The sequence below is a fragment of the Terrabacter sp. R4-6 genome (genome assembly GCF_057529065.1).
This window is the reverse complement of the sequence record NZ_CP197224.1, coordinates 2,657,869-2,769,964: the sequence shown is the minus strand read 5'-3', so window position 1 is coordinate 2,769,964 and position 112,096 is coordinate 2,657,869. Positions and strand designations below refer to the sequence as shown.

106 protein-coding genes and 1 pseudogene (2 of these 107 running past the window's edge) are annotated in these 112,096 nt (G+C 71.8%); 44 read left to right on the top strand and 63 right to left on the bottom strand.

Annotated features, from left to right (window positions below; genetic code table 11):
• From ACSSS0_RS12975 to ACSSS0_RS12955, 5 genes are all read right to left on the bottom strand, one after another.
• On the bottom strand, window positions 1-56 hold the 5' end (the start) of the coding sequence (locus ACSSS0_RS12975) for a response regulator (protein WP_487228303.1). 658 nt of this gene lie to the left of the window's left edge; only the first 56 of its 714 coding nucleotides appear in the window; it begins with the start codon at window positions 54-56; its stop codon lies off the left edge, out of view.
• A gap of 136 nt (window positions 57-192) precedes the next feature.
• Complete coding sequence (locus tag ACSSS0_RS12970) at window positions 193-828, bottom strand: VOC family protein (RefSeq protein WP_020143723.1); 636 nt, start codon at window positions 826-828, stop codon at window positions 193-195.
• Window positions 829-988: 160 nt separating this feature from the next.
• Window positions 989-1,846 carry a TrmH family RNA methyltransferase gene (locus tag ACSSS0_RS12965; protein ID WP_487228302.1) on the bottom strand — a complete coding sequence of 286 codons (858 nt, stop codon included), beginning with the start codon at window positions 1,844-1,846 and terminating at the stop codon, window positions 989-991.
• 30 nt (window positions 1,847-1,876) lie between these two features.
• Entirely contained in the window at window positions 1,877-2,305 is a 429-nt protein-coding gene (locus ACSSS0_RS12960; protein ID WP_487228301.1) for a DUF2000 family protein, read from the bottom strand.
• A gap of 84 nt (window positions 2,306-2,389) precedes the next feature.
• A complete protein-coding gene (locus ACSSS0_RS12955) occupies window positions 2,390-2,596 on the bottom strand; it encodes a helix-turn-helix domain-containing protein (protein ID WP_487228300.1) in 207 nt (68 codons plus the stop codon).
• 137 nt (window positions 2,597-2,733) lie between these two features.
• On the opposite strand from ACSSS0_RS12955, the gene ACSSS0_RS12950 reads away from it, so the two are divergent.
• Window positions 2,734-2,925 (top strand): hypothetical protein, encoded by a 192-nt coding sequence (locus ACSSS0_RS12950; protein ID WP_487228299.1) that lies wholly within the window; start codon window positions 2,734-2,736, stop codon window positions 2,923-2,925.
• Here ACSSS0_RS12950 and ACSSS0_RS12945 read toward each other — a convergent pair.
• Window positions 2,895-3,167: pseudogene (locus tag ACSSS0_RS12945) on the bottom strand (AraC family ligand binding domain-containing protein); the annotation flags it as partial. The gene ACSSS0_RS12950 and the pseudogene ACSSS0_RS12945 overlap by 31 nt on opposite strands.
• 86 nt (window positions 3,168-3,253) lie before the next feature.
• Here ACSSS0_RS12945 and ACSSS0_RS12940 point away from each other — a divergent pair.
• The 7 genes from ACSSS0_RS12940 (at window position 3,254) to ACSSS0_RS12910 (ending at window position 9,133) form a co-directional block, all read left to right on the top strand.
• Window positions 3,254-3,679, top strand: a complete 426-nt coding sequence (locus ACSSS0_RS12940) for a VOC family protein (RefSeq protein ID WP_487228298.1) — start codon at window positions 3,254-3,256, stop codon at window positions 3,677-3,679.
• A gap of 76 nt (window positions 3,680-3,755) precedes the next feature.
• Window positions 3,756-4,316: a cysteine hydrolase family protein gene (locus tag ACSSS0_RS12935; RefSeq protein ID WP_487228297.1), complete on the top strand. Its 561-nt coding sequence runs from the start codon at window positions 3,756-3,758 to the stop codon at window positions 4,314-4,316.
• A gap of 52 nt (window positions 4,317-4,368) precedes the next feature.
• Window positions 4,369-4,848, top strand: coding sequence for a DedA family protein (locus tag ACSSS0_RS12930; RefSeq protein WP_487228296.1), 480 nt, complete (start codon window positions 4,369-4,371; stop codon window positions 4,846-4,848).
• A gap of 72 nt (window positions 4,849-4,920) precedes the next feature.
• A complete protein-coding gene (locus ACSSS0_RS12925) occupies window positions 4,921-5,697 on the top strand; it encodes a response regulator transcription factor (protein ID WP_487228295.1) in 777 nt (258 codons plus the stop codon).
• Complete coding sequence (locus ACSSS0_RS12920) at window positions 5,694-7,082, top strand: sensor histidine kinase (RefSeq protein ID WP_487228294.1); 1,389 nt, start codon at window positions 5,694-5,696, stop codon at window positions 7,080-7,082. The genes ACSSS0_RS12925 and ACSSS0_RS12920 overlap by 4 nt, the downstream gene beginning before the upstream one ends.
• Before the next feature lie 109 nt (window positions 7,083-7,191).
• Window positions 7,192-7,884, top strand: a complete 693-nt coding sequence (locus tag ACSSS0_RS12915) for an NADPH-dependent F420 reductase (protein WP_487228293.1) — start codon at window positions 7,192-7,194, stop codon at window positions 7,882-7,884.
• A gap of 199 nt (window positions 7,885-8,083) precedes the next feature.
• Entirely contained in the window at window positions 8,084-9,133 is a 1,050-nt protein-coding gene (locus ACSSS0_RS12910) for a TerC family protein (protein ID WP_487228292.1), read from the top strand.
• Between the two features lie 146 nt (window positions 9,134-9,279).
• On the opposite strand, the gene ACSSS0_RS12905 is transcribed toward ACSSS0_RS12910, so the two are convergent.
• From ACSSS0_RS12905 to ACSSS0_RS12865, 9 genes are all read right to left on the bottom strand, one after another.
• On the bottom strand, window positions 9,280-9,897 hold the full coding sequence (locus tag ACSSS0_RS12905; protein ID WP_487228291.1) for a hypothetical protein: 618 nt from the start codon (window positions 9,895-9,897) through the stop codon (window positions 9,280-9,282).
• A 221-nt stretch (window positions 9,898-10,118) separates the two neighbouring features.
• Window positions 10,119-11,561 (bottom strand): amidohydrolase family protein, encoded by a 1,443-nt coding sequence (locus ACSSS0_RS12900; RefSeq protein ID WP_487228290.1) that lies wholly within the window; start codon window positions 11,559-11,561, stop codon window positions 10,119-10,121.
• Window positions 11,546-12,379, bottom strand: coding sequence for a uracil-DNA glycosylase family protein (locus ACSSS0_RS12895; RefSeq protein WP_487228289.1), 834 nt, complete (start codon window positions 12,377-12,379; stop codon window positions 11,546-11,548). Before ACSSS0_RS12895 ends, ACSSS0_RS12900 begins: the two co-directional genes overlap by 16 nt.
• A 119-nt stretch (window positions 12,380-12,498) precedes the next feature.
• Window positions 12,499-13,725 (bottom strand): RNA polymerase sigma factor, encoded by a 1,227-nt coding sequence (locus ACSSS0_RS12890; protein ID WP_487231207.1) that lies wholly within the window; start codon window positions 13,723-13,725, stop codon window positions 12,499-12,501.
• A 155-nt stretch (window positions 13,726-13,880) separates the two neighbouring features.
• Window positions 13,881-14,321 carry a YciI family protein gene (locus tag ACSSS0_RS12885; protein ID WP_487228288.1) on the bottom strand — a complete coding sequence of 147 codons (441 nt, stop codon included), beginning with the start codon at window positions 14,319-14,321 and terminating at the stop codon, window positions 13,881-13,883.
• Between the two features lie 109 nt (window positions 14,322-14,430).
• Window positions 14,431-15,348: a hypothetical protein gene (locus tag ACSSS0_RS12880; protein ID WP_487228287.1), complete on the bottom strand. Its 918-nt coding sequence runs from the start codon at window positions 15,346-15,348 to the stop codon at window positions 14,431-14,433.
• A 20-nt stretch (window positions 15,349-15,368) separates the two neighbouring features.
• The gene (locus tag ACSSS0_RS12875; RefSeq protein ID WP_487228286.1) at window positions 15,369-16,226 is read right to left on the bottom strand and encodes an HAD family hydrolase; all 858 of its coding nucleotides are present in this window, start codon (window positions 16,224-16,226) and stop codon (window positions 15,369-15,371) included.
• A gap of 222 nt (window positions 16,227-16,448) precedes the next feature.
• The gene (locus tag ACSSS0_RS12870; RefSeq protein WP_487228285.1) at window positions 16,449-17,816 is read right to left on the bottom strand and encodes a dihydrolipoyl dehydrogenase family protein; all 1,368 of its coding nucleotides are present in this window, start codon (window positions 17,814-17,816) and stop codon (window positions 16,449-16,451) included.
• A 75-nt stretch (window positions 17,817-17,891) separates the two neighbouring features.
• Window positions 17,892-18,896 (bottom strand): DMT family transporter, encoded by a 1,005-nt coding sequence (locus ACSSS0_RS12865; protein WP_487228284.1) that lies wholly within the window; start codon window positions 18,894-18,896, stop codon window positions 17,892-17,894.
• Between ACSSS0_RS12865 and ACSSS0_RS12860 the strand changes: the two genes are divergently transcribed.
• From ACSSS0_RS12860 to ACSSS0_RS12845, 4 genes are all read left to right on the top strand, one after another.
• Window positions 18,876-19,373, top strand: a complete 498-nt coding sequence (locus ACSSS0_RS12860; RefSeq protein ID WP_435987539.1) for a MarR family winged helix-turn-helix transcriptional regulator — start codon at window positions 18,876-18,878, stop codon at window positions 19,371-19,373. The genes ACSSS0_RS12865 and ACSSS0_RS12860 overlap by 21 nt on opposite strands.
• A gap of 64 nt (window positions 19,374-19,437) precedes the next feature.
• Complete coding sequence (locus tag ACSSS0_RS12855) at window positions 19,438-20,172, top strand: sulfite exporter TauE/SafE family protein (protein WP_487228283.1); 735 nt, start codon at window positions 19,438-19,440, stop codon at window positions 20,170-20,172.
• Between the two features lie 24 nt (window positions 20,173-20,196).
• Window positions 20,197-21,048, top strand: coding sequence for an SCO6745 family protein (locus tag ACSSS0_RS12850; protein ID WP_487228282.1), 852 nt, complete (start codon window positions 20,197-20,199; stop codon window positions 21,046-21,048).
• Window positions 21,049-21,117: 69 nt separating this feature from the next.
• Complete coding sequence (locus tag ACSSS0_RS12845) at window positions 21,118-21,657, top strand: HIT family protein (protein ID WP_487228281.1); 540 nt, start codon at window positions 21,118-21,120, stop codon at window positions 21,655-21,657.
• A 50-nt stretch (window positions 21,658-21,707) separates the two neighbouring features.
• On the opposite strand, the gene ACSSS0_RS12840 is transcribed toward ACSSS0_RS12845, so the two are convergent.
• Together ACSSS0_RS12840 and ACSSS0_RS12835 are read right to left on the bottom strand one after the other, a co-directional pair.
• Window positions 21,708-22,520 (bottom strand): TIM barrel protein, encoded by an 813-nt coding sequence (locus ACSSS0_RS12840; protein WP_487228280.1) that lies wholly within the window; start codon window positions 22,518-22,520, stop codon window positions 21,708-21,710.
• Window positions 22,520-23,560: a Gfo/Idh/MocA family oxidoreductase gene (locus tag ACSSS0_RS12835; protein ID WP_487228279.1), complete on the bottom strand. Its 1,041-nt coding sequence runs from the start codon at window positions 23,558-23,560 to the stop codon at window positions 22,520-22,522. Before ACSSS0_RS12835 ends, ACSSS0_RS12840 begins: the two co-directional genes overlap by 1 nt.
• 116 nt (window positions 23,561-23,676) lie before the next feature.
• On the opposite strand from ACSSS0_RS12835, the gene ACSSS0_RS12830 reads away from it, so the two are divergent.
• Both ACSSS0_RS12830 and ACSSS0_RS12825 read left to right on the top strand, forming a co-directional pair.
• Complete coding sequence (locus ACSSS0_RS12830) at window positions 23,677-24,717, top strand: LacI family DNA-binding transcriptional regulator (RefSeq protein ID WP_487228278.1); 1,041 nt, start codon at window positions 23,677-23,679, stop codon at window positions 24,715-24,717.
• Entirely contained in the window at window positions 24,714-25,517 is an 804-nt protein-coding gene (locus ACSSS0_RS12825; protein WP_487228277.1) for an alpha/beta fold hydrolase, read from the top strand. The genes ACSSS0_RS12830 and ACSSS0_RS12825 overlap by 4 nt, the downstream gene beginning before the upstream one ends.
• 15 nt (window positions 25,518-25,532) lie before the next feature.
• On the opposite strand, the gene ACSSS0_RS12820 is transcribed toward ACSSS0_RS12825, so the two are convergent.
• Together ACSSS0_RS12820 and ACSSS0_RS12815 are read right to left on the bottom strand one after the other, a co-directional pair.
• Window positions 25,533-26,192 carry a VOC family protein gene (locus ACSSS0_RS12820; protein ID WP_487228276.1) on the bottom strand — a complete coding sequence of 220 codons (660 nt, stop codon included), beginning with the start codon at window positions 26,190-26,192 and terminating at the stop codon, window positions 25,533-25,535.
• A 37-nt stretch (window positions 26,193-26,229) separates the two neighbouring features.
• Complete coding sequence (locus ACSSS0_RS12815) at window positions 26,230-27,330, bottom strand: LacI family DNA-binding transcriptional regulator (protein WP_487228275.1); 1,101 nt, start codon at window positions 27,328-27,330, stop codon at window positions 26,230-26,232.
• Between the two features lie 162 nt (window positions 27,331-27,492).
• Between ACSSS0_RS12815 and ACSSS0_RS12810 the strand changes: the two genes are divergently transcribed.
• A complete protein-coding gene (locus ACSSS0_RS12810) occupies window positions 27,493-28,671 on the top strand; it encodes a Gfo/Idh/MocA family protein (protein ID WP_487228274.1) in 1,179 nt (392 codons plus the stop codon).
• A 47-nt stretch (window positions 28,672-28,718) separates the two neighbouring features.
• On the top strand, window positions 28,719-29,705 hold the full coding sequence (locus ACSSS0_RS12805; protein ID WP_487231206.1) for a sugar phosphate isomerase/epimerase family protein: 987 nt from the start codon (window positions 28,719-28,721) through the stop codon (window positions 29,703-29,705).
• Window positions 29,706-29,811: 106 nt separating this feature from the next.
• Here ACSSS0_RS12805 and ACSSS0_RS12800 read toward each other — a convergent pair whose 3' ends face one another.
• The 4 genes from ACSSS0_RS12800 to ACSSS0_RS12785 all read right to left on the bottom strand — a co-directional run bounded on the left by ACSSS0_RS12800 (window position 29,812) and on the right by ACSSS0_RS12785 (window position 32,497).
• Entirely contained in the window at window positions 29,812-30,273 is a 462-nt protein-coding gene (locus ACSSS0_RS12800; protein WP_435987552.1) for a cupin domain-containing protein, read from the bottom strand.
• A gap of 126 nt (window positions 30,274-30,399) precedes the next feature.
• Window positions 30,400-30,609 (bottom strand): hypothetical protein, encoded by a 210-nt coding sequence (locus ACSSS0_RS12795; RefSeq protein WP_487228273.1) that lies wholly within the window; start codon window positions 30,607-30,609, stop codon window positions 30,400-30,402.
• Between the two features lie 141 nt (window positions 30,610-30,750).
• Window positions 30,751-30,960 (bottom strand): hypothetical protein, encoded by a 210-nt coding sequence (locus ACSSS0_RS12790; protein WP_487228272.1) that lies wholly within the window; start codon window positions 30,958-30,960, stop codon window positions 30,751-30,753.
• The gene (locus tag ACSSS0_RS12785; RefSeq protein WP_487228271.1) at window positions 30,947-32,497 is read right to left on the bottom strand and encodes a hypothetical protein; all 1,551 of its coding nucleotides are present in this window, start codon (window positions 32,495-32,497) and stop codon (window positions 30,947-30,949) included. Before ACSSS0_RS12785 ends, ACSSS0_RS12790 begins: the two co-directional genes overlap by 14 nt.
• Window positions 32,498-33,443: 946 nt before the next feature.
• On the opposite strand from ACSSS0_RS12785, the gene ACSSS0_RS12780 reads away from it, so the two are divergent.
• Window positions 33,444-34,310 (top strand): ferric reductase-like transmembrane domain-containing protein, encoded by an 867-nt coding sequence (locus ACSSS0_RS12780; RefSeq protein WP_487228270.1) that lies wholly within the window; start codon window positions 33,444-33,446, stop codon window positions 34,308-34,310.
• Between the two features lie 81 nt (window positions 34,311-34,391).
• Here the strand turns inward: ACSSS0_RS12780 and ACSSS0_RS12775 are convergent, their stop codons facing one another.
• The gene (locus tag ACSSS0_RS12775) at window positions 34,392-43,850 is read right to left on the bottom strand and encodes a SpvB/TcaC N-terminal domain-containing protein (RefSeq protein WP_487228269.1); all 9,459 of its coding nucleotides are present in this window, start codon (window positions 43,848-43,850) and stop codon (window positions 34,392-34,394) included.
• A gap of 410 nt (window positions 43,851-44,260) precedes the next feature.
• Here ACSSS0_RS12775 and ACSSS0_RS12770 point away from each other — a divergent pair, with 410 nt between their 5' ends.
• Entirely contained in the window at window positions 44,261-45,130 is an 870-nt protein-coding gene (locus ACSSS0_RS12770; RefSeq protein WP_487228268.1) for an oxidoreductase, read from the top strand.
• Window positions 45,131-45,143: 13 nt separating this feature from the next.
• On the opposite strand, the gene ACSSS0_RS12765 is transcribed toward ACSSS0_RS12770, so the two are convergent.
• Both ACSSS0_RS12765 and ACSSS0_RS12760 read right to left on the bottom strand, forming a co-directional pair.
• A complete protein-coding gene (locus ACSSS0_RS12765; protein ID WP_487228267.1) occupies window positions 45,144-45,560 on the bottom strand; it encodes a nitroreductase family deazaflavin-dependent oxidoreductase in 417 nt (138 codons plus the stop codon).
• A 128-nt stretch (window positions 45,561-45,688) separates the two neighbouring features.
• Entirely contained in the window at window positions 45,689-46,120 is a 432-nt protein-coding gene (locus ACSSS0_RS12760) for an ester cyclase (RefSeq protein WP_487228266.1), read from the bottom strand.
• Between the two features lie 273 nt (window positions 46,121-46,393).
• On the opposite strand from ACSSS0_RS12760, the gene ACSSS0_RS12755 reads away from it, so the two are divergent.
• Window positions 46,394-47,071, top strand: coding sequence for a Type 1 glutamine amidotransferase-like domain-containing protein (locus ACSSS0_RS12755; RefSeq protein WP_487228265.1), 678 nt, complete (start codon window positions 46,394-46,396; stop codon window positions 47,069-47,071).
• Window positions 47,072-47,111: 40 nt separating this feature from the next.
• Here the strand turns inward: ACSSS0_RS12755 and ACSSS0_RS12750 are convergent, their stop codons facing one another.
• Window positions 47,112-47,705: a GNAT family N-acetyltransferase gene (locus ACSSS0_RS12750; protein WP_487228264.1), complete on the bottom strand. Its 594-nt coding sequence runs from the start codon at window positions 47,703-47,705 to the stop codon at window positions 47,112-47,114.
• Window positions 47,706-47,783: 78 nt separating this feature from the next.
• Between ACSSS0_RS12750 and ACSSS0_RS12745 the strand changes: the two genes are divergently transcribed.
• A complete protein-coding gene (locus tag ACSSS0_RS12745) occupies window positions 47,784-48,194 on the top strand; it encodes an MmcQ/YjbR family DNA-binding protein (protein ID WP_487228263.1) in 411 nt (136 codons plus the stop codon).
• A 15-nt stretch (window positions 48,195-48,209) separates the two neighbouring features.
• Here the strand turns inward: ACSSS0_RS12745 and ACSSS0_RS12740 are convergent, their stop codons facing one another.
• The 5 genes from ACSSS0_RS12740 to ACSSS0_RS12720 form a co-directional block, all read right to left on the bottom strand.
• Complete coding sequence (locus ACSSS0_RS12740; RefSeq protein ID WP_487228262.1) at window positions 48,210-48,770, bottom strand: NYN domain-containing protein; 561 nt, start codon at window positions 48,768-48,770, stop codon at window positions 48,210-48,212.
• A 61-nt stretch (window positions 48,771-48,831) separates the two neighbouring features.
• Window positions 48,832-49,032: a hypothetical protein gene (locus ACSSS0_RS12735; protein ID WP_487228261.1), complete on the bottom strand. Its 201-nt coding sequence runs from the start codon at window positions 49,030-49,032 to the stop codon at window positions 48,832-48,834.
• A 49-nt stretch (window positions 49,033-49,081) separates the two neighbouring features.
• Window positions 49,082-50,428: an alkaline phosphatase family protein gene (locus ACSSS0_RS12730; protein ID WP_487231205.1), complete on the bottom strand. Its 1,347-nt coding sequence runs from the start codon at window positions 50,426-50,428 to the stop codon at window positions 49,082-49,084.
• A gap of 297 nt (window positions 50,429-50,725) precedes the next feature.
• Window positions 50,726-51,268, bottom strand: coding sequence for a Clp protease N-terminal domain-containing protein (locus ACSSS0_RS12725; RefSeq protein WP_487228260.1), 543 nt, complete (start codon window positions 51,266-51,268; stop codon window positions 50,726-50,728).
• 94 nt (window positions 51,269-51,362) lie between these two features.
• Complete coding sequence (locus tag ACSSS0_RS12720) at window positions 51,363-51,575, bottom strand: helix-turn-helix domain-containing protein (RefSeq protein WP_028785530.1); 213 nt, start codon at window positions 51,573-51,575, stop codon at window positions 51,363-51,365.
• 74 nt (window positions 51,576-51,649) lie between these two features.
• Here ACSSS0_RS12720 and ACSSS0_RS12715 point away from each other — a divergent pair, with 74 nt between their 5' ends.
• The 5 genes from ACSSS0_RS12715 (at window position 51,650) to ACSSS0_RS12695 (ending at window position 55,585) form a co-directional block, all read left to right on the top strand.
• Window positions 51,650-52,633: a patatin-like phospholipase family protein gene (locus tag ACSSS0_RS12715; protein ID WP_487228259.1), complete on the top strand. Its 984-nt coding sequence runs from the start codon at window positions 51,650-51,652 to the stop codon at window positions 52,631-52,633.
• 158 nt (window positions 52,634-52,791) lie between these two features.
• Window positions 52,792-53,397 carry a dihydrofolate reductase family protein gene (locus ACSSS0_RS12710; RefSeq protein ID WP_487228258.1) on the top strand — a complete coding sequence of 202 codons (606 nt, stop codon included), beginning with the start codon at window positions 52,792-52,794 and terminating at the stop codon, window positions 53,395-53,397.
• A gap of 160 nt (window positions 53,398-53,557) precedes the next feature.
• Window positions 53,558-53,962 (top strand): DUF1294 domain-containing protein, encoded by a 405-nt coding sequence (locus tag ACSSS0_RS12705; protein ID WP_487228257.1) that lies wholly within the window; start codon window positions 53,558-53,560, stop codon window positions 53,960-53,962.
• Between the two features lie 108 nt (window positions 53,963-54,070).
• Entirely contained in the window at window positions 54,071-54,862 is a 792-nt protein-coding gene (locus ACSSS0_RS12700) for an Ltp family lipoprotein (RefSeq protein WP_487228256.1), read from the top strand.
• Between the two features lie 159 nt (window positions 54,863-55,021).
• Window positions 55,022-55,585, top strand: coding sequence for a DUF6529 family protein (locus ACSSS0_RS12695; RefSeq protein ID WP_487228255.1), 564 nt, complete (start codon window positions 55,022-55,024; stop codon window positions 55,583-55,585).
• Window positions 55,586-55,648: 63 nt separating this feature from the next.
• Here the strand turns inward: ACSSS0_RS12695 and ACSSS0_RS12690 are convergent, their stop codons facing one another.
• Window positions 55,649-56,767 carry an ANTAR domain-containing protein gene (locus ACSSS0_RS12690; RefSeq protein ID WP_487228254.1) on the bottom strand — a complete coding sequence of 373 codons (1,119 nt, stop codon included), beginning with the start codon at window positions 56,765-56,767 and terminating at the stop codon, window positions 55,649-55,651.
• Between the two features lie 218 nt (window positions 56,768-56,985).
• Here ACSSS0_RS12690 and ACSSS0_RS12685 point away from each other — a divergent pair, with 218 nt between their 5' ends.
• The 3 genes from ACSSS0_RS12685 (at window position 56,986) to uvrA (ending at window position 60,550) form a co-directional block, all read left to right on the top strand.
• Window positions 56,986-57,429 (top strand): ferritin-like domain-containing protein, encoded by a 444-nt coding sequence (locus ACSSS0_RS12685; protein ID WP_435987571.1) that lies wholly within the window; start codon window positions 56,986-56,988, stop codon window positions 57,427-57,429.
• A 113-nt stretch (window positions 57,430-57,542) separates the two neighbouring features.
• Entirely contained in the window at window positions 57,543-58,007 is a 465-nt protein-coding gene (locus tag ACSSS0_RS12680; RefSeq protein WP_487228253.1) for a phage tail protein, read from the top strand.
• Window positions 58,008-58,063: 56 nt separating this feature from the next.
• Window positions 58,064-60,550 carry an excinuclease ABC subunit UvrA gene (gene uvrA, locus ACSSS0_RS12675; RefSeq protein WP_487228252.1) on the top strand — a complete coding sequence of 829 codons (2,487 nt, stop codon included), beginning with the start codon at window positions 58,064-58,066 and terminating at the stop codon, window positions 60,548-60,550.
• A gap of 30 nt (window positions 60,551-60,580) precedes the next feature.
• Here uvrA and ACSSS0_RS12670 read toward each other — a convergent pair whose 3' ends face one another.
• The 11 genes from ACSSS0_RS12670 to ACSSS0_RS12620 all read right to left on the bottom strand — a co-directional run bounded on the left by ACSSS0_RS12670 (window position 60,581) and on the right by ACSSS0_RS12620 (window position 73,854).
• Window positions 60,581-61,477, bottom strand: coding sequence for a universal stress protein (locus ACSSS0_RS12670; RefSeq protein ID WP_487228251.1), 897 nt, complete (start codon window positions 61,475-61,477; stop codon window positions 60,581-60,583).
• 3 nt (window positions 61,478-61,480) lie between these two features.
• Window positions 61,481-63,298, bottom strand: a complete 1,818-nt coding sequence (locus ACSSS0_RS12665) for an amino acid permease (protein ID WP_487228250.1) — start codon at window positions 63,296-63,298, stop codon at window positions 61,481-61,483.
• A gap of 182 nt (window positions 63,299-63,480) precedes the next feature.
• Entirely contained in the window at window positions 63,481-64,485 is a 1,005-nt protein-coding gene (locus ACSSS0_RS12660; protein ID WP_487228249.1) for a Gfo/Idh/MocA family protein, read from the bottom strand.
• A gap of 32 nt (window positions 64,486-64,517) precedes the next feature.
• Window positions 64,518-65,450, bottom strand: coding sequence for a TIM barrel protein (locus ACSSS0_RS12655; protein ID WP_487228248.1), 933 nt, complete (start codon window positions 65,448-65,450; stop codon window positions 64,518-64,520).
• Window positions 65,451-65,482: 32 nt separating this feature from the next.
• Window positions 65,483-66,982, bottom strand: coding sequence for a CoA-acylating methylmalonate-semialdehyde dehydrogenase (locus ACSSS0_RS12650; RefSeq protein WP_487228247.1), 1,500 nt, complete (start codon window positions 66,980-66,982; stop codon window positions 65,483-65,485).
• Between the two features lie 97 nt (window positions 66,983-67,079).
• Window positions 67,080-67,961, bottom strand: a complete 882-nt coding sequence (locus tag ACSSS0_RS12645) for a sugar phosphate isomerase/epimerase family protein (RefSeq protein ID WP_487228246.1) — start codon at window positions 67,959-67,961, stop codon at window positions 67,080-67,082.
• Complete coding sequence (gene iolD / locus ACSSS0_RS12640) at window positions 67,958-69,940, bottom strand: 3D-(3,5/4)-trihydroxycyclohexane-1,2-dione acylhydrolase (decyclizing) (protein ID WP_487228245.1); 1,983 nt, start codon at window positions 69,938-69,940, stop codon at window positions 67,958-67,960. Before iolD ends, ACSSS0_RS12645 begins: the two co-directional genes overlap by 4 nt.
• Window positions 69,937-70,857 carry a 5-deoxy-glucuronate isomerase gene (iolB, locus tag ACSSS0_RS12635; RefSeq protein ID WP_487228244.1) on the bottom strand — a complete coding sequence of 307 codons (921 nt, stop codon included), beginning with the start codon at window positions 70,855-70,857 and terminating at the stop codon, window positions 69,937-69,939. Before iolB ends, iolD begins: the two co-directional genes overlap by 4 nt.
• Complete coding sequence (locus ACSSS0_RS12630; RefSeq protein WP_487228243.1) at window positions 70,854-71,801, bottom strand: Cgl0159 family (beta/alpha)8-fold protein; 948 nt, start codon at window positions 71,799-71,801, stop codon at window positions 70,854-70,856. The genes iolB and ACSSS0_RS12630 overlap by 4 nt, the downstream gene beginning before the upstream one ends.
• Complete coding sequence (iolC, locus tag ACSSS0_RS12625; RefSeq protein WP_487228242.1) at window positions 71,798-72,835, bottom strand: 5-dehydro-2-deoxygluconokinase; 1,038 nt, start codon at window positions 72,833-72,835, stop codon at window positions 71,798-71,800. The genes ACSSS0_RS12630 and iolC overlap by 4 nt, the downstream gene beginning before the upstream one ends.
• A 14-nt stretch (window positions 72,836-72,849) precedes the next feature.
• On the bottom strand, window positions 72,850-73,854 hold the full coding sequence (locus tag ACSSS0_RS12620; protein WP_487228241.1) for a Gfo/Idh/MocA family protein: 1,005 nt from the start codon (window positions 73,852-73,854) through the stop codon (window positions 72,850-72,852).
• Between the two features lie 564 nt (window positions 73,855-74,418).
• On the opposite strand from ACSSS0_RS12620, the gene ACSSS0_RS12615 reads away from it, so the two are divergent.
• The 5 genes from ACSSS0_RS12615 to ACSSS0_RS12595 all read left to right on the top strand — a co-directional run bounded on the left by ACSSS0_RS12615 (window position 74,419) and on the right by ACSSS0_RS12595 (window position 78,618).
• Window positions 74,419-75,420, top strand: a complete 1,002-nt coding sequence (locus tag ACSSS0_RS12615; RefSeq protein ID WP_435987586.1) for a substrate-binding domain-containing protein — start codon at window positions 74,419-74,421, stop codon at window positions 75,418-75,420.
• Window positions 75,421-75,505: 85 nt separating this feature from the next.
• The gene (locus tag ACSSS0_RS12610) at window positions 75,506-76,567 is read left to right on the top strand and encodes an ABC transporter permease (RefSeq protein ID WP_487228240.1); all 1,062 of its coding nucleotides are present in this window, start codon (window positions 75,506-75,508) and stop codon (window positions 76,565-76,567) included.
• A gap of 1 nt (window position 76,568) precedes the next feature.
• A complete protein-coding gene (locus tag ACSSS0_RS12605; RefSeq protein WP_020143647.1) occupies window positions 76,569-77,384 on the top strand; it encodes an ATP-binding cassette domain-containing protein in 816 nt (271 codons plus the stop codon).
• A 13-nt stretch (window positions 77,385-77,397) separates the two neighbouring features.
• Window positions 77,398-77,811, top strand: coding sequence for a universal stress protein (locus tag ACSSS0_RS12600; RefSeq protein ID WP_435987589.1), 414 nt, complete (start codon window positions 77,398-77,400; stop codon window positions 77,809-77,811).
• A gap of 66 nt (window positions 77,812-77,877) precedes the next feature.
• Window positions 77,878-78,618, top strand: coding sequence for a GntR family transcriptional regulator (locus tag ACSSS0_RS12595; RefSeq protein WP_435987590.1), 741 nt, complete (start codon window positions 77,878-77,880; stop codon window positions 78,616-78,618).
• A gap of 17 nt (window positions 78,619-78,635) precedes the next feature.
• On the opposite strand, the gene serS is transcribed toward ACSSS0_RS12595, so the two are convergent.
• Window positions 78,636-79,961: a serine--tRNA ligase gene (serS, locus tag ACSSS0_RS12590; RefSeq protein ID WP_487228239.1), complete on the bottom strand. Its 1,326-nt coding sequence runs from the start codon at window positions 79,959-79,961 to the stop codon at window positions 78,636-78,638.
• Window positions 79,962-80,203: 242 nt separating this feature from the next.
• Window positions 80,204-80,764, bottom strand: coding sequence for a hypothetical protein (locus tag ACSSS0_RS12585; RefSeq protein WP_487228238.1), 561 nt, complete (start codon window positions 80,762-80,764; stop codon window positions 80,204-80,206).
• A gap of 66 nt (window positions 80,765-80,830) precedes the next feature.
• Here ACSSS0_RS12585 and ACSSS0_RS12580 point away from each other — a divergent pair, with 66 nt between their 5' ends.
• Window positions 80,831-82,417 carry a catalase gene (locus ACSSS0_RS12580; protein WP_487228237.1) on the top strand — a complete coding sequence of 529 codons (1,587 nt, stop codon included), beginning with the start codon at window positions 80,831-80,833 and terminating at the stop codon, window positions 82,415-82,417.
• A gap of 85 nt (window positions 82,418-82,502) precedes the next feature.
• Here the strand turns inward: ACSSS0_RS12580 and ACSSS0_RS12575 are convergent, their stop codons facing one another.
• Together ACSSS0_RS12575 and ACSSS0_RS12570 are read right to left on the bottom strand one after the other, a co-directional pair.
• Window positions 82,503-83,351 carry an ABC transporter permease gene (locus tag ACSSS0_RS12575; protein WP_487228236.1) on the bottom strand — a complete coding sequence of 283 codons (849 nt, stop codon included), beginning with the start codon at window positions 83,349-83,351 and terminating at the stop codon, window positions 82,503-82,505.
• Window positions 83,348-84,247 (bottom strand): ABC transporter ATP-binding protein, encoded by a 900-nt coding sequence (locus ACSSS0_RS12570; protein ID WP_435987596.1) that lies wholly within the window; start codon window positions 84,245-84,247, stop codon window positions 83,348-83,350. The genes ACSSS0_RS12575 and ACSSS0_RS12570 overlap by 4 nt, the downstream gene beginning before the upstream one ends.
• A gap of 188 nt (window positions 84,248-84,435) precedes the next feature.
• Between ACSSS0_RS12570 and ACSSS0_RS12565 the strand changes: the two genes are divergently transcribed.
• The 3 genes from ACSSS0_RS12565 (at window position 84,436) to ACSSS0_RS12555 (ending at window position 88,285) form a co-directional block, all read left to right on the top strand.
• Window positions 84,436-85,671, top strand: coding sequence for a sensor histidine kinase (locus tag ACSSS0_RS12565; RefSeq protein WP_487228235.1), 1,236 nt, complete (start codon window positions 84,436-84,438; stop codon window positions 85,669-85,671).
• A complete protein-coding gene (locus tag ACSSS0_RS12560; RefSeq protein ID WP_487228234.1) occupies window positions 85,668-86,378 on the top strand; it encodes a response regulator in 711 nt (236 codons plus the stop codon). Before ACSSS0_RS12565 ends, ACSSS0_RS12560 begins: the two co-directional genes overlap by 4 nt.
• Before the next feature lie 248 nt (window positions 86,379-86,626).
• Entirely contained in the window at window positions 86,627-88,285 is a 1,659-nt protein-coding gene (locus ACSSS0_RS12555) for an ABC-F family ATP-binding cassette domain-containing protein (RefSeq protein ID WP_487228233.1), read from the top strand.
• A gap of 10 nt (window positions 88,286-88,295) precedes the next feature.
• Here the strand turns inward: ACSSS0_RS12555 and ACSSS0_RS12550 are convergent, their stop codons facing one another.
• Both ACSSS0_RS12550 and ACSSS0_RS12545 read right to left on the bottom strand, forming a co-directional pair.
• Window positions 88,296-88,559, bottom strand: coding sequence for a GlsB/YeaQ/YmgE family stress response membrane protein (locus ACSSS0_RS12550; protein WP_487228232.1), 264 nt, complete (start codon window positions 88,557-88,559; stop codon window positions 88,296-88,298).
• Between the two features lie 28 nt (window positions 88,560-88,587).
• Window positions 88,588-89,658 (bottom strand): YihY/virulence factor BrkB family protein, encoded by a 1,071-nt coding sequence (locus tag ACSSS0_RS12545; protein ID WP_487228231.1) that lies wholly within the window; start codon window positions 89,656-89,658, stop codon window positions 88,588-88,590.
• Window positions 89,659-89,757: 99 nt separating this feature from the next.
• Here ACSSS0_RS12545 and zwf point away from each other — a divergent pair, with 99 nt between their 5' ends.
• Window positions 89,758-91,191, top strand: coding sequence for a glucose-6-phosphate dehydrogenase (zwf, locus tag ACSSS0_RS12540; protein WP_487228230.1), 1,434 nt, complete (start codon window positions 89,758-89,760; stop codon window positions 91,189-91,191).
• Window positions 91,192-91,254: 63 nt separating this feature from the next.
• Here zwf and ACSSS0_RS12535 read toward each other — a convergent pair whose 3' ends face one another.
• The 3 genes from ACSSS0_RS12535 to ACSSS0_RS12525 all read right to left on the bottom strand — a co-directional run bounded on the left by ACSSS0_RS12535 (window position 91,255) and on the right by ACSSS0_RS12525 (window position 93,420).
• Window positions 91,255-91,752 carry a hypothetical protein gene (locus ACSSS0_RS12535; RefSeq protein ID WP_487228229.1) on the bottom strand — a complete coding sequence of 166 codons (498 nt, stop codon included), beginning with the start codon at window positions 91,750-91,752 and terminating at the stop codon, window positions 91,255-91,257.
• Window positions 91,753-91,819: 67 nt separating this feature from the next.
• Complete coding sequence (locus tag ACSSS0_RS12530; protein WP_487228228.1) at window positions 91,820-92,875, bottom strand: Gfo/Idh/MocA family protein; 1,056 nt, start codon at window positions 92,873-92,875, stop codon at window positions 91,820-91,822.
• The gene (locus tag ACSSS0_RS12525; RefSeq protein WP_487228227.1) at window positions 92,872-93,420 is read right to left on the bottom strand and encodes a DinB family protein; all 549 of its coding nucleotides are present in this window, start codon (window positions 93,418-93,420) and stop codon (window positions 92,872-92,874) included. The genes ACSSS0_RS12530 and ACSSS0_RS12525 overlap by 4 nt, the downstream gene beginning before the upstream one ends.
• Window positions 93,421-93,501: 81 nt before the next feature.
• Here ACSSS0_RS12525 and ACSSS0_RS12520 point away from each other — a divergent pair, with 81 nt between their 5' ends.
• Window positions 93,502-94,608 carry a diacylglycerol/lipid kinase family protein gene (locus tag ACSSS0_RS12520; RefSeq protein ID WP_487228226.1) on the top strand — a complete coding sequence of 369 codons (1,107 nt, stop codon included), beginning with the start codon at window positions 93,502-93,504 and terminating at the stop codon, window positions 94,606-94,608.
• Window positions 94,609-94,625: 17 nt separating this feature from the next.
• On the opposite strand, the gene efeB is transcribed toward ACSSS0_RS12520, so the two are convergent.
• Genes efeB through efeU form a run of 3 tightly spaced genes read right to left on the bottom strand, consistent with a single transcriptional unit; the run spans window position 94,626 to window position 98,100 of the window.
• The gene (gene efeB, locus ACSSS0_RS12515) at window positions 94,626-95,984 is read right to left on the bottom strand and encodes an iron uptake transporter deferrochelatase/peroxidase subunit (protein WP_487228225.1); all 1,359 of its coding nucleotides are present in this window, start codon (window positions 95,982-95,984) and stop codon (window positions 94,626-94,628) included.
• Window positions 95,981-97,165 carry an iron uptake system protein EfeO gene (gene efeO, locus ACSSS0_RS12510; RefSeq protein ID WP_487228224.1) on the bottom strand — a complete coding sequence of 395 codons (1,185 nt, stop codon included), beginning with the start codon at window positions 97,163-97,165 and terminating at the stop codon, window positions 95,981-95,983. Before efeO ends, efeB begins: the two co-directional genes overlap by 4 nt.
• 53 nt (window positions 97,166-97,218) lie before the next feature.
• Complete coding sequence (gene efeU / locus ACSSS0_RS12505; protein ID WP_435987609.1) at window positions 97,219-98,100, bottom strand: iron uptake transporter permease EfeU; 882 nt, start codon at window positions 98,098-98,100, stop codon at window positions 97,219-97,221.
• Between the two features lie 113 nt (window positions 98,101-98,213).
• Here efeU and ACSSS0_RS12500 point away from each other — a divergent pair, with 113 nt between their 5' ends.
• Window positions 98,214-98,903: a DUF2461 domain-containing protein gene (locus tag ACSSS0_RS12500; RefSeq protein WP_487228223.1), complete on the top strand. Its 690-nt coding sequence runs from the start codon at window positions 98,214-98,216 to the stop codon at window positions 98,901-98,903.
• Between the two features lie 11 nt (window positions 98,904-98,914).
• On the opposite strand, the gene ACSSS0_RS12495 is transcribed toward ACSSS0_RS12500, so the two are convergent.
• Window positions 98,915-99,778 carry a methyltransferase domain-containing protein gene (locus ACSSS0_RS12495; protein ID WP_487228222.1) on the bottom strand — a complete coding sequence of 288 codons (864 nt, stop codon included), beginning with the start codon at window positions 99,776-99,778 and terminating at the stop codon, window positions 98,915-98,917.
• Window positions 99,779-99,858: 80 nt separating this feature from the next.
• Here ACSSS0_RS12495 and ACSSS0_RS12490 point away from each other — a divergent pair, with 80 nt between their 5' ends.
• Window positions 99,859-101,040 carry a flavin-containing monooxygenase gene (locus ACSSS0_RS12490; RefSeq protein WP_487228221.1) on the top strand — a complete coding sequence of 394 codons (1,182 nt, stop codon included), beginning with the start codon at window positions 99,859-99,861 and terminating at the stop codon, window positions 101,038-101,040.
• A 124-nt stretch (window positions 101,041-101,164) separates the two neighbouring features.
• On the opposite strand, the gene ACSSS0_RS12485 is transcribed toward ACSSS0_RS12490, so the two are convergent.
• The 4 genes from ACSSS0_RS12485 to ACSSS0_RS12470 all read right to left on the bottom strand — a co-directional run bounded on the left by ACSSS0_RS12485 (window position 101,165) and on the right by ACSSS0_RS12470 (window position 106,548).
• Window positions 101,165-103,789 (bottom strand): CHAT domain-containing protein, encoded by a 2,625-nt coding sequence (locus tag ACSSS0_RS12485; protein ID WP_487228220.1) that lies wholly within the window; start codon window positions 103,787-103,789, stop codon window positions 101,165-101,167.
• A 107-nt stretch (window positions 103,790-103,896) separates the two neighbouring features.
• Window positions 103,897-104,394, bottom strand: a complete 498-nt coding sequence (locus tag ACSSS0_RS12480; protein ID WP_487228219.1) for a peptidase associated/transthyretin-like domain-containing protein — start codon at window positions 104,392-104,394, stop codon at window positions 103,897-103,899.
• 1 nt (window position 104,395) lies between these two features.
• Window positions 104,396-104,977, bottom strand: a complete 582-nt coding sequence (locus ACSSS0_RS12475) for an RNA polymerase sigma factor (protein ID WP_056774801.1) — start codon at window positions 104,975-104,977, stop codon at window positions 104,396-104,398.
• Window positions 104,974-106,548 (bottom strand): S8/S53 family peptidase, encoded by a 1,575-nt coding sequence (locus tag ACSSS0_RS12470; protein WP_487228218.1) that lies wholly within the window; start codon window positions 106,546-106,548, stop codon window positions 104,974-104,976. Before ACSSS0_RS12470 ends, ACSSS0_RS12475 begins: the two co-directional genes overlap by 4 nt.
• A gap of 460 nt (window positions 106,549-107,008) precedes the next feature.
• On the opposite strand from ACSSS0_RS12470, the gene ACSSS0_RS12465 reads away from it, so the two are divergent.
• Entirely contained in the window at window positions 107,009-107,767 is a 759-nt protein-coding gene (locus tag ACSSS0_RS12465; protein ID WP_487228217.1) for a peptidoglycan-binding domain-containing protein, read from the top strand.
• A 24-nt stretch (window positions 107,768-107,791) separates the two neighbouring features.
• On the opposite strand, the gene pheA is transcribed toward ACSSS0_RS12465, so the two are convergent.
• Window positions 107,792-108,739 (bottom strand): prephenate dehydratase, encoded by a 948-nt coding sequence (gene pheA / locus ACSSS0_RS12460; RefSeq protein WP_435987617.1) that lies wholly within the window; start codon window positions 108,737-108,739, stop codon window positions 107,792-107,794.
• Complete coding sequence (locus tag ACSSS0_RS12455) at window positions 108,736-109,236, bottom strand: DUF4446 family protein (RefSeq protein ID WP_435987618.1); 501 nt, start codon at window positions 109,234-109,236, stop codon at window positions 108,736-108,738. Before ACSSS0_RS12455 ends, pheA begins: the two co-directional genes overlap by 4 nt.
• Before the next feature lie 97 nt (window positions 109,237-109,333).
• Between ACSSS0_RS12455 and ACSSS0_RS12450 the strand changes: the two genes are divergently transcribed.
• A complete protein-coding gene (locus ACSSS0_RS12450) occupies window positions 109,334-111,526 on the top strand; it encodes a hypothetical protein (protein WP_487228216.1) in 2,193 nt (730 codons plus the stop codon).
• A gap of 11 nt (window positions 111,527-111,537) precedes the next feature.
• Window positions 111,538-112,096, top strand: the 5' portion of a protein-coding gene (locus tag ACSSS0_RS12445) for an orotate phosphoribosyltransferase (protein WP_487228215.1). Its footprint extends 23 nt past the window's final position; the window shows 559 of its 582 coding nt (coding positions 1-559); it begins with the start codon at window positions 111,538-111,540; its stop codon lies beyond the right edge, outside the window.

The following is a 112,096-nucleotide window of genomic DNA, read 5'->3' as shown; positions in this document are numbered from 1 at the left end:
CGCCTCCCCCACCTGTGGACCTGACCGTCGCGCTCCTGCACCGGCTCCTGGGGCATCCAGGCACCCTAACCCGGCCACCCCGGCGAACCGGGCGCGACCGGCCGCCGCGCGACACGGCATACGCCCCCCGGGACGACGAACGGCGGCCACCCCGAAGGGTGACCGCCGAACGCGTGCGAGTTGGTGGCTCGGTCAGATGGTGACCTTGCCGGCCGGGGTGTCGAAGGTGACGGACAGCAGGCCCGGCGTGCCGTGCGGGGCGACGAAGGTGAAGTCGATGCCGCCCTTGTCGAAGGTGTCCTCCGGGCCGAGCCACTCGCGCACACGCTTGGGGTCACCGGCGATCTGGAGGTTGTCGATGGAGACCGACGTGTCGGCGCCCGCGGAGGGGTGCACCGTCATGTCGTCCCACTCGATGAAGTAGGGGACCTGCGGGTCCGCCATGAGGCCCTTGATGCCGAGCTGGCGCCACTTGAGCTCGGTGCCGTCGGGGCGGTGCCGGTTGCCCGGGACCGACTCACGGCCGAGGCGCTGCTCGACCACGGCGATGTCGTCGACGGCGACGACCCAGCCGAGCCAGCCACCGCCGGCCTCGGAGGCGGCGCGGACGGCCTGCCCGAAGGGCGCCTTGTCGGAGGCCGGGTGGTCCAGCACCTCGACGACCTCGAGGTAGTGGTCCTTGGCCAGGGGGAAGATCACGTTGCGCGTGCCGAACCGGGGATGCACCCCTCCGTCGACCGGCGCGACGCCGATGAGCTCGGACAGTCGGGCGGCTGTGGCCTTGAGGCCACCGGCCTCCGCTGCATAGGAGACGTGGTCAACTCGCATACAGAACATCGTGACACACGCCGAGGGGTGCTCTTGACCACCCCTCCCTGTCTCTTGCGGGGCTCGTCACACGCGTCACATGAATGAAACCTGAGTGTCATCTCGTATGCCGTCCCGCGGGCTCCCACGGGCCCCCGCGGGCCCCGCGGTCGGTCGCCGGTCAGCGCGCGTTGCGCTGGCGGACGGCCTCGTAGAGCACGATCGCGGCCGACGCTGCGACGTTGAGGCTGTTCGCCAAGCCGAACATCGGGATCCGGACGCGGTGCGTGGCGGCGTCGAGCAGGGTGCGGTCGGCGCCGTGCTTCTCGCTGCCGACGGCGATGGCGACACGGCCCGTGTAGTCGACGTCGGTGTGCAGCAGGTCGGTCTCGGGGGTCGTGACGACGAGGCGGATCTCGTTCGCGGCCAGCCACTCGAGGGCCTCGGACGTCGTCGCGCTCGCGGCCGGCACGGCGAAGACGGTGCCCTTGCTCGCGCGCACGACGTTGGGGTTGCCCCAGTCGGTGACGGGGTCTGCGGCCACGACGGCGTCGACCCCGGCGGCGTCGGCGGTGCGGAGCATGGCTCCGAGGTTGCCGGGCTTCTCGACGCCCTGGCTGACCAGGGTCAGGTGCTCGGGCCCGTCGACGCGGAGGTCGGCGAGCGAGACGCCGATGCGGTCGACGACGGCTATGAGCCCGTCGGGTCCCTCGCGGTAGCTGACCTTCTCGAAGGCGCCGCGGCTGAGGTGCACGACCTCGACGCGGTCGTCGCGCAGGCGCGCGAGCAGGTCGGCCTGATGGCCGATGTCCTGGCTGCCGGCACGGCCGGCGGGGCTGAAGAGCTCCTCGCAGACGTAGACGGTGCCGGGGCGGACGCCGGCCGACAGGGCGAGGCCGATCTCCTCGTAGCCCTCGACGAGCGTCTGGCCCGTCTCCTCGCGGGTGCGGCGGCGGCGCAGGCCGAGCAGGGCCTTGAGGCGCGGGTTGGACGCCGACGTGATGGTCAGCTCGCGGGCGGGAGGCGTCGGGTTCGTCATGGCAGCCCCAGCATCCCACTCGCCCGTGGGTCAGGGGTGGAGGCGGGCGCCCTTGAGGATGCGGTCGACGGTGTTCTTCGGCGCGTGGAGGGCGAGGCCGACGAGGTCGAGGTCGGCGGCGCGCACGGTCGCGACCGCGGCTCGGTTGTCGGCGTCGTGACCGGTCGCGAACATCTCGCGCGTGTAGACGGCGAGCGCCGTGCCGCGTCGGAGGGCGCGTTCGCGCGCGGCGGTCAGCGTCGGGCCGGTGCCCTCGAAGACGAGGACGGGCATGCCGAGGAGGGGGAGGTACGCGTGTCCGTCGCCGTCGGCATACGGCTGCCCGACGAGCTCGGGATGCGCGGCCGTCACGCCGCTGACGAGGAACGCCGTGACGTTGAGGCGCTGCCAGGGCTCGAGGTCGTCGCGCACGAGGACCGCGATCTTGGTGTCGAAGGGCGGGGTCAGCAGGTCGTCCATGACCCCACCCTGCGCGGCCCGGCCACCCCTCGTCTTGTACGTCCTTGATCCCGCGCCCCTTCCCACCCGCAACGGGGGCCGGGGTCAGGCGCTGCGCTGGTAGCGGGCCGGGGTCGTGCCGAGGAAGCGGCGGAAGTGGCGGGTCAGGTGCGCCTGGTCGTAGAAGCCGGTCTCCGTCGCCACGACCGCGGCCGGGACCCCGTCGCGAAGTCGCCGTCGCGCGAGGTCGAGACGCCGACCGATGACGTATGCGTGGGGCGGGAGGCCGTACGCCGCGGCGAAGGAGCGCACGAGGTGCGGCGTCGTGACGCCGAGCGACTCCGCGACGGCGGCGATGCCGGGGGTCCCGACGGGTCGGCGTCGAGCAGCTCGCGGGCGAGCCGGGCGACCTGGCCTGCCACGGGCTGCGCGCTGCCCACGGGAGCACGGTGACCGCGTACGAGATGACCGGTGAGCCGCTCGACGACGAGGGCGAGGCGCGACTCGGCCTCGAGGTCGTCGCGCGCCACGAGCGCCCGGTCGAGCCGGAGACCGCCGAGCGGAGCGCGGCGTCGGGCAGGAGCGGGGCGTCGACGGCCGCACCGACGAGGTCGGGTGCGATGACGTCGTGCTCGAGGTAGACGACGCGCTTGCGGAAGCCGGTCGACGTCAGCGCCCGGCCGTCGTGGACGACGTGCGGCGGCAGGAGCGTGACGCCGGATCGGACCGCCGTGTGGTCGTGACGGGCGAGGTCGTAGCCGATGACGCCGTCGTCGACGACGAGCAGCGTCCACGTGTCGTGGGTGTGGCCGGGGTAGGCGTGGTCGTGCCACTGCGCGTGGAAGACCTCGGCGACCCCGGCGACGGCCGGGCGCCACGACACGGTCCGGTCGATCGGCAGGTCCACACCGGCACGCTAACCCGGCGACCGCTCCTAGGGTGGGTGTCGACCGCGACCGAGGAGGAGCCGTGACCGAGCAGCCGGCGTACCCGCGTCTCATGCACACCGCCCTCGACACGACGGACGCCCGTGGGCTCGCCGAGTTCTACCGCGAGCTGCTGGGGCTGCACTACCGCCCGGGTGACGAGCCCCCGGCCGCCGGAGTGGACGACGCCGACTGGCTCGTGCTGCTCGACGCCGACGGGGTGCGACGGCTGGCGGTCCAGCAGGTCGACGGACCGCTGCCGCGCTCGACCTGGCCGAGCCACGACGTGCCGATGCAGCTGCACGTCGACTACGCCGTGCCGAGCCTCGCCGAGCTCGAGCGCCACCGCGACCGTGCTCTCGCGCTCGGTGCGGAGTCGCTGCTCGACCGCACCGACGACGACGGGGAGCCTCTCGTCGTGCTCGCCGACCCGGCGGGGCACCCGTTCTGCCTTCTCGTCGCGCCCTGAGACCCCACGCTGTCGGTGCGCGGGCGTAGCGTCGAGGGAGCGAGGACGCAGACCGAGACACGGAGGTGCGAGCCACATGACCACCCTCGAAGGACGACCCAACACCGCCCTGCTCGTCATCGACGTCCAGAACGACGTCGTCTCCGGCGCGTGGGACCGCGACGGCGTCATCGCCCGCATCAACGCCCTCGTCGACAAGGCGCGCAGCGAGCACGTCCCCGTCATCTGGGTGCAGCACTCCGACGACGACATGCCGATCGACACCGACGGCTGGCAGTACGTCCCCGAGCTGACCCGCGACGCGTCCGAGCCGCTCGTCCACAAGCGCTACGGCGACTCCTTCGAGGACACCGACCTCGAGTCGATCCTCGCGGAGCGGCAGGTCGGTCGCGTCGTGGTGACCGGCGCCCAGACCGACGCGTGCATCCGCTCGACCCTGCACGGCGCGCTCGTCCGGGGCTACGACACGACGCTCGTCGAGGACGCCCACACGACCGAGGACCTCCGTCAATGGGGTGTCCCCGTCGCTCCCGAGCAGGTCATCGCCCACACCAACACCTACTGGTCCTGGTCCGAGGCGCCGGGCCGCAAGGGTGACGTCGTGCCCACGGCCGAGGTCGACTTCGGCGCGCACTGACCGGGCGCAGCCCGCGGCGGGCGGTGCACATGCACCCGCCTAGGGTTGGGTCATGCTCGACACGTTGGCCGCGCTGCCCTTCTGGCAGGCGTTCCTCGCGTTGTTCGTCATCGTCATGGCCCGCTCCAACGCGACCTACTGGGCCGGCCGGGGCGCCGTCGCGAGCTGGCGCCGCTACCGCGGGGCCCACGGCGACCTGACGACGCGGGCCGAGGCGCTGCTACGCCGGCTCGGGCCGTTCGCCGTGACCCTCTCCTACCTCACGGTCGGCATCCAGACCGCGGTGCACCTGACCGCCGGGGTCATGCGGATGCCCGTGCGGCTCTACCTTCCGGCGGCCGTCGTCGGCTCGGCCGCCTGGGCCGCGCTCTACGCGACGGTCGGGCTCGCGGTCGTGCAGGCGTGGCTCGCCGCCGAGGCCGGGTCGTGGTGGGGCCTGGCCGTCGTCGTGCTCGTCGTGGCGGGGGCGGTCGCCTGGTTCGTGGCCCGACGCCGCTCGCGATCGAGTGAGCGGCCCGTCCCGCTCGAGTGAGCGCCACGTCTCCTGACACGACCCGAACACGAGCGTGACGTGGGCGCCGCCCGCGCTCACTACGCTGCGATCGTGTCCACCGAGCCCGGCGCGAGCCCCGACCGCCGCCCCGACCCCGGCCGCGGACTCGTGCTCGTCGTCGAGGACGAGCCGGCGATCGCCGACGTGCTGCGGCTCAACCTCCGCGCTGCCGGCTACGGCGTCGAGGTCGTCGGTGACGGCGCGAGCGCCCTCGACGCGGTGCGGGACCTGCGCCCGAGCGCCATCGTGCTCGACATCGGCCTGCCGGTCCTCGACGGCATCGAGGTGTGCCGCCGCCTCCGCGGCCGCGGCGACTGGACCCCCGTCCTCTTCGTGACGGCCCGCGACGACGAGGTCGACCGCATCGTCGGTCTCGAGCTCGGCGCCGACGACTACGTCACGAAGCCCTTCTCCCCGCGGGAGCTCGTGGCGCGGCTCGGGGGCGTGCTGCGACGCACCCGCGGGGACTCCCGAGCGCCGGAGCTGCTCCGCGCCGGCGACCTCAGCGTCGACCTGACGAGCCACGAGGTGCGGGTCGCGGGCCGCGAGATCGCCCTGACCGCAACGGAGTTCGACCTCCTCAGCCACCTCATGCGTCGTCCGGGGGTCGTCTTCACGCGCGAGCAGCTGCTCAGCGACGTCTGGGGGTATGCCGCGACGGCCGGCGGGCGCACCGTCGACGTCCACGTCGCCCAGGTCCGCGCCAAGCTCGGCGACGCGAGCCCGATCCGCACCGTCCGCTCGGTCGGGTATGCCGCCGCGCGGGCTCCGCGTGGCGGTGCACTCCCGGGCTCGGACGACTCACCGGCTCCCCGGCCCAGATCGTGACGGCCTCGCGCGGGTCGCTGTCACGACGGATCGTCCTGCTCGCCGTCGGCATCGCCGTCCTGACCGCGCTGCTGGCCGGTCTGCTCGCCGTCGGTCTGACCCGCACGTCGGCCGACGACTCGGCCCGGCGCACCCTGTCACGGATCGCCGACGCGAGCGCCGAGCGGGCCGACTCCGGAGCGGTCGCGCGGGCCTCGCAGGCCAAGGCGGTCCGCACGCTCGGGGCCCTCGGGATCGAGTCGGCGAGCATCGGCCGCGGCGGCGTGGTGACCTCGACGAGCGCCCTGGCCCGTGACGCCCTGACGCCGGCCCGACAGCGGGCCCTCCTCGCCGGCCGCACCATCTCGACCCGCGACGACCTCGGCGGGACCCTCGTCCTGCTCGAGGGCCGGCCCACCGACGCCGGCGGCATCATCCTCGTGCAGCGCCGGTCCGACGCGACGGCCGACTCCGACCGGCTCGTGCGCCGCGTCCTGCTCGCCCTGGCCATCGCCGCCGTCGTCGCGGTGCTCGTCAGCGCCACCGTGGCGCGGCGCCTGTCCCGGCCGCTGCGACGCACGGCCGACGCGGCGCACGCCCTCGCGGCCGGGCAGCGCGACGTCCGGGTCCCGGTCGAGGGTCCCGACGAGGTCGCCGAGGTCGCGAGCGCCCTCAACTCCCTGTCGAGCTCGTTGTCCCGGTCCGAGGGGCGCCAGCGCGACTTCCTCCTGTCGGTCTCGCACGACCTCCGCACGCCGCTCACCGGCATCAGCGGCTACGCCGAGTCGCTCGCGAGCGGCGTCGTGCCGCCGGAGGAGACCGCCCGGGTCGGCGGTGTCGTCCTCACCGAGTCGAAGCGGCTCGAGCGGCTCGTCGGTGACCTGCTCGACCTCGCGCGGCTCGGCGCCGACAGCCCGAGCGTCACACCCCAGCGCACCGACCTCGTGACCCTGGGCCGCGAGGTCGAGTCGGTCTGGTCGCGCCGGTGCGCGGCCGTCGGGGTGCCCTTCACCTTCGTCCCGGCGGCGCCCGACGCCTGGACGGTCACCGACCCGGCTCGGGTGCGCCAGCTCGTCGACGGCCTGCTCGAGAACGCCCTGCGGGTCACCCCGTCCGGTCAGCCGATCGTCGTCGAGGTGCGCAGCGAGCCGGGCTCCCCCACGGACCTCGTCGTCGTCGAGGTGCGCGACGGCGGACCCGGCCTCGCCGACGACGACCTCGCCGTCGCGTTCGAGCCGTCGGTGCTGCACGAGCGCTACCGCGGCCTCCGCCCCGTCGGCACCGGCCTCGGCCTCGCCATCGTCGGGCGCCTCGCCCAGCTGCTCGGCGGGACCGTCGAGGCCGGGCACGCGGCCGAGGGAGGAGCCCGCTTCACCTTGCGCCTCCCCCACGCCACCACGCCCTGACGGCGCCGGCCGCACCGTAGCGGCGAACGGCATACGCCCTCGGCAGCGACCGCTCCGAGACGGCCCCGATCCTGCGGAATGGGACGGACGTGTCGGCGGTTGTGCAGGCATGACCACCTGGGGCTTCATCGGCAGCGGCAACATCGGCAGCACCGTCGCCCGGCTCGCGATCGCGGCCGGACACGACGTCGTGCTGAGCAACAGCAGGGGTCCCGAGACCCTCGCGGACCTCGTCGCCGAGCTGGGCCCGCACGCCCGTGCCGCCACGGCGCAGGAGGCGGCCGCGGCCGGCGACCTCGTCGTCGTGACGATCCCGCTCAAGGCCTACCGCGACGTGCCCGTCGACGAGCTCGCCGGCAAGACCGTCATCGACACGATGAACTACTACCCCCAGCGCGACGGGCAGATCGACGCCCTCGACGACGGCTCCACGACGAGCTCCGAGCTGCTCCAGGCGCACCTGCCGCAGTCGCACGTCGTCAAGGGCTTCAACAACATCTTCTTCCAGCACCTGCGCGACCTCGCCCAGCCGCTGCTGCACTCCGGCGCCGACGGCCGCAGCGCCCTCGCGATCGCCGGTGACGACGCCACGGCGAAGGACGCCGTGCGCCGGGCGTTCGACGCCATCGGCTACGACACCCTCGACCTCGGCCCGCTCGCCGAGGGCTGGCGCACCCAGCCCGGCCAGCCGGCCTACGGGCTGCAGTACGCCAAGGACGAGGCCGACTGGACCGCCGGCGCGCGCCCGGTCAGCTCCGACGAGCTCGCCGGTCGGGCGATGCGGGCCACCCGCGAGGCCTGAGCCCGAGGTCTGGGCCGGAGACCGAGTCCGCAACCCTCGACAGCCCGTTTGAGCGGCGGCCCGGCCACCCGTAGAATGACCGGTGAGGGGAGTACTTCCTCGCGCGATCCGGTCAGTACGGTGGTCCGACGACCACCCCGGTCCGTGGCCGACGGCAGTCGGTGAAGGAGACCTCAGACATCACGTTCTGAGGAGACCCATGCTCACTGCCCTGTCCGCCGCCACCCCGCCGCCCACCGGGTCGGCCGAGTCGATCGGCTCGCCGACGCTGTGGATCGCGACGATCGCCGGTGTCGCCGCCCTCTTCGTCATCGACTTCCTCATCACCCGTCGCCCGCACGACCCGAGCATGCGCGAGGCGATCGGCTGGTCGGCCTTCTACATCGCGATCCCTGTCGTCTTCGGCGGCTGGCTCTGGTGGCAGTACGGCTCCCAGCAGGGCGTCGAGTACTACACCGGCTACATCGTCGAGAAGTCGCTCTCGGTCGACAACCTCTTCGTCTTCATCATCCTGCTGTCGGCGTTCGCCGTGCCGCGCGAGCTGCGCCAGCGGGTGCTGCTCATCGGCGTCGGCGGCGCCCTCCTGCTCCGCGGCATCTTCATCGCGCTCGGCGCGCAGATGATCGCCAGCTTCGCGTGGACCTTCCTGCTCTTCGGCGCGATCCTGCTCGCGACGGCGGTCAAGGTCGGCCGCGACGCCCTGTCGCACACCGACCACAGCATCGACGTCGACCAGCTGCGCAGCGTCAAGCTGATCCGTCGCTTCTACCCCGTCACCGACACCTACGCGGGCACGAGCCTCACGGTCCGCCAGGATGGCAAGCGGGCCCTGACGCCGCTCGCCCTCGTCGCCGTCGCGATCCTCGGCACCGACATCGTCTTCGCCATCGACTCCGTGCCGGCCGTCTACGGCATCACCGGCGACCCCTACCTCGTCTTCGCGACGAACGCCTTCGCCCTGCTCGGTCTGCGGGCGCTCTACTTCGTCCTCGAGGGCGCGCTGGCCAAGCTCGTCCACCTCGGCCACGGCCTGTCGCTCATCCTCGCCTTCATCGGCGTCAAGCTCGTCCTCCACTGGGCCCACGGCGTGTGGCCGGGCGTCCCGGAGATCCCGACGCTGCTCTCGCTCGGCGTCATCATCGGCATCCTCGCCGTCGTCACGGTGACGAGCCTGCTCGCCAACCGGCGGGTGGACGCCGAGAAGGCCGACGAGCCCGAGGACGAGACGTCGTCGGTGCCGCAGGCCTGACGAGCCGGCCCGAGCAGCCGGCCACACGGCAGACGCGGTCGTATGCCGTGCCGACGGTCATGAGGGAGGCGTCCCGCTGGGTGCGGGGCGCCTCCCTCGTCTGCCGCCACCCCGTCCGGCCCGTCCCCGGGCGGGGTGCCGTCGTCTCAGCTCGTCGCGCTCGGGGAGGGAGAGCCGCCGGGCTGGGCCGTCGTGACCTTGAAGACGACCATGCGGGCCGTCGGGTTCGTCGCGCCGACCCCGGTCACGAGAGCCTTGGAGCCGACCTTGACGGCCCCGATGGTCGAGTCGGCGCCCTTGCCGTTCGAGCGGACCCGGACCTTCGTGTCGCCGGAGACCGTGAAGGTCTGCGAGAAGCCGTCCTTGGCCTTGACGGTGACCGAGGTGGCGGACACGGCGGTGACGTCGCCGCGGATCGCCTGGTGGGTGACCGGGCCGGTCTTGCCCTGGGTGACCCACGTGCCGTGCAGCGCGCGGAGCATCCGGGTGCGCAGGCCCTTGCGGTCCTTCGCGCCGGCGTCGGCGCCCTGGGACGCGTCGTCGACGGCCGGGGTGTCGACGGCGGCGGAGACGAGGTCGATGGTGTCGCCGTCCGTCGCTGCCGAGTCCTGCCGCGGCGCGGCGCCGATGGCACTGGCGGCGGTGCCTGTCGCGTCGGTCTTCGAGCAGGCGCCGAGGACGAGGCTGCCGAGGACGAGGACGGCCGCACCGAGGGCGGTGGAGGAGCGCTTGAGGCCGGTCGTCCGGCGGGTGTCGGTGTTCATGACCCCTACGTTCGCGCACGCAGGTGAAGCCTCGGTCCGGGTCGTGTTCGGATCGTGTTCGGGCACGTCACCGGGCAGGCACGCAGCACCTCGTGGGTCATCGGCCTGACCCGACCGCAGCCGCACCCGTCGGGGTCAGCGGCCCACCGGACACGGTGGGTGGCCGTCCCCGGGGTGTGCCGCCAGGTGCAGCATCGCGCGCCGCTGGCAGGCGTATGCCGTCAGGCGAAGATCGGGCCCACGGCAGGGTAGGCGGCCGTGAGCGCCGTGCGGACGGCCGTCAGGGACGGCACGTCGGTGCCACCCTGGAAGCCGGTGTCGAGCCGCATCGGCTTGCCCCAGGCGGTGAGGTCCTCGATCGTCGTGCCGGTCGCGGCGCCGGAGAGCCGGCCGAACCAGTCGGCCCGGCCGTAGGTGACGTCGCCGCCGATGCAGACCAGCTCGACCCACGACGGGTCGGCGAGGCACACGTTCTCGTAGGGGTCGGGGTGGTGCCGCTCGAGGACGACGAGGTCGGCCGGCCGGCCGTCGGCGACGGATCCGAGGTGGTCGTCGAGCCCGGCCAGCCGCGCAGCGACCGAGGTCACCATGGCGACGAGGTCGGCGGCGGCGATCGGGTGCTCCTGGCGCGCGAGCTCGCGGCGGGCCACCTTCATCTCGGCGAGGAGGCTCGTCGACCCGGAGGGCAGCCAGTCGGCACCGAGCGCGACGGGCATCCCCGCCGCGATCGCCTCGCCCGCGAGGGTCGTCTCGCCGTAGAGGCGCAGGTTGGACTGCGGTGACCACACGAGCCGGCAGCCGAGCTCGGCGACGGTGTGCAGGTCGTCGGCGGTCAGGGCGCTGCCGTGGATGATGTTCGTCGCCGACGTCGCACCGCCGAGGGTGAGGAAGCGCTGGAACTCCTTGGCACTCACGGCATCCCCGCGCCGACCCTCGGACAGGTGGAGGTAGAAGGCGTTGACGTCACCGGCACCGATCCGCTTCATGACGGCCTCGAAGCTCGGCAGGCCGAACGACCCCGAGGGCAGGTCGATCATCGAGCGCGCCCGGTGCGCCCCGAAGGCCCACTGGTCGAGGTTGCGCACGAGCGGCTCGGACGACGCGCTGCTCGCACCCGAGGCGCCCTGGATGCCGGTGACGCCGCCGACGAGCGCACGCACCTCGGCGTAGCGGGTCTGCGTCTTGGGCGGGACCTGCGTCAGCAGGATGTTCTGCGGGTCGCGGACGAGGGCCTGGTAGGGCTTGGAGCGGCGCCACGCGTAGCGGTTGTCGTAGAGCTTGGGCGGCTCCCAGGCGGCGAAGACGTTGAACTCGGGGTGGCCGTGGAGGTCGAGCAGGCCCGGCAGGATGACGCCGTCGGTCTCGAGCACGGCGACGTCGGTCGGCTTGCGCTTCGAGACGCGGCCGATGACCCCGTTCGCGACGGTGACGTAGCCGCTCGACCAGGCCCCGTCGGGCGTGATGACGGCTCCGTGCAGCGCGAACGGCGCCGGGGGCAGCGCCCGGGAGCGACGCGTCGGCTCGGGCAGCTCCTCGGTGATGCCCCGGGCGTACGCCTTGGCGAACGGGCCCGGGCCGCCGCCGGACGCGCCCGGCTCCCAGTGCTCGAGGGCGGACTTCGTACCGGCGCTGGGTCGCGCCGGCCGGGTCACAGAGCTGGCCATGTGCGGGCTCCCTTCGGGACGACGACGCTGATCGTCGCGCGCTTCGTCTGCTTGTCGTCGCCGGTGCGGGTCGCCCACGCGTCGACGTCGCGCCACCACCCGGGCGCGCCGGGTGGGAGGTCGACCTCCGGGATGGGCGCGAGGTCCGCGGGACCCCACGTGGCGGCATACGGCGTCAGGTCGGTGGGCCCCTCGGGGGTCACGTGCGCGGCGAGGTCGGGAAGGTGCTCGTTCCAGTTCGCGAGCTGGGCCGCCGTCGTCTCGGCGAGCGGCTTGCCCGACGCACGCGCGAATCCCTCTGCGTACGTGGGGTGTCGGATCGCGGCGAGGTGCAGCGACGCCGCGGTGTCGGGCTGGGTCCGCGCCCACGCGGCATACGCCGTCCTGGCGAGGTCACCGAGGGCGACCACGGCCGTGACCTCGGTGCCGACGAGCAGCGCGTCGAGCCAGCGGTGGCGGTAGGCGGCGATGGCCGCGTCCTTCGCGTGACGGCTCCCGGCCGCCTGGCCGAAGACGCTGTAGAGGTAGACGTTGACCATGGCGTATGCCGTGTGGACGCCGACCTTGGCCAGCAGCCCCTGGACGCGCTGGCCGGCCTCACCGACGAGGATGCGGCGCGAGATCGCCTCGTGCGTCGCGGGGTCCTGGCCGAGGACGAGCACGCGGGCGCTGCCGTCGAGCCGGCCGCGGTGGAAGACCGGGCCCCACTCCGTGCGGAAGTCGGCCGACGGGTAGACGTCGTCACCGGGGTAGTCGGCGACGAGCGACGCGAAGGGCTCGGCGCCGTAGCCGACACAGCTCTGGTGCACCACGGCCATGGCAGACCTCCACCCGATCGACAGCCGTTGTCAGTGCAGGGTGACTCGACGGTAGTCCTGATACATCCACCCCGTCGGCGGATCGGCGGTTTGGGCGGCGGTGGGGGCTGACGGGCCGCTCAGCCGTCGCCGGCCGCGCGTCGCAGGAGGAGGGCCCTCTCGGCATCGTTCTGCGTCATGGCTGCCGCACGGGCGAACTCGGCCCGGGCTTCCTCGTCGCGGCCGAGGCGGGCGAGCAGGTCGCCGCGGACGCTCGGCAGGAGGTGGTAGTCAGCAAGAGCCCCGGCGGCGACGAGCCCGTCGACGAGCTCGAGCGCCGCGGCCGGACCCTCGGCGTAGGAGAGGGCGACCGCGCGGTTGAGCTCGATGACGGGGGACGGACGGGTGGCACCGAGCTGGGCGTAGAGCGCGACGATGCGCGGCCAGTCGGTGGCCTCGGGCGTCCGGGCGCGGGCGTGGCAGGCGGCGATGGCTGCCTGCAGCACGTAGGGACCGGCGGTTCCCCGGGCGGGGTCGACGAGCGACACGGCCCGATCGAGGGCAGCGAGCGCGTGGCGGATGAGGGCCCAGTCCCACTTCGTGCGGTCCTGGTCGAGGAGCAGGACCGGCTCGCCGTCGGGGCCGATGCGGGCGCGGGTGCGCGAGGCCTGGATCTCCATGAGGGCCAGGAGGCCGTGCACCTCGGGCTCGCTCGGTGCGAGCGCCGAGAGCACGCGCCCGAGCCGGATGGCCTCCTCCATGAGGTCGCCGCGCACCCAGTCGCGGCCCGACGTCGCGGCATACCCCTCGTTGAAGATGAGGTAGACGACCTCGAGGACCGACGCGAGGCGCGGCGCGAGCTCGGCGCCCGACGGCACCTCGATGGTGACGCCGTCCTGGCTCAGGGTCTTCTTCGCGCGCGAGATGCGCTGGGCGACGGTCGGCTCGGTCGTCAGGAAGGCGCGGGCGATCTCGCGTGTCGTCAGACCGCCGATCATCCTCAGCGTCAAGGAGATCCGAGCCTGGGCGGTGAGGGCAGGGTGGCACGCGGCGAAGACGAGGCCGAGGACGTCGTCGTCGATGTCCTCGAGCGCAGCGTCGAAGTCGCCCTCGGCCAGCTCGGCCACCCGCAGCTCCTCCATGTGTCCCACCTGCTGCAGCTTGCTCGCGAGGTTGACGTCGCGACGGATGCGGTCGATGGCCCGACGCCGCGCGGTCGAGGTCAGCCAGGCCCCCGGCTTGGTCGGGATGCCGTCGCGGGGCCACTGCTCGAGCGCCTGCACGAACGCGTCCTGGGCGAGGTCCTCGGCCAGGCCGACGTCGCCGACGAGGCGGGCCACGACGGCCGTCACCTTGGCGGCCTCCATGCGCCACACGGCCTCCAGCGTGCGCTGGACGTCGTCGGATCGCAGGCCCGGTTCGGCGGTGGATGACACCCGGACACTCTGGCACGAACCGGGGTCACCGACCCCGCCACACGGCATACGCCCTCGTGGGGGCCGTGTCGCGTGACCGGTGCCGGTCAGCCGCCGGCGGCGTTGCGAGCGGCCTCGGCCCGCATCTGCTCCTCGCGCTCGCGCAGCTCGGGCGTGAAGGCGTCGCCGAAGTCCTCGGGGGAGAAGACCTGCCGCAGCTCGAGCGCCTGACCGGGGTCGGGCGCGCACGAGACCGGCCACTTGCGGAGCCACTCGAGCGCCTCCTCGCGAGAGCTGACGTCGATGATCGTGAAGCCGGCGATGAGCTCCTTGGCCTCGGCGAACGGCCCGTCGGTCACGACCCAGTCACCGTCCTCGTAGGTGACCCGCGCACCCTTGGCCGTCGGGTGCAGCCCCTGGCCGTCGACGAAGACGCCGGCCCTGAGCATCTCCTCGTTGTAGGCCTGCATGTCGGCGAACTGCTGCTCGGTGCCGGTCGTGCCCTGCTCGGTCTCGGGGGTGGCGTGGACGATGATCATGAAGCGCATGGCGGTCTCCTCCTGCGGTCGGCGCGGGGCCGTCGGGCCCTGCTCACCTCTACGTCGAACGGGCCGCACGCGTCTCGACACGGGCCCTCGAGAAACCTCCGGCGAGGGCTCAGCGACCGTCCGGTCGTCCGATGCTGGCACGGACGCGGCCGGCGAGGGCGCGGTAGAAGTCGGCGTTCGCGAGGTAGCGGTAGTGGTCGGTCGCGAGACTGCCCGCGGCGAAGAACGCCGAGTCGTCGACGCCCTCGACGATGCCCTCGGCGCGGAAGCTCAGCAGGTCGGCGTGGTCCCAGACGTTCCACCAGCCGCCGAGGTGCTCGCGTGGAGGGTATGCCGCCGGGCCGGGTCCACGGTCGGGCGCGCTCTCGAGGAAGAGCCCCAGCTCCTCGAAGAGTCCGACCTGCGACGCGGCCGCGCACCAGTAGTCGATGCGGATGCCACGGTGCTCGGGCATTCGCGGCAGGAAGTGGGTGACGAGGTCGTAGACGATCTGCCCGCCCATGCTGTGGGTGAGGACGACGAGCGGCTCGCCCCGGCTCTCGGCGGCGAAGGCCGCGGTGTCGAGGCCGGCGAGGACGCGCTCGATGATCGGCCCCGGAGCCTCCGCACTGCCGCGCGTCGAGACGTAGGTGAGGACGTCGCCGAGGAAGACCGGCACGAAGTCCTCGAGCGGCCGGCGCAGCGACGTCGCCGCCCCCCGCAGCCGCCTGATGCGTCTCGGCTCGGGGGTGACGTCGTCGACCGCGTCCACGACCGCCTCTGCGACCGCCTCCTCGGCGGCCTCCGGCAGGTCGAGGGGTCCCGAGACGAGGGACCGGCCGCCGAAGGCGAAGTGCGCGCCGAGGTCACCCCAGTAGATCCGCATGATCGGCACGCCGCCAGGGTCGTCGGACACGGCGGGAGCGACGTGCTCGCGCAGCTGCGCCTCGATGGCGGTCCACGGCACCTCGCCGAAGGCCCGCGTCGCCCGGGCGAGGGTCGCGTCCTCGTCACGGACCGCGACGCCGTGGACGAAGACGATCGGCACGCGACGACCCGCCGTCCGGGCTAGAGCTCGAGCCGGGCCGTGGCGGCCGACTCGACCCCGTCGCGGAAGGCGACGCCCTCGCGGGCGGCCTGAGCCACCGCCTCGAGGACCGGGACGAGGCCGTCCTCGTCGACGTGACCGGTGACCTCGTCGGCGACCGCCTTGACCTGGTCGGGGGCGTTGCCCATGGCGACACCCCACGCGGCCCAGTGCAGCATCTCGAGGTCGTTGCGCTGGTCGCCGCAGGCGACGGTGTGGATCGGCTCGACGCGCAGCTGGCGGCGGACGAGCTCGAGGGCGCTCGCCTTGGACACGCCCTCGGGGTTGATGTCGAGCCACGCGGACCAGCCGACGGCATACGACACCCCGTGCAGACCGGCGCGCTCGACCATCTCCATGAACTCCTCGGCCGTGGCCTCGGGCTGGCGGAGGGTGACGCGTGTGACGGGGTGCGCGATGAGCTCGTCCCACTCGACCTCGCGCGACTCACCCATGAGCTCACCGTCGGGGAAGTGCCTGCTCACCTTGAAGCCGACGCCGGGCTCCTCGACGGCGATGAGCGCGTCGGGGAGTGCGACGCGCATCTTCTCGAGCACCGACCGAGGGTCGAAGGTCACCATGTCGATGATCGAGTAGCCCTCTGCCGCAGACGGGTCGAGCTGGAGCGTCAGGGCGCCGTTGGAGCAGATGGCGTAGCCCTGGCGCAGCCCGAGGGCCTCGAGGATCGGCGTCGTCGCGATGATCGAGCGGCCCGTCGCGATGACGACGGCGACGTCGTCGGGCAGGGTCTGGACGGCGTCGCGGACGCGGTCGGAGAGCTCGCCCATGTGGTTGAGAGTCGTGCCGTCGAGGTCGAGGGCGAGCAGTCGCTGTGCCATGCGCTCACCGTATCGCCCGGATCGAGCCGCCCACGCAGGCCCGGACACCCGTCGCCCGCGCGCCGCGCCGCGCTCACCGGAACGTCGCCCGGCGTTCGCCGCTCGTCGGCCGGCTGCCGACGGACGACCGTTGCTCGTCGGACCGCCCCGACACGCCGCGCGACACGCCGGAGGAGCGCGCTGGCGCCGACCAACGGTCGTCCGTCGGCGCGACCCGCGGCCTCAGGCGAGGCGGCCGAGGGCGTCCTCGATGCCGCGGTGCAGGGTCGGGTAGGCATAGATCATCGAGCGGAGCCGCTCGATCGGGACCTCGCCGTGCACGGCGACGGCGAGCGCCCCGAGCACCTCTCCCCCGGCCGGCCCCATCGTCGTGGCGCCGACGAGGACGCCGCGGTCCGCGTCGGCGACGACCTTGATGAGGCCGTCGGCCTTGGCGATCCAGCCGCGGGTCGTCTCGCCGAGCGGCGTGACGCCGACCTGGACGTTGGCGAGCTTGTCGCGGGCCTGCTGCTCGGTCATCCCGACGGCACCGACCTCGGGATCGGTGAACGTGACGCGCGGGAGGGCGGCATACTCCGCCGGCGGGCCGTCGTCGCCGAGGACGTCACGGATGACGACTCCCGCCTGGTACATCGAGACGTGCGTGAAGGCGCCCTTGCCGGTGATGTCGCCGACGGCCCAGACGCCGTCGGTGACACGGCAGCGGTCGTCGACGGGCGCGGTGCGCGAGTTCTCGGCGACGCCGACCGTGTCGAGCCCGACGGCGGCGGGGTCGGCGCGGCGGCCGGTGGCGACGAGGAGCTTCTCCGCCGTCAGCGTCGAGCCGTCGGCGAGCGTCACGCTGAAGGCGGTGCCCTCGTACGTGACCTTCTCGGCGCCGACGCCCTGCCGGACGGTGACGCCGTCGGCCTCGAGGGCTGTCGCGAGCGCCGCTGAGGCCTCGGGCTCCTCGAGGGCGAGGATGCGGTCGGCGGCCTCGACGACGGTCACATCGACGCCGAAGCGGGCCATGACCTGGCTCAGCTCGCAGCCGATGGCGCCGCCGCCGAGGACGACGACCGAGGCGGGCAGCTCGGTGGCCTCGACGATGTCGTGGTTGGTCCAGTAGGGCGTGTCCGAGAGGCCCTCGACGGGTGGGATCGCGGCCGTCGTGCCGGTGTTGACGACGATGCCCGTGGTCGCCGTGTAGGCGGTGCCGTCGACGTCGACGCGCCCGGGCCCCGCGATGCGCGCCGTCCCGCGGACGAACGTCGCACCCTTGCCGGTGAGCCGCTCGACGGCGACCTTGTCGTCCCAGTCGTCGGTGGCCTCCTCGCGGATGCGCTTCGCGACGACGGACCAGTCGGGCGTCACCTCGCCGACCGAGCCGGCCAGCCCCTCCACGCGGCGGGCCTCGGCGAGCGAATCGGCGGCGCGGATCATCATCTTCGACGGGATGCAGCCCCAGTAGGGGCACTCACCTCCGACGAGCCGGCGGTCGACGCCGAGGACGCGCAGGCCGCGCTCGGCGAGGCTCCCGGCGACGTGCTCACCCCCCGGTCCGAGCCCGATGACGATGACGTCGAAGGTGTGGTCGGTGTCGGTGGCCATGCCACAGCCTTACCCGCCCGGGCCCCGGTGGGAAGAGGCGGCCGTATGCCGTCCGCCGCGGTCGCGCTGTGCAGCTCACGAACGGGTGACCGGCACCGCCGTGTCGCCCATCGGGACGGTCGGCGCACTGGCCGGCGCGGCGCGTCGGGCGAGGCGGGCCCGGACCGGCTCCTGCGCGGCGAGGACGCTGCCGACGACGAGGACCATGGCGACGAGGTGCACGGGGCCGAAGTGCTCGCCGAGGAGTGCGACACCGAGCAGCACGCCGACGACCGGGTTGACGAGGCCGATGATCGAGGCCGGCGTCGGGCCGAGGATCGCCAGGCCGCGGAACCACAGGACGTAGGCGACGCCGCTGCCGAGCAGGCCGAGGTAGACGAGGGCCCCGACGGCCGGCAGGTCGAGCGCGGGCGGTGCGCCCTCGACGACGAGCCCGATGGGCAGCAGCACCAGGCCGCCGGCGACGAGCTGCCACGACGTCATGGTGACGACGTCGTCGGTGGGCGACCACTGCTTCGTCAGGACGAAGCCCACCGACGAGAGCACGACGGCGAGGAAGCCGGCCCCGAGGCCCACCGGGTCGAGGGGCTTGTCGAGACCGTTCTGGAGGACGAGCAGGGCGACCCCGACGAGGCCGACCAGACCGGCCGCCACCGAGACCCGGGCGGGGCGCTGACCCAGGAGCAGCCGGGAGACGCCCATCGTCACCATCGGGGCGGTCGCGACGAGCGTGGCCCCGAGCCCGCTCGGGAGGCGGTAGGCCGCGAGGAAGAGCAGCGCGTAGAAGAGGCCGATGTTGAGCGAGCCGAGGACGAGCGAGCGCCACCACCAGTCGCGCCGAGGCAGGCGTCGGAGCCAGAGGAGCATGAGCAGGCCGACGGGCAGGGCCCGCACGGTGGCGGCGAAGAGCGGACGGTCAGGTGGCAGCCACTGCTGCGTGACGGCATACGTGGACCCCCAGATGGCGGCGGGGAGCGCCGTCGTCGCGACGTCCGCCCAGCGCGCCCGATTGCCTTCCATGGAAGATAAAATACCTTCCGGAGAAGATATATTCCAGTCATGGACCATCACGAGGACCACGCGCAGCACGTCGTCGACCAGTGGGCGGCCGTCCGTCCCGAGCTCGACGTCACCCCGGTGCTCGTCATCGGCCGGCTGCACCGCGTCGCCCTGGCCCTGACGACCGAGCTCGTCAAGGTCTACAACGCGCACGGTCTCGGCGAGGGCGACTTCGACGTGCTCGCGACCCTGCGCCGCACCGGCGAGCCCTACGAGCTGACACCCACCGAGCTCATGGACCAGACGATGGTGACGTCGGGCGCCGTGACGAAGCGCCTCGACCGGCTCGAGGGCGCGGGCCTCGTCGAGCGGCGCGTCGCGGACGACGACCGTCGCAGCCGCATCGTCGTCCTCACCGGGAAGGGGCGCGAGCTCATCGACCGCGCAGCGCCCGAGCACTTCGCCAACGAGGAGCGGCTGCTCGAGCCGCTCACGGCGAGCGAGCGAGCCACGCTCGCCCGGCTGCTCGGCAAGCTCGGCGCCTCCCTCGGGGTCTGAGACCGGTCCAACCTGCGACGGACGGGCGCCCGGACGCTTCGTCGGCGGCATACGCTGCGCTTCCATGACCGTCGCGTCGCTGGTGCTGCTCGGGGTCGCCGCGCTGCTCATCGGCTTCGCCAAGACGGCCATCGGCGGCGTCGCGAGCATCTCCATCGCGATCTTCGCCTTCGTCCTGCCGACGAAGGAGTCGACGGCGGCGATCCTGCTGCTCCTCCTCATCGGTGACGTCGTCGCCGTCTGGCACTACCGCCACGACGCGGACCTCGGCCTGCTCAGGCGGCTCATCCCGGCCGTGCTGCCGGGGCTCGCCCTGGGCGCCCTCTTCCTCTCGTGGGTCGACGACGACACGCTGCGCCGGGCCATCGGCGGCCTGCTCCTCGTCCTCGCGGCGCTCCAGCTCGTCCTCACGTGGCGCTCACCCGACACGGCCCGGGTGGGCTCCTCCCGCGCGGCTGCGCTCGGCACCGGCGCGGCGGCAGGCTTCGCGACGATGACGGCGAACGCCGCGGGCCCGGTCATGACCCTCTACCTCGTCGCCCAGGGGGTCGAGAAGCGCCGCTTCCTCGGCACGGGTGCGCTCTTCTTCTTCGGGGTCAACCTCTGCAAGGTGCCCTTCAGCATCGGACTCGGCCTCTTCAGCGTCGAGACCCTCTGGCGCACAGCGCTGCTCGCCCCCCTCGTGCTCGTCGGCACGTGGGTCGGGCTGCACACGGCGCGGCGTCTCAGCCAGACCCGCTTCGACCAGGCCGTGCTCGCCGCGACCGCCGTCTCGGCGCTGGCCCTCGTCGTGCGCTGAGCCACGGCGCCTAGGGTGCTGGTCATGAGCCGCGCTGCCGACGACGTCAACCTCATCCGGGCCTCGCGACAGGCGTGGGGAGGCCTCGAGACGCTCCACGTGCTCGGCTACTTCGCCGACGACGTGCGTGACGCCTACGTCGCCCTCGGGCTGCACCCGCGCCTCAGCTACTTCGCCGCCCGTTCGGCGGCCTTCGGTGCGGTCGGGCCCGAGGTGCCGACCGCGACGTTCTACGTCTTCGCGCCGTGGCTGCACGCCAAGGCCCTGCCCGCGTCGTGGGCGGTCGCGAGCCCCGAGCAGGTGCAGCAGGCCCGGCGCGACGGCATGGCAGTCGTGCTCGACCGTGTCGTCGGCGACACCGACGTCAGCGAGCTGCTCGACCTCGCCCGCACCGTCTGCGCGGGCCTCACGGCCCCCGGCCGCCCGTTGTATGCCGCCCACGCCGGGCTCGCGTGGCCCGACGAGCCGCGCCTCGCGCTCTGGCACGCCGCGACGCTCATCCGCGAGCACCGCGGCGACGGCCACGTGGCGGCCCTGCTGCGCGCCGGGCTCGACCCGGTCGAGTCGATCGTCATCGGCGGGCTCTTCTCCGGCAGCACCGGCTTCATGCGGTCGAGCCGCGGCTGGTCCGACGAGGAGTGGGCGGCGGGCGTCGAGCGGCTCACCGAGCGCGGGCTCGTCGACGGCGACGGTCTGACCGAGCACGGCCTCGCCTTCCGCAAGGACCTCGAGCGCGAGACGGACCGGATGGCCCTCGAGGGCTGGGCCCACCTCGGGCTCGACGGCACGCGCCGGGTCGCCGAGCTCGCGGCGCCGCTGCGGGCGGCCGCGCTCGCGAGCGGCATCCTCCCCCACTGGATCAGCTCCCGCGGCTGACGAGGACCCGCGTCGGAGGACCGCAAAGGCGATCAGGTCCGAGGCGTCACGTCGGCGCAGGATCGGGTCATGACCACACGAACCGCCCCCGCGCCCGACCTCGTCCCGACCAGCTTCGACACGCTCCCCTGGTCCGGTCCGCTCACCTCACGCGCCCCGTCCCCCCGCGTCGTTCCCGAGCCGCCGCGTCGCGGCGAGGAGTGCGGGGTCTGCTCCCACCACACGAGCAGCAGCGTCTGGAGCGACGAGCACTGGACCCTGCACCCCGCCGTCGGGGGCAGCCTGCCCGGCACCGTCTGGCTCGCCAGCCGCGAGCACGCCGACTCCCTGGTCGACCTGCCGGCGGCGGTCGCGGCGTCGTTCGGTCTCGTCCTGGCTCGCGTCGAGCGCGCGATCCTCGCGCTCGGCGACGTCGGCCGGGTCCACGTCTACCGGTGGGGTGACGGCGGAGCGCACTTCCACGTCTGGCTCATGCCGCGACCTCTCGGGATGCTCGACGCCAACGGCCCGATGCTGCCGCTGTGGGAGGACGTCCTGCCCAACATCTCCGACGAGGCCATGCGCGAGTCCGCCGAACGGGTCGCCGCGGCAATGGAGTCGACGAGCTGAGCCTGCCCGCCGGCGAGCGTCCCGGGCCGTCGTGCCCGACGCGGCTGCGCTCAGGGCGCCCCCGACGACGGCTCGGGAGTGAAGGCGTCGCGGAAGCGCTTCAGTGCGACCTCGTCGTCGCCCGAGGCGAAGCCCTCGAGACCGACCGGACCGGCGTAGCCCATCTCGACGAGGGCCCGCGCGATCGCCGGATAGGCGATCTCCCCGGTGCCGGGCTCGCGACGACCGGGCACGTCGGCCACCTGGACCTCGCCGATGTGCGGCAGGGCCCGGCGGCAGAGCTCGATGAGGTTCCCCTCCCCGATCTGGGCGTGGTAGAGGTCGAGCATCAGCTTGAGGTGCGGGCTGTCGACGGCCTCGACGAGGGCCAGGCAGTCGGCGGCGGTCGCGAAGGGCACGCCGGGGTGGTCGACGGCGGTGTTGAGGTTCTCGAGGACGAACATGACGCCCTCGCGCTCCCCGAGCTCGGCGATGCGTCCGAGCGTGCGCTGGGCCGTCAGCCACATCGGTCCCGTCGCCACGGGTTCCGGACGCACGGGCAGGCCCCGGTCGTCGAGGCCCGTGCCGTGGAGGTTGAGGCGCGGGATGCCGAGCCGACGCGCCACGGGCACCGACTCGCCCGCGGTCGCGAGCAGCTCACTCGCTCCCTCGTCGTCACCGAGCCGGCCGCGCACGTAGCCGGTCATCGACGAGTAGACGACGCCCTCGTCACGGAGGGCGACGAGCTCGTCGACGTCGTGCCGCGTCCAGTCCCAGATCTCGACCTCGAAGCCGAGCGCGTGGATGCGCCGCACGCGCTCGGTGAAGGGCAGGTCGAGGTAGACCATCTCGGCGCTCACCGCGAGCGTGAACGGGCTCGCCATCAGGCACCCGCTCCGGTCGTCACGCGGTCGGTGTCGCGGATGGCCACGGTGCCACCGGTCTCGACGGCCTCGATGCAGGCGAGCGCGATCCGCAGCGCGGCGCGCGCGTCCTCACCACCGACCTGCGTGGGCCCGCCGGCGCGGACCGCGGCGCAGAAGGCAGCGAGCTCGGCGGCATACGCGTCGGTGAAGAGGTCGGTGTCGGCGCGGGCCGTCGGACTCGAGACCCCGGCCGCGCTCCAGTGCGCGGTGCGGAGGTGGGCCGGGCTCCCGGCGGTGACCATTCCGGCCGAGCCGAAGACCTCGGCGCGCACGTCGTAGCCGTAGGCGGCCGAGAAGCTCGCCTCGGCGACGGCGATCGCCCCGTTGTCGTAGCGGATCGTCACGACGGCGGTGTCGAGCAGGTCGGCGTCCTTGAAGTCGGGCGCGACGAGGGCGTCGGCCATGACGGAGACCTCGACGGCCGTCGCGCCGGCGTTGAACCAGTTGAGCGCGTCGAAGTCGTGGATGAGCGTCTGGGTGAAGATCGTCCACGGCGGCACGCCGGCCGGGTCGGCGAGCCCGGGGTCACGGGTGAGCGAGCGGAGCAGCTGCGGCGTCCCGATGCCCCCGGCGGCGACCGTCTCGTGGGCGGCGGCGAAGTCGCTGGCGAAGCGCCGGTTGAAGCCGACCTGCAGGGGTATGCCGGCAGCTCGGGCCGCGGCGACCGCGCGGTCGGCGTCGGCGAGGGTCATCGCCATCGGCTTCTCGACGAAGACGGCCTTGCCGGCCCCCGCGGCGGCGACGACGAGGTCGGCGTGTGCCGTGCTGGCGCACGTGATGGCGACGGCCTCGACCCGGGGGTCGTCGATGAGCGCCTGCGGGTCGGTGAGCCACGGGGTGCCGAGCTCCTCGCCGAGGCGTTCCGCCGCGGCGGCCCGGGGGTCGGCGACGGCGACGAGCTCGGCCTCACCGAGCCTCCGAGCCAACGTCGTGGCGTGGTGGGTGCCGATGCGGCCGGCGCCGATGAGACCGATGCGGACCGGGTCGATGCGCGTCATGGCTGCTCCTTCGCAGAGATGGACTAGAGCGCTCTAGTTCATCCCACATTGAAGCGCTCCACCGCCGCGCCGGTCAAGGGCTGGCCCATGGCCATGGAGCGCTCTAGAGTCGCGACGTGGGCAGCGAGAGGGTCACGATGGAGCACGTCGCCGCACGTGCCGGCGTCTCGCGCGCCCTCGTGTCGATCGTCTTCCGCGGTGTCGCCGGCGCCTCCGAGGCGACCCGCGAGCGCGTCCTCACCGCCGCACGCGAGCTCGACTACCGACCCGACACCCGCGCCAGCCGTCTCGGCAGCAGCCGCACCCGGACACTGGGCGTGACCTTCAGCGTCGGGCACGCCTTCCACGGCGACCTGCTGGAGAGCCTCTACGCGCACGCCGACGCGGCGGCCTACGAGCTGGTGCTGAGCGGCATCACGCCGTCGCGCTCGGAGGCGGCCGCTGTGGAGACGCTGCTCGCCGAGCGGTGTGAGGGCATCATCCTGCTCGGCAGCAGCCAGGGCACGGCCCACCTGGAGCGCCTGGCCGCACGGCTCCCGGTCGTCAGCGTCCTACGGCCCGTCCCCGGCGGCGAGGTGGGGGTCGTCCGCACCGACGACGCTGAAGGGCTGCGCCTGTCGGTCGAGCACCTCCGCGGCCTCGGCCACCGGCGGATCGCCCTCCTCGACGGCGGTCGCTCCGCGGGCGCGGCCGAGCGGCGCCGCGGCTACCGCACGGCGATGCGGCGCTCACCGAGCCTGACCGAGAGGGTCCTGCCGGGCGGCGTCAGCGAGCTCGAGGGCGCCGAGGCGACCCGCGCCTTCCTCGCGCTCGGCGCGCGCGAACGGCCCACGGCCGTGGCGGCGTTCAACGACCGGTGCGCGATCGGCTTCGTCGACGTGGCGCGACAGTCCGGCCTCCGCGTGCCCGGTGACGTGTCCGTCGTCGGCTTCGACGACATCACCGAGGCCGGCTACCCGCACGTGGCCCTGACGACGGTGCGCCAGGACGCCGAGCGCCTCGGCGCCGAGACCGTACGCACCCTCGCCGACCGGCTCGACCGCGAGTCCCCGGAGGAAGGGCCCGGCACGGCGCACGCCGACCCCGTCGTCATCGAGCCCAAGCTCGTCGTGCGCGCCAGCACGGCTCCCCCCACCCGCCGCGGCGCGCCCTCGTGAAGCCGCGTGACGTGCTCGGCCGCGACGTCGGGCCGGACGTGCGCGTGCAGTTCACGAGCCTCCGGGGCCGCGTCGTCCGGTCGTTGTCCCTCGGCGGCGACGCGCCCCGCACGACACCGCTCGTCGTCCTCCTCCCCGGGCTCGGACTGCCCTTCTACACGATCCCCACGGCCCGGGCCCTCGTCGCCCGCGGTCTGGCCTGCACGGTGCTCGACCTGCCGGGCTTCGGCTCCAACCTGCCGCGGCCGACGAGCCCCTCCGTCCACGCGACGGGCCTGACGGCCGCCCGGTGGGTCGAGGCCCAGGCCGCCGGGCACCCTGTCGTCGTCCTCGGCCACTCGACGGGCGGGCAGGCCGCGCTGACCGCCGCCCTCGCCCTCAGCGCCCGCCGCCGCGACTTCTCGCTCGTGCTCGCCGGCACGACCTTCGCCCCCGAGCAGCGCCGCCTGCACCGGTTGGCCCGCGCGACTCCCTTCGCCTACCGCGACGACCGACTCGACCAGGTCGACGCGATGGAGGTCTACCGCGGCCGGGCCGGCATCGTCGCGATGCTCCAGTCAGGGCTCCGCGACGCCCCGGAGGAGCGGATCGCGCACCTGCCGGTGCCCGTGACGGTGACGGCAGGGGTGCACGACGCCTTCGTGCCGGTCACGTGGCTCGACCAGCTGGCCGGATCGGCCGGCAGCGCGCCCCGCGTGCGTACGTCGCTGCTCGGCGGGTCGCACAACAACCTCTTCACGCACCCCGACGAGATCGCCGACCTCGTCGTGCTGGCCGCCGCCGACGCGACGGCCGGCTGACGGCGGGCCCGGAGGTCAGCCCTCCGGGACGGGGTCGCGCCCCTGCCAGGTGCAGATGCACGCCTCGTTGCCCTCGGGGTCGGCGAGGATCCAGAAGGCCGGCGCCCTGGCGTCGGAGACGAGGTGGCCTCCGGCGGCGAGCGCCCGCTCGATGCGGCCGGCCGCCTCGTCGTGGGCGACGGTGACGTCGAGGTGGATCCGGTTGCGCTGCGGGCGCGGCTCGTCCATCTGCTGGAACCACACGGCCGGTCCCAGGCGGAGCGGGTCCTGCACGTCGTCGCGGGCGATGACGTCCCAGCCGAGGACGGCGTCCCAGAAGGGCCGGACGGCGTCGATGTCCATGGCGTCGATGGCGATCTCGACGACGGTGAGGGTCCCGGGCTCCGACGTCAGCCCCATGTCGGCGACGACCGAGTCGACGGCCCGACCGACCGCGATGTCGTCGTCGCTGACGCCGCCGGCCGGCTCGGTCGACACGGCGAGGTGGACGACGTCGCCACGGACGTCGAGGTCGGGCTGCCGACCCAGGGGCGCCGCCACGGCGCCGACCCGCGCGACGAAGTCGAACGCCGTCGCGACGTCGGGCGCCCGCACCGTGAGGTGCATCCGCTGGAGCAGGAACCGCCACGTGGGCAAGGCGTCGGACGCCGCCTGGCGGGTGAGCTTGTCGGCCACGAAATGACCGTAGCCCGCCGCACCGACGGGCGGCCCCTCACGGCTCGCGTATGCCGCCGCGCCGGGTCGTCGCGTCACCGCGCGGTGCCGTCGTGCCGCGGACCACGAGCTGCGGCTCGAGGACGAGCTCGACAGACTCGGTGCGCCCGTCGTCGAGGCGCTGCGTCGCTGCCTCGACCGCGGCCGTCGCCATCGCCTCGGGGATCTGGCTGACGCTCGTGAGGTCGACGGTCGCGAGCCGGGCGATGAGGCTGTCGTCGTAGCCGACGACCGAGACGTCCCGGGGCACGTCGACGCCCTCGCGCCGCAGGCGGTCGAGGAGGCCGAGCGCGGCCCGGTCGTTGAACGCGACGAGGGCGGACGGCATACGCACACGATCTCGGGTGGCCTCGCGGCCGTCGATCGGCCCCGGTTTACGGCCTTTCGACGGTTGGGGGGCGAGGATGGTGGCGGCGGCGCGGGTGCCGGACTCCTCGTCTCCCCCGCCGTCGACGACGTGCACGGAGTTGGCGAGGCCGAGGCGTTTCATGGAGCTGCGGTAGCCCTGCCGGCGCAACGTCGCGATCGGACCACGGGGCCCGTCGACGAAGGCGATGTCGCGGTGCCCCAGCCCGACCAGGTGCTCGACGGCGAGGCCCACACCCACGTCGTCGGCCGCGCGCACGACGTCGACGCCGGCCGCCTGCGCCCGACGGCCGATGGCCACGACGTGGTGCTCCTCGGCAAGGGCGGCGAGCTCGGCGTCGGGCAGCCGCGGACCGAGCAGCAGCAGCGCCTCGCACCGGAAGTCGAGGAGCGACTCGACGGCACGGCGCTCGTCGCGGGTGCGCGTCAGGGGGCTGACGACGATGTCGTAGCCCCGCTCGTCGGCGGCGGCCTGGAGGTCCTCGAGCAGCTCGGCGTGGAAGGTGCTGCGTACGTCCATCGTCACGCCGAGCAGCTGCGTGCGGCGGCGCGCGAGGAGGCTGGCGGTGCGGTCGGCGCGGTAGCCGAGCTCGCGAGCGGCGTCGAGCACGGCCTCGCGCGTCGTGGCACCCGGCCCGGGGCGTCCGCGCAGGACGAGGGATGCCGATGCGGTGCTGACGCCGGCCCGGGAGGCGACGTCCTCGAGTCGCGGGCGCGCGGGACGGGACGGCATACGGCTCCTACGGGTGGCGACGTCGGGAGGGACTCAGGACAGATTGTCAGAACAAAGTGTTGACAGGGGCGAGGGCGCTCCGCACACTGGAGCCATCGTAACTTAAAGCGCTTTAAATCGCTGGTTGCACCCCTGACCGAGATGTCCAGAGAGGTACATCCCATGACGCAGTCACCCATCGGCGTCGCCGTCGTCGGCGCCGGCATGGCGGGGCGGGCGCACTGCGCCGGCTACCGCACCGCCCCCACGCTCTTCGACCCGCCGCTGCCCCCCATCCGGTATGCCGCCGTCGTCGACGCGAACGAGGCCGTCGCCGAGGACGCCGCCGCCCGCTACGGCTACGAGCGCCACGGCACCGACTGGCGCGAACTGTTGACCGCCGACGACGTCCACGTCGTCAGCGTCGTCGTCGCCAACCACCTGCACCGCGAGATCGTCGAGGCCCTCCTCGACGCCGGAAAGCACGTGCTCTGCGAGAAGCCGATCGCGGCGAGCATCGACGACGCGCGGGCCATGATCGCGGCCGCCGAGAAGCACTCCGACCTCGCGACCGGCACGGCGTTCGTCTACCGCCGCCAGCCCGCCGTCGCCGCGATCCGCGACCTCCTGCGCGACGAGCTCGGCGAGGTCAGCCACTTCAACGGCCGTTACTGGTGCGACTACGCCCGCAGCGCCGAGACCCCGATGGCATGGCGCTACAAGGGCGGTCCGGGCACGGGAGCGCTCGCCGACATCGGCAGCCACCTCATCGACCTCGCCGAGTTTCTCTGCGGCTCCATGGCTTCCGTGAGCGGCGCGACGTTCACGACGAAGGTCACGGATCGCGCCGTACCGCTCGGCACGACCTACGGCCACGCCAGGGCCGAGCTGTCCGACGTGCGTGAGCCGGTCGAGAACGACGACGTCGCGACCTTCACCGCACACTTCCGGTCCGGCGCCGTCGGCACCTTCTCGATCTCGCGCATCGCCCCCGGGCACGCCAACTCGCTCGCCTTCGACCTCATGGCCGAGCACGGAGCCGCCAAGTGGGACATGGACCGTCCCGCCGAGTTCTCCGTCATCCGCAAGCTGCGTGACGACGGCCTGGACGGCTACAACCAGGTGCTCGCCGGTCCCGCGCACCCCTACGTCAAGGGCGGCCTGCCGATGGACTTCCCCGGCGTCTCCTTCGGCGTCGCCGACCTCTTCGGCTACCAGTGCCGCGCCTTCCTCGAGCAGGTCGCCGGCATCGACGGCCTGCCGCCCGTCGCGACCTTCGAGGACGGCCTGCGCGATCTCACCATCATCGACGCGGTCACGCGGTCGGCCGCGGCCGACGGCGCCGCGGTCCCACTCGCCTGACTCGCTCGAGTCCCCCACCGCCCCAGACACTTTCGGAAGGTATGACCATGCAGCTCGGCGCCTACAACGCCTGCCTCGGCGACAAGCCCCTCGGCGAGGCCCTCGACATGATCGCGAGCCTCGGGCTCACGAGCGTCGAGGTCAACTCCGGCGGCTTCCTGCCGCCCATCCACCTGCCCGTCGACGACCTTCGCGCGAGCGACCAGGCCCGCCAGGACTACCTCGGCGAGTTCAGCTCGCGCGGGCTGACCCTGACCGCCCTCAACTGCAACGGCAACCCGCTGCACCCGGCCGCGGGCTTCCCGCACTCGCAGGACCTCGTCGACTCGATCGAGCTCGCCGCGCTCCTCGGCGTCCCGCGCGTCATCACGATGTCGGGCGCTCCCGGCGGCGAGCCGGGCACCTCTGTCCCCGTGTGGAACCCGCTCCCCTGGTGGAGCCCCTTCCTCGACGTCCAGGACCACCAGTGGAGCGTCGCGGTCCCCTACTGGAAGGACATCCAGGCTCGGGCCGTCGACGCGGACGTCCGCGTCGCCATCGAGATGCACCCGGGCAACATCGTCTTCAACCCGCGCACCCTGCACCGCCTCGTCGAGGAGACCGGCGCGACCCACGTCGGCGCCGAGATGGACCCGAGCCACCTCTTCTGGCAGGGCATCGACCCCGTCCACGCCGTCGCCGACCTCGGCGAGCTCGTCTTCATCGCGGCCGCCAAGGACACGCGCGTCAACGACGCCGCGAAGGTCAACGGCGTCATCGACGACTCCTTCCACCGCGTCGCCGAGGGTGAGCAGGGCTACCTGCCGCTCGGCGGCGGCACGACCCTCAGCGGCTGGCCCAAGACCCCGTCGTGGGACTTCGTCGCCGTCGGCCGCGGGCACGACACGGCCTACTGGACCGAGTTCCTCCGCGCCCTGCACCAGGTCGACCCCGACATGCCGGTGAACATCGAGCACGAGGACCAGGAGCTCGACCAGCTCGAGGGGCTGCGCTTCGCCGCCGACACGCTCATCGAGGCGGCGAAGGGCATCTGACTCACGCCCGAGGCGCAGGGTGAGGCGACCTCGATGCGCACGCGACCGCCATCTGGCACGGCGCGGCGGTCGTGACCGGCGCGGCCTGATCGCCCCAGAAGGCTCCTCACACCATGAACTGGTCGTGGCGTGCGTAGAACTCGGTCCACTCGCTCGGTGACAGCTGCCGTCCGGACGTCGAGATCTCGAGCAGCTCGAGGACGAAGCGCTCGCGCGGGATGCCGGGCGTGAAGAGCGTCAGGACCTCCGCCGACTCGGCGCCCGCGACCCGGAGACCGTGGATCCCACCGCGGGGCACGTGGACGAGGTCCCCGGACGACGACGTCACCCACCGGGCCCCGTCGAAGACGTCGAGCGAGCCGGCCAGCACGTAGAAGGACTCGGAGAACGTCCGGTGGAAGTGGGCCGCCACGTCGGTCCCCGGACGGAACTCGGCCCGGAACAGACCGAAGTCGCCGTCGGTCTGGGCGCCGGTCGCGACGATGCTGCCGACACCCGGACGGCTCGGGTGCTCGGCGACCGGATGGACGCGGGCACTCACCTCACCGGTGTCTCCGACGTACGTCACGGCATACCTCCTCCGGTGTCGGCGCCGCGCGACTCTCCAGTGAAGCACCCGGCGGACGGGCGGTGGAAGGCCCGGCCACGCGGATCGCGTGACCGGGCCCTCGTCGCTGCACCGAGTGATGTCCGGTCAGTGCTGCTCGCCCTGGCGGTCACCGTTCCAGCTGATCTCCCACGTCGTGTTGTCGCCGTGCTGCTGGGTCCAGAACGTCCGCCAGGCGGTCGACGTCGTGGGCTGGGGCAGCTTGGCGCCGAGGAGGCCGCCGACCGTCGGGTCGCCGTCGGACACGTGGATGCCGGTGATCTCGTTGTCGCCGTCGTTGTAGGACGGGCCGCTCATCGAGTCGAACGTCGCGGACGCGTCGCGGCCCTCCGCCAGGAAGCGGACGGGCCTCGGAGCGCAGGTCGACCGGAGGTGGCGTTCCGGGACGGGCCGCCGCCCCCGGGGCGTGGATGCCCGCGGCGTCTGCAGCCGACGACGTCAGCAGCCGGGGAGCCGGAAGCTCGCGATCCGGGTCTGCCAACCCGCGGGGCTCGAGGCCTGGCCCGCCGCCGTGTAGTACTCGTTGACGTACCAGAAGGTGCAGTCGTCCGACGGGTCGACGTTCATCGAGGTGTAGTCGCCCCACCGCGAGTTCGTCGTCGTCTGGACGCCCGAGCCGTCGATGATCGTGCCTTCACCGAGGTTCATCGTGCCCAGCGGCGCGGCGGCCGACCTTCCGGTGTAACGGATGCCGGGATAGACGTCCACGCCGTCGACCACGCTGTAGCCGAGCGCCATGTGGCCCTTCTTGTCCTGGGCGATGCTCCCCATCCAGCGGTTCACGCCGTCGGCGGGGGCGTACGTGCCCTGCTGCGCGACGGCATACGTCCCCGCGGAGCGGCGCACCTCGTACCAGCGCATCCCGGCCTGGCCGGGCGACGCCTCCACCGACTGGGCGGTGACGAGCGACTCGACGCCCTTGAAGCTGCGGTACGCCAGTCGCCAGGTCGGGCGCTGCCGGTAGCTGAGCACGTCGAGGTAGAGGTTCGGGTCGGTGACCCCGGGCTGGGGCAGGCAGTCCCGCGCCGTCGGGGCGCACGGGAACTGCGAGTCGAAGGCCGCGACGGGGAGCTGCGTCGCCAGCGTCAACGACGAGGTGGGGGGTCGAGCGCCACTTGACCCGCAGGTCCCAGACGTTGAGCGCATCCGAGGTGGCGCCGTAGCCGCCGCCGTCGTCCTGCGTCCCGACGATGGGGATCGCGCTGTCCTCGCGGGGCTTGGTCATGCCGTCGATGTCGGCCGGGAACAGCCCGTCACCGACGAGGGGCAGCATGCCCGGCGCGTTGCCGTCGAGGAAGTAGCTGACGACGCGGGCGGGCTGGCCGTTGACCATCTTGTTCTTCTCGAGCGCGTAGACGCCGATGCCGTACTCGACCGTCGGGCCGAACTCGCGCGTGGTGAGCACGTAGGAGTCGGTCCACACGCCGTACTTCGGGTAGTCCGGGAAGTACTGGAAGTTCTCGGTCTTGAAGGCGTATCGGTAGTAGGTGCCTGTCGGGTCCCCGGTCGTCGAGATGGCGACGCAGTTCCAGAACGGCTTGGTGGGGTCGTCGAGCCCGCTCGTCGTGAACTGCGAGAGGAGCCACCGGCCGGTCAGCTGGTCGTAGAGGACGACCGGGTCGCCGGAGCCGTCGGTGCAGTCGGTGACGGCGAAGCCGTCCCACAGGGCCCCGATCGGGGTCGCCGGGATGAGCGGCGTGCCGGACTTGTCGAAGACCTGGTAGGCCAGGTTCGTCATCTCGACGTAGTGGTTCGGGCCGACGTCGCCGATCGGGTCCGGCGGGTTGACGCGGCCACCGAAGAGGGTGAAGTTGTCCTGGTTGCTGACGCCCTCGAAGTTGGCGATGGTCTGGCCCACGGCGAGCGCAGGAGCGGACGTCTGGAGCGCGACGTCGGCCGAGGGTGTCGTCGCGGCCCTGCCCGCGCCGGGAGCGCCGCGCTCGTTGACGATCCGCGCGGTCGAGACGGTCCGGTGCCCGCCCTTGGCGGCGAGGGCGGACATCGGCGGGGAGATGTCCGGCGCCACCGGCGCCGAGTAGATCGGGCTCGACGCCTCCCGCTGTGGCGCGACGGAAGGGGCCTCGGCCGCGACCGCCACGGCGGTCACCGAGGCGGCCAGCAGGGCCGATCCGGTGAGGCACGCGACGGCGGTGCGGAGTCGGCGGCTGGAACGGTGTGCTCTCACGACAGCTCCTCGTCCGGGTGTCCGGCGGGTCGCCTCGTGAGGCGGCTCCGCCATCACTCCTTGCTGGTCCCCGAGACGGTGGGCGGACCTGCGGTCACGGACCCACGATGCGTACGGCCACGGTCGAGCCGTACGCCGACGGCGCATCCTCGGTGGGACGCGCGTGGCTCGGCTGGCGGCCTCCGGGAGGGGGTCGGATCCGGCCAGATGTGTTCGGCGGTACGCCAACTCACGCTAGCTGACGGTGGCTCTCCGCCGGAAAACGGCCGGCACCGCCACCGCTGGTCTCGGCCACCACTGGTCTCGACCGCCTCGGCACGCCTCGCGTGCTGTGCCACGACGGACGGGGTACGTGTCAGGGGACGGCCTGCTCGGGGAGCACCACCCAGGCCGCCCGCCCGTATCCCCGCGCGCATCGCCGCGCGCCACCGAAAGCCGAGACCCCGATGGCCCTCGAGACGCAGCTGCGCCACCGGCACCCCTACCGCGGAGCGCACCTCGTCACCCGCCTCGTCGGGCCGGCGACGATCGCCGCCGTGGTCGTCGCCTTCGCCCTGCTCTGGCTCCTGGCCCGGCCGCGTGGCGACGTGGGCCAGTTCGTCGGTCAGCTCATCGGCGCCGAGGGTGTCCTGCTCCTGTCCGTCGGGCTCGTCCTCATCAGCACGCTTCGCTCGGTCGAGCAGTTCTTCGACGGCGTCGACAAGGCGGCCGTGTGGCACCGGCGGGTCGCGATGACCGGCACGGTCCTCATCGGGGTGCACATCGCGACGACGGGCAACCCGAACCCCACCCAGCTCGGTCCGACCCTGGGCACGATCGGCGTCGTCGGTCTCGCCACCCTCACCGTGTGGGCGATCGCCCCGCGGTGGCGCTCCATCACCCCTCGTCCGCTGCGCCGGCCCGTGGAGCGCTTCACGGGGACGCCTCCGGCCCGGTTCGTCGGACGATGGATCGGCCGCTACGGGCTCTGGCGCGGCTTCTACCGCCTCACCGGGTCTTCCTCGCGTTCGGCTTCGTCCACGGGCTCATGGACGCGACCCTCTTCGGCTCGCAGCTGCTGCGCTGGTCGTACGTCACGGTCGGCGGTGTCGGGCTCGCCTTCTACGTCTACCGCGAGCTGCTGGCCCGGCGCATCGCCCGGACCCATGACTACGAGGTGTCGTCGGTCGAGCCCATCGACGACGCGTCCTACGAGATCTGGCTCCGCCCGCTCGGTGACCGCTTCGCCTTCCGGCCCGGCCAGTTCGCCCTCGTCAACCTCGAGGCCCGCGACCGGTGGCACCGCCACCCCTTCACGATCGCCAGCGGCCCGCAGGAGAGGGAGGTCCGCATCACCGTGCGCGCCCTCGGCGACTTCACCTCGAGCATCGGCGACCTCGTCGCGCCCGGCATGCCGGCCGTCATCAGCAGCCCGCAGGGTCAATTCGACTTCACGCGGGGCACCGAGCACCAGGTGTGGGTCGCCGGCGGCATCGGGGTCTCGCCGATGCTCAGCTGGCTCCGCTCCGTGCGCCCCGGTGAGCTGCCGCACCGCGTCGACCTCTTCTACACGGCACGCGGCCCGGCTCCCCTCGCCGACGAGGTCGCGCACCTCGCAGGGCACCACGACGAGCTGCACCTCCACCTCGTCGACACGGAGACCGACCCGCGGCTGACGGTCGAGCAGGTCCTCGAGACGGTCGGCGTCGAGCCTGGCCTGCTCTCGGCCTTCCTCTGTGGTCCGGAGCCGATGGTGAGCGCGCTCCAGCGCGGACTCGTCCGTGCCGGGGTCGGGCCGGCCAACGTCCACCGCGAGTTCTACAACCTGCGCTGAACGCCCGCAGGCCCGCAGCGGTTCGAGGTGTTCGGCTCGCTGGTCCTGCGGGCCGAACACCTCGATCCGGGTCAGCGGCGGTCAGCTCCCGCCCTCGGAATTGTCGGCCTGGGCGCCGGCCGACGTCGCCGGCTTGCTCCCACCTTGGCTCTGCGGCTGGCCGGAGCTCGAGGCCGAGCTCGAGTCCGAGCTCGGGTCCGAGCTCGACGACGACGGGCTGGAGGTCGACGACGTCGCCGACTTGCCCTGCCCACCGGGACCGTTGGCGTCGGCGCCGGTCGAGCCACCCGACGAGCCGGGCTGGTTCGCGGCCACCGAGTCGGCCGCCTGCGGGGTGGCGCCCGCGTCCTGCTCCGCCTCGAAGACCTTGAGCCGCTTGCCCACACCGAAGCCGAGCTTGACCTTGTCGAGCTTGCCGTCCTTGAGCTGGAACTCGAGGACGGGCCTCACGTCGAGGCGGTTGAAGTACTTCGCCTTGCGCTCGCGCGCCGAGTTGAAGCCCTTGAGCAGGCTCAGCGTGGCCCGACCCCGGACCGTGTCGGTGTTGGCGGCGAAGAAGTTCGCCAGCTTCGTCACCTGGGCGCTCTTGATCGGGTCGCCGTCGGGCTTGAGCTCGGCGATCGTGTTGATGGCGTCGTTGAGGTTGATCGGCTTGGACACCCGTCCGTCGGTGTCCACGAAGCCGACCGGGTTGGGCTGGCCGTAGGTGTACGCCGTGGTCAGCGTCGGGTTGTCGACCAGTGCGCTCGCGTCGTCGGTGAGGATCGGGTCGACGGTGAGGAAGCGCGCCTGGTCCGTGGAGTACCAGCGGTCACCGAAGTTGATGATGCGGTGGTCCTCGTCGACGTAGCCACCGGCGTACTGCCACGGGGTCCGGAAGATCGTGCTGTCCTCCTTGATCCAGACCTGTCCGGTCGGGAAGTACTCCTGGTGCTGGAAGACCTTCCCGACGCGGTCGGTGACGATGTTCGTGCTGCCCTGGAGGTCCTTGTGCATGAAGTAGACCCGCTGGTCGAAGGAGTCACCCGTCGTCGTCATGTTGACGGCGAGGCGGTCGTTGCCGGCCCAGATGTTCTTGAGCATCGTCCCGTTGCGCACCGTCACCCACGGGTTGACGTAGTAGGTGACGCCCTGCTCCTTGATCTCGATGGACAGCTGGCCGGCGTAGTCGTAGACGTAGTCGGTCTGCTTGCGCCCGGTGTTGTTCGGGTTGTGGTCGACGATCTCGACGAGCTTGCCCGCCCAGTCCCACGACACGTTGCGGATCATGTCGGGGTTCGTGACGGTCGTCTGCTCGCCGTCCGAGTCGTACTCGTACGTCTCGGTGCGCTTGTTGAGGGAGTCGACGACCGTGGTCGCCTGGTTGGGCTTCGCCCCGTCGTACGTGTATGCCGTGCGGTCGAAGGTGTTGGCGAGGACGGTGGCCTCCTTGCACCTCTTCGTGCAGCCGGTGTCGACGGTCCAGTCGCGCTGGGCCATCCGGGTCACCTTGCTCGTCGCGTCGTCGAGCGTCGCCGACCACGTGAAGCTGCGCGTCGTCTTCGGCGCGTAGTCCCAGGTGCCGGTCGCCTCACGCAGCCGGTAGCGCCCGTCGTAGGTGTACGTCTGCTTCGTGGGACCGCCGAAGAGCGACGGGACGTCCGGCGGCAGCTCGTTGCGGAACTGCTTCACGTTGCCCACGAGGTCGTAGTCGTACTTGAGGTTCATGAGCAGCCGTGTGCCGTCGGGCGACATCGCCGATCGGCCCTTGAGTGCCCTGGTGTCGACGTCCCGGTAGGTCGTGTCGACGACGCCGTCGCCGGTCCGGCGCTGCGAGGTCGTGCCGTAGACGTCGTAGCGCTGGTCGTCGAGGTAGCTGTGCACGCACGGCACGGCGACGTCGACCTTGACGGTGGTACCGGACGGGTGGGCTGCCGCCGTCGGGAGCAGGACGGTGCCGTTGACGCCGCGCTCGACGGTGTAGTCGAACGTGCCCGGCACGGTGCCCGGCGTGCGCGCCGTGACGTTGAGCTGCTCGCCGCCGAGGCGGATGGTGAACGGGAGCGTCGGGCTCCAGCTCGAGGCCGGGTCGCCGTGCTGGTAATCGGTGACGGTGATGGTCGTCGCGGTGGCGTCGACCGACGTCGTCAGCAGACCGAGCTCGGTGCAGTCGTTCGTGCCGATGACGCGCTTGAGCCGTCCGCCCGTGTCGTAGTCGTTGCGCACGGTCTCGCCGTCGGGCAGCGACACGGTCGCGAGGCGGCCGAGCCAGTCGTTGTCGTAGCTCGTCGTGAACGGCCCCGTGTTGGGGTGCGGGCCGGTCATCGTCGTGACGTCCTGGGCGAGGCGCCCGTTGACGTCGTAGCCGAAGGTCTGGATCCGCGCCTTGTCCTCGACATGGACCATCTTGCCGGCGGCGTTGCCCGTCGTCGGGTGACCGAGGTAGCCGCCGTAGTCCATCGTCACGGGCTTCTCGTCGGGATAGGTGATGGAGGTCAGCAGGCCGAAGTCGAAGCCGAAGACGGTCCTGACGTTGCCCTCCTCGCGGAGCACGGGGCTCTGCTCGGAGGTCTTGTTGCCGGCGAGGTCGTAGGTCCAGTTGACGAGTCCGCCGTCGGGCGTCGTCGTCGAGGTCCTGCGGCCGAGCAGGTCGTAGGTGTGGGTCGTGACGAGCCCACCGGGCGAGTCGATGCGCAGGATCTGCCCGAGCCGGTCGTACGCGTAGGTCGTGAAGAGGGAGCTCCCCGTGGCCGTGCGGTCCTCGCTGCGCAGGACGTTCTCGTGAGCGTCCTGCCACGTCTTCGTGTGGCGCCCGAGCGGGTCGGTGACGTCGACGGTCGCGACGGTACCGAAGGGGACGTATCCCTCGAAGCCGTATGCCGTCCGCGTCGTCGCCTCGTTGGAGAGCCGTTCCACGAGGACGCGGTCGAGGACGTCGAACGTCGTGATCGTCGCCTTGACGTAGGTCGGGTTGCTCACGTCGACGGTGTAGTCGGCCAGGGTCTTGCCGGTCTGGAGGAACGGCTTCCACTGGTGGATCGTGCGGCCGAGGCCGTCGACGTCGGAGCCGCCCTCGCAGGCGTAGCCGGCGCCGGTGTCCCCGGTGACGGGGTCGTAGACGAGCGCGTCGCGCTTGCGCCCGGTCACGCGGCCCGAGCCGTCGACGTACGTCGCGGTGTCGATGGTCGTGCCCGGGTTGAACTCGTCGGTGTGGGTCACCGTCGCGTAGGGGTAGTCCTTGTCGTCGGGGTGGTAGGCGAAGGTCGCGACACCGCCGTCGGGCGAGGTGATGGTCCGCACCCGGCTCAGGGCGTCATAGGTGTAGGTCGTGACGTTGCCGTTCGCGTCGGTGCGGGTCCTGACCCGTCCCGTGGGACCGTCGAACGTCGCCGTGGACGTCAGGCCGACGGCTTGGCCGGTCGGGTCCTGGTCCTCCGAGATGAGCTTCCTCGTGGTGTCGGCAGGGCTCACCCCTGAGGGGTCGCCGGAGCCGACGGTCTCGAAGTCGGTGACGGAGGCGACGTTCGCGTGGTTGACGTCGTCGTAGAGGTAGCGGACGGCATACCGCTTGCCGTCGGCATCGGGCGGCATGACGACGCGGTTGTAGCTGCCGTAGGCGTCGAAGCTGAGCAACGTCTCGGCGTACGTGTCGGGCGCGCCTCCCACGCCGGGTGTCAGCAGCTCACGCTGGACAGTCACCGCGTTGTTGTCGCAGTACGCCGTGTTGCCCTCCTTCGAACGCAGGACGGCACCTCCGGGCGCGGTGACGGTGATGCCCACCGGCTGGCTGTCCCACGTCGGACAGTTCGTCGCAGACCAGTACGGTGCGCGCGTGGCCGGTGGCGCCTTGAGGGTGGTGCCGCAGCCGAAGAGGGCGGTCAGCGTCGCACTGAGGCTCGTCTCGCAGTTCGCGTAGGAGATGGAGGCCACCGTGTCGTCGGCGGTCGTGCCTGGCAGTCCGCGGTCGACGACGGTGGTCGGGTTGCCGAGACGGTCGTAGCCGTACTCGGTCGTCACCGTCTGCTTGAGGGATCCGCCTGAGTACCAGAGCTGCTCGACCTCTGAGACCTGTGGCGTGGCCCGGAGCGCGAGCTGCTGCTCGACCGTTGCACCACCGAGATCCAGCGGACCGTAGCCGCCTCCGGTGGAGGCGTTCTTGTCGAGGTCCTTGAGCGCCCAGGTGGTCCGGGTCGCCTGCATCGGCGTGCCGGTGGCCGCAGGCCCGTCGAAGACCGTGGTCTCGTACTCCAGCCCGGACTCGAAGACGGAGCCGTTGAGGTACTTGTGCTGGACGGTGCGCACCTTGTCGGCCGTCGTCGGGGAGTCGACGACAGCGTGGTCGTATGCCGTGTAGTGCTCGCTGACGGTCACCATGTCGTAGCCGAGGTCGGTCCGGTTGACGAAGTCCTGCGCGGTCCTGCCGTAGGAGATCGTGCTGCGCTTCTGGGCGATGCCGTCGGCCCCACGGGTCGAGTCCACCGTGACGTCGTCGAGCAGCCACTGGCTGTCCGGGTGGCTCGTCGTGTTGCCGTCGCGGTGGTAGTCGAGACCGATGGTGCCGCCCATGGGGGTCGTCACGCTCTTGAGCAGGTTCGTGCGTCCCTGCGTGTTGAGGGCCACCTTGACCTGGCTCGAGCCGCTGGCACGCGAGACGGTGTCGGCGTAGCCGTCACCGTTGACGTCGGTCAGGTCGACGTCCGTCGAGGTCATGCTGTTCTCGTAGTGCCCGCCGGGGTTGAGGATGAGATAGCAGCCGACGAGGCAGAGGGGGATGCCGACCGTGACGTCCGCGCCACCTCCGAGACTCTCGGCGCTGTCCTGGCGGATCTGGGGCACGCCGTCCACGTCGATGATCCCGAGGACCTTGTAGCCCGAGCTCTGGTGGTTGCCGTAGATCGTGTCGGTGGTGAGGCCGGTGCCGTTGCTGAAGGCGATCTTGACGACGTCGTTCCCGTTGTCGTCCTTGCTGCGGTAGACGGCGTCGATCAGCCCGTCGCCGTTGACGTCGTCCCACGACACGTTCGGCAGGTCGACGTTGGAGTTCTTGGCGATGCCGCCCGAGAGGCCGCCGTTGTCGATGTTGAAGCCGAAGCTCCCGCCGACCGACCCGCTGTAGGAGTTGGTCGAGCTGAACGATCCCACGGTCCAGGGCATCTCAGCCGTGAAGGAGTGGCCGAGGTTGAGCCGCACCCGGATGCCCGAGGCGTTGACCTTGATCCGGTCGGGCAGGCCGTCGCCGTTGATGTCGCTCAGCGTCTCCTGGACGGGGATCGTCCCGTCGCCGGGGACCTTCGCGAGGGCGGTGGTGTTGCTGGGTTTGTTCGACCCGCTCGGGTTGGTGAAGCTCGCTCCGAGGCCCAGGGACGCGCCGATGTTGGCGTTGAAGGTGTCGGCGGCCGGGCCGCCCTTGCCGGCGGAGCCGCCCTTGGTGGCGTTCGTCGTCCCCTTGTTGTTGCCCGAGATGCCGATCGGCGCTCCACCGAAGGAGCCGGAGAGGGCGAGGGTCGTCGCGGAGTCCACGACGGAGACGCCGCCTCCGGTGCACGCGACGCGGGCGTTGGCCGGCCCGCACTCCTGCGTGCCGCGGGGGTTGGTGTAGGTGACCGAGTCGGGACGCACCGTGTCAGGGAAGCCGTCGCCGTTCAGGTCGAGGAAGTCGACCATGCTGCGGCTCCAACCGGCGGCGAAGCTGCCTCCGAACGGCCCCACGCCGGCCATGAGCATGAAGACGGGACCGGTGACCCCGAGCAGCTTGGGGGCCTGGGTGCCGCTGGACGCCGGCGCTCCGGTGATCGGCAGGTCCTCGCCGAAGCGGGCTGCTCCGGTGACCCCGTGCTCGGCCGCGTAGATCTTGGCCACCTTGCTCTTCGGCCCGTCCCAGCTCTGGGTCAGGGTGTCGGGGTCGACGACGGCGTTGAAGGCGAACGCGTTCGGGATCTTCTCGGTGGCCTTGGAGGTGTCGATCTCGGGCAGCGTGTTCGAGGGATCGGGGTAGCTGCCGAAGCCGGTGGTGTTGATCGACGTGTCCGTCGGGCAGGCGCCCCCGAACATCGACTGGCAGGCGTCGTCCTTGTTGTCGAAGGGCACGCCTCCGGCGTCGGGGACATCGAAGTCGCTCTCGGTCAGCTTCGTCGTCGCTCGAGCTCCGGTGGCTGTGTAGCCGGCGGCCGCCCACCCGCGGTAGGCGATCGGGAAGTAGGACTGCGCCCCTGCCCAGTTGACGGTCTGGGGGACGTCCTCGGACTTGGCTACCGAGCTCTCCGTCCAGCTCATGACGAGGTCGACACCGCTGACGTGCGAGGACAGCCCCGCCTTGCGCATGGTGACGTCGAACCAGTAGCGCGTGCCGTTCGTGAGCGTGAGCTCGGGCAGCTTGCTCGAGGCACTGCTGGCCGCGGAGCCGCTGTCGAACGACCCGCTGCCCGAGGGCACGGCATACGACGCCTTGTAGACGACGCCGGCCGCGGTCTTGGCGGTGACGACCATCTCGCCGCCGGGGTTGTCGGAGTCGCGCGACCCGGTCAGGCGCGGGGTGACGGTGCGGCCGAGGGTCGACGTCCAGGCGACCGCCGGGGCGGTACGCGTCGTGTTGGGGTAGGTGTCGACGTCCATGTGCGGCGCGAGGATCGGCTTCGTCGAGTCACAGGCCCCCGACGAGAGGAAGCACAGCTTCCCGGCCCGGAACCAGTCGATCTTCGAGAGGTCGACAGGGCTGTCGACGGCGAGCCGCGTCTGGACGGCGTCGTAGGCGATGATCTCGCCCTTGGCGTTCTTGACGGGCGGCGAGAAGGTCGGCGCGGCCGTGAAGCCGAAGCGCCCGACCTCCGACGCACCGACGACGCCGAGGCGGGCGTTGGCGAGGACTGCGGTGGCGTAGCAGCCGAAGCTCGTGCTCGCGTCGGCGACGCACCACTGTCCGCCGCTCTGGGTGACGACCTTGGCGCGGGCCGCGTCGGCGTTCCCGGCGCTGTCGAGCGCCGTGATCGTGACGGCTGCCGGGGTGAGGTTCTCCGTCGTGCCGTTGCGCACCACGACCTCCGGGCGGAGGTCGTCGGACGTGGTTGCGGTCTTGTCGATGGCGGCCGTGAACTGCGCGGTGCCGCCGATGTTCACCGACGTGAAGAGGCCCGGCCGGCCGGCGAGGGTGAAGTCGTCGGTGAGCGAGTACGCCCGCTGGTCGAGGCCGTTGGCGTCGGGAGCGGCGCCGCCGGCATACGTGATGTCGGCCGTCCACGTGACGACGTCACCGTTGCCCTTGGGGCGTGAGCCCGCGCGGAAGTAGAGGGCCTGGCCCTTGTCGACGTGAATGGGATCGAGCGCCGGCTGCCACATGGGCGCCGCAACCGTCAGGGTGGAGTGGTCGACCTCGCCGCCGCCCTTCTGGATGGCGACGCGGACGGCGCCACCAGCTGCGTCGGGCAGCGGGGTGCTCAGGGTTGCCTTGGCGGTGACGGTGACGTCGCCGGTGAAGGGCGCCACCCAGCGGCGGACGGTGTCCACGGGTGGCACCGCCTCGCGCAGCCGGTCGACCATGGCGTCGAAGGCGGCGTCGCTGGTCGGGACCGTCTGGGGTGTCAGGGGGACGCGCGTCAGTGCGTCGGAGGAGCTGAAGGTGGGCTGGCACGACTCGACCGTGACCGGACCCGACGCGCAGACGAGGTGGTTGAAGAGCACCTGCGTGCCGTCGACGAAGTCGACGAGGCCGTCGCCGTTCGCGTCGGTGAAGTAGCTGTCCGACCAGCTCCACTGCCCGCCGACGTTGAAGACGGCATACACCCCGAAGTACGCCTCGGGCCCGCCCTGGATGCCGATGGAACGCTGGACCGGCAGCCCGGAGACGCCCTGCAGCGTGTGGGTGGGACCGAAGGTCAGGTCGGCCGTCCGCGAGGCGGTGGGGAGGCTCGTGTTGAGCTGGTACTCGATCGTCCCCGTCGGTCCGGTGGGCTTGATGACGTCGCGGTAGACCTTGTCGGGCAGGGAGTCGCCGTTGAGGTCGATGAACTCGATGACGGAGTCGGTCGTCGTGCCGTTCATGGCGAACGAGCCACCCACCGAGCCCGTCTTCTCCGGGTCGGCCAGGTTGAAGCCGACGTAGATCTTGCCGTCGCCCGCCTGTGTCATGGACGCCCCGAGACCGCTCAGCTTGGAGTCGACGTAGGCCGTGGTGCCGTCTTTGGGAAGCGGGCCGTCGCCGGTCTGCCACCTGGCCTCCTTGTCGAACCCGCTCTTCGCGGTGGCGATGTCGTCGAAGTAGCTGAAGGTGTGCTTGAGGCCGGTGGCCGGGCAGGCCGCGAGCCCGTTGCAGCCGATCTGCTCGACCGTCGTGAGCCGCGTCTTGCCGAAGTGCGGGTCCGGGGCGTACGTCAGCGCGTAGCGCGTCACGACGTCGCCGGTCTTGCGATAGACGACGTCGACGCTCGTCAGCAGGTCCTGGTCGAGGTCGAGCACGCCGCCGCGTCCGTCGAGGACCGCGTCGGTGCGCGCGCCCGGGGTCCGGTTGAACCGCACCTCGTAGGCGGGGTCCTCGGCCGCGCCGCTGGCGGTGCTGCCGGCGGTGTAGAGGATCTTGCTGAGGTAGACGTGCTTGGGGCAGACCTCTCCGCTCGGGCAGCTCGCGCCTGCGGCCAGGGGTGACCAGCCCGTGCGCGCGGCCGTGTCCTTCTCGTAGCTGACGGTCGTGTACTCGTAACGGATCAGGTTGACGCCGATGTCGCGCTGCGCGGTGAGGAACCAGCGGACGCCGTTGCCGTTCGCGTCGGTGAGGATGCTGCCCGGCTGACGCCTCCTGTCGTCGATGCCGACCTTCGTGCCACTCGCGCCGACCGGACCTCCGGCGTCGGGAGCCATGCCGTAGAAGCGCACGCCGCCCTTCTTGTCGCGCACCTCCCACGTGTAGTTGCTCGGCTTGTCGCCGTGACGGATGATCTGCTCGAACTCGGTCTCGACCTTGCGGGTGAAGTCCTGGCGCTCGGCCACGCGGGGGTCGAGCACGGCCTTGACGGCGTTCGGCACGAGGGCGTCGCCGTCAAGGGTGTAGGACTCGCTCTCGACGTTGCCGCACGGTGGGCTCTTCGTCGAGCCGTCGCAGAACCGTGGGGAGCCGAAGGACGTGTCGACGGCGATCTCCGGCGGCGCGAGGTCCCAGCCGAGACCCGCCCAGGACGATCCACCTTCGGAGCTGTATGCGAGGCTGACGTCGGGCGTGCTTCCGCGGCCCTGGGGCAGCACGAGGGGGTAGGTCAGCTCGGCGGTGCCGCTCGGGTTGGCCTCGGGCGGGTCGACCTGCGACAGCCCCTCCGTGGCGTCGGCGTAGAGAAGGTCGGCCGTCGAGCCGTCACCGATCTCTTCAGGGGTCGTCGGCGCCTGCCCCGGGAGGGTGGAGTCGATCAGTCCACCGAGCGGTCCGCCGGCCACCGCCATCGGGATCGCCGTCGTCATGGCCAACAGGGCCGCGAGCACGACGGCCCAGAAGCCACGTCGCCGGGGTCGGCGGATGCGCTGGGACGGCTGGACCGTCTGCTGGTCACGATCGCTGGGCACGAGCAGGCGGCGTGAGGCCATGGTGAAGCTCCCTGGACTTCTCCCCGAGTCACGCGGACCCAACGGTGGGTGGGTCCGAGAGCGCGCACGGCACGTGGAGCAGCCGCGGCGAGGTGCGCGTCCGCAAGCGGGACGCGGGAGGGGTCGGCGATGGGCGGCCTTGGAGTGAGGGGTCGTCCGGCGTCGGCCGGGATCGGCGTTCGGCGGTACGGGAACTCACGTTATTGGTCGGCCACACACCACGTGAGGCAAATGACGAACTTCGCCCACTTCTGTTTGAATTCGACGAAATCCGTTGTCGGAGAGAGTGATTTCGCAGGTTTTGGTGGTGGCGGCGCCCGGGATCCGGAGGCCCGGTGTCGAAGCTTTGGGGGGACGGACAAGCCGCCGGGCTTGCGTTGGAGCGCACTCCAACACCTAGCGTCGATGAAATGACCGACTCCTTCCCCCTGGCAGACCGCACCGTCCGACGCGTGGGCTTCGGCGCCATGCAGCTCCCCGGCCCCGGCGTCATGGGCCCGCCGCGCGACCGCGCCGAGGCGCTGCGCGTGCTGCGCCGCGCCGTCGAGCTCGGCGTCGACCACATCGACACGGCGCAGTTCTACGGACCCGACGTCAGCAACGAGCTGATCCGCGAGGCCCTCCACCCGTATGCCGCCGACCTCGCCCTCGTGTCCAAGGTGGGCGCACGTCGTGACGCGGCCGGCGCCTGGTTGCCCGCGCAGAAGCCGGCAGAGCTGCGGGCCGACGTCGAGGCGAACCTGCGTGCTCTGGGCGTCGACCGCCTGACGGCGGTGAACCTGCGCCGCATGGAGGCCGACGCGCCCGGCGCCGACGAGGTGGCGCTCGAGGACCAGGTGGCCGAGCTGGCCGCCCTGCGCGACGAGGGCAAGATCGCCGGCGTCGGGCTCTCGACGGTGTCGGCTGCGGATCTCGCTGCAGCACAGGCGATCACGGAGATCGTGTGCGTGCAGAACCCGTTCAGCCTCGTCGACCAGACGGACACCGAGGTGCTGGACACGTGCACGGCGGCCGGGATCGCGTATGTGCCGTACTTCCCGCTCGGCTCGGCCTTCCCGCACCTGCCGAAGGTCGTGGACCAGCCTGCGGTGCAGGCGGTCGCTGAGCGCCGTGGCGTGCCAGCAGCGCGGGTCGGCCTGGCCTGGCTGCTCGCCCGCGCCGACAACGTCCTGCTCATCCCGGGCACGTCGTCGGTCGCGCACCTCGAGGAGAACATGGCGGTCGCCGACCTCCAGCTGACCGACGACGACCTGGCCGAGCTGGCGTCGGTCGCTGCCTGACCCCGGCTGGGCGTCAGCGGCGCGTGAGGAGGACGACCGGGATGACCCGGTCGGTCTTCTGCTCGTAGTCGGCGAAGCCCGGGTAGCGGCGCTTCTGCTCCTCCCAGACCGGCTCTCGCCCCTCGGGAGTCATGACCGTCGCGTGCACGTCGATCGTCTCGACTTCGCCGTCCGTGCCCACCTCGATCGCGACGTCGGGGTGGGCCTTGAGGTTGTGGAACCAAGCCGGGTTCACGTCGAGACCGGCGTAGGACGCGAAGACGGCCCAGCCGCCGTCGACGGCCTGGTACATCATCGGGTTGACGCGCGGCTCCCCCGACTTGGCACCGGTGGTGTGGAGCAGGAGCAGCGGCGCACCCTCGAAGTTGCCGCCGACCTTCCCGCCGTTCTCCCGGAACTCGGCAATGACCTTGTCGTTCCACTCACTCATGCCGCTCACGCTACGCCCGCCGGAAGCGACAGCCCCCGAAGCGCCGCCATACCTCGACCCAGGTCGACAGCGCGTCCTTCCGCCGCAGGCCGCCCGGCGTTGCTGGCCTCGAGAGCGTTCTGGGCGGTCTACAGGTCCACGACCTGCATCTGGTTCTTCAAGGCGCCCAGGTCCATGGAGGTCCAGTGCTCGATCAGGAGGCCATCGGCCACGCGGAAGATGTCGATGAACTCGAACTCGACGTGGTTGCCGCTCGGCCTCAACCCCCAGAGCTCGCCGCGGTGCGTTCCGCGCAAGGTCTTCCGCGTGCACACCAGGTCGCCATCGGCGATCTGGTCGTTGATCTGCATGCGCGCGTCCGGCAAGGCAAGCAGCAGCGCGCCGTAGAAGGCCTGGAAGCCACTCGCCGGGCGCTCGGTACTCGGGATGTCCCGCCCTTCGGGCCGGTAGTGGTTCACGAAACCGGGGTGGAACGCCTCGTCCGCGTAGGCCAGATCATGCTGGTCCTGGCAACGTCGGACGAACTCGGACACGACCCGCTTGTTCTCTGTGGTGGACATCGGCATCATCCCCAGTCGGTCAGGGTCCGGCCAATCTACTCGGATGCCGGACCGGCGATCCCGACGTTGATGGGAAGTCGTCCGCCGTGCACGACCGCGAGGCGAACGCGCGTGGTTCCGGAAAGCCGACGACAGGGTCTCCGAGGTGGTCCGACAGCCCAGAACGCAGCGCGAGGGTCCACGTGTGTACGGTGTGAACACACTTCGGCGGTGCCTCACTTCGGGTTGACCAGCCCGTCACTCGGACCGCCAACGACAGATGGAGGAATGGAAATGCGTCTTCTCCTGACCTCTGGCGGCGTGACGAACCAGAGCATCCGCGACGCACTCGTCGAGCTGCTGGGCAAGCCGATCGCCGACTCGAGCGCGCTGTGCATCCCGACCGGCATGTACGGACACCCGTCGGTCGGCCCCGGCGTCAGGGCGTGGGAGTTCATCAGCGGGAACTCGGAGAACCCCATGGTCGATCTGGGCTGGAAGTTCGTCGGCGTTCTCGAGCTGACCGCGCTGCCCAGCATCGACGAAGCGCGCTGGGTACCTCTGCTCCGGGAGACGGATGTGTTGCTGGTGGGGGGCGGCGACGTTCTCTACCTGTCTTACTGGATGCGTGAGTCCGGGCTGACGGACCTGCTCCCGTCGCTGAGCGAGACGGTCTGGGTGGGGCTGAGCGCCGGGAGCATGGTGATGACCCCCGAGGTCGGGGAGGACTTCATCCAGTGGAGACCGCCGACCGGGGACGACAGCACCCTGGGCCTCGTCGACTTCTCGATCTGTCCCCATCTGGCTCCGGACGGCATGCCGGGCAACTCCATGGCCGAGGCGGAGCAGTGGGTGGCAGGCATCTCGCATGCTGCGTACGCCATGGACGACCAGACGGCGATCAAGGTGGCTGATGGCACCGTCGAGGTTGTGTCAGAAGGGAACTGGAAGCATTTCCCTCGTGACCGCTGACGCCACCTCGAGTCAGAGACGGCCCTGACGGAACCGGCCGTCAGGCTGTTGCACCGAGCCGGTGTCGCACGACCCTCCGGCGCAAGGTGGGCGACGCCTCGACCTCGTAGCCGGCGTCGAGGAAGACCTGGAGCAGCCCGACCGACGCCTCGTCCCAGATGACGGTCTTGCCCGGCGGCGGCTCGGTGGGGTAGCCCTCGAGGACGCGAGCGCCGACCTGCCTGCCGTAGTCGACGGTGGCGGCGGCAAGCTCGTACATCAGTCCCTGCCGCCGGAAGCCCGGACGCACGACGAAGCAGGTGACCGACCAGACGCCCTCGAGCTCGGGGTCCATCCGCATCCACGCCTTCTGCCGGGCCCAGATCCTCGGGTAGCTCTCCCGCGGCTCGACCGCGACCCACCCGGCCGGGTCTCCGTCGACGTAGCCGATCAGGCCCGACGTCGGGCCGCTCGTGCCGCAGCCGGCCTGCTCCAGGAGCGCGGCGTCGCGCTCCTGCTGGGTCGTGTCGCGCCAGATCCAGCCCGGCACCTTGAGCGCCTGGCAACGGCACTTGCGGGCGCCGCCGGCGTCGAACACGGCCTCGACCTCCTCGACGGTCGCGTCGTTGGCCGGTCGCCAGCTGAACTCGGGCACACCTCGAGACTAGTGGCGGTGATGGGGACGCGCCCGGACGAGCGACCGCCTGTCGGAAGGCGCTGGCAGACTCGTGGCGTGTCCCGGCCGCCGCGCATCGAGCCCTCCGGCGACGTCGTCGCTCGCATCGGGTCGACGGCGCTGGCACTGCCCGACGCCTACGAGGAGGACGCCTGGACCGGCATACGGTGGCGGGTGCGGAGCAAGACCTTCGCCCACGTCCTCGTGGCTCAGGAGGGCTACACGTCCGCGTACCGCGACGTGACCGGGGTGACCGAGCCGACCACGGTGCTGACCTTCCGCTCCTCCGGCGACGAGCTGTCGGCACTGGCCAACGCGGGGCCGCCGTTCTACCAGCCGCCGTGGTCGCCCACCGTCGTCGGCATGGTGCTCGACGTCGACACCGACTGGGACGAGGTCGCCGAGCTGGTGACCGAGAGCTACCGGTTCTGCGCGCCCCTCACGCTGAGGCGCCGACTGGGCCAGTGACGGCGCACGGCGTGGCTAGAGGAAGTCGGCCGGGTCGAAGTCCTCGATGGCGATGACGCGGATGCGCGGCAGCGACTCCCGGAAGGCCTGCACGTCGTACTCGAGGTCGAAGGTGGCCAGACCCTGGGCCGTCAGCTCGAGGAAGGCGTTGCTGCGGAACTCCTGGAACCCGACGACGCCCACCCGCCGGCCGTCCAGCAGGTCGCCCACCTGGTCGACGAAGTCCCCGTCGTTGCTGACGAGGAGCACGTCCGCCCGGCGTTGACGGATCTCGACGAGTGTCCGCTGGATGGCGATGTCGACGACCTTCTCGCCGGGCGCGCCGGAGAGGGGGACGGGCCGGTAGCCGATGGCCATCAGAGCCTGGACGAACGGCATCGGGAGCTCGTTGTTGGCCGCGAGGAAGAAGAGCCCGGCCGCCGGCTGGTTCCACAGCTCCTGCGCGAACTGCAGCAGCCGCTCCCACCGCGGGCGCTCCTCAGGGCGCGGGCGCCGTCCCAGGATCGAGGTCCCGAGGGTGGCGTCGATGTTCTCCCCGTCGATGAGGACGTACGTGATGCGAGGAGACTCAGCCATGGACGGAGCCTACGTCCCCCGCCGCCCCGGCAACCCCACCGACAGCGACGCGAGCAGCGGCCTAGGGCCGGGGGGCCGTGAGATACGCGATCACCAGGACGCCGAGCGAGACCGCCACCAGCAGTGCACCGATCTGCGTCTCCCTGCCCCGCCGCGCCGAGACGTCGCGCCCGGACCGTCCCGGCCCCGTCTGCGAGGCCCACACGATCATGCCGAGCCCGACCACGAGCAGCAAGCCGATGCCGACCCAGAAGTACGTCATGCCTGACCGGACGCACTCGGCCGGGTCGGGCAGCCCACGGCGGGCCGGCTCAGCACTCGTCCCCGTTCGTCAGCCGCTGCGTGCCTTCCAGTCGCACCGCGTCGAGCAGGTCCTCCTTGAGCCCGAGAGCGCGGATGACGGTCGGCGCGATCTGTCGCAGCGAGACGGGACAGGTGAGGGTGCGGCCGCCCTTGCGACCGGGTTCGATGATGACCAGGGGGACGTGAGTGTCCTCGGCGCTACCGCTTCCGTGGTCGACGAGCTTCGCGTTCGGCGCCGCATAGACGATCCCGGGCGCCGGCTGCACGACGACGTCGGGGATCCGGCTCGCGTTGCCGCCTAGCTGACCGGCGAAGAGCTCGGCAACGGCGGCACCGCTGGTGACGGTGCCGGCCCCCACCGTTGCGGCGTTCGCCTCGAGCACGGTCGCCACGTCGGCCGCACGGGTGCGGTCCGTGAGCCAGATGAGCGCCATCGTGTCCGCCGTCAGCTGAGCGGTCAGCCCGGGCTGGACGCTGTTGATGAGCGGAGCGAAGCCGGACGGGTCGATCCACCGCAGGCTGGAGCGGTCGACCGGGCTGTTGGCGTGCTTGGCGGTCAGGATGATCATCGTGTCGCCCACCAGCCCGTTGGCCTCGACCCGACTCAGCATCCGGCCGACCGCGCCGTCCACGTAGTCGAGCGCCTGCGCGAGCCCGGGGGCGCTCCCGGCGAGGGGTCCGATGGTGGTGACGCTCTGGGGGATCGTGCCGGCGCCGTCGACGTAACCGGAGAACTTCTGCCCGATGTTCGGCGCCTGGAAGTTCATGCCGAAGATGGACGGCACTCCGACGACGGCGGTGCCGTCGTGGTCGAGCCCGTCGATCTCATTGAGCACTGCTCGGACCTTGAGCTCGTCGTTGGCCATGATCTTCGTGATGTCGGCCTTGGCTGCATTGAACTCGGGGCCGTAGAAGTCGTCGACGCCTGTCCCGGAGGGACCGGACAGGATCTCGTAGCTCGGGTGCTTGTCGGCCACTGCCGTGCGCAGCCCTGCCGCGTGGGCCACCTCGTAGATCGTGTTCACCTTGAGGAACCGGTGCGGGTAGACCACGCTGCACCCGTGGTCCGGGTCGCGCGGCAGCTTGGCCGGGTTGATGTCGGCGACGCTGTCGCCCGCGTTGGCGTTGACGTTGATCGTCTGGTTGAACGGAACCAGCGCGCCACGCGTGCTGCAGTCGGAGCCGGCCGGCGAGAGGCTGTTGTCCCAGGACACGTCGTAGTAGACCCCGGTCGACCGCGGTGACCCGCCAGTCGTCATGGCGAGCGTGCCGGGAAACGAGTCGGACGGCGTCTGCCGACGCGTTCGCGTAACGACGTCCCCGTGCCACGACGTCCGCCAGCGCGGAGGTCGGATGCGCCGCGACGTAGTTCGTCAGATCGGCGTCGTGGAACCCGTCGAGGCTGAGCAGCAGCACGTGCTCCACCTTCGGATTCAGCTGTGTCGACGCCGAACCGACCGGGGCCAAGGACACGGCTCCCACCATCGGCGCCGTCACCAGTACGGCCACTCGCCACCCTCTCGTGCGCACGGCGCCCCCTAAGGGCCGAAGACTTTCCGACGTAAAGACGTTAGCCCCGGAATGGCCCGGTCTGACACCGTTTCGCACACATCCCTGCCCGCGGCCAGCGCGGCCAGCGCGGCCGGCGCGGATCAGCCGGCGCGGCGGCCGTGGTCCACGAGGTCGGCGCGCACGGCCAGCGGGTCGGCGCCGATGGACCGCAGGAGCAGGGTGACCCCCTCGTCGTCGGCACGCAGCAGACCGAGGGCGATGTGTTCGGTGCGGATCTCGCGGTCACCGGCGCGGATCGCCTCACGCAGTGACAGCTCGAGCACCTTCTTCGAGCCGCGTCCGAACCGCATGCGCCCACCCCACCCGAACCGTCCTCGGGCCGCTCGTGCGTCATCGTCATCGACTGCACCCGAGGGTTCGGCGCGGCCCGCGTCCTGGGTCGCTCCCGTGACCGGCTCGTCGAACGCCCCGTGGCCGAAGTGACGCTCGGCTGCCTCACGGATGGAGTCGAGATCGATGCCGAGGGATCGCAGCGCTGCGGCGTCCTCCTCGCCCAGCGGAACCCACTGCGAGGGTGGCGCCACACCAAGGCACTCGGCGACGGCCTGCGTCGTCAGGCCGTGGGCGGCGAGGACGTCTGCGGCCCCGCCGCCCTCCTCGGTCAGCGCGAGGAGGAGATGCACCGGGCGCACCTCCTCGACTCCGAGGTCGCGACAGCGGGCCCGCGTCGAAACCACCACGGTGCGCGCATCCTGGGCGAAGCGTTCGAACACGGGTCTACCTCCGGGCGTGCTTGCGGTGGACGGTCTGCTTCGAGACACCGAGCGCGTCGGCGATCTCCTGCCATGACCAGCCCTTGCCCCGGGCGTTGCGCACGTGCAGGGCCTCGAGCTGGTCGAGCAGCCGACCCAGCGCGGCAACGGCCCGCAGCCCGACCCTCGGGTCGGAGCTGTCGAGGTCGCCTGCAAGGTCCGTGGCGGTCCTGGTCATGACCGTCAGCATATGCTGACGACCATCGGACGTCAACACATGCTGACGATGGATGGATTCCCTACCGTGGTCCCATGACGATGCCCCCCACACCTCCCTCCTCGACGCCACCAGACCCATGGCACGGGAACTGGCCGATCGCCCAGCAGGCCCACGCCCCAAGCCAGCCCGCTCACCCCGACCAGCTTGCCCTCGTGCTGGCGGGCGCCGGAGCCGCCGGCAACGCGTGGGAGCTCGGCCTCATCGCCGGTCTCTGCGACGCCGGCGTCGACCTCACCGGGGCCGACCTCGTCGTCGGGACCTCGGCCGGGTCGACCGTCGCTGCCCAGATCACCGGCAGCACACACCCCACGGAGTTGTATGCCGCCGTCCTCGCTGAGGTGCCACGGCCTCCGTCCCCCGGTGGCGCGGCCCACCGACGAGGCGCACCGAACGTCTCGGGCCCGAACTACCTGGCGTGGTCGGACACGATCATCGCGACGTCGGAGAACGCATACGACATGCGTCGCCGGATGGGCGCGGCCGCGCTGGAGCGGGAGGCGGCCAACCCGTCCGACCCGACACGATGGCGCGACGTCGTCGCAGCCCGGCTCCCGCACCACGACTGGCCGCGCCAGCACCTGCTCATCGCCGCCGTCGATGCGGACACCGGGGAGCCCGTCGTCTTCGACCGGGACAGCGGTGTCGACCTCGTGGACGCCGTCGCCGCCAGCACCTCGGCGATGACGCCGTATCGGATCGGCGAGCACCGCTACCTCAACGGCGGCTACCGACGCAGCGAGAACGCCGATCTGGCCGCCGGCTTCGGGCGGGTCATCGTGCTGTCCCCCTTCAGCGGCCGGACGCGCATGCCGCCCCAGTGGGGCATGGACCTGGCCAGCCAGGTCGCGGAGCTGAGGGCGGGCGGGAGCAGGGTCGAGACCGTCTTTCCGGACAGCCGCGCGGGGGACGTCTTCGGCGCCAAGGCGCTCGACCCGTCGACGCGTCTGCCTGCTGCGCGAGGCGGCTACGACCAGGGCCTCGACCTCGCGGAGCAGCTGGGCGAGTTCTGGGGCTGATCCCGGCGTAGACGACACCCGGGTCCTGGGTCACCTCGCGGGGACAGACCGAGCGCCGCCGCAGAAAGTTCGCAGATCGCTGTCCGACCGAGGCGGTGCTGTTCGTTGCCAGCGTGAGAGCAGGTCACAGGCACCCACTGTGGAGAGGAACCACCACCATGTCCGACGTTGTCGCCATCATGTCCATGTCGCTCGACGGATTCGTCGCCGGTCCCGACGACGACGTGATGCAGGTCTTCGACTGGTACTTCGCCTCCGGTGACGTCGAGTTCAGCACCGGAGGCTCGGACCCCATGACGTTCAAGGTGTCCGAGCCGAGCGCCCGGTACCTCCGCGAGCTCACCCCCCGGCTCGGGGCCGTCCTCACCGGACGTCGCACCTTCGAGGTCGCCCAGGGCTGGGGTGGCAACCACGCGTGGGGCCCTGCCTTCGTCGTCACGCACGACGTCCCGGACGGGTGGCCCCGGCCCGACTCGACCGTCCACTTCGTGACGGACGGCATCGAGAGCGCCGTGCGCCAGGCCAAGGACGCCGCCGGCGCGAAGACCGTCGGCGTCCACGGCGCCGACACGATCCAGCAGCTGCTCAACGCCGGGCTGGTCGACTACCTCCAGATCGACGTCGCCGCAGTGCTGCTCGGCTCCGGGGTGCGACTCTTCGACCACCTCGCGACGACGCCGGCCGTCCTCGGCGACCCGACCGTCATCGCCGGCGTCGGGGTGACGCACCTGCGCTACCCGGTGCGCCCGATGCAGTCCGCCTGAGGACGCGCGCCCCGGATCGGCCGCGTCGCCGACCCGAACGGCGTTCGCGAATCCTCGCCACGGACGGCGGGGCGGGACGCATAATGCCGGTCAGGACGACTCGCTCCCCCTCGAGCCAGGCTGTCCAGCCTGACGATCCACGAGCCGAGGAGCCGAAGCGATGCCTGCAGACAACCACGCCGCACACCGGCGTGGGCGCCGTCGAGCGCGCGGCAGCCTGCTGGCAGTCGCCGTCGACCTCCTCTTCTTCGGCCTCCTGGGGTTCCTCGTGGTGCGGGGCATCCTTCCTGTCTGGCTGCCGGCCGGCTACCTCCTGCTCAGCGGTGTCGCGTTCGCGATGTACCGCGCGGACAAGTCCGCGGCCTCGATCAGTGGTAGACGACGTACGCCGGAGTCCACGCTGCACACGATCGACCTCCTGGGAGGCTGGCCGGGGGCGCTCGTCGCGCGACACGTCTTCCGGCACAAGACGATCAAGCAGCCCTTCCGAACCGTCTTCTGGCTCACCGTCCTCGCGAACGGCGCGGCCCTCACCTGGCTCGTGCACGAGCTGTCGTCCGTCTAGAGCCGGACCGGCCGCTTCCCCACCGACATCTGCGAAACCGGGACACGACCGGCAATGAGCCGGACACTTCCCTAGCAGTTTCAGGGACCCCACAGGGAAGAGCCATCCATGAGCGACAACAGCTACCAGTACCCCACGCCCGAGAGAGTGCCGACCGCGCCGTTGACGTGGGCACCTCCGCAGGGCGCTCCGCTCACGGAGTCGGGCGGGAGGACGAAGCCGAAGATGGGCAAGGGCAAGAAGGCCGGCCTGTGGGCTGGTGGCCTCGTCGTGGCTCTCATCGCCATCGGCGCGACCGGTGGCGATCCCAAGACCTCTCCGACCGCCGCCACCGCGGCGAGCGTGACGACGACGGGCGCCGCCACGACTCCCGTGTCCTCACCGACCGCCACGGTCGACACGGCAGCGGCGGACAAGGCAGCCGCGGACAAGGCAGCCGCCGACAAGGCAGCCGCGGACAAGGCAGCCGCCGACAAGGCCGCCGCCGCGAAGGCCGCCGCCGCGAAGGCCGCCGCCGCCAAGATCGCTGCCGCCAAGGCCGCCGCCGCGAAGGTCGCTGCCGCCAAGGCCGCTGCAGCGAAGGCAGCGGCTGAGGAAGTTGCCAACGCCATGACCGTGTCGCAGGAGCAGGCCGTCGCCAGGGCCGAGTCCTACCTCGAGCTCACGGCGTTCTCACGCAAGGGTCTGATCGAGCAGCTGCGGTTCGAGCAGTTCTCCAAGACCGACGCGACGTTCGCCGTCGACCACATCACGGTGAACTGGAAGGAGCAGGCCGCCAAGAAGGCCGAGTCCTACCTCGACCTGACGCCGTTCTCCCGCGGAGGCCTCATCTCGCAGCTGAAGTTCGAGGGCTTCACCACCGCTCAGGCCACCTACGGCGTCACCGCCGTCGGCCTCTGAGCGATTTCGCCGACGCAACCCGTCTCGGCGTGGGGCCGGTCAGCCCGCACGGACTGACCGGCCCCGTGCACGTCCGGCCTGCCCGGCGCGCTTCAGGCGCCGGGCTCGGTCTTGAGCCGTTCCTCCCCCGGACGGGCCGGGCAGGGGGATCCTGAACCCATGGCTGACAGCACGCCTGCGAAGAGCCTGGCGATCCCGTTGACGGCGTTCGCCGCGGGCGCCGTCGTCGCTCTGCTCGTCGGGGTCTTCGGCAAGGTCCACGACCCGACGCTCGCCGGCACGACGACGTTCGGCTTCCGCACGGTGATCGACATGAAGGTCGTGCTCTCCATGGTGGTCGGGGTGCTCGCGCTGCTCCAGCTCGTCGGTGCCCTCTGGCTCTACGCCAGGCTCGGCATCGAAGCGCCGCCATGGCTCGGCACGGCCCACCGCATCTGCGGCGCGATCGCGGTCGTGCTCGTCGTCGTCGTCGCCTACCACTGCCTCTGGGCCCTCGGCCTCGAGTCCGGGACGCTGCGTGACGGGCAACCCGTGTCCACCCGCACGGTCGTGCACGGCATCCTCGGGTGCGCCGTCATCGGTGCCGTCGTCGTCAAGGTCGTCGCCGTTCGGTCCAGGCGCGCGCCCGGCTGGTTCCTTCCCGTCGCCGGCGGTCTGCTCTTCGCGTTGCTCATCGGCACCGTGCTGACGTCGGCGATCTGGTACGTCGCGGCCCGCGGCTGACCTGGCTCGCGCGGCTGCGGCTGACCGCTCAGCCGTGATCGTCACCCGTTCTGTCCCGGACGGTCAGGCCCGGCCTGCCTCGCCGGCTCGTCCAGAGGGTCGGGACGCACCCGAGTCCGCCCGCAGAGCGTCGCTGCTGTCGAACTCGCCCGTCTGCGCGACGGTCACGGCCACCGACCGGAGCTTCTCGTTCAGCCGCTGGGACGCCCGTCGCAGGGCGTCGAACGCATCCTCCGGGGTGAGCTTCAGCCGCTCCATGAGGATCCCCTTGGCCTGGCCGATGACGTCCCTGGACACGAGTGCCTGGTTCAGCCCCTCGGCCAGATCCTCGAGCTTGCGACGTTCGTGGGCTGCTCCCGCCGCGAGCCCGGCGTGCGCAGCCAGGATGAGCCCGATGTTCCGCGCGTCGTCGCTGAACGCATCCGGCTCGGACCCGTAGGTGTTCAGCGACCCCCCGGCGCCCTCGGCCCACAGTCTCGGCGCGGCGAGGCGATAGGAGGCGGCGGACTCGGCGCCGTGGTCGACCGGGCGTGACGCCAGCGTCGGCCACCGGGTGTCAGGGAAGGCCCGCGCATACACGACGGCTTCGTCCACCGCGTCCAGGCAGGGTCCCTCGCGTGCCTCGTACTGCGCCTCGTCGACGTCCGAGGCAGCCGAGGCGGTGGTCGCTGCGGTCCGGAACCTCCCGCCCTCCTTGAGCGTGACGCTGGCCATCTGGCAGCCCTCGACGGTGCTCACCGCGGCCTGGGCGATCCGCGACAGGACCTCGTCGAACGAGTCGGCGGCGTAGAGGTGCTCGGCGACCTCGGCGAACGCCGCGGCCAGCTTGGTCGTCGGCGTGGCAGCGAGCCGTCGCGCAGCAGCCTCGTCCCGGTCGATCTTGGCGGCATCGCGTGAGGCGGCCATCTCCAAGCGGTCCTGGCGCGCCCGTGCTTGGCCGGAGCGGTCGGCAGGCCGGGAGGCAGCCGACTCGACACTGTCACCGGTGGATCCGAGCTCGACCGCGCGGGCGTCCAGCTGTCGTTCCCGTTCGTCCAGCCGAGCCTGTCGCGCGTCCGCGATGGCATCCCTCGCGTCCGCGGCGGCGTCGCGCTCGGCCGCCAGCTCGTCACGTCGGTCGGCGACGAAGTCGCGCTTCTCGGCAGCCCAGTCGCGCTCGTCCTCGACCGGTTCCGATGTCATCGCGATGCCTCCTCCCGGACGCCGGATGCTGCAGCGACTCTACGCGTCGGGGCGTGCCGCTCAGGTGGCTATGCACGAGGTGCCGAACGCGAGCGGCAGCTCGTCGTGCAACCGGCGCTGGTGTGGGCCAGACCTGCCCGTGATGGGGCCGGGACGGTTGGGCCGGGACGCCGCCGGGTAGGACCCGAAGGACCAGCAACCTGATCGAAGGAGTGCACATGTCGGATGACGAGAAGGTCGCCAAGGACCTCGTGGAGACGCTGAAGGACGGCGAGCGCGGCTTCGCGTCGGCCGCCGAGAAGCTGCGTGACAGCGACCGCGCCGAGTGGGCGACCACCCTGCAGCGGCTGTCCGAGCAGCGCGCCGGCTTCCGCCGCGAGATCGTCGAGATGGGCCACGAGTACGGCGACGACGTCGACGAGAGCGGCTCGGTCGCAGCATCCCTGCACCGCGGCTGGATCTCGCTCAAGGACGCCCTGACCGGCGACGACGCCGGCAGCGTCCTCGGCGCCGCCGTGACCGGCGAGGACCACGCGGTCTCCGAGTACGAGAAGGCCGAGAAGGCCGACCTCAGCGCCGGCTTCCGCGCCGTCGTCGCTCGCCAGCACGCTGCGATCGTCGCTGCGCGCGACGAGGTCAAGGCCCTGCACGTCGTCGACTGACCGACGCCGCGAGCTCGACCTGGCCCCTCCACCGGACCCCGTCCCGTGGAGGGGCCATCGCGTGGGGCGCCGCCGATACCCTGACGAGGAAGGCCTGACCCAGGAGGTGTGCCGTGTCGTACGTCGTCGACTTCGTGGACGTGTCGACCGAGGGGCTCGAGAGCTCCCCCGTCGCGGAAGCGCTGGCGGGCCTCCGGGCCAACGAGGCGCGCTACTACAAGAACAAGTACGACCACGTCTTCACCGTCGAACCCGCGGCAGAGGCGAGCGAGGTCGTCGACCACGTGCACCGCATCCTCGCGGAGGAGCGCGACCTCGTCATCGGCTCACGGCCGCTCGAGGCCACGACGTTCGAGGTCGACGGTCTGAGAATGGCGTACGTCTTCTACGAGTCCGGCCTGTCCGTCAACGTCATGTACGCGCTCGACCCGGCCGGTAAACGCGCCGTCGGCTTCAAGCTCTCGGACGGCATGGAGGTCCCCGAGGAGCTCGCGTCCCGCTTCACGTTCGCCCGCCAGAAGTCGAAGCTGGCCGGGACGATCCGCGGCTCCTACTTCGTCATCAAGGGCGAGTACTGACCCGGCCGACCACGGCCGATGGTGCCCGACCGCACCCGAGCGACTAGACAGGTCACGTGCACCTCGACCCGACCGACCACTTCGTCCACGTCCGCGGAGCCAGCGAGCACAACCTCAAGACCGTCGACGTCGACCTGCCGCGCGATGCCATGGTCGCCTTCACCGGCGTCTCCGGGTCCGGCAAGTCCTCGCTGGCCTTCGGCACGCTCTACGCCGAGGCGCAGCGCCGCTACTTCGAGTCGGTCGCCCCCTACGCCCGCCGGCTGCTCCAGCAGGTCGGCGCCCCGCACGTCCAGGAGATCACCGGCCTCCCGCCGGCCGTCGCGCTCCAGCAGCGGCGCGGCGCCCCGAGCTCGCGCTCGACCGTAGGCACGCTGACGACCCTCTCGAACCTCGTGCGGATGCTCTACTCCCGCGCCGGCACCTACCCCGACGGCGCCTCGCGGCTCGAGGCCGAGGCCTTCTCCCCCAACACCGCTGCCGGAGCGTGCCCCGAGTGCCACGGGCTGGGCGAGGCGCACGACGTGGCCGAGGACCTCCTCGTCCCCGACACCTCGCTCAGCCTCCGCGACGGGGCCATCGCGGCGTGGCCGGGCGCCTGGCAGGGCAAGAACCTCGTCCGCGTCACCCGGACCCTCGGCATCGACGTCGACGTGCCGTGGCGCGACCTCCCCCGCAAGGACCGCGACTGGCTGCTCTACACCGACGAGCAGCCACGGGTGCTCATCGACCGACGCGGTGAGGCCGACGACACGACCGGCCGCGACTACCACGGCACCTTCTGGAGCGCCCGCAAGCACATCCGTCACACGCTGGCCGACACGAAGAGCCAGATGATGCGCGACAAGGCGCTGCGCTTCGTCCGCAGCGTTCGGTGCCCCGCCTGCCACGGCACGGGGCTGCGGGAGGACGCCCTCGCGGTGACCTTCCGAGGACTCGACATCGCGCACACCAACGCGTTGTCGTTCACCGACCTCGCGGCGCTGCTGCGCCCCGTGGCCGAGCTGACCGAGGCCGGCGCCGCGACGTCGTCCGCCGCGTCCGGCGAGGCCACCGAGGTCGCCGTGCGCCTCTGCACCGACCTCGTGGCGCGCGTCCAGGTGCTGCTCGACCTCGGGCTCGGCTACCTCTCGCTCGGGCGCAGCTCGACGACGCTCTCGCCGGGAGAGGCGCAGCGCCTGCGCATCGCGTCCCAGCTGCGCTCGGGGCTCTTCGGGGTCGTCTACGTCCTCGACGAGCCGTCCGCGGGGCTGCACCCGGCCGACGCCGCGCCGCTGCTCGAGGTGCTCGACGCGCTGAAGCGGTCGGGCAACTCGCTCTTCGTCGTCGAGCACGACCTCGACATCGTCCGCCGCGCCGACTGGGTCGTCGACATCGGCCCGGGCGCCGGCGAGCAGGGCGGCCACGTGCTCTACTCCGGACCCGTCGACGGCCTCGAGCACGTCGAGGCCTCGGTCACCGGGCACCATCTCTTCGGCCGAGCCGAGCGGCCCCCGCGCCCCCGGCGTTCGCCCCAGGGGTGGCTGCACCTGCGCGGCATCAGCCGGCACAACCTCGACGACCTCTCCGTCGACGTGCCCCTCTGCGTCCTGACGGCCGTCACCGGCGTCTCCGGGTCGGGCAAGTCGACGCTCGTGACCCAGGTGCTCTCCGAGCTCGTCCGCCGCCACCTCGGCCAGAGCCCCGACGACCCCGAGGAGACCGAGCTCGAGATCGACGTCGACGACGCCACCGGCCTCGAGTCGTTCGACCGGCTCGTCCGCGTCGACCAGCGCCCCATCGGCCGCACCCCGCGCTCCAACCTCGCTACCTACACCGGCCTCTTCGACGCCGTGCGCAAGCTGTATGCCGCCACCCCCGAGGCGCGCGAGCGCGGCTACGGCGCGGGCCGATTCTCCTTCAACGTCGCCGAGGGACGCTGCGAGACGTGCCAGGGCGAGGGGTTCGTCTCCGTCGAGCTCCTCTTCCTGCCCGGGACGTATGCGCCGTGCCCGACCTGCCACGGCGCGCGCTACAACGCCGAGACCCTCGAGATCACCTACCGCGGCAAGAACGTCGCCGACGTGCTGGCCCTCTCCGTCGACGAGGCCGCCGACTTCCTCGCGGAGGTGCCGGCCGCCGCGCGCAGCCTCACGACGCTGCGCGAGGTCGGGCTCGGCTACCTGCGTCTCGGTCAGCCCGCCACCGAGCTGAGCGGAGGGGAGGCCCAGCGGATCAAGCTGGCGACCGAGCTGCAGCGAGCCCGGCGCGGGCACGCCCTCTACCTGCTCGACGAGCCCACGGCCGGGCTGCACCCGGCCGACATCGCCCTGCTGCTGCGTCAGCTCCACCGCCTGGTCGACGCCGGCAACACCGTCGTGCTCGTCGAGCACGACCTCGGCACGATCATCAGTGCCGACTGGGTCATCGACCTCGGCCCGGGAGGTGGGGACGCAGGAGGCCGTGTCGTCGCGACCGGCACGGCTGAGGAGGTCGCCGCTGCCGAGGGGAGCGCGACGGCACCCTACCTCGCCGCCCATCTAGCCTTGGGCGCAGATCAGTAGTGGTCGGATCCGCTTGGCGCAGAAGGGGACTCAGCCTGTGCGCGGAGCCGGCACGAGGTAGACCGGCACCGGGGCCGAACGGATGATCTTCGAGGCACGCGAGCCGAGGAAGAGCCGCGCTGCCGGCGCCGACGAGCTCGGACCGACGACGAGCAGGTCGCCGTCGCTCCAGTCGACGTCCCAGATCGCCGTGCTCCACGAGACGCCCTCGCCGACGACGAGCGACCGGGCGAGACGTTCGGCCAGGGCGGCGTCCCGGGCCCCCACCTGGTCCCGGAGAGCGGCCGTCGTGCGAGCCACCCACCGGTCGACGACGAGGTCGTCGGCCGACTCCTCGACGCTGCCGTAGATCCGCTTGGGCGGTCGGACGGCGAACGACACCGCCCGGAGGCTCGCGCCGAGGACCTCGGCGAGCCGGGCTCCTGCGGCCGCCACGTGCGCCGCCCCCGCGGACCCGCCGAAGCCGATGGTGACCCGCCGGATCCGGGAGCCGGGGATCGGTCGGTAGCCGAGCGGCGCCAGGAGCACCGGCAGGGGCGCCGAGTGCACGAGCCGGTCGGTCACGCTGCCGAAGGAGATGCGGCCGAGCGCGCCCTTGCTCGACGAGCCGAGCACGAGCGCGGACGCGCCGACCTCGGCCGCCAGCTCGAGCAGCCCCGAGGGGATCGACGATGCGGCACGCACGACGAAGGTCGCCCGGACGTCGGGAGGCAGTGCGGTCCGCGCCTGCTCGAGGACGGACTCTCCCCAGTCGCGGAGCGGAGCGAGGTAGTCGCCGTCGACGAACTCCACGGCCCCCGCCGCGTGAGGGGTCGTCACGACGACGGCCACCGTGAGGGGCTCGCCCGTGGACCGTGAGAGCACGGCGGCCAGCTCGAGCGCCGACGTGCCGCTGTCCTGCGCCGTGTAGGCGACGACGATGGTCACGGCTCACGCCTGCATGACGAGCGAGGCGGCCTCGACGTGGGTCACCGGCAGGCCGAGCTCACTCGCCCGGTCGACGACCTCGAAGCGCTGCCAGATCGAGTCCGAGGCGGGCAGCGTCACGATGACGATCTGGTCGGGGTCGAAGTGGCTCACCGCCGCCCGGAGAGCCCGGAGCGGCCGGTAGTCGCCGAGCCCGCCGGTCGCGTCGAGGCGGTGCGCGGTGAGTGCGTCGAGCGTCCGGTCCAGCCGCGCCTGGGCCGCCTCGGTCGTCGCCTCGGCGACGGACACGGCGCCGTGCGTCGAGGCGGTGCCCGTCTCCACGGCACTGGCCGGGACGCATACGTAGTAGGTCGCCTTGCCCATCGCGTCGATCCGCTGGAGCTCGCGCATCAGCTCGTCGGCCTCGAGGGTCTGGTTGGCGAGGACGAGCACGCGGCGCGCCTCGCCGGTGTGGTCGGGTGCGACCCGCTCGGGCAGGCGCGCGATGCGGGCCCGGTTGATGAAGAAGAGGACGAGCACGATGCCGAACGACACGAGGCTGAGCACGAGCTGGATCCGCACGTCCTCGGTCAGGCCCATCTGGACGAGGACGAGGACGATGCCCAGCGCCGTGATGACCGACAGCGCGGGGAACCACCACATCTTCACCTTGAGCGTCGACGCGTCGGCCCGGTAGCGCAGGATGATCTGCGAGACGGCGATGAGCAGGTAGACGAAGAGGATGACGGCGCCGGACGAGTTGAGCAGGAACGAGAAGACGGTGTCGGGCGAGACGGCCGCCATGATCACGGCGAGGAAGCCGACGACCGACGAGGCCAGGATGGCGACCATCGGCACACCCCGAGAGTTGACCGAGACCATCGACGCGGGCGCCTCGCGGCGAGCGGCCAGCACGAAGAGCATCCGGGACGCGGTGTAGAGCCCGGAGTTGAGGCACGAGAGCACGGCGGTCAGCACCACCGCGTTCATCACGTGGTCGGCATACGGGATGCCCATCTCCTGGAAGGCCGCGACGTAGGGCGACGCCTCGAGGGTGGCCGAGTTCCACGGCAGGATCACCGCGAGCAGGAAGATCGAGCCGACGAAGAAGATCGCGATGCGGGTGATGACGGAGTTCGCGGCCTTCGAGACGGCCCGCTCCGGGTTGTCCGACTCGGCGGCGGCGATCGTCGCGATCTCGGCGCCCACCATCGAGAAGATCACCGTCACGACACCCGCGGTGACCGCCAGCCCACCGTTGGGGAAGAAGCCGCCGTGCGCGGTGAGGTTGCTGAAGTCGAGGTCGGCGTTCGGCCAGATCCCGAAGACGAAGAGGGCACCGCAGGCGAGGAAGACGATGATCGCCGCGACCTTGATCCCGGCGAACCAGAACTCGAACTCGCCGAACGAGGAGACCGAGATGAGGTTGGTGCCCGTCATGAGGAGCATGAGCAGCAGGCTCAGCACCCACGTCGGCACGCCCGGCAGCCAGAAGTTGATGACCTTGGCGCCGGCGACGGCCTCGAAGCCCACGACGATGACCCAGAAGTACCAGTAGAGCCAGCCGACCGAGAAGCCGGCCCAGTCACCGAGCGCCTTGCGGGAGTAGTCGGCGAACGAGCCGGTGGACGGGTTGGCCACGGCCATCTCGGCGAGCATCCGCATCACCATGATGATGAGGACGCCGCACAGGGCGTACGTGATGAACGCGCCCGGACCCGTGTCGTGGATGACGGTGCCGGACCCGACGAAGAGGCCCGCCCCGATGACGCCGCCCATGGCGATCATCGTCAGCTGCCGCTGGTTGAGCGACCGCTTGAGCTCCGGGCCCGCGCCGGCCACGTCAGGCCGTCCGATCCGTGATGGCAACGGGACAGGGGTTCACGTGACGAGACATGGGACAGCCCTCTCGATCGGACCGAGGAGGCTGACCGCCCCCGCGACGATCTGCCCAAAGTAGCCACGCCCGGACCATCTGTCCACGCGAGTCGAACCTTGGTCAAAAGGTCGCGGGGCGCCCCGACTCAGGCGTAGAAGTCGGGCTTCGCGATCATCTCGACCTTGACGACGCCCTCGTCGGTGAGCGCACGGACACCGGCGTCACAGACGCACGCGGCGGCATACCCGTCCCACGACGTCGAGCCCGTGTGCTCACCGCGCGCCACCGCGGAGATCCACTCCTGCACCTCCGTGACGAAGGCGCCCCAGAAGCGGTCGTTGTGGTCGCGGGCGATCGCGTTGCGCACTCCGACGCCGTCGCGCACGACGATGGCGTTCTGGTCGCCGAGGCTCACGGTCCCCTTCTCGGCCACAGCCTCGCAGCGGATGTCGTAGCCGAACTGGCAGTTGACGAAGATCTCGTCGTCGACGCGCACCCCGGACTCGGTCTCGAGGATGAGCACGAGCGGGTCCTGGAGGTGCTCGAAGCGCAGCGACGTCTTCTTCGGCTTGTCGACGCGCGCCGAGACGAACTCCTCGCCGAGGAGCCAGCGCATCGTGTCGACCTCGTGGATCGCCGTGTCGTTGATGGCCATGTCCCACGTGTAGTGCTCGGGCACGGTCGGGTTGCGGTGCGCGCAGTGGACCATGAGCGTCTCGCCGAGGTCGCCCGAGTCGAGCAGCGCCTTCATCTCGCGGTAGCTCCGGTCGAAGCGACGCATGAATCCCACTGTCACCAGGCGCCGCCCGCCGGCCTGCTCGGCCTCCATGATCCGCAGCGCCGCCTCGGCCGTCGGCGTCAGCGGCTTCTCGCAGAAGACGGGCTTGCCCGCCGCGATGGCCGCGAGGACGTCCACCTCGTGCGCCGGCCCGTAGCTGCAGATCATGACGGCGTCGACGTCGTCGGCGGTGATGAGCTCGGCCGACGAGGGGTATGCCGTCCCGTCGATCCGGGACGCCACCTCGGCGGCGCGGGCCGGGTCGACGTCGGAGACGGCGACGACCCGGCCGCCGGCGATGACGGTGTGGATGCGGTCGATGTGCGCCTGGCCCATGCCGCCCGGGCCGATCATGCCGATGCGTACGGTCATTAGTGTGACTCCTTCGTCGACGTGAGCAGGGCTCAGCGGAGGCCGAGGCCGATGGACGCGAGGTACTCGCGGGTCTGGATGGCGTTGGGCAGCGGGTAGGACGGGTCGCACGGGTACATGTCCTGCTCGCACACGACGTAGAGCTCCTTGTCGAGGTCGGCGAGGGCCTCGACGAGGGACGGCATGTCCGGCGCGCCGGCCGGCGGCGCGACCGAGCAGCCCTTGGCGACAGCGAGTCCGAAGGGCCAGTCCTCGTCGTGGGCCTGCTTGACGAGCCCCTCGTCCATCGCCTTGATGTGGACGTAGGAGATGCGCTCGGGGTACCTGCGGCACAGCTCCATCGGGTCGCCGCCGCCGTAGACGATGTGGCCCGTGTCGAGGCAGAAGCCGACGTAGTCGGGGTCCGTCGCCTGGAAGACGCGGTCGATGTCCTCGGGCGTCTCGATGTGGCTGTCGCCGTGCGGGTGCAGCACCATCTGGAGGCCGTAGTCCTCCTTCATGATGCGACCGAGCTTGTCGGCACCCCCGATGTAGGCGTTCCACGCCTCCGTCGACAGCACGCGGTCGTCGGTGAACTCCCACGTCTTGTCGTCGCGGAAGAGCGGCGGCAGGTGCACGATGTACTCCGCGCCGACGGCGGCGTGGGTCTCGGCGATCTCGCGGAAGGTCTTCTCGGTGTCGGCCCAGGCCTCCGGTTTGTGCAGGATGCCCCAGCCGGTGCCGGCGACGACCCGGAAACCGCGCTTGTCCATCTCCTCCTGCAGTCGCTTCGGGTCCTTGGGGAAGTAGCCGAAAGGCCCCGTCTCCATGATCGAGAAGCCGGCCTGCGCCATCTCGTCGAGCGCGGTCTCCCAGTGGATCTGCTTCTCGTCCTCGGGGAACCAGACGCCCCACTGGTCGGGACAGACACCGATCGTCAGCTTGCTGTAGCGGTCGTCGGTGTTGCGGGCCTTGGACTCGGCCATGGTCAGTCGTTCCTCTCGAAAAGGTTTGGGAGTCAGTCGTTCTGGGGGAAACCGAGGTTGAGGCCGCCGTGGCTCGGGTCGAGCCAGCGTGAGGTGACGACCTTGCCGCGGGTGAAGAAGTGGACGCCCTCCATGCCGTGGGCGTGCGTGTCGCCGAAGAGCGAGTTCTTCCACCCGCCGAAGGAGTAGTACGACACCGGGACGGGGATCGGCACGTTGACGCCGACCATGCCGACCTGGACGTTGCGCTGGAATTTCCGCGCCGCGCCGCCGTCGTTGGTGAAGATCGCCGTGCCGTTGCCGTAGGGGTTGCTGTTGATGAGCTTCAGCCCCTCGTCGTAGGACCCGACGCGCACGACCGACAGCACCGGGCCGAAGATCTCGTCGTCGTAGAGCGACATCCCGGGCTTGACGTGGTCGAAGAGGGTCGGCGCGAGGAAGTAGCCCTCGCCATCGGACTCGTAGGAGTCCTGGCGACCGTCGACGACGAGGGTCGCGCCCTCGGTCACCCCGGCGTCGAGGTAGGACGTCACCTTGTCGCGGTGCTGCGACGTGACGAGCGGGCCCATGTCGCAGCCGCGCGTGCCGTCACCGGTGACGAGCTTGCCCATGCGGTCCTTGATCTTCGAGATCAGCTCGTCCGCGATGGGTTCGACGGCGACGAGCGCCGAGATCGCCATGCACCGCTCCCCCGCCGAGCCGAAACCGGCGTTGACGGCGGCATCGGCCGCGAGGTCGAGGTCGGCGTCGGGCAGCACGAGCATGTGGTTCTTCGCTCCGCCGAGGGCCTGCACGCGCTTGCCGTGCGCCGTGCCCGTCTCGTAGACGTACTTCGCGATCGGCGTCGAGCCGACGAACGACACCGACTTCACGTCGGGGTGCGTCAGGAGCGCGTCGACGGCCTCCTTGTCGCCGTTGACGACCTGCATGACGCCGTCGGGCAGCCCCGCCTCCTTCCAGAGCGCCGCGACCGCGATCGCCGCCGACGGGTCCTTCTCCGACGGCTTGAGGATGACGGCGTTGCCGCACGCGATGGCGATGGGGATGAACCACATCGGCACCATGGCCGGGAAGTTGAACGGCGAGATGACCGCGACGACCCCGAGCGGCTGGCGGATCGAGTAGACGTCGACGTTCGTCGAGGCGTTCTCCGAGAAGCCGCCACGCAGCAGGTGCGGGATGCCACAGGCGAACTCGGCGACCTCCAGGCCGCGCGTCACCTCGCCGAGGGCGTCGGAGAGCACCTTGCCGTGCTCGGCCGTGATGAGCGCCGCGATGTCCTCCTTGCGCTCGTTGAGCAGTTCGCGGAAGGCGAAGAGCACCCCGGACCGCTTGGCGAGCGAGGCGTCGGCCCACTCCTCCCACGCGGAGGCGGCGGACGTCACGACCTCGTCGACGAGCGCGGCCGAGGCCAGGTCGAGCACGCCCGACTGCTCCCCCGTCGCGGGGTTGAAGACGGGCGACGTGCGCTCGGCGGTGCCGGTCCACGGCTGTCCGTCGATGAGGTGGGTGATGCGGGTGGGGGTGCTCATGGCGGTGTCCTTCGGGTTCAGGTCAAGGCGGAGGGGGCGTGTGCCGGGTGGCCGGCTCGGGTGCGAACGGCTGGGATCCGCCGGGATCCGTCGCGGCTCAGGGAGAGACGAGCGTGGGCGGCGTCGACCACTTGTCGAGGTAGGAGCGGATGGTGTCGCGCATGTAGGTGCTCGACTCACGCGCACGGTCCTCCCAGGCGAAGACGCAGGAGGTGACGATGCCGTCGAAGCCGATGCGCTCGAGTCCGGCGAAGAACTGGCCGAAGTCGACCTCGCCCTGGCCGATGTCGAGGTGCTGGTGCACCGTGACCTGCGAGCCGGGCGGGTTGACGATGTAGCGCAGCCCCGAGGATGCCGTGTGGTCGTAGGCGTCGGCGACGTGGACCATCGTCAGCAGGTCGCCGGCCTTGTCCATGATCCCGTCGCAGTCGTTGCCCTGGTGGAAGGTGTGCGGCGCGCAGTAGAGGAACGACACGTGGGGGCTGTTGATCCCCCTGATGATGTCGAGGGCGCGCTTGCCGTCCTCCTCCCAGTCGTCGGGGTGCGGCTCGAGCACGAGCCGGATCCCCTCCTTCTCGAAGACGGGCAGCAGCTCCTCCATCGACTGCCAGAACATCCGCTCGCAGACAGCCGCCTCACGGGGGTTGCCGTTGAGCTCGGAGTTCATCGTGTCGACGCCGAGGTCGCTGGCGATCTGGATGGCGCGCGTCCAGTAGCGCACCGCCGCCCTGCGGTCCTCCTCGTCGGGCCCCGACCACCGGAAGAGCGGCAGGAGCGACGACACCCCGACTCCCGCCGACGCCAGAGCCGACCGGAACGCGGCCACGCCGGCGTCGTCGATGCGAGGGTGGTTGAAGAAGGGGATGACGTCGTCGCGCGGCGAGAGCTCGATCCACTCGTAGCCGAGGTCGGCCACGAGAGCGGGCAGCTCGAGCAGCGGGGTCTCGCGGAACATGTAGGGGTCGAGGGCGAGCTTCATGACGCGGACTCCGGGTGAGGGGGGCGGATCGGGGTGACGAGCGGACGCTGGGTGGCCTTGTGGTCGACGTACTCCGCGTATGCCGTCTGCGTCGTGTCGAGGTCGCTGACCTCAGAGACCGGGACGTCCCACCACGACGCACTGTCGGGCGCGTGGACGAGCGGGTCGGTCTCGACGTGGATGACGACGGGACCGCCGTCGGCCGGGGCGGCCTTGGCCTCCTTGATCGCCTGGTGCAGCTCGTCGAGCGAGTGCACCTCGATGACGTGCGCACCGAGGGACCGCGCGTTGGCGGCGAGGTCGACGGGCAGCACGTCGCCGTCGAGGCGCCCGGACGACTCACCGCGGAAGCGGTAGCTCGTGCCGAAGCGCTGCGAGCCGAGCGACTCCGACAGCGACCCGATCGAGTGGAAGCCGTGGTTCTGCACGAGGACGACGATGACCTTGATGCGCTCCTGGACCGCCGTGACGAGCTCGGTCGGCATCATGAGGTAGCCGCCGTCGCCGACCATGGCGAAGACGTCGCGCGACTCGTCGGCGAGCCGGATGCCGAGCGAGGCCGGCACCTCGTAGCCCATGCAGGAGTAGCCGTACTCGACGTGGTACGCCTTGCGGTCGCGCACCCGCCACAGCTTGTGGATGTCGCCCGGCATCGAGCCCGCCGCACAGAGCACGACGTCGCGGGGGTCGGTCAGCTCGTTGACCGCACCGAGCACCTGGCCCTGGGTCAGCAGGCCGTCGGCCAGCCGGTCGGTGACCTCCGGGGACGGGTGGAAGGCCGCCTCGACCGAGGCGTCCCACTCGGCCCACAGCGCGGCCTGGCGCGACCGGTAGGCGTCGTCGACGGCATACCCGTCGAGCGCCGCGGTGAGCGCGACGAGCGCCTCCCGGGCGTCGGCGACGACCGAGAGCCCCGAGTGCTTGCCGGCGTCGAAGCGCGCGACGTTGATGTTGACGAAGCGGACCCCGTCGTCCTGGAAGGCCGTTCGCGAGGCGGTGGTGAAGTCGCTCCAGCGCGTACCGATGCCGATGACGACGTCGGCCTCGGCCGCGAGCGCGTTGGCGGCCGTCGTCCCGGTCGAGCCGACGGCGCCCATCTCCTGCGGGTGGCCGTGCGGGAGCGAGCCCTTGCCGGCCTGCGACTCACCGACGGGGATGCCCGTGGACTCGCAGAAAGCCTTCAGCGCCTCCTCGGCGTCGCTGTAGTGCACGCCACCACCGGCGACGACGAGCGGCCGCTTCGCCGAGCGGATCACCGCTGCGGCGTCGGCGACGTCGACGGCCTCGGGCAGCGGACGTGCCACCCGCCACGTGCGCGGCGCGAAGAGCTCGACGGGCCAGTCGTGGGCCTCGGCCTGCACGTCCTGCGGGAGCGAGATCGTCACGGCGCCCGTCTCGACCGGGTCGGTGAGCACCCGCATCGCACCGAGCAGGGCCGACGGCAGCTGCTCTGGACGGCTGACCCGGTCGAAGAACTTCGACAGCGGGCGGAAGGCGTCGTTGACCGTCACGTCGGCGGCATACGGAAGCTCGAGCTCCTGGAGCACGGGGGCGCTGACACGCGTCGCGAAGGTGCCGGACGGCAGCAGGAGCACGGGGATCCGGTTGACCGTCGCGAGCGCCGCACCGGTGAGCATGTTCGTCGAGCCGGGGCCCACCGACGCCGTGCACGCCCACGTCTGGAGGCGGTCCTTCTGGCGTGCGTAGGCGACGGACGTGTGGACCATGGCCTGCTCGTTGCGGGCCAGTACATAAGGCAGTCGCTCCACGGATTCATGACTGGCGGCGAGCTCGTTCTGGAGCAGGGCCTGGCCGATCCCGGCGACGTTGCCGTGGCCGAAGATGCCGAAGCAACCGGCGAAGAGCTTCTGCCGCTCGCCGTCGCGCTCGCTCCACTGGTTGGCGAGGAAGCGCACCACGGCCTGGGCCACGGTGAGGCGCACGGTGGTGCCGCCCACGGTCTGGGTGTCGCTCGTCATCGAGCACCTCCAAGGGGAAGTCGGGGGTCGACCGGCTGGTCGGACCACGTGTCGCGGACCCAGCCGTGTGCCGGGTCGTCGCAGATGAGCCAGGCCCGTTGCTGGCCCGGGCCGGCCATGACGTTGAGGTAGTAGAGGTCGTAGCCGGGCGCGGCCATCGCCGGCCCGTGCCAGCCGTGCGGCACGAGGACGACGTCACCCGACCGCACCTCGGCGAGCACGTCGATCGGCCGCTCGTCGGTGCCGTAGACCCGCTGGTAGCCGACCGGGTTCGTGCCCGCGACCTCCGGAGCTCCCGCCGACGGGGCGATCTCGAAGTAGTAGATCTCCTCGAGCTCGGTCTCGACGCCGGGCCGCTCCTCGTCGTGCTTGTGCGGCGGGTAGGAGCTCCAGTTGCCGCCGGGGGTGACGACCTCGCACGCGATGACCGAGTCGGCGTCGAGCACGCCGGGGATGCCGAAGTTGCGCACCTCACGGGACGCGACACCGGCCCCGCGCAGCTCGACGGGCACGTCTGCGACGCCCACGTGACGGAACGGCGGCGTGTGCCGTCGCGCCGCGCGGGCGCCGCAGACGGCGACCTTGGCGGGACCGCCCTCGGCGGTCACCGTGACGTCGCAGTCACGCGTGGCGTAGGCGACGTCGGTGGGCCCGGCGAAGACCGAGTCCCGGCCGGCGAGGACGGCCTCGTGCTCGAGCCCCTCGGGGTCGAGCGCCGTGACGGCGACCGATCCCGAGAGCGGCACGACGACGTGCTCCCACTCGCCGGCCTCTATGGTGCGGCTCTCACCGGCAGCCAGCTCGGCGGCATACAACCGGGTGTGCGACCACCCGTCGACGGCGTCGTCGATGACGACCGACCACTCCGTCGTGCCGGCGCTCCCGAGGGGGCGCACCCAGCGCTCGTTGTCGCTCACGCGCCGACCCCGCTCCCGTGCACCGATCCCTGCACCGACCCGTGCACCAGCTCGGCGGCGATGTCGACGGCCGCCGCGACGTCACCGTCGGGCGGGAAGAGCAGGGCGCGCCCGACGACGAGACCGCGCACGGCCGGCAGGTCGAGCGCCCGGCCCCATGACGCGTACGTGTCCTGCGGGTCGCCCTGCGGGTCGCCGCCGAGCAGGAGGGTCGGCAGGGTCGTCGCGTCCATGACCCGGTCGAGCTCGTCGACGACGGGCAGCTTGAGCCACGTGTAGGCGCTCGAGGCACCGAGGCCCGCGGCGATGTGGACCGACCTGATCACCGCGTCCGGGTCGAGCTGGTTGACGACCCGCCCGCCCTCGCGCGTCGACAGGAACGGCTCGACCATCGCCATGACCTGGTGCTCCGCGAGCTCGGTGACGGCGTGGGCGCTCGCCTCGAGGGTGGCCACGGTGCCCGGGTCGTCGAGGCAGATGCGCGTCAGCATCTTGCCGCCGTCGATGCCACGCGCCGCGATCTCGGCCGCCGTGTAGGCGGTGAAGCGGTCGTCGAGCTCGAAGGTGGCGCCCTGGAGGCCGCCGCGGTTCATCGAGCCGATGGCGACCTTGTCGTCGAGCGCACCGAGCAGGAGCAGGTCGTCGAGGACGTCGGGCGTGCCGAGGACGCCGTCGACGCCGGGCCGCTGGAGGGCGGTGACGAGGCGCTCGAGCAGGTCGCTGCGGCTCGCCATCGCGGCGCCGGCACCGCGGACGCCGAGGGCGCCCCGCGCGGGGTGGTCGGCGGCGACGAGGAGCATCCGGCCGTCCTCGCGGACGAGCGGACGGCGGCGGCGCGCGGCCCACGCCTCGGCGATGCGCCCGGGCTCGCGCACGCGGATCTCGGTCAGGTCTGCGACCCGGACGGTCGGGCTCACGGCGGGCTCGTGCTGCGTGGTGGTCATCGCGCCTCCTCGGCGGTGGTGGCGAACGGGGAGGCCTGCCGGCCTGCGGCGGCCAGGCGCTCGTCGACCTCGGCGGAGGTCGGCATCGCGGTGGAGCACTCGAGCCTGCTGGCGACGATCGCACCTGCGACGTTCGCGAACTCGAGGACGCGCCGCAGGTCCCAGCCCTCGAGCAGGCCGTGGCAGAGGGCGCCTCCGAACGCGTCGCCGGCACCGAGGCCGTTGACGACGTCGACGGGGAACGGCGGGACCTCCAGGCGCTCCTCGCGGGTCGCGGCGAGCACCCCCTTGGGTCCCTGCTTGACGACGGCGAGCTCGACCCCTCGCTCGAGCAGCGCGTCGGCCGCTCGCTGCGGGTCGGTCTCGCCGACCGCGACCTCGCACTCCTCGCGGTTGCCGACGGCAACCGTCACGTGGTCGAGCGCGGGCCCGACCTGCTCGCTCGCCTCGGCCGGGTCGGACCAGAACATCGGGCGGTAGTCGAGGTCGAGCACCGTGTGCGTGCGACGCCCGCGCGCCTCCCAGGCTCGGAAGTGCGCGGCCCGGCTCGGCTCCTGCGACAGCCCCGTGACCGTCGACCAGTAGACGCCAGCGTCGCGGATCGCGTCGAGCGGCAGCTCGTCCGGCTCGATCATGAGGTCCGGAGCAGTCGGGTAGCGGTAGAAGTACAGCGGGAAGTCGTCGGGCGGGAAGACCTCGCAGAAGGTGACGGGAGTGGGCGGTCCGGCGACGGCGGAGACGAAGGTGTCGTCGACGTCGAAGTCGCGCAGCGCCTCGTGGATGTAACGGCCGAAGGCGTCCTGCCCGGTCCGCGTGACGAGCGCGGTCCGGTGCCCGTGGCGGGCGGCCGCCACCGCGACGTTCGTCGCGCTGCCGCCGAGGAACTTCTCGAACGTGCGCACCTTCTCGAGCCCCACGCCGTGCTGGAGAGGGTAGATGTCGACGCCGGTGCGGCCGATCGCGACGACGTCGTAGGCCCTTCCGGAGGAGGTGTCGTATGCCGTGTCGCCGGCTGCCGGGGTCGTGGTGTCCATGGCGTCCACGACGTTCACAGGCTCGGGATCTCGTCGAGCGAGACGACCCGACCCTCGCTCCGGGAGAGCTCGCAGGCCTCGGCGACCCGGAAGGCCTGGAGCGCGTCGTCGACGGTGCACGGCGAGGCGAGCGCCCCGCGGGCGACGGCGGCGAAGGCCGTCAGCTCGGCGCGGTAGGCCGGCAGGAAGCGCTCCATGAACGACCAGTGGCGGGGGCCGACCGGGTAGGTGGCGCCGGGCTCGGCGGAGGTGACGGCGAGCGAGTCGTCGTAGCCGACGCCGATCGTGCCGTCGCTGCCGAGGACCTCCATGCGCACATCGTGGCCCGCGCCGTTGTAGCGCGTCGCGGAGAGGTTCACGAGCGTGCCGTCGTCGAGCGTGAGCACGGCCGCGGCGGTGTCGACGTCGCCGGCCTCGGAGAAGAACGCGGCGCCCTTGTTGGCTCCGGTCGCGTAGACCGAGGCGACCTCGCGGCCGGTGACGAAGCGGATGATGTCGAAGTCGTGGATCGAGCAGTCGCGGAAGAGGCCGCCGCTCGTCGGGATGTAGGCGGCGTGGGGCGGCGCCTGGTCGTGCGTCTGCGCCCGGATGCTGTGGACGAAGCCGAGCTCGCCACCGGCCACGGCCTGCTGGGCGCGCTGGTAGCCGCGGTCGAAGCGTCGCTGGAAGCCGACGTGGACGGGCGTGCTCGTCGTGCGGACGAGCCGCGCGAGGTCCATCGTCTCGTCGAGCGTGGCGGCAACAGGCTTCTCGCAGAAGGTCGGGACGCCGGCGTCGAGACCGAGGCGGATGAGGGGCGCGTGCCCGGGCGTCGCGGTGGCGATGACGAAGCCGTCGACGCCCTGGGCGAGCAGCTCGGCCGGCGAGGCGGCGAAGCCGACCTCGAGCTTGTCGGCGACGGCGCGGGCGGCGTCGGCGTCGAGGTCGGCGACGACGACCTCGTCGACGTCGGACAGGTCGCGGAGGGTCTCGGCGTGGAACGCCCCGATGCGGCCGACTCCGGCCAGTCCGATGCGCATGTGCACACTCCCTTGGGTGATCGCGGTGGGCGGCGGTCCGGTGGGGTGGTCGCCGCGGGGTCCGGTCGGCGAGCGCCTCGACGTCGTCGTCCCTACGAGAACGATGGTCGTGCCGGGCACCTCACCCTGTCAAGCAAATGTTAGGACATTCTGATGTTTGATCAATCTCTTGACAGCACTGCAGCAGAGGGAGCATCCTCCAATCGCTGGCACCGACGCCGGGACCGGCAGACATCGCACCGATGTCCGCCGGCGACGGAGGAGCCAGTGCGAGCACGGTGACCCACCACGTCGCCGGAGCCCGCCGAGATCCCCGCACACCTTCCGGGCGACGACCTCGCCCCACACCGTCCCCACCGGACGCGACGCAGCCAGACCCCTCAGGCCACGCGCACCACAGTTGCACCGGCCGGGTCGCCACGACCCGACACCCCTCCAGCCCGCACCTCACGTGCCAGGCGGCACACGGCATACGGGCTCCACCCTGATCGACGGGCTCACCGTCACAGAACGTCGCGCCACTCCGGCGACCGGGCCACCGCGACGCAACGAAAGGATTCAACGATGACTCCGACTCGGACTCGCAAGAGCCTGACCGTCGCAGCAGGCATGGCCACGGCCGCAGCCCTCGCCCTCGCGGCGTGCAGCGGCGGCGGCGCCCCCGCCAGCACCGGCAACGCCGGGAGCGGCAGCGGCGCCGGCGACAACTCCGGCTACACGTTCGCCATGGTCACCCACGAGACCCCAGGCGACACCTTCTGGGACAAGATCAAGGCCGGTGCCACCCAGGCCGCGAAGAACAGCGGCATCACGCTCAAGTACTCCAACGACCCGGACCCGGCCAAGCAGGCCACGCTGATCCAGAACGCCGTCGACTCGAAGGTCGACGGCATCGCCACGACGCTCGCCACGCCCGACGCCCTCGCCGGCGCGGTCAAGTCGGCGGACGACGCCGGCATCCCCGTCGTCGCCTTCAACTCCGGCATCGACCAGTACCAGCAGGTCGGCGCCAAGATGTACTTCGGCTCCGACGAGAACCTCGCCGGTGAGGCGACCGGCAAGCGCATCGCCGCCGCCGGGGGCAAGAAGGTCCTCTGCGTCATCCAGGCCGCCGGCTCGGTCGCTCTCGAGGCCCGGTGCGCCGGCGTCAAGAAGGGCATTCCCGCCACCGAGAACATCCAGGTCAACGGCGCCGACGACCCCTCGGTCGTCTCGGCCCTGCAGGCCAAGCTCGCTCAGGACAGCTCGATCGACTGGATCGTCACGCTCGGCGCCCCGATCGCTCTCGACGCCCTCAAGGCGATGGACGCGGCCGGCAGCAAGGCCAAGCTCGCCACCTTCGACCTCAACGTCGACGCCGCCCAGGCGATCCAGGACGGCAAGATCCAGTTCTCGGTCGACCAGCAGCCCTACGTCCAGGGCTACCTCGCGATCCAGTCGCTCTACCTCAACAAGAAGAACGGCAACGACATCGGAGGTGGTCTCGCCGTCCTGACCGGACCGTCGTTCGTCGACGCCAAGAACATCGGCGTCATCCTCCCGTTCGCCAAGAACAACACGCGCTGACCCAGCGGGGCGGCCGGCCGGGGCAACCGGGCCGGCCGACCTCTCGCACTTCACTCCTCGCTCGTCAAACGGATCGGAGAGGTCCATGAGTCAAACCACCAAGACTCCCCCCTCGGCACCAGCCGAGGCGTCGAACCGGGTCACGCTCGGCTGGTCGAACCGCCTGCTCGCCCGCCCCGAGGTCGGGGCGCTCGTCGCGGCGATCGTCATCTTCATCTTCTTCCTCATCGTCGCCCCGGCCTTCCGGTCACCCGCGTCGTTCTTCACCGTGCTCTACCAGTCCTCCACCATCGGGATCGTCGCGGTCGCCGTGGGAATGCTCATGATCGGCGGCGAGTTCGACCTCTCCGCCGGCGTCATCGTCACCACGGCCGGGCTCGTCAACGCGATGTTCTGCTACCAGCTCGGCATCAACCTCGTCGTCGGCGCCGTGCTCTCCCTCGTCTTCTGCCTCGTCATCGGCTTCCTCAACGGCTACCTGGTGGTGAGGACCGGCATCCCGAGCTTCCTCATAACCCTGGGCACGTTCTTCGTGCTGCAGGGCGCCAACCTCGGCGTGACCAAGCTCGTCACGGGCTCGGTCTCGACGCCCAACATCAACCAGATGGACGGCTACAAGACCCTCGACGCGATCTTCGCGTCGAGCTTCAAGATCGGCACCGTGACCGTCGAGATCACCGTCCTCTGGTGGTTCCTCTTCGTCGCCCTGTCGGCCTTCGTCCTCCAGCGCACCAAGATCGGCAACTGGATCTACGCCGTCGGCGGCAACGCCGACTCGGCCCGCGCCGTCGGTGTCCCGGTCAAGGCCGTCAAGATCGGCCTCTTCATGACCGTGTCGTTCCTCGGCTGGTTCGTCGGCATGCACACGCTCTACAAGTTCGACACGCTCCAGGCCGGCAACGGCATCGGCAACGAGTTCCTCTACATCATCGCCGCGGTCGTGGGCGGCACGCTGCTCACCGGTGGCTACGGCAACGCGATCGGTGTCGCCATCGGCGCGTTCATCTTCGGCATGACGAGCCTCTGCATCGTCTACGCCGGTTGGGACCCCAACTGGTTCCGGGCCTTCCTCGGCGTGATGCTCCTGCTCGCCGTGATGGTCAACCTCTACGTCAAGAAGCTCTCGACCGCCCGAAAGGTGGGCTGACATGACTGACACCCTGTCCGAGCACGCGGACCCGGAGCTCCACTCGGGCGAGCCGCTCATCGAGATGAAGGACGTCGGCAAGACGTACGGCGCCATCCGCGCCCTCAAGGGCATCAACCTCACGGTGCGTGCCGGCGAGGTGACGTGCGTCCTCGGCGACAACGGCGCCGGCAAGTCGACCCTGATCAAGATCATGGCCGGGCTGCACCCGCACAACGAGGGCACCATGAAGGTCGACGGCAAGGAGGTCAGCTTCTCCTCACCGCGCGAGTCCCTCGACCACGGCATCGCGACCGTCTACCAGGACCTCGCCGTCGTCTCGCTCATGGAGGTGTGGCGCAACTTCTTCCTCGGCTCCGAGCTGACGAGCGGCAGGGGCCCGTTCGCCACCCTCCGGATCGCCGACATGAAGCGCATCGCCGACGAGGAGCTGCGCAAGATGGGCGTCGTCGTCAAGGACATCAACCAGCCCATCGGCACCCTCTCGGGTGGCCAGCGCCAGTGCGTCGCGATCGCCCGGGCCGTCTACTTCGGCGCCCGCGTGCTCATCCTCGACGAGCCGACCGCGGCCCTCGGCGTCAAGCAGTCCGGCGTCGTGCTCAAGTACACGGCTGCGGCCCGCGACGCCGGCCTCGGCGTCGTCTTCATCACCCACAACCCGCACCACGCGTACCTCGTCGGCAACCACTTCGTCATCCTCAAGCTCGGCCAGGCCGTGCTCGACAAGAAGCGCGCCGACGTCGGTCTCGACGAGCTCACCCGCCAGATGGCCGGCGGCGACGAGCTGACCGAGCTCTCGCACGAGCTGCAGAAGTGAGCGGGGTGGCGTCATGAGCGTCGCCGTCGCCCACCACACCCGCAGCTCGAGCGCGCTCGCGCTGCAGGAGGGAGCCCGCCAGGCGGCATACCGCGGGACCCACCTCCTCGTCGTCCACGTCGTCGAGTCGCTCGACAACGACATCGCCGAGGCCAACAAGGCCGGCATCTCCGACGCCGTCGAGAACGCCCTCGAGGCCGCGTGCCTGCCCGACCTCCAGTGGGACGTGCGTCTCGTGCCCGGGGGTCAGGACATCGCGGACGTCTCGGAGGCGATCCTCGCGACCGTGCGCGAGCTCGGTCCGGACCTGCTCGTCATCGGTGCCCGGCGCCGCTCGCCGATGGGCAAGGCCTTCCTCGGCAGCGTGGCGCAGAACCTCATCCTCGACTCGGACGTGCCCGTCCTCGTCGTCAAGAGCCCGAGGTGATGACACGAGGGTGTCCTGACATGAACACATCCCGGCAGGCCCGTTCCGTCTCGTTAGTCTGCGGCCATGCCCAAGCCCGTTGACGTCCGCATCGACCGCGAGACGCCGGTCCCGCTCTACCACCAGCTGGCCGAGCAGCTGAGCGCGGCGATCGCGAACGGCGACCTCCAGCCGGGTGACCCGTTCGAGAACGAGGTCGCGATGGCCGACCGGCTCGGCCTCTCCCGGCCGACGGTGCGGCGCGCGATCCAGGAGCTCGTCGGGCAGGGTCTGCTGCTCCGGCGGCGCGGCCTCGGCACGACGGTCGCGGGCCGCCAGATCCACCGGCGGGCCGAGCTGACGAGCCTCTACGACGACCTGCGGCGCGAGGGCTCGGGGGACCCTCGCACCGAGGTGCTGACGCACGAGGTGACGACCGACGAGGTCGCGGCGACGGCGATGGGCCTCCCGGCCGACACGCCGTTGCTGCGCCTCGTCCGGCTCCGTCTCGACGGCGACCGGCCGCTCGCGATCCTGCGCAACTGGCTGCCGCCGGCCTACTCCGACATCAGCTGCGAGGACCTCGAGCACGACGGCCTCTACGCCCTCCTCCGCGCGCGGGGCGGCAAGCCCGTCGTCGCCCACCAGCGCATCGGCGCCCGGCAGCCGTCGGCGAGCGAGCGCAAGCACCTGAACCTCACCCCGTCCCAGCCGGTCCTGACGATGTCGCGCACCGCGTTCGACGCGGTCGGCGGCCCGGTCGAGTACGGCGACCACTGCTACCGCGCCCAGGACTACTCGATCGAGGTCATGCTCGACGAACGCTGACCTGTCGGGTGCACGTCTCAGGACAGCGGCTTGAGCACGTCCATGCCGAGGAAGGGGCGCAGTGCCTCGGGCACGCGGACCGAGCCGTCGGCCTGCTGGTGGTTCTCGAGGATCGCGACGAGCCAGCGCGTCGTGCCGAGCGTGCCGTTGAGCGTCGCGACGGCACGGGTGCCCGAGCCGTTCGGGTCGCGCTCACGCGTGTTGAGCCGGCGCGCCTGGTAGGTCGTGCAGTTCGACGTCGACGTCAGCTCGCGGTACTTGCCCTGCGTCGGCACCCACGCCTCGCAGTCGAACTTGCGGGCCGCGGGTCCACCGAGGTCGCCTGCCGCGGTGTCGATGATGCGGTAGGGCACCTCGATCTTGGCGAGCATCTCGCGCTCCCAGCCCAGCAGCCGCTGGTGCTCGGCCTCGGCGTCCTCGGGACGGCAGTAGCTGAACATCTCGACCTTGTGGAACTGGTGCACGCGGATGATGCCGCGCGTGTCCTTGCCGTGCGACCCGGCCTCGCGGCGGTAGCAGGCCGACCACCCGGCATACCTCTTGGGACCGTCCGACAGGTCGATGATCTCGTCGGCGTGGAAGCCGGCGAGCGCCACCTCGGACGTGCCGGTGAGGTAGAGCTCGTCGTCCTTGAGCTTGTAGACCTCTTCGTCGTGGGCGTCGATGAACCCGGCACCGGCCATGATCTCGATGCGCGCCATCGTCGGCGTGATCATCGGCGTGAAGCCGGCGGCCGTGGCCTGGGCGATCGCCATGTTGAGCAGCGCCAGCTCGAGCAGGGCTCCGACGCCGGTGAGGTAGTAGAAGCGCGCGCCGCCGACCTTGGCGCCGCGCTCCATGTCGATGGCGCCGAGCTTCTCGCCGAGCGCGAGGTGGTCGAGCGGCTCGAAGCCCTCGGCCGCGAAGTCGCGCGGCGTGCCGACGGTCTCGAGCAGGACGTAGTCGTCCTCGCCGCCGACGGGGACGCCGTCGATGATGACGTTGCCGACGCGGCGCAGCAGCGTGTCGAGCTCGGCGCCGGCCTCGTCGGCCGTCGACTCGAGGGCCTTGACCTGCTCGCTCAGCTTGGCGGCGTGCGTGCGGGCCTCGTGCGCCACCTTCTCGAGGTGCGCGGCGTCGTCGGCGCCCGACTTCTTCGCCTTCTGGAAGGCGCCCATCGCGGCACCGACCGACTTGCTGACGGTCTTCTGCTCGGCGCGCAGCGCCTCGTACTCGCCCAGGGACGATCGGCGGCGCTCGTCGGCAGCGAGGATCGCGTCCACGATCCCCGGGTCCTCTCCACGGGCCTGTTGCGAGGCGCGGACCCGGTCGGGTTCGTCGCGCACGAGCTTGATGTCGATCACGCGGGCCAGCCTATCCACGCCCGCGGGTCCCCCACGACCGAGATCCGCCCTGCCCCCACGTCGAGTGGCCCCGCCGTCACACCAGCCCCAGCTCGAGTGGCCCCGCCGTCACACCCGTCACGCGACGAGTGTGGTCGCGGGGCCACTCGACGGGGAGATCGGGTGGCCTCGTGGGGTCACGGGGCCACTCGACGGGGGAAGGGCTCGGCGGGTGGGGGCCGTGGGACGGCGGGGCCACTCGACTATTCGGGGCGGATGAGGGCGTATGCCGTGACGGCGTCGGCGGGGAGGCCGCGGACGTCGATCTGGACCCGTCCGACCGGCAGCCCGAGGTGCACGGTCCGCTGGACCGCGCCGTCGCAGACGAACGGCCGCGAGTAGAGCGGCTCCCCGTGCCCCCACGTGCCGGGCGCGGCGTCGTAGACGGCGTAGCTCGACCCCTCCGTCGCCCGACCGGCCGCACAGGCCACCTCGACCGTGTAGGTGCGGCCCTCGGCGACGGGCACACCGGGCACGTTGCGGAAGGCCTTGGCCGAGCCCTGCTTCGTCACGACGACCCGTGCCACCTCACCGGCCGAAGGCGGCGGGACCGTCACGACGGGCGGCGGACCGGGGTCGATCCGGGTCAGCGAGACCTCGGGCGTCGCGGTGCCCGCGGACACGCCGCCCGTCGGCGACACGCCCAGCGTCCCGCCCGCCGTGCACCCCGCCGTGCCGAGCACCGAGAGCACCGAGAGCACCGAGAGCCCCGCCGACACGGCGAGCAGCACCGGCCGGGCCTCGACGACACGGCGCAGCCTCATGTCCTGACTCTAGGACCGCTCGTGCCGACTGGGTATGGCCCCTGTACAGACGTCGAAGGAGCAGACATGAGTGAGAGCACGAAGTCCCGCGAGTCCATCGAGACGGCACCGAGCGAGGAGGCGCGACTCGGGTCGCACACCGAGACCGGGGCACCCGCGCCGAGTGACCGCAACTCGCTCACGGTCGGTCCGGACGGCCCGATCCTGCTGCACGACCACCACTTCCTCAACCAGATGGCGCACTTCAACCGGGAGCGCATCCCGGAGCGCAACGTCCACGCCAAGGGCTCCGGCGCCTTCGGCACGTTCGCGACGACCGAGGACGTGTCGGCCTACACCAAGGCCGCCCTCTTCCAGCAGGGCGTCACGACAGAGATGCTCGCGCGCTTCTCCACCGTCGCCGGTGAGCAGGGCAGCCCGGACACGTGGCGTGACCCCCGCGGCTTCGCGCTGAAGTTCTACACGACCGAGGGCAACTACGACCTCGTCGGCAACAACACGCCGGTCTTCTTCGTCCGCGACACGATGAAGTTCCCGCACTTCATCCGCAGCCAGAAGCGCCGCGGCGGCTCGGGCCTGCGCGACAACCACATGCAGTGGGACTTCTGGAGCCTCAACCCCGAGTCGGCCCACCAGGTCACCTACCTCATGGGCGACCGCGGCATCCCGAAGACGTTCCGCCACATGAACGGCTACGGCAGCCACACCTTCCTCTGGATCAACGAGATCGGCGAGAAGCACTGGGTCAAGTACCACTTCCACAGCAACCAGGGCGTCGAGGGTCTGACGGGCGCCGAGGCCGAGCGCATCGCCGGCCAGGACGCCGACCACCACCGCCGCGACCTCCACGACGCCATCGAGGCGGGCGACTTCCCGAGCTGGACGCTGTCGATCCAGGCGATGCCCTACGAGGACGCGAAGACCTACCACCTCAACCCGTTCGACCTGACGAAGGTGTGGCCGCACAGCGACTACCCGCTCATCAAGGTCGGCACGATGACCCTGAACCGCAACCCCGACAACTTCTTCGCCCAGATCGAGCAGGCGGCCTTCGAGCCGTCGGCGGTCGTGCCGGGCATCGGCTTCTCGCCCGACAAGATGCTGCTCGGCCGCGTCTTCGCCTACAGCGACACCCACCGCTACCGCATCGGACCGAACTACCTCCAGCTGCCGGTCAACCGTCCCCGCGTCGAGGGCCTCAACACCTACACGCAGGACGGCCCGATGGCCTACGACCACCGCGGCGACCAGCCCGTCTACGCCCCCAACAGCGAGGGACGCGGCTACGCCGACACCGTCGGTGAGGTCGAGGAGGGCTGGGAGACCGACGGCGCGATGGTGCGCCAGGCCTACACGCTGCGCGAGGACGACGACGACTTCGGCCAGGCGGGCCTGCTCGTCCGCGAGGTCTGGGACGACGCGCAGCGCCAGATGTTCACCGAGACGGTCGCCGGCCACCTGCTCGGCGGCGTGAAGTCGCCGGTGCTCGAGCGCGCCTTCGACTACTGGAAGAGCGTCGACGCCGAGACCGGCAAGCAGATCGAGGAGCTCGTCCGGGCCGGCTTGGGCGCCGAGAACCCGGGCGGTGACGCCGACGACGCCAAGGTCGTCAACGACCCGATCGTCGAGACGGAGACGAACGCCGCCCACTGACAAGGCTTTCGCCCCAGCAACAAGCAGAGGTATGCCGTGTGCCCCCGTCAGGCACACGGCATACCTCTTGTTCGTGGGTGAGGTGCTACTTCACCTCGGCGCGGGTCAGGCGCCAGATGCCGACGGCGAGCGGCGCGACGACCCACAGGGCGACCGAGGCGCCGAGCTGGGCCCACTGCTCACCGGTCAGCGAGCCACCGAAGAGCGGCTGCATCGTCTGGTTCATGTCGAGCCACGCGGCGGCGTCCTGGAGCCAGGACACCATCGAGCCGAGGATCGACCACGCGGTCGGCAGGACGAAGAAGACGACGACCGCGGCCGGCGTGTTCTTGAAGAGCATGCCGAAGCCGACGCCCTGGGCGATGCCGAGCAGCACGTAGCCGCCGGCGCCGAGGAGCACGAGGGCGTCCGTCGACCAGTCGCCGGTGATGCCGCGGAAGGTGATCGCGGCCTGGTGCGCGAGGGCGGCGAGGACGAGGGCCAGCGCGAAGGCGCAGACGCCGACGAGGAGCGCCGACAGGAGCTTGGCCCAGGCGACGCGGATGCGGCGCGGCTCGAGACCGAAGGTGACGAGGCCGGTGCGCTGGCTCCACTCGGCCGTGACGGCGAGGATGCCGACGACCGGGAGGATGAGCGCCATCGGCATCGTCGTGGCCTGGAGGTACTCGCCGAAGGCGTGCTGGCCGCCCTCGTTGAAGAACATGATCGTCAGGGCGATGGCGATGATCGCCCCGATGCCGATGAGGAGCCAGCGGCCGGCACGGGTGTCGAGCATCTTGCGCAGCTCGACGTGGATGAGGCGGCCGAAGGGCACCCCGGTCGTGGGCCGCGGGCCGTCGATGCGGCTCGGCACCTTGGCGTGCGTCGGCAGGGCCGACTCGGCGTTCTTGGAGACGGGCGGCCCGGTGGGCACCGTCGTGGTCGTGGCGGTCATGCCGCCACCTCCTCTCGGGCGGCGTCGGCCGTGAGGTCGAGGAACATCTCCTCGAGACCCCGGCTGTCGGCGCCGCGCAGCTCGGTCAGGACGATCTGGTGGGCGACGGCGACGCGGCCGACGGCGATCGGCTCGGCCTCGACCTGGAGGCCACCCGTCGGGGTGCGCTGGGCGACGATCGAGGCCTCGGCGAGCGCCGCCATGAGGGCGTCGTCGTCGGTGGAGCGGGTGTAGGTGCCGGCCCCGGCGAGGAGCTCGTCCTTGGTGCCCTGCGCGACGATCTTGCCGTGGCCGATGACGATGATCTCGTCGGCGACGCGCTCGATCTCGTTGAGCAGGTGCGAGCTGAGCAGGACGGTGCCGCCCTCGTTGGCGTAGCCGCGGAGGAGGTCGCGCATCCAGCGGATGCCGGCGGGGTCGAGCCCGTTGGCCGGCTCGTCGAGGATGAGCACCTCGGGGTCACCGAGCAGGGCGTGGGCGATGCCGAGGCGCTGGCGCATGCCGAGGGAGTAGTTGCGGACCCGCCGGTTCGCCTCCTTCTCGGTGAGGCCGACGAGCTCGACCATCTCGTCGACGCGGTGCTTGCCGACGCCCATCAGGATCGCGCCGAGGGTCAACACCTCGCGGCCGGTGCGGCCGGCGTGCTGGGCGGACGCGTCGAGCAGGAGGCCGACGTGGCGGCCCGGGTTCGGCAGGGCGGCATACGGCTTGCCGAGCACCGTGGTCCGGCCCGAGGTGGCGGGGGTGAGGCCGGCCATGACGCGCATCGCGGTCGTCTTGCCGGCACCGTTCGGCCCGAGGAAGCCGGTGACGAGGCCCGGCTTGACCTCGAACGAGACGTCGTCGACGGCCGTGAACGGGCCGTAGCGCTTGGTGAGTCGTTCCACTGTGATCATGGGCTCCACCCTCCCGGGTCAGGAGGGCCCCGCACATCCGTCACAAGCCTGATTCCGACCCCTACCTAGGTCGTAGCCGACCCTGACCGGAGTCAGGGTCCGTGCTCAGGGTCGGAGGTCCGGGGGGGCCGTCGGGACGAGACCTTGGTCGGATGCCGTGACGCCGGGTCCGCGCCTACGCTGGCCGGGTGCCGCTGCCCCGGATCGCCCGCACCCGACGCGGCCACGTGTGGGGCGAGACGTGGCGGCTCGGGATCGCGTTCCTCTTCGGGCTCGCGATCTGGGGCGCCGTGCAGGCGCAGCTCGACCACCGCCACGTCGAGCCGACGTTCGGCAAGGACTGGCTCCTCGTCGACGTCGCGATCGGGCTCGGCGCGACGGCCCTGTTGCTGTGGCGCCGCCGCTGGCCGCTCGCCGTCGCCGTCGCGACGGCTGCCCTGTCCGGGATCTCCTCCGTCGCCGTCGGCCCGTCGGTCGTGGCCCTCGTGTCCCTCTCGACGCGGCGGCGGTGGCGCGAGATCGCCGTCGTCCTCGTGCCGTGGATGGTGGCCGGGTGGGGTCACTCGATGATCTACCCGACCGAGGACGAGGTCGTCACGCTGCCGAACGTCATCATCGGGCTGCTCAGCTATGCCGTCAGCGTCGCCATCGGCTGGGCCGTCGGCGAGCGCCGGGCGTTCGTCGCCTCGCTCCACGAGCGGGCATTGACGGCCGAGCGCGAGCAGGCGATGCGCGTCGTCCAGGCGCAGGTGGCCGAGCGGGCCCGCATCGCGCGCGAGATGCACGACGTCCTCGCACACCGGATCTCCCTGGTGGCCATGCACTCCGGTGCCCTCGCCTACCGCACCGACCTCACGCCCGAGCAGGTCTCCGAGACGGCGGAGGTCGTCCGCGAGAGCGCCAACCAGGCCCTGACCGAGCTGCGGGCCGTGCTCGGGGTGCTGCGCGACGTGCCGGGCTCCGGCGCCCCCGCCGACGGCTCGCCCCAGCCGCCGCAGCCGACGCTCGCCGACCTCGACGCGCTCGTCGCCGAGGCCCGGTCGGGCGGCACGACGGTCCGGCTCGACCGGTCGGGCGACCTCGACGACGTGCCCGAGCAGGTGTCGCGGGGCGCCTACCGGATCGTGCAGGAGGGCCTGACGAACGCCCGCAAGCACGCCCCGGGCGCAGCCGTCCGGGTCACGGTGGCGACGGCTCCCGAGGGGGGGCTCGACGACGAGGCGGTGCGGGTGACGGTGCGCAACACGGTCCCGCGCGGGCGCAGCGACCCGGCTGACGGCATACGCCCGGACGTCACGGTCGGATCCGGGCTTGGACTGCTCGGGCTCACGGAGCGCGCCGTCCTCGCCGGCGGCGAGCTGACCTACGGCCCCGACCGGGCCGGCGACTTCGTCCTCGCCGCCCGGCTACCGTGGTCGCGATGAGCGGGTACCAGGGGCGTACGCGTGTCGTGATCGTCGACGACGACGCGCTCGTGCGCGCCGGGCTGAGGATGATCCTCGGCGGCGCGCCGGACCTCGACGTCGTCGCGGAGGCGGGTGACGGGATCGACGGCGAGCGGGCCGTCGACGAGCACCGGCCCGACGTCGTCCTCATGGACATCCGGATGCCGCGCCGCGACGGGCTCGAGACGACGAGATCGCTGCTGTCCGAGGGGGCCCGGGCCGTCCGGGGTGCGCGCGGTGACGACCTCAAGGTCATCGTCCTGACGACGTTCGACGCCGACGACATGGTCGTGCAGGCGCTGCGGGCCGGCGCGCACGGCTTCCTGCTCAAGGACACCGAGCCGCGGCGTCTCGTCGAGGCGGTGCGCCTCGTCGCCGCCGGGGAGCCGATCCTGTCGCCGAGCGTCACGGCCACGCTCATGGCCCACGTCGCGACGGGCGGAGGCGGCTCCGACGCGGGTGACCGCCGCCGCGCGGACGCCGAGGCCCGCCTGGGGACCCTCACCGACCGCGAGCGCGAGGTGGCCCTCGCCATCGGCCGCGGTCTGTCGAACGCCGACATCTCCCGCGAGCTCTACCTCTCGGTGCCGACCGTCAAGGCCCACGTGTCGCGCGTCCTCGACAAGCTCGGGGCCGACAACCGGGTCCAGATCGCCATCGTCGTGCACGACGCCGCCCTCTCCTGAGCCGCGCCACCACCACTCCGCCCGGGCGGACTTGTGTCGCGAGTCCACGCCCCACGGACCGCGACAACTCCGCCGGGGCGGGGTTCGGGTGGCCCGAGAACGGCGGAAAAGCGCTGGACGCGGGCTTGGGTCGCCGCATACCTTCTCTCCCGTGTGGATCTCCTGATGCCTCGAGCCCGCCCGCCGCTGACCGGTCGACGACCGACTGACGTCACCCGCGGGGCCCTGCTGACCATCCAGGACCTCTCATGTCTACGACCCTCACCATCTCCGGACTCGACGTCGCCTTCGGGGCGCGCACCCTCTTCTCCGGTCTCGACCTGACCCTCGCCGACGGCGACGTGCTCGCCGTCGTCGGCCCCAACGGGTCGGGCAAGTCGACGCTCATGCGCACCGTCGTCGGCGAGCTGCCCGTCGAGGCCGGCACGATCCGCCTCGCCCCGCGCGACGCGACGGTCGGCTGGCTCCCGCAGGTCGTCCCCGACCCGTCGGAGACCCTCCTGACGTATGCGCGTCGCCGCACCGGCGTCGCGGCCGCCGACATCGAGCTCGAGGCCGCGTCCGCCGCGATCGCCGCGGGTGACGACGGCAGCGAGGACCGCTATGCAGCGGCGCTCGAGCGCTGGCTCGCGCTCGGGGCCGCCGACCTCGACGAGCGGCTGCCCGAGGTGGCCGCGCGCGTGGGGCTCGACGTCGCGTCGGACCGCCCGCTCGGCACGCTGTCCGGCGGGCAGGCAGCCCGTGCCTGCCTCGTCGCCGTGCTGCTCAGCCAGTACGACGTGCTGCTCCTCGACGAGCCGACGAACGACCTCGACGCCCGCGGGCTCACCCTGATGGCCGACTTCGTCGCCGCGCACGAGGGCCCGATCCTCGTCGCCAGCCACGACCGCACCTTCCTCGACGCGGTGGCCACGGGGGTCGTCGAGCTCGACGTCAAGCAGCAGCGCATCGGCCACTACTCCGGCGGCTGGAGCAGCTTCGTCGCGCAGCGCGAGCTCGCGCGCGCCCACGCGTGGGAGGCGTACGAGGGGTATGCCGCCGAGCGGGACTCGCTGCTCGCGCAGTCCCGGCAGCGGCACGACTGGGCCGACCGGGGACGACGCAACGTCGCGCTCGGCAAGGAGCCCGACAAGCACATCCGCGAGAAGCACAAGGCCCGGGCCGACCGCCAGGCGGCTAAGGGCGGCCGGCTCGAACGGGCCGCCGACCGCCTCGATGCGGTGGAGCAGCCGCGCAAGGAGTGGCAGCTGCGCTACGCCATCACCGAGGGCCGGCCCTCCGCCGACGTCGTGGCCACCCTGTCCGACGCCGTCGTCGAGCGGCACGGCTTCCGGCTCGGCCCGGTGAGCCTCGTCGTCGGCCGCGGCGACCGCATCGCGCTCGTCGGCGACAACGGCTCGGGCAAGACGACGCTCCTCGGCGCCCTGCTCGGTGACCTGCCGCTCGCGTCCGGCCGCCAGAGCCTCGGGACGCGCGTGGCCGTCGGTGTCATCGACCAGCGCCGACAGCTGCTCGACGACGACGCGTCGGTGCTCGACGTCGTGCGACGCGAGCTCGGGACCCACCCGAGGTCGGGGAGCGAGTGGCCGATCGCCGAGGTGCGGACCCTCCTCGCGAAGTTCGGGCTCGGGTCCGAGCACGTGTCACGTCCGGCCAGGAGCCTGTCGATGGGCGAGCGGACGCGGGCCCTCATGGCGCTCTTCCAGGGCCGCGAGGTCAACGTCCTCGTGCTCGACGAGCCGACGAACCACCTCGACGTCGACGCGATCGAGCAGCTCGAGGCCGCCGTGGCGGCCTTCGGGGGGACGGTGCTCGTCGTCAGCCACGACGAGAGCCTGCTCGACGGCATACGCCTGACCCACCGCTGGGGCGTGAAGCGAGGGCGGGTCCGGGTGGAGGCCCTCTGAGCGCGCCGGGTCAGCGGGTGACGCTGCGGGTGCGGCTCCAGCGCCACACGGCCGTCACGATGACGGCGCCGACGATCGAGCCGATGATGCCGCTCGGGCGCAGCGCGAGGCCGTCGCCCGCGATGAGGCTCGAGAGGAGGCCGCCGACGAACGAGCCGACGAGGCCCGCGACGATGGCCATCGTCCAGTCGATGCTCTTGCCCTCGCGGCCCAGGATGAGCTGGGCGGCGGCGCCGACGAGCATGCCGAAGAGGATCATGCCGATGATGAGCATGGCCCGAGCATAGGCCCGCCGAGCCGGCTCAGGGGCGGTTGTCGCCCGAGTCCTCCTCGGAGGGAGCCCCGGCCGGGTCGGACGTCACACGCACGGACGGTGCCGCGGCCTGCTCGAACTGCTCGACCCGCTCGATGAACAGCATCAGCGACGCGTCGAAGTCCGGGTCGAACGTCGGGTCACGGTGGCGCAGCCACACCCGGTTGAGGACGGCGCAGCCCACGATGAGGTGGCCAGCGACGAGGAGCCACACGAGGACGGCGCCGGCGACACCGAGAGAGCCGTAAAGAGCCGAGGAGTGCTCGATCTTGGCCGGCAGGTAGACGCGGCTGACGACGTGCAGCGTGGCGAGACCCACTCCGAACAACAGTCCACCGGGCAGGAGGTCCGTCCACGACCGACGCCGGTCGGGCAGGTGCAGGGTGATGAGCACCCAGCCTGCGCCGGAGATCGCCGCCTGGCTGACGAACGACAGAAGGATGCCGCCCGGCAGGAGGTTGTCCAGTCTCACGACGAGCGCCGCACCGAGGAAGATGCCCAGCCACGCCGCACCGAAGACCAACGTCGCGCGGATCAGCTCGCGCTGCGTGCGATGGGGCACTTGGGCGTCCCACACGTGAGCGTTGACGATGACGAGGTTGCGCATGAGGGTTCGCGTCGTCCACAGCGACAGGACGAGACCGACGAGGACGGCCACCCACCACGAGCGGGTGGACTCCTCGAGGGCCGCCGTGATCTGTTGGCGCATGGTGCTCGTCACCCCCGTGACGGCGACCGCGTCGTCGGCCGCACCGGGGATCGCGCGGCTGAGTCCCGCCACCAGACCGGACACGAGCAGCGCGAGCGGGAGCAGCCACAGGAAGGTCCGGAACGCGACGGCACTGGCGAGCAGCATGCCCTGGCGGGCGACGTAGAGCGCCGCCATCTCCAGCGGCACCTTGGCCGCGGGGATGCGGCGAGACAGGTCCATGTACTTGCGGGCGTACCGGGTGGCGGTGTCCTCGCCGCGCAGCCGCAGACGCGCCAGACGCCCCGAAGCGGGCTCCGCCGCTCCCCTGTCAGCCGGCAGGTCTGCGTCGTGCCCGGCCCCGTGTGCCATGGCTGAGGTTCCCACGGCTGACGTCTCCGTGGTGGTTCTTCGCGCGTTCGGACCGGACCGTACCTCCCACTGGCGCCCGATCTGCGCCACGCTGGAGCCATGCCAGCCACCACGGTCGTCCTCTTCGGCGCCACCGGAGACCTCGCCAGGCGCAAGCTGCTCCCGGGCATGCTGCACCTGCACGAGTCCCAGCTCCTCGAGGGCCTGCGCGTCGTCGCGACCTCGCTCGACGAGCTGACCCGCGACGAGTTCCTCGACCTCGTGCTCGCATCGGTGCGCGAGCACAGCAGTCACAACGTGAGCGACGAAGACCTGCGCGAGTTCGCCGAGCGGATCCACTGGGTGCCGGGCAGCGCTGGGCCGCAAGGGATCCGGGCCGCCGTCGACGAGTCGGAGGCGGTCCTCGGTGCTGACGCCAGGCGGTTGCACTACCTGTCGGTGCCGCCGAAAGCGGCCCTCGCCGTCGTGCACCAGCTGGCCGAGGCCGGTCTCGTCGAGCGCAGCCGGATCATCATGGAGAAGCCCTTCGGCACCGACCTCGAGAGCGCCCGCAAGCTCAACGCCGAGCTCCACGAGGTCTTCGACGAGGAGCAGATCTTCCGCATCGACCACTTCCTCGGCAAGGAGGCGGCCCAGAACATCCTCGCCTTCCGCTTCGCCAACGGGCTCTTCGAGCCGATCTGGCACCGCAACCACATCGACCACATCCAGATCGACGTGCCCGAGACACTCGGCCTCGCGCAGCGTGCCGATTTCTACGAGAGCACCGGCGCCTACCGCGACATGGTCGTCACACACCTCTTCCAGGTGCTCGCCTTCACCGCGATGGAGCCGCCCACCGCGCTCGAGCCGCACGCCATCAGCGAGGAGAAGAACAAGGTCTTCCGCTCGATGACGCCGATCGAGCCGCACGACGTCGTGCGCGGTCAGTACGTCGGCTACCGCGACCTGGAGGGCGTGGCCCACGACAGCCAGACCGAGACGTTCGTCGCCCTCAAGTGCTTCATCGACAACTGGCGCTGGGCGGGCATCCCCTTCTACCTGCGCACCGGCAAGCGCCTGGCCCAAGGCGCGCGCATCATCTCGATCGCCTTCAAGGAGCCGCCGCGGTCGATGTTCCCGCCCGGCTCCGGTGTCGGCGACAACGGGCCCGACCACCTGACCTTTGACCTCGCCGACCGCTCGCGGATGTCACTCTCCTTCTACGGCAAGCGTCCTGGCCCGGGCATGAAGCTCGACAAGCTGTCGATGCAGTTCTCCATGGGCGAAACCGACTGGGCCGGAGCGGTGCTCGAGGCCTACGAGCGACTGATCTACGACGCCGCCCGCGGCGACCGCACGCTCTTCACATCGGCTGACGGCATCGAGCGCCTCTGGGAGATCAGCCAGCCGCTGCTCGACAACCCGCCCATCGTGCGCCCCTACGACCCCGGCACGTGGGGGCCCAACCAGATCCATCAGCTCGTCGCACCGTTCACGTGGCGCCTGCCCTTCGAACGCGGCTGGCGAGATCCCAACATCAGCGGGGCCTGAGCCGGGGCTCCGGGACACGCGAGCGCGACACCCGATGGCGTATGCCGTCGGGCCCGTCCGGACCTAGCGGGCGTCCTTCTTGGCCTGTCGGCGGGCGCCCTGCGACTGCGAGGACGCGTCACGCTTGAGGCCGCCCGTCGTCTTCGTCGCACGCCGCCTGCCCGACGGCACCGACGCGGCGCCGCTCGACGAGGCCGCCGAGCCGGGACCGGTGCCGGTCTTGACCTCACGGGCCGCGGCGAGGCGCTCGGCCTTGAGGTCGGCGGCCGCGGCGCGGGCGACGACGCCGAGCCGCGCACTGACCCGTGCCAGCGCCAGCTCGAAGACCTCGGCCCGGTCGGCGTTGAGGCGGTTGGCGGGTCGGGCCGCGCCGCGGGCTCCCTTGGCCGCGACCCGTGCGCTCGCCTGGCGCCGGTAGAGGCCGACGTGCTTGGTGCGGGCCCGGCGCACTCGCTGGTGCAGCTCGATGAGCTCGTCCTCGGACAGCTCGGCGAGGCGGGCGGGCTCGGTCTCGCGGACGAGGTCTGCCTGGGCTGCCGTGAGCGATGTCGTCGTCGTCATGACACTCGATCCTCGTCGGGCCGACCTCGACGGGCATCACCTGTTGGGGGTGATGCCCGCCCCCACCTCACTCGCCGGGGTAGACGACCCCGACCTGACGGCGTACGGCATCCATCGTCTCCATGACGCGCAGCGTCGTGGAGTGCGGCAGGAGGGGCGACTCGGTCTCGCCGGCGACGAGGCAGCGGGCGAACTCGGCCGCCTCGTAGGAGAAGCCGCGCACGTCCTCGGTCAGGCCACCGGGCCGCTCGTCGATCAGCTCGTTGTCGGGCCCCACGAGCCGGATCGTCGAGCCCGGACCGTAGAAGGCGCCGGACAGCTCGAGGCGTGCCTGGGTGCCGGCGACGACGGCCGAGACCGGCGTGACGGCGGCCATCGTGCACGAGAGCACGCCGTGCGCTCCCCCGGCGCCGGTGACGGTGATCGTCGTCGTCGCGTCGACGCCGAGGTCGGTCAGCGTGCCGGTGGCCGCGACGGCCGTCGGCGCGCCGAGCACGAGGTCGGCGAACGACACGGGGTAGACGCCGAGGTCGAGCAGGCCACCGCCGGCGAGCTCGGGCTGCGACAGGCGAGCCGGCCCACCCGGGTAGAGGCGCTGGCCGTGGTCGGCGAAGACGGTGACGATCTCGCCGATGAGTCCGGTCTCGACGACGTGCCGCACGACGTCGTAGTGCGGCAGGAAGCGGCTCCACATGGCCTCGACGACGAGCAGGTCCTGCTCGGCGGCGGCGTCGAGCACCTCGCGGGCCTCGGCCGCGCTGCGGGTGAAGGCCTTCTCGACGAGCACCGGCTTGCCGGCCCGGATGGCGAGCAGCGCGTGGTCGCGGTGCTCGGAGTGCGGCGACGCGACGTAGATCGCGTCGACCTCCGGGTCGGCGACGAGCTCCTCGTAGGAGCCGTAGGCCCGCGGGACCGAGAACTCGTCGGCGAAGTCCTGCGCCCGCTCGCGGCTGCGCGAGCCGACGGCGACGACCGACGACGACGTCCCGACCGCCACGGCGTCGGCGAAGGCGTGCGCGATGCCGCCGGGGGCGAGGACGCCCCACCGGATGGCGGGCGCGTCGTGCGGGTCGGGCGTGCGCGGCTCGGGCAGCTGGAGGGGCACGTCGATGGGCAGGGTCATGCGTTCACATCCCAGAGGTGGTGGCGTATGTCGTGGGTGAAGTAGAGCGCGAGGGTGCGGGCCGTGAACTCCGAGCCGTTGCTCCGCAGGGCCGGCCACTCCCATTGCGTACCCGCCGGGAGGGCGTATGCCGTCGCCGCGGCCTCGAACGCCGCCGTGACCTCGTGTGCCACGACGTCGGGGTCGGACCGCCAGTACTGCTGCTCGACGGCGGTCTCGTCCTGGTCCCAGTTGGCGAAGCGGACGACCTCGCCGCCTCCCGCGAGGATCTGCTCGAGCCGACCCCGCATGACGTCGCAGACGTCGCGGACGTGGCAGGCGTACTCGAGCGTCGACCAGACGCCCTCGGCCGGACGGGTGCGCGCGTCCTCGCGACCCAGCGCCGCGGCATACCGCTGCCCGGCGTCACGGAGCAGGTCCGGCACGTCGGTGGGCTCGACGGCCGCGGCGTCGAAGCCGCAGTCGGGGCACGGACGGGTCAGGACCCACGTCCAGTCCGCGTCGTCGGGTGTCGACGGCCCGGGGTCGGTGGGGGGCTCGCTCATGGCGCCCAGCCTAGGGCCGCGGCGCCCGCCGGTGAGCGGCAGTTCGGGGACAGCACCGTGCGGGGGATACCGTATGTCTTCGTGCTCAAGGACTACCTGCCGTGGATCGTCGCCGGCCTCGTCGTGCTGGCGCTCGTCATCGGAGGTCTCGTCCTGACCCGCGTCGCGCCCGAGGCGACCGCGACCCTGCGCCGACGCCCGCGCCCGCCGCGCGACCACTTCCGCAGCGGCGACGAGGCCCCGGCTCCGCTCAAGCGGGCCGGGATCGTCATCAACCCGACGAAGTTCACCGACCTTCCCGCCGTGCGCGAGCGGATCACGGCCACCTGCCTCGCCAACGGCTGGGGCGAGCCGCTCTACTACGAGACGACCGTCGAGGACCCCGGTCAGGGACAGGCCGCGCAGGCCGTCCGCGACGGGGCCGACATCGTGTGCACGCTCGGCGGCGACGGCACCGTGCGCAACGTCGCGACCGCCCTCGTCGGCACCGAGACGGCGCTCGGCATCCTCCCGGCCGGCACCGGCAACCTGCTCGCGCGCAACCTCGACCTGCCCGTCGCGCTCGAGGCGGCCGTGGCCGTCGCGCTGACGGGTCGCAACCGGCGCATCGACGTCGGCGAGCTCGTCCTGGGGGCGACGTCCTCGGGCGACGACGCGGACGCGGACGAGCCGGCCGGACCCGAGATGCTCTACTTCCTCGTCATGAGCGGCGTCGGCATGGACGCGCAGATCATGGCCGGCACCAACGAGAACCTCAAGGCCAAGGTCGGTTGGCCCGCCTACATGGTCTCGGGCCTCAAGCACCTGATCTCGCCCGAGTTCCGCATCGCCGTCAAGGTCGACGACGAGCTCGAGTTCCGCCGCCGCGCAAGGATGGTCGTCATCGGCAACTGCGGGCGCCTGCTCGGCGGTCTCGTGCTCATGCCGAACGCCCGTGTCGACGACGGGCAGCTCGACGCCGTCATCGCGTCACCGCGTGGTGTCGTCGGCTGGGTGCCGGTGGCGACGCGCGTCGCGACCCGCCAGCGCAAGGGTCACCCGACCCTGGACCACAAGGCGTGCAAGGAGATCCGCGTGCGCACCGACCGGCCCGTGCCGGTCCAGATCGACGGCGACGTCATCGGTGAGGCCACCGAGGTGAGCGCGACCGTGCGCCCCGGCTGCCTGACGGTCCGCGTCAGCCAGTAGCGCTCCGAGGGTCCGCGTCAGGCGAACAGCGCCTGGCCCCAGTGCTCCCCGTCCTTGACGCCGGGCGGGCAGGCGAAGACGGCCGAGCCGTTGTGCTCGATGTACTCGTTGAGCACGTCGGCCTTGGCGAGCGCCCGCTGCATCGGCACGAACTGCTTGCCCGGGTCGCGCATGTAGGCGAGGAAGAAGAGACCCGCGTCGAGGTGACCGACGCCGTCGGAGCCGTCGGTGAAGTTGTAGCCGCGCCGCAGGATGCGGACGCCGCCGAGCTGGCTCTCGTGGGCGAGGCGCACGTGGGCGTTGACGGGGATCGCGGGCTGGCCGTCCGGCCCCTTCTTCGCGAAGTCAAGCGTGTCGAACTCCTTGGCCTGGCCGAGCGGAGCCCCCTCCTTCTTGTCCCGGCCGATGATGTCCTCCTGCTCCTGCAGGCTCGTCCGGTCCCAGACCTCGATGTGCATCCGGATGCGGCGCGCGACGAGGTAGGAGCCGCCGGCCATCCACGCGCCACCGCCGGTCTCGTCGTCGGGCGCGACCCACACGTGCTGCGCCAGGCCCTCGGGCTCCTCGGCCTTGACGTTGTTGGTCCCGTCCTTGAAGCCGAACATGTTGCGCGGTGTGGCCTGCGCGGTCGACGTCGACGACGTGCGGCCGAAGCCGAGCTGCGACCAGCGCACGGCCACGACCCCGAAGCCGAGCCGCACGAGGTTGCGCACGGCGTGGACCGCGACCTGCGGGTCGTTGGCGCAGGCCTGGATGCAGAGGTCGCCGCCGGTGCGGCGCGGGTCGAGCTGGTCGCCGGTGAAGGCCGGGAGGTCCTGCAGCGCGGCCGGGCGCTTCGACGCGAGGCCGAACCGGTCGTCGAAGAGGGACGGGCCGTAGCCGATCGTGATCGTGAGCCCGGACGCCGGGAGGCCGTATGCCTCGCCGGTGTCCTCGGGTGCCCGGTTCGGACCGCCACCGACGAGGCCGCCGGGAGCCGCCTCGGCGCCGGCGGTCATCCGCTCGGCCGCGCGGGTCCAGTCCTTGAGGAGCTGGCGCAGCTGGGCGGGGTCCTTCGTCACGACGTCGAGCGCGACGAAGTGGAGGCGGTCCTGGGCCGGCGTGACGATGCCGGCCTGGTGCTCACCGCGGAACGGGATGGGCGCGTCGAGCGCGAGCGCAGGCGCTGCGGTGGACGTCGGGGCACCTGCCGCGGCGGCATCGTCACCGCGTGACACGGCATACACCGTCCCGGCGCCGGCGACCACGCCGGCGACCGCGGCCGTCCCGGAGACGCCGAGGAGCCGGCGGCGGCTCACGCCACCATCGGCCTCGGCCCCGGGGACCGTCGCGTCGGCGCGCTCGGGGACGCCGGCCTCCTCGGGGAAGGGGCTCACTTGGCCTCCACGACCCCGGGGACCTTCGACACCTGCTCGGAGAGCGCGTCGAGCGAGACGGTCAGCTCCTTGATGTCGGCGTCGGTCAGCGCGGTGTAGCTCTTGTAGTCGGCGCCCGTCTTGTGCTTCGCGAGCAGGCTCGAGAGCTCGGTGAAGTCGGCGTCGAGTGCCTTCTGCAGGGCGGGGTCGCGCTCGGCGATGACGGGGCGCAGCACGGCGAGGGCCTGGCGCGAGCCCTCGAGGTTGCCGTCGAAGTCCCAGAGGTCGGTGTGCGAGTAGCGCTCCTCCTCTCCCGTGATCTTGCCGGTCGCGACCTCGTCGAGCAGGGCCTTGGCACCGTTGGCGATCGACAGGGCGGTGGGCTCGACGGTCTTGCTCCTGGCGGCGATCTCGGTGACGTCGGCGAGCAGCTGGTCGGCGATGGCGCCCGAGTCCTTCTGGAGGCCGTCCTTCCAGAGGTCCTTCTCGAGACGGTGGTAGCCGGTGAACGCCATGCCGTCGGCGATGACGTCCTCGCGTCCGTCGATCTTCGGGTCGAGGTCGCCGAAGCTCTCGGCGACCGGCTCGATGGCCTCCCACGGGTGGCGGGCCTGGGCGTAGAGCGACTTGGCCTTCGCGACGTCGCCGGCCTTGACGGCGGCGACGAATCCCTGGGTGCCGGTGACGAACTCGTCGGCCTCGGAGGCGACGAACGCCTTGTAGTCGCTGATCGCCTTGGCGACCTTGGCGTCGGCGCTGCCCTTGACGGCGGTGCCGGTCACGGTGAACGCGCCGCGGATGCCGTCGCCGACCATCCCGGGCTTGCACGAGGTCGTGAACGTGCCGGGCTCGGTGATCTCGACCTTGAGCTCGCGGCTCAGGCCGGGCGTGATGTTCTCGACCTCGGAGACGATGCGGTCACCCTCGGCGTAGAGGTAGAACTCGTTGACCTTGCTCCCCGAGTTCGTGACCTGGAAGGTCACCGTGCCGGCCTTGGCGGTCGTGGCGCTCAGCGTGCACGCCGTGTCGGTGGCGCTGACGGTGATCGGTCCCCCGGCTCCCCCGGCCGCCGTGGAGCCCGCCGTCGCGGCCGGCTTGTCGGTGCAGCCGGTCAGGGCGAGGGCTGCGGCGAGCGACAGCGCGACGGGCACGGCGGTGCGCACGGCAGGGCGCAGGGCAGGGCGCAGGGCAGGGCGGGGCATGGTGGTTCTCCTGGAGGGCTTCGGGGTGAGTGCGGAGGGGCCGGCCGGGACGTTCAGGCGGCGACGGTGGGACGCGCGTCGCTCGTCGGGGTCACGGCAGGGGCCTGCTGCGTCGGGCGGGCCGGGGAGGCGGGGCGGGCAGGGCGCAGGAACAGGGTCAGGACGATGCCGACGTAGAGCACCCAGGCGATGGCCTGGAGCACGGTCGTCGCGGGGGTGAAGTTGAAGATGCCCTTGAGCAGGGTGGCGTACCAGCTGCCCGGGTCGACGGTGGCGCTGACGTCGAAGGCGAGGGTCGTCAGGCCGGGCAGGAAGCCGGCCTCCTGGAGGTCGTGGATGCCGTAGGCGAGGATGCCGCCCGCGACGAGGACGAGCAGGATGCCGGTGTAGCGGAAGAACTTCGCGAGGTTGATCGTGACCGCGCCCCGGTAGAGGAGCCAGCCGAGCACGACGGCGCCGCCGAGACCGATGACCCAGCCGATGAGGGGCTGGTTGTTGCCCTGGCCGGCGGCCTCGGTCGTGGCGTAGAAGAAGATCGCCGTCTCGAGGCCCTCGCGCCCGACGCCGAGGAAGGCGACGAGGGCGATCGCGAACGGGCCCATGTCGAGGGCCCGGTCGAGCTTGCCCTTGAGCTCGCCCGAGATGGTGCGAGAAGCGGACTTCATCCAGAAGACCATGAAGGTCACGAAGACGACCGCGATGATCGAGGCGCTGCCGCCGATGAGCTCCTGGGCCTCGAAGGTCAGCTGCTTCGTGCCGTAGGTGAGCAGGGCGCCGAGGGCGACCGACAGGGCGACGGCGACGCCGACCCCCGTCCACACGTGGCGCAGGGCCCAGCGGCGATCGGTCTTGACAAGGAAGGCCACGAGGATGACGACCACGAGGGCAGCCTCGAGTCCTTCTCGTAGTCCGATGAGCGCGTTGCTCGCGAGCACGGGTGCCTTCTCTCAGGTTGTTCTCAGCAATTACGCCACGGCGACGTGACGGAATTCAGGAAAGCACAGGTAAGCCTTGCCTAACAACCCGGTCCCGGTGTCAGAGTCGCCACATGAGCACGCGTGAGCGCCCCGACGACGGCTCCCCGTCCGCCTTCGACGGCTTCCCGCCCGGCGCCCTGTCCTTCTACGCCGAGCTCGAGGACGTGAACTCCCGGGACTGGTGGCTCGCGCACAAGGACGCCTACGAGCGGGACGTGCGCGAGCCGATGCTCGCGCTGCTCGACGGTCTCGAGGACGAGTTCGGCCCGGCCAAGCTCTTCCGGCCCAACCGCGACGTCCGCTTCAGCGCCGACAAGTCGCCCTACAAGACCCACCAGGGCGCGCTCGTCGGCTCCGGCACGGTCCTGGGCTACTACGTCCAGGTCAGCGCCGACGGCCTGCGGGCGGGTGGCGGCTTCCGGGCCGTGAGCCCGGCGCAGACCGCGCGCTTCCGGTCGGCCGTCGACGCGCCCTCGAGCGGCCTCGAGCTGGAGACCGTCCTAAGGGCGTTGCGCAGCGCGGGCTTCGAGCTGATGGGCGACCAGGTCAAGACGACCCCGCGGGGGTATGCCGCCGACCACCCACGCATCGCGACGTTGCGCCACAAGGAGCTGATGGTCTCCCGCGACTTCGGCGCCCCCGCGTGGCTGTCGACGAGGCGGACGCTGGTCGAGGTGAGGGACACGTGGCGGGCCGTGCGGCCGCTGACCGCCTGGCTGGAGGAGCACGTCGGCGCCGAGGAGCCCGCGTCCCGGCGGTGAGCGCCCGGCCGTCAGTCGGGCTTGCGGCCGATGACCCCGAACATCGTCACGGAGAAGAACGCCGTGCCGGCACGGGCGGCGGCCATCACGTCGCTGAGGAGCCGGTCGGCCTCCTCGCGGGTCAGGGCCCCCTCCTGCACGGCGGCGTCGGCGTTGCGGTGGACCACGCCGCTGCCGAGCAGGGCACGCGGTGGCATGACGAGCGCGGCCGAGCCGATGTCGTGGTCGACGAGCAGACCGGCGGCCCGGAGCTGGTTGGGCAGGTGTCGCGCCGCGAAGGGGTTGGGCATGCGTCGCCAGTTGGCCTCGGTGTAGCGCCGCACGAGGTCAGGGTCGCCGGGGTGGCTGATGACGGTGCCCCAGTCGCTGTCGAGGACGGCGACGCGTCCCCCGGGCGACAGCACCCGGGCGAGCTCGTGGGCGGCGCCCTGCGGGTCGGCGAGGTGCTGGAAGACGCGCTCGCAGCGCAGCACGTGCACGGCCCCGTCGGCGAAGGGCAGGTCGCCGGCGTCACCGTCGATGAACGTCGCGGCGGACCCGAGCAGGGCCGCTCGTCGTGACGCCTCCTCGCGCAGGCCGGGGTTGGGCTCGACGCCGACCGCGCGCCCGTTGGGGGCGACCGCTTCGGCGAGACGACGCAGCTCCGTGCCGAGACCCGCGCCGACGTCGACGACGGACTCCCCCGGCCGGGGCGCGAGGGCCTCGAACGCCCAGGCCCGCAGCCGCCGGACGGCCGGCTGCTGCTCCTGTGCGTCGAGGAGGGCGACGAGGGTGGCGACGCGAGCCGCGCCGCCCTCACCGATCCGCTCCCGGGTGAACATGTTCGGGGCCGCTCCCTGCTCCTCGGGAGGAGTCGGGCCCGACTGAGGGGTCACGGCTCCAGCATGCTGCCCACCGCTCGGATCGGTGCGGGGTTTGCCGAGAACTGTCGAGGGTGGGCGGCTACGTTTGCCCGGTGACCCAGCGCAGCGTCCCGGTCGACGCGTACATCATCGGTGCCGGCCCCGGCGGGCTGGCGACGGCCGCCGCCCTCAAGGCCCGCGGCCTGCACGGCGTCGTCCTCGAGCGGAGCACCGGTGTCGGCACGTCGTGGCGCAGCCACTACGACCGGCTGCACCTGCACACCCCGCGCGAGCTCTCCGGCCTCCCGGGCTTCCCGATCCCCAAGGAGATGGGCCGCTGGGTCGCGCGCGACGACGTCGTGCGCTACCTCGAGCTGTATGCCGCCCACCACCATCTCAATGTGCGCCTCGGCACCGAGGTGCGCCGGGTCGACCGCTCCGCGGACGGTGAGTCGTGGACCCTGACGCTCGCCGACGGGACGACGCTCACGGCCCCGTACGCCGTCGTGGCCACGGGCTTCAACCACACGCCGCGCGAGCCGGACGTGCCCGGCCTGCAGGGCTGCTCGGGCGAGGTCGTGCTGGCTCGGGACTATCGCAACGGGTCGGCGTACGCCGGCAAGGACGTCCTCGTCGTCGGCACGGGCAACACCGGTACCGAGCTGGCCGTCGACCTCGTCGAGCACGGTGCCGCGCGCGTACGCCTGGCCGTGCGCACCGTGCCGCACATCCTGCGCCGCAACACCGGGCCGTATGCCGCGCAGTACACCGGCATCGCCGTGCGGCGGCTGCCCACGGCCTTCGTCGACAAGGTGGCGCCGATCGTCGGACGCCTGCAGACCCCCGACCTGTCGGCGCAGGGCCTCCCTCGACCCGACACCGGCCTGCTGACCCGGGTCGAGCGCGACAACGCGATCCCCGTGCAGGACGTCGGGATCATCGACGCGATCCGGTCCGGAGCCGTCGAGCCGGTGGCCGCGCTGCGCGAGTTCGACGGCGACGGCGTCGTGCTTGCCGACGGCTCACGCCTGACGCCTGACGTCGTCGTGCTCGCGACCGGCTACAGCCAGGGGCTCGAGCCCCTCATCGGGCATCTCGGGGTGCTCGACGAGAAGGGACGCCCGGTCGAGCGGGGCGGCCGGACCGCGCGCGGCGCGAAGGGCCTGTGGTTCACCGGCTACACGAACCCGATCTCCGGCATGCTCCGCGAGCTGTCGATCGACGCGCGCAAGATCGCCCTCGCCATGGCGCTACGCAAGCGCCGCGAGATCAAGGCCCGCCGCAAGGCCGCCTGACCCACCACAGACCCGCCACAGACCCGCCACGGACCCGACCGAACGCCGCGTTCGGTCTCGAACTCACTGTTAGAGCGCTGAGTTCGCGATCGAACCCTGCGTTCGGTTCGGGATGGGGGCGTGCTCAGGGACGGTGCTGGCCGCCGAGGTTGAGGAAGGCGGCGGCGACGTCGTCGGTCTCGGCGACCGCGCGGGCCAGGGCCTCGTCGCTCGGGAGGCCCGAGGCGAGCAGCTCGTGGTGACGCGTCATCGTCGTGGCGGCGACGTCGTCGGGCACGGGTGACACGGCCGCGACGACCGACCGCGCGCCGAGCGAGAGCAGCGACAGGGCGAGGCCCAGGGACTCGTGGCCGGGTCGGGGCGAGGTGAGCCCGACCTCGCACGCCGACAGCACGACGTGGTCGGCCCGCACACCGGTGGGCTGCAGCTCGTGGGCGAAGACGGGACCGTCGTGGAGCACGAGCGAGGAGAAGAGCGGCGACTCCACCTGGTGGGTGCCGTGCGCGGCGACGTGGACGACACCCGGGCGGGCGAGCGCCCCGACGAGCTCGGCCCGTCGCGACGGCTCGGCGAGGTGGGCGACCTCGCCCCACGTGCCGACGATCGTGCGACCCTCACCCGATGCGCGCGGCACCGACGGGCCGACGCTGACGTGGACCGGGGCCGGGCGGGGAGCCTCGTCACGGGAGGACGCCCGGCGGGTGAAAGACGTCAGGGACAGGGCCACCGTGAACGGACGACCGGTCATCGACGGCAGGAGGGCCCACGGGAGGGCCGACAGCTCGGGGCACGTGACGACGACGAGCCCGCGGTCGGTGCGCCACGGCCGCAGCAGTCTCTCGTCGAGCTCGGTGGCGCTCGCACGCAGCGACGACCAGACGGCGCCGGACAGCGGGCCGAGGTGGTGCGTGGCCGCGGCCCGCAGGTCGACGCGGATGCGTTGCGCGAGCTCTGCGGCACGGTCGGCCGGCATGAGGTCACGCATCGTCGCGCGACCGCCGACGACCCCGACCCCACCGATGCGGCCGCGGTGACGGAAGAACCACACGAGGTCGCGGTCGACCCGGGTCAGGTGCTCACGGGCCTCGCGGACCCGCACGGGCACGGCACGCGAGGCTCCGCCGCTGCGGCTCAGGGCCCAGTCCCGGTCGCGGATCTGCCGCTCGAGGCGCGAGGCGTGGTCGTGCAGCTCGCGCGCCTGCTCCGGATCAGCCTCCCCACGCAGGTGACCTCGGACTGCGCGCAGCTGCTCGGTGAGCTGGGCGAGCTGCTCGTCGTCGGGCCGCCCGAGCGAGGGCAGCCGGTCGGTGGCACTGCGCCACCGCTCGAGGGCCTCGAGCACCGCGCCGCTCCCCCGAGGCACGGCGAGCTCGAGGTCGAGCTCGGACAGCCGGGCGCCGTGGACGGCGCGGGCGGTACGCAGGTCGAGGCTGGCGCTGCCCTCCTGACCGGCCGCGAGGCGACGGGAGGCCCGCGCGAGGATGCGTCGGGCCGGCGTCAGGTCGCCCGTCGCGACGAGCGTCATGGCGGTGACGACGGCGGCATCGAGCTCGTCGGAGAGGGAGCCCGTGGAGACCCGCTCGAGGCTGAGCAGCCTCGTGTTGGCCCCTGCCGGGTCCCCGGCGAGCAGGAGTGCCTGCGCCGCGACGACGCGTGCGCTGTCGGCGAGCTCGGAGTCGCCGAGCTCGGTCGCCGTCTCGGTCAGCTCGTCCGCGGTCAGGGCTGCCGCTAGCGCCACCGTGGCGTCCCCGACGCCGACGAGGTGCCGCACCAGCTCGGTGTCCGGGCCCACAGCGTCGCGCCGTCCGTCGTCGCCGTGCTCGGTGCCCTCGCGGCGGCCCTCGCGTGGGCTCTCGCGTCGGCCCTCGCGCTCGCGGCCACGCCGCGTGCGCCGCTGCCGGTCGAGCTCGACGAGCAGCCCGACGAGCATCGCCTTGGCCGCCCACGCGGTCGCCCCGATGCGGGCGTACGTCTCCCGGGCCGACGTCGCGGCCGACGCCGCGAGGTCGAGGTGGCCGAGCAGCCGGTGGGCGCGCGCGAGGGCGAGCTCGAACTCGGCCCGCATCTGGTCGTGGCCGTCGCCCTCGAGGGCCTCGAGGCCACCGTGCAGCGCCTCGACGGCCTCCTTGACGAGCCCCGCCTCGAGCAGCACCTGGGCGCGGTCGAGGCGCGCCGGCCCCTTGAAGACGTCGGACTCGAGCTCCTCGGCGAGCGCCATGCCGGCGAGCGAGCGCGGGATGTCACCGAGGAGGTAGGCGGCGTACCCCTCGTTGTGACGGGCCATGAACTCCTGGGCCGCCCCGCCGAGGTCGTGCGCGAGGCGCGCCGCCTCGGCGAAGGACTCGAGCGCCTCCTGCGGCCGCAGCAGCTCGAAGGCGAGCATGCCGCGGCTCAGGTGCACCGAGCACTGCTCGCGCTCGGTGAAGGCGTCGAGGCTGCGCACCGCCCCCTCGAGCCCGTCCCACGCCGAGGCGAGGTCACCGACGCGGCCGTGGATGTTGGCGCGCTGGTAGTCGAGGCGAGCCCGCAGCGCGTCGTCGCCGAGCTCGTCGACGAGCGCCTCGGCCTCCGTGAGCCGGGCCAGGGCGGCCTCCACCCCGGACAGCATGAACTCCGTCAGGGCGAGCGTGATGAGCGTCTTGCAGCGCAGGTCGAGCCGGTCCCGCGAAGGGGCCGAGCCCGCGACGCGGTCGATCTCGTCGAGGGCCGCCGTCAGCGAGCGCGCCGCGTCGACCGGCCTGCCGGCCATGTTGTCCGCGGCACCCTGCTCGCGCAGCGTGCGTGCACTCTCGAGCAGATCGATGGCTCCCGCCCGGCCTCTCGCTCAGGGGCCGGCCACCACGTCAAGCCGGATCGTCAGATCTGGATCGTCGGGGTGATGACCGGTCGCATGTCCTCGTTGCCCGGGTCGGTGACGACGAAGTGCACCGGCCCATGGGGTAGATCATCCAGAACGAAGCGCCCGTTCGCATCCGAAATGACCGTCGAGCTGCCCTCGGTCGTCACGGCCTCGATCTGGGCGCCCGGCGTCGTGACCCACCCGTCGACGCGCACGCGGTCGTCGATGTCGTCGGAGTCCGCGGGTCCGGAGGAGACCATGAGGCTCACCGAGGCGGCCGTGAAGGTCACCGAGTCGGTCGGTGTCGGCTCGACCTTGGCGTCGGCGCCCCGCGTCGTCAGCAGGGCCGAGTCCATCAGCTCGGCGACCTCCGCGTGCAGCGCGTGGACGGTGATCGCGAACTTGACCCGCTCGGCGAGGTCGCTCGGGACGGGGTCGGCGTGTGCGAAGAGGTCACGCACGTGGCCCAGGTTGGCGATGTCGCGGGCATCGATGGCGTCAGTGTGAGATGTCATGTCAGACCGCCCATCCGGGGTCGGTGCCGAGGGTCGTCCTCAGCTTCTGGAGGCAGCGGCCACGGGTCGGGCCGATGCTGCCGACGGGCATCCCGAGCGACTCCGCGATGGCGGCGTAGTCGGGGCGGTCGGCGAACGCGATGACCCGGAGCAGCTCCTGGCACCGCGGGGAGAGGGTCGAGACGTGCTTCCACAGCACGCGCTGGCGCTCCGAGAGGATGGTCTGCGCCTCGGGGTCGAGCTGCTGCGCCGGGGCCTCCGGCACCTCCTCGACACCGAACTCGCGCCTGGCCCCGCGGGCCAGCCGCCACACCTCGCGCTTGACGACGACGACGAGCCAGCCGAGCACCGCAGCCGGCTCGTTGATCGAGTCGGCCCGGTCGACGAGCTGGAGGAACGCCGTCTGGATGGCGTCCTCGCACGTCGCCGGCGCACCGCCCTGGGACCGGGCGGCGTTCCACAGCACGGGGGTCACGAGGTCGACGAGCTCGGAGAGCCGCTCGCGCTCGCCCGCGCGGTAGGCGGCGAACGCCTTGCCCGCGAGGGTCCCGAGGCCGTCGGGGGCGGTGGGGGTCGGCGTCATGATCGCGCCCTTCCGATGCAGGTGCGCAGCGCACGGATGGCGCGCTTGCGCATGACGGGGGACGAGACGTCGGACAGGCCGCCCTCGTCGATGAGGGCCGCCGCGAGCTCTGCCGCGAAGACCGGGGTGGAGAAGGACGTGCCGCTCCAGACACCGAAGCCACCGGTGTAGTCGTCGGGGTCGACGGTGCAGCGCACCGTGCCGTCAGCCGAGACCTCCGACGACGGCTGGCCCATGCCGTTGGTGAGCGGCAGGGTGCTGACGACGGAGACACCGGACCGCACGGCGCTGACGACGGTGAGGTTGTTGGAGAAGAGCGCGACGGTCACCCCGTCGGGGTTGCTCGCGCCGACGCTCGCGAGCGGTGGGACCGACTTCGCGGTGACGCGCTGCGGTGGCGCCGCCGCGAGCGCCGCGGGCACGAACGGCGCGTCCGTGCCGTCGTTGCCGACACCGGCGACGACGAGGACGCCGTGCTCGGCGAACCGGTCGAGCAGGTCGGCGACGGGGCCGGAGGTGTAGCTGCGGTCCTCGGCGTAGTAGCCGAGGGAGAGCGAGAGGACGTCGACCACCTCGGACGCGTCGTCGTGCTCCTGCCCGTGGACATGCCGGTCGAGCAGGGCCTGGAGGACGTCGAGCATGACGCTCTCGTCGACGACGCCGTCGTCGCCCATGACGGGGATCGAGAGGATCGTCGCCTCCGGGCAGCCCTGGCGCACGAGGCCGGCGATGAACGTCGCGTGCCCCTGGAGCAGGCCGACGGGCTCGGTCGGGGCGGGCACGGAGATCGGTGGGTCGACCGGCTTCGGCGTCTTCACCGGCACGAGCCGGCCGTCCTTGAGCTCGAGCCGCACGACGCCCTCGCCGTCCTTGAACCACGGGTGCGCCGCGACCGCCGTGTCAGGCACGACCACGACGGGGTTGCGGTCGACCGGGCGGGCCCGGAGCCGCGGGTCGGGCAGGGCCAGGGCCACCGGCATACGACCGCCTCGTCCGGGCACGGAGTACTCCTGCAGCGCGGAACCGCCGACGCCACCCCAGTAACCACCGACGCCGCCCCAGTAGCCGCCCACGCCACCCCAGTAGCCCCCCACGCCGCCCCAGTAGCCGCCGACGCCACCCCAGTAGCCGTCGGCCGGACGCAGGACGTGCTCGAGGCTCAGCTGCTCGGCGATCGGCTCTCCGGCCTCGCGGAGGCGCTGGAGCACGCTCCACGCGTCGACGGGGTCGATCGAGCGGGTCGGCCGGAGCGTGATGCTCGTGCCCCAGCCGGGCTGGTCGAGGTCACGCGGGCCGCCGTCGGGTCGCGGTGTCACCCGGAAGTCGAGCTCGAGCTTGCCCAGCGCCGTGCGCAGGTCCTCGAGCCCTCGCGGCCGGTCCCCACCCGGCGCCGTGCGCACGAGGAGGCGGTCGGAGAGGTAGAGGGCGGGAAGCGGCGGGCGACCGTCGGTCAGGCGCATCGCCGTGGCCGGGTCGAGGGCGCGGACGGGCGGACGTTCGGGGCGGCGGGAGCCACCGGTCGCGTTCTCGCCGGTCGCTCCCTGTGGGGCGTCGGGACCCGACTCTGACATCGACTACCTCCTGCTGGACCATCGAGGGGCGGATGGTGTTGGAAAGACCCTTACACCCGACTGAGTGTCCGTACTCGTTTTCCTGATACATCGGGCCTCTCGAACTTTTTCGTCCGGAGACGTATCAAGCCCGGACGAGACGACTCTGGGTGGTCAGGGGGAACGGTCACCGGGCTGCTACGGGGCGCTGCGGAGGGGCAGCAGGCCCGGTGACCTGCACAGGGGTTCGGGACTTCCAGGGGGCGGTCCCGTCCGTGGGGCGCCGGGCCTGGCAGCACCGGCGCCCCCTCCCCTGCCCGGACGCCGGAGGAGCACCCGACGGACCCGCGACGGGCACGACCACGTATGCCGTCGCCGCGCGTCGCGCTCGCGCGCTCCCTCCCGGCGGCGCATACTTCTCGAACGTGTGCGGACGTCAGGGACTGCACGACGTGAGCTCAGGGGAGTCAAGGTGCAGGGCATGGCAGGCGTTCGGAACGGTGACGGTCGACGGGGCGGGTTCGCCTCTGCTGCAACGATGGTCGTGATCGGCCTCACCTTGACCGCCTGCAGCGGCACGACCCCGCAGACGACGTCCGCCGTCGAGTCACCCACGGTGACGGCCACGGCGACGGGGACCGTCGAGCCCGGCTCCACCGAGCCCGTCCCGACCGTCACGGCCGACCCGCTCACCCCGACGAAGCCCACCCCGAGCGCGTCAGCCACGCCGAGCGCGACGACGCCGGCTCCGACGCCGACCGACCCGGGAAGCGTGGCGGGGGCGTGCGAGCGGACGCTGCCGGCATACCCCGTCCTCGAGCCCGGCGCGAAGGCTCCTGCGGTGCGGGCACTCCAGTGCTTCCTCAACGACGCCGACTACGGCCCGATCGCGGTCGACGGCGTCTACGGCGCCCAGACCCGCGCGGCCGTGACGAAGGTCGAGTCCACGTTCGAGGGGCCGGCGCCCAAGCCGGGCCGCATCGACGCCGGCACGTGGGTGCTGCTCATCTCGCGCTCGCTCGGTGACGGCACGCTCAAGGTCGGCTCGAAGGGCGCCGACGTCGTGACGCTCCAGCGGGCCCTGCGGGCCGCGGGCGGCACCCTCACCGTCGACGGCGACTTCGGTGCCGCGACGAAGAAGGTCGTCAAGCGCTTCCAGCAGGCCAACCGCATCGGGGACGACGGCGTCGTCGGCGACGAGACGCTCTTCCTGCTCAAGATGGGCGCGACGATCGGCTGAGTCCGCCGACGACGCGCGGGCCGCTCAGGCGCGCAGGTCCTCGAGCCAGGTCCTCGCGCGGTCGAAGTCGTCGTCGGAGGTGCCCGGCCGCGCGTCGGGGCGGCCGCCGTCGGCGCGCGGGTAGGACCCGAGGAAGCGCACCTCGGCGCACACCCGCCGCAGGCCCATGAGGGTCTCGCCGACGCGCGCGTCGAGGACGTGGCCCTCGAAGTCGATGGAGAAGCAGTAGGACCCCATGGCCTCGCCCGTGGGCCGCGACTCGAGGCGCGTCATGTTGACGCCCCGGACGGCGAACTGCTCGAGCAGCTCGAGCAGGCCGCCCGCGTGGTCGTCGCGCTGGAAGAGCACGACGGTCGTCTTGTCGGCGCCGGTGGGCTCGGGCAGCGTGCCCGGGCGCGCGACGAGGACGAAGCGCGTCACGGCCGACGCGTTGTCGCCGATGTCCTCGGCGAGGACCTCGAGCCCCTCGTTGCGGGCCGCGACGGGCGCGCAGACGCCGGCGTCGAACATGACGTCGCCCGGCTGCCCCAGCGCCGCGGCGCTCGCGGCCGTCGACAGGGTGGGGACGTACTCGGCCTCGGGCAGGTGCCGGCCCATCCAGCCGCGCACCTGGGCCCATGCGTGCGAGTGGGTGCCGACGGTGCGGACCTCGGTGAGCGGCACCCCCGGTCGGGCACACAGGACGAAGGTGATCGGGACGAGCACCTCGCCGATGACGACGAGCGGCTCGCCCGTCGCGAGGGAGTCGAGGGTCGCGGAGACGCCGCCCTCGACGGAGTTCTCGATCGGCACCATCGCGGCGTCGATGTCGCCCGCCCGCAGCGCCGAGAGCGCGGCGTCGACCGAGCCGAACGGCAGGTGGTCGCGGCCCTCGGCGGCGTCCCAGGCGTCGAGCGCCATCTGGGTGAACGTGCCGCGCGGCCCGAGGTAGCCGAAGCGGTGCAGCTGGTCTGGGGTGCGGGGCGGCGTCACGACGCGTCCTTCGTCCGGTCGGGCAGGCGGGTCGCCGAGGCCAGCGCCTGCTGCTCCTCGGGGGTCAGGGTGATGCTCGACTTCCCGCCGACGATGCCCTTGGCGTAGGTGCGGGACTCTCCGCGGGCGTGGATCGAGCTGATGACGATGCCGTCACCGAGGTCGTCGACGATCGCCGCCGAGAACGACAGCCGCCCGCCCATGTCACCGAAGGCGTCGTAGCGCACGACGGCGACGTTGCGCAGGCTCTGGCGCACGTCGTCCTCCGCGCTCGCCACGTGCTCGCGCAGGCGGGTCAGCTCGGCCGTGAGCCGGTCGATGCGGTGGTTCTGGGTGGCGGCCACGCGCGCGATGTCGGTCTGGCCGTCGTCACCGAGGGCGGCGAAGTCGCGACGGACCCGGGACAGCTTCAGCTGGGCGGCGACGGCGAGCGCGAGGGCGAGCAGCGCGACGGCGACGGCCGCGATGGCCAGGGTCGTCAGCGTCGGGGCGTCCACGATCGGCAAGGGTAGCCGCGCCGGTCGTCCGGGGCCCTCCGATTCCAGCCCGTGACCTCGCCCTCCGTGGACAGTCTCGGTTTGTAGTCTGTCACCCGTGATCCGCCGCCACCCCGTCAAGACGCTCGTCGTCCTGCTCCTGGTGATGGTGGCTGCGCTCACGCTCGCGTACGTCAAGCGCACCACCGTCCCCGTGCCGCCCACGACGCAGCCCGAGCCGGGTGAGTCGCTCGTCGTCGTGGGGCTCGGCGGTCTCTCGTGGGACGACGTCTCCGCCGAGGACACCCCCATCCTCTGGGGCCTGCTCCGTGACGGATCCGCCGCGTCGGTGTCGGTCAAGAGCCTGCGGCTGACGACGTGCCCGACCGACGGCTGGGCCACGGTCTCGGCCGGCGAGGCCGCCGGCCCGGACACGACGGAGTCCCGCCCGCAGTGCACGCCGCTGCCGCCCGTCGCGGGCGATGCCACGGCCGGCTACCGCGTCATCGGTTTCGACGCCCTCGCGGCGGCGTCGCGGGAGGCGGAGTTCCGGGCGCGGCTCGGCCTGCTCGGCGACAGCTTCGCCGCGGCCAAGACGTGCATCCAGGCCGTCGGGCCGGGTGCCGGACTCGCCGCCGCGACGTCCGACGGCAAGGTCGCGAAGTACTCCCCCTTCCAGGCGACGACCCTCGTGTCCGACCTGGCGCAGTGCCCCGTCAGCATCGTCGACGTCGGCGGCATCAGCTCCACCGACCCCAACCCGACGCGGCACCTCGAGAAGATCAACGGCATCGAGCGCCGCATCGAGCTCGTCATGGACGCCATGCCCAACGGGGCCGACCTCGTCGTCGCCGGGCTCGCCGACCGTGACCAGCAGGAGCGCCTGCGGCTGCTCACGGCGAGCGGCCCGCACTACGCGCCGGGACTGCTCGCGTCCGCCTCGACGCGCATGGTCGGGATCGCGCAGCTCTCCGACATCACGGCCACGATCCTCCAACGCGGCGGTGTCGAGCCGCAGGCCGCCATCGGCGGCCGGGCGCTCAGCGTCGTGCCGTCGGCCAACAACAGCGAGTCGACGGCCGCGGCCAAGCTGACGGTGCTCACCGACATCGACACCAAGGCCGACGCGATGCACGACGTCGTCGCGCCGTTCCTGCTCATCTGGCTCGTCGGCACGGCCCTGGCGATGCTCGTGCTGTGGCTCGTCATGCGCCGGGCCCGCCCGTGGAACCGCCGCTTCACGCGCGCCCACGTGCTGCGTCTCGTGCGCCTCGTCGGGCTCGTCTCGGCCGCGATGCCCGCGGCGACCTTCCTCGCCAACCTCGTCCCGTGGTGGAGGTGGTCGACGAACACCGTCGTGCTCGTGGCGCTGCTCCTCGTCCTCGTCCTCGCGATCAGCTCGGTGCTGACCCTCGCGTGCCTCCAGGGCCCGTGGAGCAGCTCGGCCCTCGGGCCGCTGGCGGCGATGTCGGCCATCACGGCCGGCGTCATCGGCATCGACCTGCTCACGGGGTCGCACCTGCAGATCTCGTCGATCTTCGGGCTGCAGCCGCTCGTCGGAGGCCGCTTCTACGGCATGGGCAACGTCGCCTTCGCGTTGTATGCCGCCGCCGTCCTCCTCCTGTGCGCCGCCCTCGCGCACGCCCTCGTGAGGCGGGACGCACCGCGGCTCGCCGTCTTCGCGGTCGTCGTCGTCGGGGGCGTCGCGCTGGCCGTCGACGTGCTCCCCGCCTGGGGTGCCGACTTCGGCGGACCGATCGCGCTCGTGCCCGCCCTCGGCTTCCTCCTCATGGGCGTCATGGGCTGGCGGACGTCGGTGCGCAACGTGTCGATCGTCCTGGCCGTCGCGGGCCTCGTCGTCGGGCTCGTCTGCTACCTCGACTGGCGCCGGCCGGAGTCCGAGCGCTCGCACCCCGGGCGCTTCCTCCAGACCGTCATCGACGGCGGCGCCTGGGACGTCATGTCGCGCAAGCTGTGGGCCAACGTCACCCTGGCGGTGCACCTGCCGGTGCTGCTGGTCATCGTCGTCGCGCTCATGGTCGTCGTCGTCATGATCGTGCTGCGCCCGGGCATCCTCGGCACCGAGCCGCTGCGCCGCCTCCTCGAGGAGGCCCCGCTCATGCGACGCGGCCTGCTCTCGGTCATCATCATGGCCGTCATCGGCTTCCTCACCAACGACTCGGGCGCGGCGATCCCGCCGGTCGCGGCGATCTTCACCGTGCCGCTCGTCGTGTCGGCGGTCATGCACTTCCTGTCCATCGAGGCGCGCAACGCCCCGGTGCGCCGGCGCCGCGACCGCCACCACATCTGAGGAGCGACCCCATGGACCAGCAGCCCGACGTGCACGCCGAGCTGGACGAGCCGGCCGCGCTGGCCCAGCTGGCCCACGACATCGACCGGGTCTGCCGCCTCGAGGGCGAGTTCGTCGTCCGGTCCGGTGCCGTCGTGTCGGAGTACTTCGACAAGTACCTCTTCGAGTCCGACCCGCTGCTGCTGCGTCGGGTGGCCGCGGCCATGGTGCCGCTCGTGCCGGCCGACACCGACCTGCTGGGCGGGCTCGAGCTCGGTGGCGTGCCGATCGCGACGATGATGAGCAGCCTGACCGGCCTGCCGGCGCTCTTCGTCCGCAAGGCGCCCAAGGCGTACGGCACGCGCCGGCTCGCCGAGGGCGCCGACGTGGACGGTCGACGGATCACCCTCGTCGAGGACATCGTCACGACGGGTGGCGCGGCCCGTGACGCGACCGTCGTGCTCCGCGAGCAGGGCGCCACCGTCGGGGTCGTCGTCTGCACCATCGACCGCAGCGAGCCGGGGGCCAACCGGCTGCACGAGCTCGGGCTCGAGACCCGGTCGGTGCTCACCCGGGCCGACCTCGACGCGG

Coding starts and splice junctions, on each gene's coding strand:
- ACSSS0_RS12970 (WP_020143723.1), bottom strand. CDS start 828: ATGCGAGTTGACCACGTCTCCTATGCAGCGGAGGCCGGTGGCCTCAAG.
- ACSSS0_RS12965 (WP_487228302.1), bottom strand. CDS start 1,846: ATGACGAACCCGACGCCTCCCGCCCGCGAGCTGACCATCACGTCGGCG.
- ACSSS0_RS12960 (WP_487228301.1), bottom strand. CDS start 2,305: ATGGACGACCTGCTGACCCCGCCCTTCGACACCAAGATCGCGGTCCTC.
- ACSSS0_RS12935 (WP_487228297.1), top strand. CDS start 3,756: ATGACCACCCTCGAAGGACGACCCAACACCGCCCTGCTCGTCATCGAC.
- ACSSS0_RS12930 (WP_487228296.1), top strand. CDS start 4,369: ATGCTCGACACGTTGGCCGCGCTGCCCTTCTGGCAGGCGTTCCTCGCG.
- ACSSS0_RS12915 (WP_487228293.1), top strand. CDS start 7,192: ATGACCACCTGGGGCTTCATCGGCAGCGGCAACATCGGCAGCACCGTC.
- ACSSS0_RS12910 (WP_487228292.1), top strand. CDS start 8,084: ATGCTCACTGCCCTGTCCGCCGCCACCCCGCCGCCCACCGGGTCGGCC.
- ACSSS0_RS12905 (WP_487228291.1), bottom strand. CDS start 9,897: ATGAACACCGACACCCGCCGGACGACCGGCCTCAAGCGCTCCTCCACC.
- ACSSS0_RS12900 (WP_487228290.1), bottom strand. CDS start 11,561: ATGGCCAGCTCTGTGACCCGGCCGGCGCGACCCAGCGCCGGTACGAAG.
- ACSSS0_RS12895 (WP_487228289.1), bottom strand. CDS start 12,379: ATGGCCGTGGTGCACCAGAGCTGTGTCGGCTACGGCGCCGAGCCCTTC.
- ACSSS0_RS12890 (WP_487231207.1), bottom strand. CDS start 13,725: ATGGAGGCCGCCAAGGTGACGGCCGTCGTGGCCCGCCTCGTCGGCGAC.
- ACSSS0_RS12885 (WP_487228288.1), bottom strand. CDS start 14,321: ATGCGCTTCATGATCATCGTCCACGCCACCCCCGAGACCGAGCAGGGC.
- ACSSS0_RS12875 (WP_487228286.1), bottom strand. CDS start 16,226: ATGGCACAGCGACTGCTCGCCCTCGACCTCGACGGCACGACTCTCAAC.
- ACSSS0_RS12870 (WP_487228285.1), bottom strand. CDS start 17,816: ATGGCCACCGACACCGACCACACCTTCGACGTCATCGTCATCGGGCTC.
- ACSSS0_RS12860 (WP_435987539.1), top strand. CDS start 18,876: ATGGACCATCACGAGGACCACGCGCAGCACGTCGTCGACCAGTGGGCG.
- ACSSS0_RS12855 (WP_487228283.1), top strand. CDS start 19,438: ATGACCGTCGCGTCGCTGGTGCTGCTCGGGGTCGCCGCGCTGCTCATC.
- ACSSS0_RS12850 (WP_487228282.1), top strand. CDS start 20,197: ATGAGCCGCGCTGCCGACGACGTCAACCTCATCCGGGCCTCGCGACAG.
- ACSSS0_RS12845 (WP_487228281.1), top strand. CDS start 21,118: ATGACCACACGAACCGCCCCCGCGCCCGACCTCGTCCCGACCAGCTTC.
- ACSSS0_RS12840 (WP_487228280.1), bottom strand. CDS start 22,520: ATGGCGAGCCCGTTCACGCTCGCGGTGAGCGCCGAGATGGTCTACCTC.
- ACSSS0_RS12835 (WP_487228279.1), bottom strand. CDS start 23,560: ATGACGCGCATCGACCCGGTCCGCATCGGTCTCATCGGCGCCGGCCGC.
- ACSSS0_RS12815 (WP_487228275.1), bottom strand. CDS start 27,330: ATGCCGTCCCGTCCCGCGCGCCCGCGACTCGAGGACGTCGCCTCCCGG.
- ACSSS0_RS12810 (WP_487228274.1), top strand. CDS start 27,493: ATGACGCAGTCACCCATCGGCGTCGCCGTCGTCGGCGCCGGCATGGCG.
- ACSSS0_RS12805 (WP_487231206.1), top strand. CDS start 28,719: ATGCAGCTCGGCGCCTACAACGCCTGCCTCGGCGACAAGCCCCTCGGC.
- ACSSS0_RS12795 (WP_487228273.1), bottom strand. CDS start 30,609: ATGAGCGGCCCGTCCTACAACGACGGCGACAACGAGATCACCGGCATC.
- ACSSS0_RS12790 (WP_487228272.1), bottom strand. CDS start 30,960: ATGAACCTCGGTGAAGGCACGATCATCGACGGCTCGGGCGTCCAGACG.
- ACSSS0_RS12780 (WP_487228270.1), top strand. CDS start 33,444: ATGGATCGGCCGCTACGGGCTCTGGCGCGGCTTCTACCGCCTCACCGG.
- ACSSS0_RS12775 (WP_487228269.1), bottom strand. CDS start 43,850: ATGGCCTCACGCCGCCTGCTCGTGCCCAGCGATCGTGACCAGCAGACG.
- ACSSS0_RS12770 (WP_487228268.1), top strand. CDS start 44,261: ATGACCGACTCCTTCCCCCTGGCAGACCGCACCGTCCGACGCGTGGGC.
- ACSSS0_RS12765 (WP_487228267.1), bottom strand. CDS start 45,560: ATGAGTGAGTGGAACGACAAGGTCATTGCCGAGTTCCGGGAGAACGGC.
- ACSSS0_RS12760 (WP_487228266.1), bottom strand. CDS start 46,120: ATGTCCACCACAGAGAACAAGCGGGTCGTGTCCGAGTTCGTCCGACGT.
- ACSSS0_RS12755 (WP_487228265.1), top strand. CDS start 46,394: ATGCGTCTTCTCCTGACCTCTGGCGGCGTGACGAACCAGAGCATCCGC.
- ACSSS0_RS12740 (WP_487228262.1), bottom strand. CDS start 48,770: ATGGCTGAGTCTCCTCGCATCACGTACGTCCTCATCGACGGGGAGAAC.
- ACSSS0_RS12735 (WP_487228261.1), bottom strand. CDS start 49,032: ATGACGTACTTCTGGGTCGGCATCGGCTTGCTGCTCGTGGTCGGGCTC.
- ACSSS0_RS12720 (WP_028785530.1), bottom strand. CDS start 51,575: ATGACCAGGACCGCCACGGACCTTGCAGGCGACCTCGACAGCTCCGAC.
- ACSSS0_RS12715 (WP_487228259.1), top strand. CDS start 51,650: ATGACGATGCCCCCCACACCTCCCTCCTCGACGCCACCAGACCCATGG.
- ACSSS0_RS12710 (WP_487228258.1), top strand. CDS start 52,792: ATGTCCGACGTTGTCGCCATCATGTCCATGTCGCTCGACGGATTCGTC.
- ACSSS0_RS12705 (WP_487228257.1), top strand. CDS start 53,558: ATGCCTGCAGACAACCACGCCGCACACCGGCGTGGGCGCCGTCGAGCG.
- ACSSS0_RS12700 (WP_487228256.1), top strand. CDS start 54,071: ATGAGCGACAACAGCTACCAGTACCCCACGCCCGAGAGAGTGCCGACC.
- ACSSS0_RS12695 (WP_487228255.1), top strand. CDS start 55,022: ATGGCTGACAGCACGCCTGCGAAGAGCCTGGCGATCCCGTTGACGGCG.
- ACSSS0_RS12690 (WP_487228254.1), bottom strand. CDS start 56,767: ATGACATCGGAACCGGTCGAGGACGAGCGCGACTGGGCTGCCGAGAAG.
- ACSSS0_RS12685 (WP_435987571.1), top strand. CDS start 56,986: ATGTCGGATGACGAGAAGGTCGCCAAGGACCTCGTGGAGACGCTGAAG.
- ACSSS0_RS12660 (WP_487228249.1), bottom strand. CDS start 64,485: ATGACCGTACGCATCGGCATGATCGGCCCGGGCGGCATGGGCCAGGCG.
- ACSSS0_RS12655 (WP_487228248.1), bottom strand. CDS start 65,450: ATGGCCGAGTCCAAGGCCCGCAACACCGACGACCGCTACAGCAAGCTG.
- ACSSS0_RS12650 (WP_487228247.1), bottom strand. CDS start 66,982: ATGAGCACCCCCACCCGCATCACCCACCTCATCGACGGACAGCCGTGG.
- ACSSS0_RS12645 (WP_487228246.1), bottom strand. CDS start 67,961: ATGAAGCTCGCCCTCGACCCCTACATGTTCCGCGAGACCCCGCTGCTC.
- iolD (WP_487228245.1), bottom strand. CDS start 69,940: ATGACGAGCGACACCCAGACCGTGGGCGGCACCACCGTGCGCCTCACC.
- ACSSS0_RS12630 (WP_487228243.1), bottom strand. CDS start 71,801: ATGACCACCACGCAGCACGAGCCCGCCGTGAGCCCGACCGTCCGGGTC.
- iolC (WP_487228242.1), bottom strand. CDS start 72,835: ATGGACACCACGACCCCGGCAGCCGGCGACACGGCATACGACACCTCC.
- ACSSS0_RS12620 (WP_487228241.1), bottom strand. CDS start 73,854: ATGCGCATCGGACTGGCCGGAGTCGGCCGCATCGGGGCGTTCCACGCC.
- ACSSS0_RS12615 (WP_435987586.1), top strand. CDS start 74,419: ATGACTCCGACTCGGACTCGCAAGAGCCTGACCGTCGCAGCAGGCATG.
- ACSSS0_RS12610 (WP_487228240.1), top strand. CDS start 75,506: ATGAGTCAAACCACCAAGACTCCCCCCTCGGCACCAGCCGAGGCGTCG.
- ACSSS0_RS12605 (WP_020143647.1), top strand. CDS start 76,569: ATGACTGACACCCTGTCCGAGCACGCGGACCCGGAGCTCCACTCGGGC.
- ACSSS0_RS12600 (WP_435987589.1), top strand. CDS start 77,398: ATGAGCGTCGCCGTCGCCCACCACACCCGCAGCTCGAGCGCGCTCGCG.
- ACSSS0_RS12595 (WP_435987590.1), top strand. CDS start 77,878: ATGCCCAAGCCCGTTGACGTCCGCATCGACCGCGAGACGCCGGTCCCG.
- ACSSS0_RS12585 (WP_487228238.1), bottom strand. CDS start 80,764: ATGAGGCTGCGCCGTGTCGTCGAGGCCCGGCCGGTGCTGCTCGCCGTG.
- ACSSS0_RS12580 (WP_487228237.1), top strand. CDS start 80,831: ATGAGTGAGAGCACGAAGTCCCGCGAGTCCATCGAGACGGCACCGAGC.
- ACSSS0_RS12575 (WP_487228236.1), bottom strand. CDS start 83,351: ATGACCGCCACGACCACGACGGTGCCCACCGGGCCGCCCGTCTCCAAG.
- ACSSS0_RS12570 (WP_435987596.1), bottom strand. CDS start 84,247: ATGATCACAGTGGAACGACTCACCAAGCGCTACGGCCCGTTCACGGCC.
- ACSSS0_RS12560 (WP_487228234.1), top strand. CDS start 85,668: ATGAGCGGGTACCAGGGGCGTACGCGTGTCGTGATCGTCGACGACGAC.
- ACSSS0_RS12555 (WP_487228233.1), top strand. CDS start 86,627: ATGTCTACGACCCTCACCATCTCCGGACTCGACGTCGCCTTCGGGGCG.
- ACSSS0_RS12550 (WP_487228232.1), bottom strand. CDS start 88,559: ATGCTCATCATCGGCATGATCCTCTTCGGCATGCTCGTCGGCGCCGCC.
- ACSSS0_RS12545 (WP_487228231.1), bottom strand. CDS start 89,658: ATGGCACACGGGGCCGGGCACGACGCAGACCTGCCGGCTGACAGGGGA.
- zwf (WP_487228230.1), top strand. CDS start 89,758: ATGCCAGCCACCACGGTCGTCCTCTTCGGCGCCACCGGAGACCTCGCC.
- ACSSS0_RS12535 (WP_487228229.1), bottom strand. CDS start 91,752: ATGACGACGACGACATCGCTCACGGCAGCCCAGGCAGACCTCGTCCGC.
- ACSSS0_RS12530 (WP_487228228.1), bottom strand. CDS start 92,875: ATGACCCTGCCCATCGACGTGCCCCTCCAGCTGCCCGAGCCGCGCACG.
- ACSSS0_RS12525 (WP_487228227.1), bottom strand. CDS start 93,420: ATGAGCGAGCCCCCCACCGACCCCGGGCCGTCGACACCCGACGACGCG.
- efeO (WP_487228224.1), bottom strand. CDS start 97,165: ATGCCCCGCCCTGCCCTGCGCCCTGCCCTGCGCCCTGCCGTGCGCACC.
- ACSSS0_RS12500 (WP_487228223.1), top strand. CDS start 98,214: ATGAGCACGCGTGAGCGCCCCGACGACGGCTCCCCGTCCGCCTTCGAC.
- ACSSS0_RS12485 (WP_487228220.1), bottom strand. CDS start 103,789: ATGGCCGGCAGGCCGGTCGACGCGGCGCGCTCGCTGACGGCGGCCCTC.
- ACSSS0_RS12480 (WP_487228219.1), bottom strand. CDS start 104,394: ATGACATCTCACACTGACGCCATCGATGCCCGCGACATCGCCAACCTG.
- ACSSS0_RS12475 (WP_056774801.1), bottom strand. CDS start 104,977: ATGACGCCGACCCCCACCGCCCCCGACGGCCTCGGGACCCTCGCGGGC.
- ACSSS0_RS12470 (WP_487228218.1), bottom strand. CDS start 106,548: ATGTCAGAGTCGGGTCCCGACGCCCCACAGGGAGCGACCGGCGAGAAC.
- ACSSS0_RS12465 (WP_487228217.1), top strand. CDS start 107,009: ATGGCAGGCGTTCGGAACGGTGACGGTCGACGGGGCGGGTTCGCCTCT.